We start from the raw sequence: 111319 nt of genomic DNA on the forward strand, positions 1-111319 counted from the left end.
GCGAATCATGGACTTTCAATTGTCACAAAACCGTCAAGAAGCATTGCCATGATGTGGCTCAAGTGAACCTGTGAAACCCGCGCGGGCACTGTCCCTCCTGCGAGCCCCCATGAACCACAGCATCGACCAGAGTCACCGCGATTCCGATCTGTTTGGCCTGCTCTATGGTTACCGCTTCCGCCCCGGCGAACGTGGTCGCGAAATGGATTCGGCCAAGGCCCTGCAAGCCCTGCAATCTGCCGAACACCAGGATGAATTTCTCTGGCTGCACCTGAACCTGGCCCATGCCGCTTGCGAGCGCTGGATGCAGGCCCACCTGCAACTGCCCGATGAATTCTTCGAAGCACTGCATGAAGGTTCGCGCTCGACCCGCATCGAGCACGTGGACTCGGCCCTGCTGGCAGTGGTCAACGACGTGGTGTTCAACTTCAGCAGCATGCTGTCCTCGGACATCTCCACCCTGTGGGTCTGCGTGCGCAGCAACCTGATCATCAGCGCCCGCCTGCAACCCCTGCATTCGGTGGACAAGCTGCGCTCCTCGGTCAAGGCCGGCGAGCACTTCCGCTCGCCCCTGGAACTGCTGGTCCACCTGCTACGGGACCAGGGCGAGGTGCTGACCCAGATCGTGCGCAAGACCAGCCTCAGCGTCGACCAGATCGAAGACCAGTTGCTGGCGGCCAGGGTCTCGGCCAACCGTGCCGAACTGGGAGCCATGCGCCGGGTACTGGTGCGCCTGCAACGGCTGCTGGCCCTGGAGCCGGGCTCGCTGCTGCGGCTGCTCAACCGGCCGCCGCCGTGGTTGCAGAAGGACGACGTCAAGGAGCTGCGCAAGTCCACCGAGGAGTTCGCCCTGATCATCAGCGACCTCACGGCCCTGGGGGAGCGGATCAAGCTGCTGCAGGAGGAAATCGCCGCCAACCTCAACGAGCAGAGCAACCGCACCCTGTTCACCCTGACCGTGGTCACGGTGCTGGCCCTGCCGATCAACATCATCGCCGGCTTCTTCGGCATGAACGTCGGCGGCATTCCCTTCTCCGGCGATCCGGAAGGCTTCTGGATCCTGGTGGCGCTGGTGGTCACCTTCACCGTGATCGCCGGGCGCTGGGCCTTTCGCAAACGCCAGGATTACTGACCCCGCGGCCGTACGCGCCTCGCTGACGCTCGACAGCGGCTACAGCACCACCGTATCCGCAGCCCCGCTTCGTGTAGCCGCTGCCGCCGGCTGCGCACGGCTCGGCACGAGCCGCCGGGGGGCAAACGGATCAACGGGCCAGTCAATTGCACAAACCATGACCTGGGGCAGTCTGCCTGTAACATTCGGCAACGATCATGGAAGCCATTCCTTCCAGCCACAGGATTGTCCAGCAATGGCCACCCCTTCCCTGACCGTCGCCTCCCCCAGCGTCGACGCCAAACCGCAACTGGATAAGAAACCCGGCCCCTTCACCCTGGTGGTGTTCTTCGCCGTATTGGCCCTGGGCCTGTTGTTCACCGCCTACAGCCTGATGCACGACATGCACGAACTGGGCACCACGGTCACCACCTGGACCCCATTCCTGCTGCTTGGCGTCGCGCTGCTGATCGCCCTGGGCTTCGAATTCGTCAACGGCTTCCACGACACCGCCAACGCGGTGGCCACGGTGATCTACACCCATTCGCTGCCACCACAGTTCGCGGTGGTCTGGTCCGGCCTGTTCAACTTCCTCGGGGTGCTGCTGTCCAGCGGCGCAGTGGCCTTCGGCATCATCGCCCTGCTGCCGGTGGAACTGATCCTGCAGGTGGGCTCTTCCGCCGGCTTCGCCATGATCTTCGCCCTGCTGATCGCCGCCATCCTGTGGAACCTCGGCACCTGGTGGCTCGGCTTGCCGGCCTCGTCGTCCCATACCCTGATCGGCTCGATCATCGGCGTCGGCGTAGCCAACGCCCTGATGCATGGCCGCGATGGCACCAGCGGAGTGGACTGGGGCCAGGCCACCAAGGTCGGCTATGCCCTGCTGTTCTCGCCGCTGATCGGCTTCGTGTTCGCCGCCCTGCTGTTGCTGGCCCTGCGCCTGTTCGTCAAGAACCGCGCGCTGTACAAGGCGCCCAAGGGCGACACCCCGCCACCGTGGTGGATTCGCGCTCTGCTGATCCTGACCTGCACCGGGGTGTCGTTCGCCCACGGCTCCAACGACGGCCAGAAAGGCATGGGCCTGATCATGCTGATCCTGGTGGGCACCCTGCCCATGGCCTACGCCCTGAACCGCACCATGCCCGCCGACCAGGCCCTGCAGTTCGCCGCCGTGGCCGAAGTCACCCAGCAAGCCCTGGCCAAGAGCTCCCCACAGGCGGTGCCGGCCGATCCTCGCGCAGTGCTCTCGGAATACATGCGCAGCAAGCAAGCCACGCCCGAACTGGTGCCGGCCCTGGCCGCCCTGGCCGGTGCCATCGGCAATGAAGTGAAGGGTTATGGCTCGCTGTCCAAGGTTCCGGCCGAAGCCATGGGCAACGTGCGCAACGACATGTACCTGACCAGTGAAACCATCCGCCTGATGGACAAGAACCAGGTCGGCCATTTCGACCAGGACACCCGCGACAAGCTGCAACTGTTCAAGCAGCAGATCGACAACGCCACGCGCTTCATCCCATTGTGGGTGAAGATCGCGGTGGCCATCGCGCTCGGCCTGGGCACCATGGTCGGCTGGAAACGCATCGTGGTGACCGTTGGCGAGAAGATCGGCAAGACCCACCTGACCTACGCCCAGGGCGCCTCGGCGGAAACCGTGGCGATGCTGACCATCGGCGCGGCGGACATGTTCGGCCTGCCAGTGTCCACCACCCACGTGCTGTCGTCGGGGGTGGCCGGGACCATGGTGGCCAACGGCGGCGGCTTGCAGATGCGCACCATCCGCAACCTGGCCATGGCTTGGGTGCTGACCCTGCCGGCGGCGATCCTGCTGTCCGGCAGCCTGTACTGGCTGTTCACCCAACTGTTCTAGCCGGCAGTCCCCTGCGGCAGCGGCTACACGATGCGTGAGCCGCCACGGACGGGTGGATCAGGACGCAAACAGCTTGCTCAGGCAAGCCAGCTTCTTCTTGTAGGAACGCCGGGCCTCCAGCGCCTCTTCCAGGGTCACCGGAATAAAGCGCGCCTTCTGGTTGGGCTGCATCTGCCCCACCAGGTCCAGGTCGGCGCTGATCACCGTACCGATCATCGCGTAGCCGCCACCGGACACCGCATCCCGATGCAGGACGATGGGCTCCAGCCCCGCCGGCACCTGGATCGAACCGATGGGATAACAACTGTCGACGATGTTCGACGGATCGGAGCCGGCACCGAACGGCTGCTCCCGAGGCTGGAAGCCCAGGGCACTGCCACCCTTGAAGCGATAGCCGATGCGATCCGCCTCCGAGCCCACGGTCCAGGGTTCGGCGAAGAAACTCGCCTTGGCCCCCTCGCTCAGGCGTTCGTAATAGAGCCCCGGCACCACCCGCAGACTGATCTCGCCCCCCAGGGACTGGCGCAGCGCCATGGGCAGGCTGGCCCCCGGGCGGCCCTTGCCGCCGGCGATCCCCACCGGCAGCTCATCGCCAGCCGCCAAGCGCCGCCCCTGGAAACCGCCCAGGGCGCCCAGGGCATAGGTGGAACGGCTGCCCAGCACCAGCGGCACATCGATGCCACCGGCCACCGCCAGGTAGGCCCGGGCCCCGGCCTTGGGGAAGTCGAAACGCAGCACTTGTCCGGCCTTGACCGCGAACGCGGTATCCAGGTGCCTGTCCACACCGTCGAGCTTGGGCGTCATGTGTGCACCACAGACCGCCACCAGGGCATCGGCAGTGAACTCAAGTTCCGGCCCGAGCAAGGTGCACTCCAGGCCCGCGGCGCCAGCCGGGTTGCCCACCAGTTGGTTGGCGGCGCTCAGGGCGTACTGGTCCAGGGCCCCGGACGGCGGGATACCCAGGTGATAGAAGCCCTCGCGGCCCAGGTCCTGTACCGACGTGGCCAGGCCCGGTTTGATGACCTTGATCATGCCAACACCTCCTGCAGCGACTTGGGATAACCGACCGGGTCGGCGAGAAAGGCATCCAGGGAAAACTCCACCTCACGGATGCGCAGGTCGAAGCGCCCGGCCTCCACCTCGGCCACCGCGTGGTCATAGGCCTCGCGGTCGATAGGCTTGAACTGCACGATGTCCCCGGGGCGGAAGAACACCATGTGCTGCTTGAGGTAGGCCAGTTGCTGCTGCGGGTCGTAGATCGGTGCCGGGGTCACACCGAACATCTGGTAGCCACCGGCGCCGCGCACCGAGTAGATGCAGCCGAAGCAGCCGCCATGGCCCAGGGTCAGCTTCGGCGTGTCGGTGCGCGGCCGCAGGTACTTGGGCACCTGCAACTGGCGCTCGCGCTCGACCATCTGGAACATGAACGGCAGGCCGGCGACGAAACCCACCATGGAGACGAACCAGGGCGCGCCACTGTGGGCGGCGATGAAGGCGTCGACATCCGCCAGGCCGTTGATCCGCGCCGCGTATTCGAGGTCGGTGGCGTCCGGGTCCTGGTGCCGGTCGCGAAAACGCATCAGGGTTTCATGGGTCCAGGGGTCGTTGTACAGCACCGGGATCTCGATGATCCGCGTGTGCAGGCTGCGCTCGGCCACGGCGCCGGCCTCGGCCTCGCGCACGGCCTCCAGCAGGGCCTGGGGCGCGATGCGATCCGGATCGAAACGGATCTGGAACGAGGCATTGGCCAGGCATACGTCCAGTACCCCATCCAGGGCCAGGCGCTCCACCGCGCGGGTGACCGCCATGCCCTTGAAGAAAGCCTCCAGGGACATGCTGTCGCTGACTTCGGCGAACAGGTGCTCGTCGGCACCAAAGCTGTAGCGGATCGGTTGGTTCATGCGACACCTCCGGCACGGCGCCCGGCCAGCCAGGTTTCCAGGGTTGCGGTATGGAAGTCCGCGCTCGCCAGCCAAGGCTCGGCCAGCAGCTCGCGATGCAGGGTCAAGGTACTGGCCATGCCAGTCAAGGTCGTTTGCTCCACGGCCGCCCGCGCCCGAGCCAGGGCCTGCTCGCGGTCGGCGCCATGGACGATCAGCTTGGCCAGCAGCGAGTCGTAGTAAGGCGGCACGGCATACCCCGGATACAGGTGGCTATCGACCCGCAGCCCCGGCCCTTGCGGCCAGGACAACTCCTGGACCTTGCCCGGGCTGGGGAAGAAGTCCCGCGCCGGGTCCTCGGCGTTCAGGCGCATCTGCAGGGCCGCGCCATCGAGGTGGATATCCTCCTGGCGCAGATCCAGCGGTTCGCCACCGGCGATGCGCAGCATGGCCTGGACCAGGTCGACACCGGTGATCAGCTCGCTGATGGGATGCTCCACCTGGATCCGGGTGTTCATCTCGATGAAGAAGAACTCGCCGGTGCTGTCGTCATACAGGTACTCCAGGGTGCCAGCGCCCTGGTAGCCCAGGGCCTCGGTGAGGCGCACCGCACTGCTGCACAACTGCTCGCGCTGGGTGGCATCGAGTACCGGCGATGGCGCCTCCTCGAAGATCTTCTGCCGCCGCCGTTGCAGCGAGCATTCACGTTCGAACAGGTGCACCGCACGCTTGCCGTCGCCCAGCACCTGGACCTCGATATGCCGGGCCCGGCCAATGAACCGCTCCAGGTACAAGGCGCCGTTGCCGAACGCCGCCTGCGCCTCGCGCTGTGCCCGGGGAAACTCCTCGGCCAGTTGCGCCGCATCCTCGGCCAGGCGAATACCCCGCCCGCCGCCACCGGCCGATGCCTTGATCAGCAATGGAAAACCCACCGCCTGCGCCGCTTGCAACGCAGCTGGCAGGTCGAACAGTTCGCCGGGCGAACCGGGCACCACCGGCACCCCGGCGGCCTGGGCGGTACGCCGGGCCTCGGCCTTGTCGCCCATGCGCCGGATAGTCCGCGCATCGGGGCCGACGAAGATCGCCCCGGCCTGGACCACCGCCTCGGCGAACTCGGCATTTTCCGAAAGAAAGCCGTAGCCCGGATGCACGGCATTGGCGCCGCTGGCCTCCAGGGCTGCCAGCAGGGCCTGGATGTTCAGGTAGCTCTTGTCGGCCCGGGCCGGGCCGATGATCTGCACTTCGTCGGCCAGGCGCGCGGCCATGGAGTCGGCGTCCGCCTCGCTGCAGGCAGCGACGGTGGGAATGCCCAGGGCCTTGGCCGCGCGAATGATGCGCACGGCGATCTCGCCACGGTTGGCGACCAGCAGCTTGCGAATGGATTCGGTCATGGGGCGGCCCTCACTCGACCAGGGTCGCGACGACCTGGCCCGGTTCCACCGGGTCACCGTCCTCGACCAGGAAGGCGCCGACCTGGCCGGCGCTGCCGGCAGTGAGCTCGGAAAACTGCTTCATGACTTCGATCAGGCCGATCACGGTATCGGCGCTGACGCTGTCGCCGACCTCGACGAAAGGCGCCGAGTCGGGCGTGGCCTTGCGGTAGAAAGTGCCCGGCAAGGGGGTGATGACGTTGTATTCGGCCATGTCTGTTTCTCTTGGAATAGTTGTCGAAAGGCAGGCAAAAAAAGCAAAACCGCTTGGAGTCGCGTCGATGCGCGAGGCTTGGCGAGCACCCCCTCAGCGGGGTGCTCGCACCTGGATGCCGGCCAGGTCCAGCGCGGCGCGGGTGGCTTCCACCAGGTCCAGGGCACCTGGGGTGTCGCTGTGCAGGCAGATGGAGTCGAACTCGATGGCCAGGTCCTCGCCCTCCACGGTGCGGACCAGTCCCTGCTGGCAGGCGCGCAGAACCTTGGCGGCCACCTCATGGGGATCCAGGACCCGCACCCGGCGGGTAAAGACGATGGAGCCGCTGAGGTCGTAATCGCGATCGGCGTAGAACTCGCGGATTACCGGTTGCCCCAGTTCCTGGGCGATCCGGCAGATCACCGAGCCGGGCATGCAATACAGCAGCAGTTCGGGTTCGAGTTTCTGCAGGTTTTCCACCAGCAGTCGCGCCGCCTCCTCGTCCCGGGCCAGGTGCATGTACAACGCGCCATGGGGCTTGATGTGCTGCAACTTAAGGCCCTGGACCCGGGCCAGCTCACGCAGGGCGCCGAGTTGGTAGAGCATGTCGTCTACCAGTTCCTGGGCCGGGGCGTTGATGTGGCGCCGGCCGAACCCCACCAGGTCGCGAAAGCCCGGGTGGGCCCCGATGGCCACGCCCCGCAGCCGGGCCTGCTCGATGGTGCGGCGCATGGTGCCGGGGTCGCCGGCATGGAAGCCGGTGGCGATGTTGGCCGAGCTGATGAAGCCCATCAGTTCGTTGTCGACGCCATCGCCGATGGTCCACGGGCCGAAGCTTTCGCCCATGTCCGAATTGAAATCCACTGCCTGCATCACTGTTGCTCCAACGTTCGTGACTTCGTGCGATGGACGTTAGAGCGGCCTTGACCCCTTGGGAAGATCTATTATCAGATATAGCTTGTTCTGAAAATCAGATACATGGACGGATAGAAATGTCGTTGACCCTGCGCCAGGTACGTTACTTCGTGGCCACTGCCGAGATCGGCCAGATCTCCCAGGCCGCAATCCACCTGAACATTTCCCAATCGGCGGTGACCACCGCGATCAAGGAACTGGAAGCGATGCTCGCCGTGCAACTGTTCGTGCGGTCGGCCCAGGGCATGGGCCTGACCGATGCCGGCCGGCACTTCCTCAACCGCGCCTACGTGATCCTGCGCAGCGTCGACGATGCGCTGAACAGCCCGCTGCCCGACTACCGCGCCAGCGGCACCCTGCACCTGGCCGCCAGCTACACGGTGATCGGCTACTTCCTGCCGCACCATCTGCAGCGCCTGGGGCACTGGCACCCGGACGTCACCATCGAACTGCACGAACAGGAACGCCAGGCCATCGAACAGGGGCTGCTGGCCGGGCGCTTCGACATGGCGGTGGTGCTCACCGCCAACCTGACCCACCCGGATATCGTCTCCGAGACGCTGTTCAACTCCGAGCGCCGGCTGTGGCTACCGGCCCATCACCAGCTGTGCGAACGGACCAGCGTCAGCCTGGCGGACGTGGCCGAGGAGCCGTTCATCCTGCTCACCGTCGACGAAGCGGAACAAAGCGCCATGCGTTATTGGGAACAGGCCGGCCAACAGCCCAGGGTGCGGGTGCGCACCAGCTCGGTAGAAGCGGTGCGCAGCATGGTGGCCAACGGCAGCGGCGTGGCGATCCTCTCGGACCTGGTGCATCGGCCCTGGTCGCTGGAAGGCAAGCGCATCGAGACCCTGAGCCTGAGCGACCCGGTCACGCCCATGAGCGTCGGCCTGGCCTGGCGTCGCGACCGCGCCTTCACCCCGGCGATGCAAGCGCTGCGGGACTACTTTCGCGATGCGTTCCTCGCCCCCCAGCAACTCTCCGCCCGGCGCTGAAGCGACCAGGCGACCTTCAGCGATCAAACGTCGATACGAAGCGGCTTGGGCCGCTGCATTGGATCAGGGGCAAGACCAGCGCTGGGCGGCGCTGGCGATCTGCCCGGCCAACTGGGCGATGGCCTGCTGGTGGGCCTGCACCAGGCTGCCGAGCTCGACGCCCGCCGGCTGGCGGATCTGGCTGCTGCAGGTCAGGCTGCGGGCCGGGGTGCCTTCGCTGCGCTGACGCAGGCTCCAGACCACATCGATCAAGGCATAGCGCCCGGGCAGGGATTCGAAGCGCCGCACATCGGTCTGCAACGACAGCACCGGGCGCCCGGGCTGCTTCGGCAGGCCCTCGAGGTTGCGGGTCCCCAGCTTCGCCTCCATCTGGCTGGCCAGCGCATCGTGGAACTCATCCACCAATGGCGCGCTCCAGCGCTGGGTCTCGAGAATCGCCAGGGTGCCGCTGTCCTGGCGCACCACCAGCTGTGGCTGGTCCACCTGGACCGGGATGCGCACCGTGGACATCTCGAACTGCAATCCCGAGTTCCTGGCCGTGGCGCCTTCGGTCACCGCTGGCATGAGGGTGTAGTAATGGGTGGGCGCGGAGCTGCACGCGGCAAGTCCCAGGGTCAGGCTCAACAACAGGGCACGGGTTTTCATGGCTGGGCTTCCGGTACGGATTCGCGAACGGAGGAGGATGGCGACTGGTAGGCATCCGGTTGATTGTCCTTGAGGCGTCCGCGAATCAGCGCCTCAGGATGGCGGCCGAGGAAATCGGTGAGCACCCGCACCGAACGGGCCGTGCGCTGCACCTCCTCCATGGCCTGGCCAAGTCTCTGGCGCTGTGGCGAGTCCTCGGAGAAGCTCTCGTTGGCGCTGGCCAGGGTCTTCTTCGATTGCTCCAGGGTTTCGCGCATCTGCGGCAGGACCTGGCCGTTGACCTGCTTGAGGGTCTTGTTCATTTCCGCCAGGCTGGAATCCAGGTTGGCGGCGATGGAATCGATCGGCAGCTTGCTGATCTTGTCCATGGTCGCTTGCAGTTGCTCCTGCAGCTTGTCCAGGCTGCCCGGTACGGTAGGAATCTCCAGTGGCCGGGCGCTGGGGTTGTAGGCCACGGGCTTGGCGTTGGGCACGAAGTCCAGGGAGATGAACAGCTGCCCGGTCAACAGGTTGCCGCTGCGCGCCTGGGCCCGCAGGCCATTTCTGACGAAGGCGCCGATCAGTTGCGCGGAGCGGGCGTCGTCTTCGCCGCCGGTCTGCTTCAGCAGTTTTTCATGGGCCTTGCCCAGCCGCTCGGGGTAGATCACCGCCCCCACCAGGGTCGGGAAGTACTTGCGCTCCTGGTCATAGTCCAGGTCCATGGACACCACCTTGCCGATGTTCACCCCGAGGAACTCCACCGGAGCGTTGATGGCCAGGCCACGCAGCGCCTGGTCGAAGCGCATGCGGATGTAGTACGGGGCGCCGTCTGGCGGTGCCAGGGCGGTGTCCTGGTCCCCGAACAGGTTGTATTCGGCGTTCTCTTCAGCCGGCTTGGCGTTGGGGCTGTACTTGGGTTCGACGAAGGCGATGCCACCGGCGAGGATCGACGACACCGACTCGGTGTTGACCTTCAGCCCGTTGGCGCCGAGGGTCACGTCCACCCCGCTGGCATTCCAGAAGCGGCTGTCGGTGGTCACGTACTTGTCGTTGGGCGAGTTGACGAAGATCTTCACGTCCACGCCCTTGCCGCTGTTGGCCAACTGGTAGGACACCACCTGGCCGACCTGGATGCGCCGGTAGTAGACCGGCGAGCCGATATCCAGGGAGCCCAGGTCGTCGGTATGCAGGGTGAAGCGCTTGCCCTTCTGGCCATAGGTGATGGGCGGTGGAGTCTCCAGGCCCTTGAAGCTGTCCTTGCGCTTGTCCGAGCGGCCGGCGTCGGCGCCGATGAAGGCCCCGGACAGCAGGGTGTCGATACCGGAAACACCACTGGCGCCGATGCGCGGACGCACCACCCAGAACATCGAGTCCTCGGCGGTGAAAGGCTCGGCGGACTGGTCCAGCTCGACCTTGGCCACCACCTTGCGCCGGTCATCGCTCAAGGCGATGGAGGTCACCTTGCCGATCACCACGTTCTTGTACTTGACCTGGGTCTTGTTGGCCTCCAGGCCCTCGGCGGTCTGGAAGCTGATGCTGATTTCCGGCCCGGCCGACATCGACTTGTGGACCACCATCGACAGCCCCACCAGGGCCGCGACTATGGGCACCAGCCATACCAGCGAGACATTGAAGCGTCGCGTGCGCAGCGCCGGGGCGCCAGGGGCTGACGGGGAACTTGCTGCGTTGGAACCTGGATGATCAGACATCTTCAACCTCTACATCCCAGATGAGCCGGGGATCGAAACTCATGGCGGCGAACATCGTCAGCACCACCACCAAACCGAAAAACAGAATGCCCATGCGCGGGTCGATGGAGCTCAAGGCACGGAACTGCACCAGGGCCGCCACCAGCGCCACCACCAGTACATCGAGCATCGACCAGTAGCCGATCACCTCGACGAAACGATACAACTTGGCCCGCTCGCGCTGGGCCCAGCGCGAGCGGCGCTGGCAGGTCACCAGGAGGATGCCGAGGACGAAGAACTTGATGCCCGGCACCACCACGCTGGCGATGAAGATCAGCAGCGCGATGTCCCAGGAGCCGGCTTTCCAGAACTCCACCACGCCACTCATGATGGTGTTCTCGCTGGCATTGCCGAAGATGTTGGTGTGCATCACCGGCAACAGGTTGGCCGGGATGTAGAAGATCAGGCTGGCCAGGAGCAAGGCCCAGGTACGCGACAGGCTGTTGGTCTTGCGCGCATGCACCGCCGAATCGCAACGCGGGCAATAGTGCTCGGACGCCTGGCAGACCTGGCCGCAGGTGTGGCACAGCTTGAGTTGATGTTCCCGGGCATAGGGCGGTGTGCTCATCAGTAGCGACCCTCCAGGTCATCCCAGAGGTAGCGGATGTCCTTGCCGGAAATCAGGATGATCAGCACCGTCAGCATCGCCAGGGCCCACAGCCCCAGCCCGGGATGCACGTCGAGCATGCCCGCCAGCTTGACGATGGCCACCAGGATTCCCAGCAGGCAGACCTCGAGCATGCTCCAGGGCCGCAGGTGCTCCAGGGCGCGCATGCAGGCCTTGAACCCCGGCGCGGCGCGGCCGAAATTGGCAAAACCCAGCACCCAGCACAACAGGACGATCTGCAGGCCCGGGGCGAGGATGATGGTCAGGCCGGTGACTGCGGCGATCAGGCTGATCCGGCCCTGGGCCAGGGCCTCCACCGATTGCCAGAGCGTCGCTTCGTTGCTCAGGCCTTCGAGGCTGATCTTGATCACCGGGAAGAAATTGGCGAAGACGAACAGCAACCCGGCGGTGATCGACAAGGCGAACAACTGCTGCACGTTCAGGTGCCGGGCGCGGGCTAGCAATGCACCGCAGCGCGAACACTGCGCCGCCTGACCTTTACCGAGCGGCACGGACTCGTACAGGGAGTCGCAGTGTTCGCAGATGATCCAGTTGCGAGAATTAGTCATGTTTTTCAGAAAGCCGGAAGGATGGCGAGCACAGAGGAAGGCTCCCGCCGCCGGGTATTTTCAGCAAAAGTAGAAGGTCGTGTCTAGTTTTTCCAAGGACTGGACACAACCTTCTACGCCATAATAGGCGCCCCCGAAAAACTTCGCCGACCATGAACGACACAGCCCCCTCCTCCACCAAGCTCCAGCGCACGCCCAAGCAGACCCGCGGCCACCAGCGGGTCACGGCCATTCTCCAGGCCTGCGCGCGCCTGCTGATCCAGCTGGGGGTAGCGAACCTGACCATGCACGGCATCGCCAGGGAAGCCGGCACCTCCATCGGTTCGCTCTATCACTTTTTCAGCGACAAACAGCAGGTGCTGGAGGCCCTGGGCCAGGGCCATATCGCCGCCATGAGCGCGATCGCCGAACCCTTGCATGGCGTCGATGAGAGTCATTGGCGAGGCTTGAGTTCCCGGCAAGTGATAGAACAGACCACCCTGCCGCTCCTGCAATACATCGAGCAGCATCCCGACCTGTTGCAGATGCTCACTCCGGGCTATGCCCTGGGCCAGTTGCAGGCCCCGGGCCTGCACGTGCAGATGCAGAACCTCTATGACAGAGTATTGAAGGCACGCCTGCCCAATGCCAGCGCCCGGCAGCGCGAAACCTGGGTGCAGGTGCTGCTCGGCCTGCCCCTGGGCCTGTTCCAGCGGGCCCAGGAACACCAGGAACTCAAGCGCGAGTTATTGCTCGAAGAAGTGCCGCGAGCCTTGGCAGCCTACCTGGACACCATCGAGAAGCTGCTCGCTCCGGCATGAAGCTGGCCCTCAATGGGCCAGCCGTACCTGCAGCCACTTGTTGCGCAACACGTCATAGGCCCAGTGGTAGACATAGGTGTAGGGCAGGAAGAACAGCAACACGCCAATGTCGAGGATCAACGCCTGCAGCAGGCTGATCCCCAGCCACCAGGCGATCAAGGGCACGGCGACCACCACCAGCCCTGCCTCGAACAGCAGTGCGTGCACCACCCGGGTCCAGCCGCCATGGGCGATCCGCAGGCGCTTGAGCAGTCGATCGAAGAGGCTGTTGAACAGCACGTTCCAGGCCAGCGCCAGGAGGCCGATGCCCAGGGTGACCACGCCCATGTCGACCATCGGCCGATCCATGACCCAGGACAGCAGCGGAGTACAGATCAGCAACGCCAGCAATTCGAAGGCGACGGCCTGGGCAATGCGTTCGGTGAGGGATTTGTGAAGGCTCATGGCCTGCTCCTGAAGTGAAGACGCTGGCGATCTTCCAGGATGCGATCGATACTTCCTAACCAATAACCATCGACCAAGGCGATACTTCATGGCATCCAACGAAGTGCTGCTGGCATTCGTCCAGGCCGCGACCCAGGGTTCGTTCTCCGCCGCCGCGCGCAAGCTCGGCAAGAGCCAGTCGACCATCAGCGCCGCAGTGGCCAGCCTGGAGATCGACCTCGATGTCCAGCTGTTCGACCGCTCCAGCCGCAAGCCCGGCCTGACCCCGGCCGGACAGGTGCTACTGCGCCGCGCCGAGGAGATCCTCGCCGCCACCAGCCGCCTGGAACTGGCCGCCAGCCAGTTGTCCCAAGGCATCGAGGCGAGGCTCACCGTAGCCCTTTCCGATACCTACCAGTCCGATCGCTTCGAAAGCTGCCTGAATGCCTTCGAGCAACGCTACCCGGAGCTGGAACTGGAATGCCTGATCGCCGAGTGCGATGACCTGGTCGACCTGGTGCAAAGCGGCCGCGCGCAGATCGCCTTCGCCGAGAAACAAGCCGATTACCCGGCCGACCTGGAACACCAGACCATGGCCGAGCGCGGCGAGGTATCGCTGTTCGTGTCATGCCAGCACCCCCTGGCCAAGCTCGATCGGGTGGATCAGCAGGCCCTGGGCCAGCACCGCGAACTGCGCCTGGCCACGGTGCTCAACCCCTATGACAGCCGCCCCCAGGGTCGGGTCTGGTCAGCCCCCAGTTACCTGATGCTGATGGAAATGGCCCAGGGCGGTTTTGGCTGGGCGCCGTTGCCGCGCTGGCTGGTGGAGAAGTTCGGCGCCGGCAGGCTGCAGGAACTCAAGGTCCGCGGCTGGCCACGGCCGGTGCTGGTGGACGCGCTCTGGTCTCGCCTGCAGCCACCGGGGCCGGCCGGCAGCTGGTTCCTGCAACGGATGCTCGGCTGATCGAGACTACAGCTGGCCCAGGCGACGCTCGAGAAAACGTCGCTCCGGCGCCTGGCGGACCAGCTCCAAGGCCCGCCGGTAGGACTCGCGCGCCGCCTCGACCTGCCCCAGCTGGCGACAGAAATCGGCGCGGGCGGCATGGGCCAGGTGATAGTCGGCCAGCTCGCCGCGACGCAGGATCCGTTCGACCTGGACCAGGCCGGCCGCCGGTCCATCGCGCTTGGCCAAGGCCACCGCGCGGTTGAGTTCGATCACCGGCGAGGGCTGCAACCGCAGCAGCACATCGTACAAACCGACGATCTGCGGCCAGTCGGTCTGGCTGGCCATGGGCGCCTCGGCATGCACCGCGGCAATCGCCGCCTGCAGGCAGTAAGGCCCGCCCCCGCCGCTGCGCAAGCCTTGCTCCACCAACGCGCAGCCTTCGTCCATCAGCTCACGCGACCACAAGCGGCGGTCCTGTTCTTCCAACAGGATCAACTCGCCATCGGCGCCAAGGCGCGCCGCCCGCCGCGATTCGTGCAACAACATCAGGGCCAGCAGGCCCATCACCTCGGCCTCCGGCAGCAGCTCCAGCAACAGGCGCCCCAGGCGGATCGCCTCGCGAGTCAGGTCGCCGCAGGTCAGCTCGGCCCCCAGGGACGCCGAGTAGCCTTCGTTGAACACCAGGTAGATCACCCGCAGGACACTGTCCAGGCGCTCGGGCAACTCGTTCAGTGCCGGTACCTGGTAGGGAATCGCCGCATCGCGGATCTTCGCCTTGGCGCGCACGATGCGCTGGGCGATGGTGGCCGGGGTCGCCAGGAAGGCGCGGGCGATCTGCTCGGTGCTCAGGTCGCAGATTTCCCGCAGGGTCAACGGCACCTGGGCATCCGCCGCCAGGGCCGGATGGCAGCAGGTGAAGATCAGCCGCAGGCGGTCGTCTTGCACGTCTTCACCGCTCCAGTCCTCCTGCTCCAGTTGCTCCAGCTGGCTGGCCAGTGCGGCCTGGGAAGCGGCGAAACGTGCCCGCCGGCGCAGGCCATCGATGGCCTTGAAGCGCCCGACGGACACCAGCCACGCCCGGGGGTTGGCCGGAATGCCGTCGTCCTGCCAGCGCTCCACCGCCACGAAGAAAGCCTCATGCAAGGCTTCCTCGGCCAGGTCGAAATCCCCCAGCAGGCGGATCAGGGTAGCGAGGATGCGCCGCGACTGCTCGCGATAGATCTGCTCCACCAGCGCCGTCACCGCCGCTCCGGCCTGGCCCGGCATCAGTCGGGCATGCCCTGGGTGACCAGGGTCACCAGGCGCTCCAGGCTCTGCCCCCAGCCCTCATGGAAGCCCATGGCTTCATGGGCCTGGCGATCGGCCTCGCTCCAGTGCATGGCGCGAGCGGTGTAGAGGGTCTGGTCGCCCCGCTCCTCGAAGGTCACCTCGGCGGTCATGAACGGCTTGCCCGAGGGGATCCAGCCCGGCAGGAAGGCGTCGGTGAACACCAGCCGCGACGGTGCGTCGATCTCCAGGAACACCCCCATGGTCGGATACTCGCTGCCATCGGGGGCGCGCATCAGGGTCCGAAACTGACCGCCGACCCACAGGTCCATCTCGCACTCGGGAGTGGTCATGCCGTGGGGCCCCCACCATTGCGCCAGCAACGCCGGTTCGGTCCAGGCACGGAACAGCTTGCTGCGCGGGGCATCGATCAAGCGGCTGATCGACAGTTCATGTTCGGCGGGCACGCGGCCCGCAGTCTGCAAAGTCATCGCGACGCTCCTCTGGCTAGTTGCCATCAGGGATTGAGTTCACGTACCGGGCGCACTTCCACGCTGCCGACCCGGGCTGCCGGAATCTGCCCGGCGACCTGGATCGCTTCGTTGAGATCCCGAGCCTCCACCAGGTAGAACCCGGCCAACTGCTCCTTGGTTTCGGCGAACGGGCCATCAGTGATCGACAGCTTGCCGCCGCGCATGCGCACCGTGGTAGCGGTCTGCACCGATTGCAGGGCCTCGGCGGCGAGCATCCGCCCGCTGTCGCGCACCGCCTCGGCATAAGCCAGGCACTCGGCATCCTTCGGGCTATCGGGCAGGCTGTGCAGCAGTTGTTCGTCGCTATACACCAGGCATAGGTATTTCATGGGCACCTCCATGATCGGGCTGATCAACTATGGTCGCTGTTCGTGGCTTTGGCGAACCCGCCGACGGTCAGGGCTCGAGGTCGAACAAGGTGGTGCCGGTCTGCATGTCGAAGGGCGCCGACCAATGCTCGTGCACCACCTGCCACTGGCCGCCCAGGCACTGGTACGCCGCGCTGACCCGCATCCAGCAGGCCTTGCTCACACCGTCGGCATCGGTGCCACCGCAATGGGCCAGCCAATGGGCGAACGCCAGCTCGTCGCCAGCCCGCACCTGCAATTGATGGAACTCGAAGATCCCGGGACCGGGGCACACCTGCATGCAAGCCTGCCAATGCGCACGGTAGGCCTCCTTGCCTTTGAATTGCAGGGCGCCGACCGCGTCGAAGGAGACGATGTCATCGGCGTAGAAGCTGACGATCTGCTCGATATCCCTGGCCATTACCGCCTGCCGCCAATGGTCGATCAAGCTACGTACGCGGGCTTCACTGGATGGATTGGACATGGAGAAATTCCTCGGAAGGTGAATGGGTATCACCGAGCAAACTGCTCGATTCATCCCTAGTCGCCTGGGATTTCGCACAATCGACAATGCCGATGAAAAAAATCACGCCAACCATGCAGGCACAAAAAAAGGCCGCGACATAGCGGCCTTTGGCGGTGGCGGAACTACAGAGCCCGCACCATCTCATGCCAGGCCATGCCGCCGTGGTCCGAAGCCGATGCCTTGAGATAGACGAAACCGAAGCGCTCGTAGAGCGGTACATGGCGCTCCTTGCACATCAGGTGGATACGCGCCTTGCCAGCGCCTGCCATGCGCGCGATGAACGCTTCCAGCAACTGCCGGGACAGACCCAGGCCCTGGAAGTCCGGATGCACCACCACCGACATGATCACCACCTCGGGGCCCGCCGGGTCGTGGCCGACCAGTTCCTTGAAGGCCTCGTCGGCCATCTGCACCTCGAAGGTGGCGCCGGAGTTGATGAAACCGGCCACCACGCCCGCGACCTCGGCGACGATGAAACCCTCGGGCCAGGTGGCGATACGCGTGGCGATCTTGTCCCGGGTCGCGGCTTCGTCGCCTTCGTAGGCCTGGGTCTCGATGGCGAAGCAGCGGTCCAGGTCGGCAGGCAGGACGGTGCGGATCAACGGGGTCGGAGCAGTCATGGAACAGCAGCCTGAAGTCAGTTGAGGGGCGTCGATTCTAGCAAGGACCCGGCGTTGTGTATGACCGGCGTAGCGTTCGCTGGCTACCCCGTAAAGCTTTCATATAAGCCCTGGCCAGGCTCGCGCCGAGGGACTATCTATCAGCTCCCCGACGCTTCGCGAACGGCTCCCGGGCCGCTTCGCCGCGCCTTGCCAAGGACCTAGACCATGAGCTCTGCCCAGATCGGTTTTTTCATCTTGCTCGCCATCGCCATCTTCGGCGGTATCACCTTCTACCTCGATTTCTTGCACGAACGCCGTCGCGACAAGCGTGTATCAGACGCTAGCCATGCCCGGGCTCAGAGCCCCACCAGGCGATAACCCACCTGCAATTCGGTGACCAGATGCTGGGGCTGGGCCGGATCGGCCTCCAGCTTCTGCCGCAGATGGGCCATGTGCACCCGCAGGTAGTGGGCCCGGTCCACATAGTCCAGGCCCCAGACTTCCAGCAGCAGCTGGCGATGGGTCAGGACCCGGCTCTGACCGCGGATCAGCGCGCAAAGCAGACGGTACTCGATCGGCGTCAGGTGCACCGGCTGCCCTTCGCGGCGCACCTCATGGGTCGCCAGGTCCACCTCGATGGCGCCGAAGTTGACCTTGCTGGTGGCCGCGGCCGCCCCACTCTGGCCATGGCGGCGCAGTTGCGCGCGAATCCGCGCCAACAACTCCGGTACGCCGAACGGCTTGACCAGGTAGTCGTCGGCCCCGGCGTCCAGGGCGGCGACCTTCTCCGCTTCCCGATCCCGCGCCGAAAGCACCAGGATCGGCACCGCCAGCCAGCCCCGTAGTTCGCTGATCAGTTGCTTGCCATCGCCATCGGGCAGGCCCAGGTCGACGATCACCAAGTCCGGCTGGCGGCTGGCTGCATGGATCAACGCACGCTTGACACTGTCGGCCTCGAATACCTGGAAACCTTCGTCCTCCAGGGCAATACCGACGAAGCGGCGGATATTGGCTTCGTCCTCGACGATCAGGATGCGTGGGCTGCTGCTCATAGGGTTTCCATCGAAGGCGGGTGTCCCGCCGGCAAGGTGATGACAAAACTCAGCCCGGCGTCGGCGTGAGGCTGGGCCTCGATCCGTCCGCCATGGGCCTCGACGATACGCTTGGCCAGGGCCAGGCCCAGGCCGATCCCGGCCACGGCCGATTCCTGCTGGCCACGGCTGAAGGCTTCGAACAGGCTGGCCGGGGAACTGCCCTTGGGGCAACCGGGGCCGCTGTCGCTGACCTGCAGGATGATCTGCTGGTCGACCTGGCGCGCGCTGACCTGCACCAGGGTCCCGGCCGGCGTGTACTTGGCGGCGTTGTCCAGCAGGTTGACCAGTACCCGCTCCAGCAACAGCGCGTCCACCTCCACCAGCGGCAACTGCGGCGCCATGGCGACCCGCACCTGATGCCCGGCCAGGGGCTCGCGCAAGTGGCGCAGGGCACTGCCGACGATCTCCTCCAGGGAGTTCCACTGGCGATTCAGGCGCACCCCACGCTCCTGCATGCGGGCCATGTCCAGCAGGTTCTCGATCAGCCGCTGCATGGAGCCGGCCTGGTCATGGATACCCCGCAGCAACTGCGCCAGGACGCCGTCGGGGGCATGGGGCAAGGCGGCGTCGGCAGCGCCGATGATGGTGGTCAGGGGGGTGCGCAAGTCATGGGAGATCGCCGCCAGCAGGGTGTTGCGCATGCGCTCGCCTTCCATCTGCACCACGGTGCTCTGGGCCACCTCGACGTAGTGCACCCGTTCCAGGGCGATCGCCAGCTGGCTCATGCAGGCTTGCAACAAGCGTTGTTCTTCCGGCTCGCGCAGCCGCTCGGGGTCCTCCAGTTCCAGTACCAGCACGCCACGCACGCGCATCGGCGCCTTGAGCGGCAAGTAGCGCCCCCGGGCCGCCGCCAGGGTATCGGTGCCGCTACCGGCCGGCTGGCCATGATCGTAGGCCCACTGGGCGATGCTCTCGTCCAGTTCCAGGCCATTGGCGCTCAAGGCCCGCACGCGATCGCCGGCATCCGGCAGCGCCAGCCCGACCCGCGCCGCGAACACCCCGCTGAAGGTGCGCAGGGCCACGGCGCAGATCTGCTCCTCGGTGAGCGCCGCCGACAGCTCCCGGGCCAGCCCGGCCAGGGACGTGGCCCGGCGCTCGCCCTCGGCGGCGGTACGCGCCTGGTGGCGCAGGCGCGCGGTGAGCTGGCCGGTGATCAGGGCGATGCCGAGCATCAGGGCGAAGGTGAAGAAGTACTGGGTGTCGTTGACCGTGAACGACCACACCGGCTGGACGAAGAAGAAGTCGAAGCACAACACCGCCAGCATCGCCGCCCAGACCCCGGGGCCGCGCCCCAGGCGCAGGGCCACCAGGACCACGGTGAGCAGGAACAGCATCACCACGTTGGCCGGGTCGAAGACCTTCAACAACAGTGCCGCCACTGCCGTGGCGGCGAAGCACGCCAGGCTGGCCCACAGGTAGGCCGGCGCACGACTGGGCGCCAGGCCGGCCTCGGGCTTGGGTGCCACGCTGCGCTGGCGGTCCGCTGGCCCATTGGCGATCACGATCTGGTCGATTTCCGGGTGCTGGCGACTGAGGCGATCGCTCACCGACTGGTGCCAGACCTGCCACACCCGGCGCGGGTAATGGCCCAGCACCAGGCGATTGGCGTTGTGCTCGCGGGCACAGGCGGCCAGGGCCTCGGCCACGTCCATGCCGGGCAGGGTCGCGGTCTCGGCACCGAACTCGGCGGCCAGGGCCAGGGTCTTCATGGCAGCCGCATAGCGACTCGCGCCGATGCCCCGACGCTGGGCCGGCGCCACGTGCACCACCATCCAGTCGGCCTCGAGCTTTTGCGCCAGGCGCGCCGCCTCGCGCACCAGGCGCTCGTCCGCCGGATCCCCGGCGATCCCCACCAGCAACCGCTCCCGGGCTGGCCACAGGGCGTTGATCGAGCGTTCGCGGCGGTAGTCGCGCATCTGCGCGTCGACCCGGTCGGCGGTGCGGCGCAGGGTCAGCTCGCGCAGGGCCAGCAGGTTGCCCTTGCGAAAGAAATTGCGCGAGGCCCGCTCGGCCTGGGGCGCCAGGTACACCTTGCCGTCCTTGAGCCGGCGCAGCAGGTCGTCCGGCGGCAGGTCGATCACCAGCACTTCGTGGGCGTCGTCGAACAGATGATCGGGCACCGTCTCGCGCACGCGGATGCCGATGATCCCGCTGACGATGTCGTTGAGGCTTTCCAGGTGCTGGACATTGAGGGTGGTCCAGACGTCGATGCCGGCCCGCAACAGTTCCTCGACGTCCTGCCAGCGCTTGGGATGCCGGGAACCCTGGACATTGCTGTGGGCCAGTTCGTCCACCAGCAGTACCGCCGGCTGGCGGGCCAGGGCGGCATCCAGGTCGAATTCGGGCAAGGCATGCTCACGGTGCATCAGCTGGTGCCGAGGCAGCACCTCGATGCCTTGCAGCAGCTCGGCGGTGTCGCGCCGGCCGTGGGTCTCGACGATCCCGGCCACCACATCGCGACCCTGGGCCAGTTCCTGGCGGGCGGCGGTGAGCATGGCGCAGGTCTTGCCGACCCCGGCGTTGGAGCCGAAGTAGATGCGCAACTTGCCGCGCCGGGCGGCCTGTTCGTCCTGCTGCAGTTTTTCCAGCAACGCATCGGGATCGGGGCGCCCATCGCGAGGGGGGATACCAGTGTCGAGAACAGCCATGTGCATCCTTGAATGAACAAGGCGGCGCTCCGGGGAGCGCCGCCTTGCGAGTCCTGTCAGACCAGGCCGAGCCCGGCCAGCAGCATGTCGATCAGCTTGATCCCGGCAAAGGGTACCAGCACCCCGCCCAGGCCGTAGATCAGCAGGTTGCGGTTGAGCAACGCCGCCGCCCCGATGGAGCGGTACTTCACGCCCTTGAGCGCCAGGGGGATGAGGAACACGATGATCAGGGCATTGAAGATCACCGCGCTCAAGATCGCCGAGTTCGGACTGTTCAAGTGCATCACGTTCAACGCCGCCAACTGCGGGTAAGTAGCGACGAACGCGGCCGGTACGATAGCAAAATACTTGGCCACATCGTTGGCCACGCTGAAGGTGGTCAGCGCGCCACGGGTCATGAGCATCTGCTTGCCCACCTCCACCACCTCGATCAGCTTGGTCGGGTTGCTGTCCAGGTCGACCATGTTGCCGGCTTCCTTCGCCGCCTGGGTGCCGCTGTTCATGGCCACGGCCACATCGGCCTGGGCCAGGGCCGGGGCGTCGTTGGTGCCGTCGCCGGTCATGGCCACCAGCTTGCCCTTGGCCTGGTAGTCGCGGATCAGCTGCAGCTTGTCCTCGGGCCGGGCTTCGGCGAGAAAATCGTCGACCCCGGCCTCCACGGCAATGGCGGCGGCGGTCAGGCGGTTGTCGCCGGTGATCATCACGGTCTTGATGCCCATGCGGCGCAGCTCGGCGAAGCGTTCCTTGATCCCGCCCTTGACCACGTCCTTGAGCTCCACCACGCCCAGGGCCTGGGCCCCGTCGCTGACCACCAGCGGCGTGCTGCCACGGCGCGAGACTTCATCGACCCTGGCCTGCAGGGCTGGCGCAAAGCTGCCGCCCAGGGCCTCGATGTGGCGGCGAATGGCATCGGCGGCGCCCTTGCGGATGCAGCGGCCCTGGGGCAGGTCGACGCCGCTCATGCGGGTCTGGGCGGTGAACGGCACGGCACTCGCACCTAGGGTCGCAAGGTCGCGCCCAGCGATGTCGAACTGTTGCCGGGCCAGGACCACGATGCTCCGCCCTTCAGGGGTTTCATCGGCCAGGGACGCCAGTTGCGCGGCATCCGCCAGTTCGCTGTCGCGGATCCCCGGGGCCGGCAGGAAGGCACTGGCCTGGCGATTGCCCAGGGTAATGGTGCCGGTCTTGTCCAACAGCAGCACGTCCACGTCACCCGCCGCCTCCACCGCACGGCCGGAGGTGGCGATGACGTTGGCCGACATCATCCGGCTCATGCCCGCCACGCCGATGGCCGACAGCAGGCCGCCGATGGTGGTGGGGATCAGGCACACCAGCAGCGCCACCAGCACCGTGGCACTGACCACGCTGCCGGTGCCGCTCATGGCCACGGCGAACAGCGAGTACGGGCTCAGGGTGACGATCACCAACAGGAACAACAGGGTCAGGCCCACCAGGAGGATGGTCAGGGCCACCTCGTTGGGGGTCTTCTGCCGCCGCGCCGATTCCACCATGGAGATCATGCGGTCCAGGAAGGATTCGCCGGGGTTGACGCTGATGCGCACCACCAGCCAGTCGGACAGCACCTTGGTGCCGCCGGTGACCGAGGAGAAGTCGCCGCCGGCCTCGCGGATCACCGGCGCCGACTCACCGGTGATGGCGCTCTCGTCCACCGTGGCCACGCCTTCGATGACCTCGCCGTCCAGGGGCACCAGGTCGCCGGCCTCGATCAGCACCACCATGTCCTTGCGCAACTCGCTGGCGGCCATGGGCAGCCAGGCGGCGCCGTGCCGTGGCTGTTGCAGCAACTTGGCCAGGGTCTGGCGCTTCATGCCCTTGAGGCTCGCCGCCTGGGCCCGGCTGCGGCCCTCGGCCAGGGCCTCGGCGAAGTTGGCGAACAACACGGTGAACCACAACCACAGGGCGATGCTCAGGATGAAGCCGCTGGGGGCCTCGCCCTGCCCACCCAGGGACTGCAGCCACAGCAAGGTGGTGAGCAGGCTGCCCAAGTAGACCACGAACATCACGGGGTTCTTCCATTGGGCCTGGGGCAGCAGCTTCTTCACGGCATCCTGGCACGCCGTGAGCAGCAACCCACGGTCGAACAAAGCAATACGAGCGTTCTTACTCATGGTCTCTTACTCACTGGCCGCGAGGGGCGAGGCAGGCATGGGCGCCAGGGCGTCCAGCGCGAGGTTCAGTTGCAGCACATTGACCCGGGGTTCGCCCAGCAGGCCGAAGGTGCGGCCTTCGCTGTGTGCTTGCAGCAGGGCTTGCAGCTCGCCCGGCGGCAGGTGCCGCGCGCGGGCCACTCGCTCCAGCTGCAGCCGGGCGTTGGCCAGGGAAATGTGCGGGTCCAGGCCGGACGCCGACGCCGTCACCGCGTCCACCGGCACCAGGCTGTCGGCGGCCAGGCCATTGAGTTGGCGGTAGGTACGGGCCCGCTCGGCGACGCTGTCCAGCAGCTTCTGGCTGGTGGGGCCCAGGTTGCTGGCACCACTGGCCCCGGCGTTGTAGGGCTGCGGCACGCTCTTGCCCGGGTCCAGCGGATCGCTGCCCAGGGTCATGCTCGGCCGGCCCTGGAAATACTCCGGCCGCTGGAAGGCCTGGCCGATCAGGCTGGAGCCCACCACCATGCCGTTGCGCTGCAGCAGGCTGCCCTGGGCCTGGAACGGAAACAACAGGTTGGCCAGCAGCGTGGTCGCCAGCGGATAGGCCAGGCCGGTCAGTGCCAGGCACAGCAACGCCGCCGCCAGCACCGGGCGCAGCAGGCCCTTGAACAGCACCGCGGTGGTGCCCTGGGTTTGCATTTGCGTAGTCATCACAACCCCTTACTTGTAGGTCTGGCCGGCCAGCAACTGCAGTTGCTCCACCAGCGGGCCGAGCGCGAGCGCCGGCAGGAAGGTCAGGCCACCGACCACCAGCACCACGAACACCACCAGGAACATGAACAGCGGGGTCGCGGTGGGAATGGTGCCGGCGCCGGCCGGGATGTTCTTTTTCGCCGCCAGGGAGCCGGCCACGGCCAGCATCGGCAGCATGGTGAAGAAGCGCCCCATGAGCATCGCCAGGCCGATGGTGGTGTTGAAGAACGGCGTGTTGGCATTCAGCCCGGCGAACGCCGAACCGTTGTTCGCGGTGCCCGAGGCGTAGGCGTAGAGCACCTCGCTGAAACCATGGGGACCCAGGTTGTTAAGGCTGTTGAGGGTGTCCGGCCAGAGCGCCGCCAGGGCAGTGAACCCGAGAATGCAGACGGGGTGCGCCAGCACCGAGAGCATCACCAGCTTGATCTCCCGGGCCTCGATCTTCTTGCCGAGGAACTCCGGACTGCGGCCGATCATCATGCCCACCAGGAACACCGTCAGCAGGGCGTACTGGATCAGGTTGATGAAGCCCACGCCGTCGCCGCCGAACACGCAGTTGAGCATCATCTGCGCCAGGGGCACGAAACCGCCCATGGGGGTCAGCGAGTCATGCATGGCGTTCACCGAGCCGGTGGTGGCACCGGTGGTAGTGGTGACGAACAGCGCAGTGTCGGCGATGCCGAAGCGCAGCTCCTTGCCTTCCATGTTGCCGCCGCTCTGGGTCGCCGACAGTTGCTGGTCGGCTCCGGCCAGGGTCAGCAGCGGGTTGCCGCTCTGTTCGGCTGTGAACACGATGGCCAGGAAGCCTGCGAACATCACCAGGAAAGTGCCGAAGAACACCCAGCCCTGACGCCGACGCAACAGCATGCTGCCGAAGGTGTAGGTCAGCGCCGAAGGAATCAGCAGCATGCTGAGGATGTGCAGGACGTTGGTCAGCGGCGTCGGGTTCTCGAACGGATGCGCGGCGTTCATGCTGAAGAAACCGCCGCCGTTGGTGCCGATGTGCTTGATCGATTCGAAGCTGGCCACGGCGCCGACGATCAACTGCTGGCGGCCGCCTTCCAGGGTACTGGCCAGGGCCTCGGAATCCAGGGTCTGGGGCATGCCCTGCCAGACGTAGACCAGGGCCATCAGCAGGCACAAGGGCAGCATCACCCGGTACAGCACGCGGATGAAATCCACCCAGTAGTTGCCGATGTCCGCCGAGCTGGAACGGCTCAGGCCGCGGATGAAGCCGGCGGCGGCCACCACTCCGGCGGTGGCGCCGACGAACATCAGGAAGGTGATGGCCGCCATCTGGCTGAAGTTCGACAGGCTGCTCTCGCCGGAGTACGCCTGCCAGTTGGTATTGGTGATGAAAGAGGCGGCGGTGTTGAACGCCAGGTCCGGGCTCTGCGCCGCCAGCCCCAGCGGGTTCAGGGGCGTCAGCCCTTGCAGGCGCAGCACCAGGTAGCCCAGCAGCATCATCGCCGCGTTGGACAGCAGCAAGGCCGAACCGTAGCGGGCCCAGCCCATGGCCTCGCCAGGATCGATCCCCAGCAGGCGGTAAGTGGCGCGCTCCGGCAAGGCATGGCCACGGCCACTGAAGACCCGGGCCAACCACTTGCCCATGAGCACGGCGAGCCCGGTCATCAGACCGAGGATCACCGCGTATTCCAGCACAGTACTCAACATGTCGATGCTCCGCTCAAATCTTGCCCATGGCGACGATGCCCAGGGCCGTCAGTACAAAGAACCCCAGGGACAGGCCCACGAAGATCAGGTCGTACATGGCTGGTTTCCTTTCTCGAAAGCGCCCGGCCGGGCGCATGCCAATGCATGGCGAATGCTGGGAACGTGCATCAGAACTTCTCGGCGCGGATCAGCGCGTACCCCAGGTAGGCGAACAGCAGCACAGCGCAAAAGCCGCTGGCGCCGTAGATCAATGGCAGTGTCAGCAAGACGGTTCCCCTCGATGGCGTTTGGGGCAGCGCCAGGCCTCATCAGCGGCTCGCGGCGCTACCGTTGGCGGTGCCCGGCAATGGGCGCCGGCAGGGAGGCGGGAACAGGTGGTCGACCGCCCTTCTCTGCGCCACGCAGGTTAGGCGAGGGCGTATCAAGGTCGGGCACTGATTGCGGGGGGCGGTATCAAGACCGCATAAAGATTGCCGCCCTGTGCAGGCGAAGCAGGGGCGCCGACGCGCCCCGAGAGGTTCAGGCCGTCTTCAGGGGCAGCCAGATTTCCAGGCTGCCATGCCCGGTATTGGGATTGAAATCGGCGCTGTAGCGCTCGAAGCAGGGGGCATCGGCGGCCTGCTGGCCCGATTGCGGGAGCCAGGTCTGCCAGATGTAGTCGAAGGTGCAGGGCAACTGCTGCAATGAACCGTGGTGCTCGAACACCGCGTACTGCTGGGGCTGCAGCTCGACCCAGCGATAGTGGTCGGGCAAGTCGTCGAGCTTGCTGATCTCGACCCCGGCGATGTACTCGAAGCCGCCCTGCCCATCGGGGTTGCAGCACACGCCGTAGGTGACGTCATCCACCTGCCCCGGCACCTTGCCGATATGGGGAATGAAACGCTGCCACAGCTGGCCGATCACCTGGATGTTGGCAGGGGTGAAGTGCTGGCTGAAACCGGCGACCAGCAGGAAATGCCATCTTTCGAAGCGTGGTTGCGGGCCACTGCCCTGGTTTTGCTCATCCATGAATGCCACTCCTGCCACTGAAAAAAGGGTTCGCAGGCAAGTATAGAAGCCTGTGGCCAAGGCCTGGATCAGAGCGCCGGAAGGTCGAGCGGCCGGGCACCGACGATGAACTCCTGGTAACCGGATACGATCACGTAAACCGCGAAATAGCAGAAGATCGCCGCAGATGCCAGGTAGGAATAGCGCAACAGCTTGTCGCCCAGTAGCTTGCCGCCCTGGGTCGCCGCCAGGCACAGGCCCATTGTCCAGGCCAGCCCGGCGCAGAAAAAACCGGCCAGGAACAGCGCGGAATCAGCCGTGCTGCCGCCCCCGGAGCGGGCGATCAGGGTGCCTCCCACGGCGGCGAACCAGAGGATCGCGCTGGGCGAGGACATGGCCAGGAAGATCCCCCGCAGGAACTCCTTGCGCGGCGAGCCCCGGTCCGCCTCGCCACGGGTGTCGAGCAGCGCGTCGTGATGGATCGCGGCGTAGATCATCTTCGCCGCGAAGTACACCAGCAGCGCCGAACCGCCAAGCCACAGCACCCAGCGCACCGTCTCGTACTGCAGCAAAACGGTCATCCCGGCCAGGGCCAGCAGCGCATAGACCAGGTCTCCGACACAGGTACCCAGGCCCAGGCAAAAGCCCTGGAAGTAACCACGCTGCATGGCCAGGGTGATCATCGCGATATTGGCCACGCCGATATCCAGGCACAACGAAAGGCTGAGCAAGAAGCCGCTGGTGAATTCCATCATCCATCCCATGTACTGCTGTTGTTCGAAGGCTCGTCGGGGGCGCTCGTGCCCGGGAAAACCTGCCTGGCCCGCCCCTTTGCCGGCCAGGGCCAGCAAGAAGCGTGCACGTTATAGCGGCAAAGCCTGCGCCCCCGCAAATGCCCGCCAGCCCGGGAAAATAATTTTTCGCGCCTCTGGACAAGCCGCCGCCAGCGCCCTTATCGTCTGCCCCGCAGGCCACCGCAGTGGCCAACGTCGCTCGGACGGTTCCGGGCGCTTACGTCTTCTCGAGGCAACCATGGCCGAACAAGTTTCGCCGCGCCGCTTTGCGCGTATCGATCGACTCCCCCCCTACGTTTTCAATATCACTGCCGAGCTGAAGATGGCTGCGCGTCGGCGCGGCGAAGACATCATCGACTTGAGCATGGGTAACCCCGACGGCGCGACTCCGCCGCATATCGTCGAGAAGCTGGTGCAGGTCGCCCAGCGCGAAGACACCCATGGCTATTCCACCTCCAGGGGCATTCCACGGCTGCGCCGGGCGATTTCCCGCTGGTACCAGGAGCGCTACCAGGTCGACATCGACCCGGAAAGCGAAGCCATCGTCACCATCGGCTCCAAGGAAGGCCTGGCGCACCTGATGCTCGCCACCCTGGACCACGGCGACACGGTGCTGGTGCCCAACCCCAGCTATCCGATCCATATCTACGGTGCGGTGATCGCCGGCGCCCAGGTGCGCTCGGTGCCGCTGGTGCCCGGCGTGGACTTCTTCGCCGAACTGGAACAGGCCATCCGCGGCTCGATCCCCAAGCCGAAGATGATGATCCTCGGCTTCCCGTCCAACCCCACCTCGCAGTGCGTGGAGCTGGACTTCTTCGAACGGGTGATCGCCCTGGCCAAGCAGTACGACGTGCTGGTGATCCACGACCTGGCCTACGCCGACATCGTCTACGACGGCTGGAAGGCCCCGTCGATCATGCAGGTACCCGGGGCCAAGGACATCGCGGTGGAGTTCTTCACCCTGTCCAAGAGCTACAACATGGCCGGCTGGCGCATCGGCTTCATGGTCGGCAACCCGGAGCTGGTCAGCGCCCTGGCGCGGATCAAGAGCTACCACGACTACGGTACCTTCACCCCGCTGCAGGTGGCTGCCATCGCGGCCCTGGAAGGCGACCAACAGTGCGTGCGCGATATCGCCGAGCAGTACCGGCAGCGGCGCAATGTGCTGGTCAAGGGCCTGCATGAGCTGGGCTGGATGGTGGAGAACCCCAAGGCCTCGATGTACGTCTGGGCCAAGATCCCGGAAGCCTATGCCCACCTGGGCTCGCTGGAGTTCGCCAAGAAGCTGCTGGCCGAGGCCAAGGTCTGCGTCTCGCCGGGCGTAGGGTTCGGCGAGTACGGTGACGATCACGTGCGCTTTGCCCTGATCGAGAACCAGGACCGTATCCGCCAGGCCGTACGAGGCATCCGCGGCATGTTCCGCGCCGACGGCCTGGTGCACAAATGCGCGTGATGCGGCTTCTGTAGGAGCCAGGCTTGCCGGCGCTGAACGATAACGCGGCGAGCCAGCCATCGCGGGCAATCGAGCGTCGACCGGCCGCTCCTACCATCGAACAGGCACAAAAAAACCGCATCGCTGCGGTTTTTTTGTGGGCGGCATAGCGCAGGAGGTCAGACCACCAGCGACAGCAACAAGATGAAGATCAGGCCCACCACCGACAGGATGGTCTCCATGGCCGTCCAGGTCTTGAAGGTCTCGGCCACGGTCATGTTGAAGTACTGCTTGACCAGCCAGAAGCCGGCATCGTTGACGTGGGACAGGATCAGCGACCCGGCGCCGGTGGCCAGCACCAGCAGCTCGCGGTTGACCCCGGGGATCATCCCCACCACCGGGACCACGATTCCGGCGCCCGTGATGGTGGCCACGGTGGCAGAACCAGTGGCGATGCGGATCACCGCCGCTACCAGCCAGGCCAGCAGGATCGGCGAGATCTGCGCGTTGACCGCCATGTGGCCGATCACGTCACCCACGCCACTGGTCACCAGCATCTGCTTGAAACCGCCACCGGCACCGATGATCAGGATGATCGCCGCGGTCGGTGCCAGGCTGGCGTCCAGGAGCTTGAGCATGCGCTTGGAGTCGATGTTCTGCTTGTAGCCGAAGGTGTACAGCGACAGCAGCAGCGCCAGGAGCAAGGCGGTGATCGGGTGGCCGATCATGTCCATCCAGATGCGGAAGAAATGCCCGTCGGCCAGGGCCACGTCGGCGAAGGTCTTGAGCAGCATCAGGAACACCGGCAGCAGCACGGTCACCAGGGTCACGCTGAAGCTCGGCAGCTCGCTGCTCTGGGGTTCGCGGGCCAGCTGGTCCACCAGCTCCTGGGATGGATTGCCGGGAATGTACTTGGCAATGAAGGTGCCGTAGATCGGACCGGCGATGATCGCCGTGGGCAGTGCCACGATCAGGCCGTAGAGGATGGTCTTGCCGATGTCGGCGCCGAACACGCCGATAGCCAGCAGCGGCCCCGGGTGTGGCGGCACCAGGCCGTGGACCGCGGACAGGCCGGCCAGCAACGGGATACCGATCTTGATCAGCGAGACCCCGGTACGCCGGGCGACGATGAACACCAGCGGGATCAGCAGCACGAAGCCGATCTCGAAGAACAGCGGGATGCCCACCAGGAAGGCGGCGAACATCATCGCCCACTGCACCCGCTCCTTGCCGAACGAACGGATCAGGGTCTGGGCGATCTGATCGGCGCCGCCGGACTCGGCCATCATCTTGCCGAGCATGGTGCCCAGCGCCAGGATGATGCCGACGAAACCGAGCACGCCACCGAAGCCGTCCTGGAAGGCCTTGATGATCTTGTCCACCGGCATGCCCGAGGTCAGGCCCAGGAAGCCGGCCGCGATGATCAGAGCAATGAAGGGATGCAGCTTGAAACGGGTGATCAAGACGATCAGCCCGATGATGGTGACCACTGCATCAACCAGCAGATAGGTCTCTTGGGACATGCCAAACATGAGTTTGCCTCCGGTTTGTTGTTTTTATTAAAGCGTTAAAAACAAGGGCCGAGTGGATAGCGCTACCTTTTTCGAGGCGACACTTAGCGTGAAGGTTCGAGGCCGTTTGCCAGCCACCATTGGTGGGCCAGTTCGGCCAGGCGCAGGACGCTCAGGTTGCTGGCATCCAGGGCCAGGGTGAGCGGTTCCCCCACCGGGGATTCGAGGGTGGCGAACTGGCTGTCGATCAGGGTCGATGGCATGAAATGCCCTGGCCGGTGCGCTACGCGGTCGGCGGCGACTTCCGGGCTCAGTTCGAGGAAGACAAAGCCCAGGCCGGGGGTCGCGGCGCGCAGGCGCTCGCGATACTGGCGCTTGAGGGCCGAGCAGGTCAGTACCGGCTGCTGGCCGGCGGCCAGGGCACGGCGCAATTCCTCGCACAGGCTGTCGAGCCAGCCGGCGCGGTCGTCGTCGTCGAGGGGAATTCCGGCACTCATCTTGGCGATGTTCGCGGCAGGGTGGAACGTATCGCCTTCAATGGCCGTGGCACCGCTGCGCTGGCACAGGGCCTGGCTGACGCTGGATTTGCCACAGCCGGCAACGCCCATGATGACCAGGGCGGTAATAGGTTGACTCATATAAGACCTCAGCGCGCAGACAGCGCTACCTTCGCTAGTTCTAGTTCTAGTACAAAAACAGTGTCTGCCGACGCCTTCTTGTCATTTTTGTGGGTTGCCGCGTATATAGTCCGCCAAAACCAAAGAGCGAGGAGTCAGGCACACCTCGCTCACGCATTGCAGCTGTTTTAGGACAGCGCTACCTTAGTGACTTGAATTTTGTTTGGCAAGCCGTCTGATGACCACCCAGAAGAACGATAAAAATTCCCGTACCACGGGCCGCCCAACCCTCAACGAAGTCGCACGCCTGGCTGGCGTCAGCCCGATCACCGCTTCCAGGGCGCTGCGCGGCGTCAGCAGCGTGGCCACCGAACTGGTGGAAAAAGTGCAGAAGGCGGCGCTGGAGCTGAACTACGTGGTCAACTCCGCCGCCCGCGCCCTGGCCTCGGCCCAGAGCCAGTCGGTGGTGGTACTGGTGCCGTCGCTGTCGAACCTGCTGTTCATCGAAACCCTGGAAGCCATCCACCAGGTCCTGCGGCCCAAGGGCTTCGAAGTGCTGATCGGCAACTACCACTACTCCCGGGACGAAGAAGAGAACCTGCTGCGCAACTACATGACCTACCAGCCCCGGGGTTTGCTGCTGACCGGCTTCGACCGCACTGAAAGCGCCCGGCGGATGATCGAGGCGAACAACATTCCCTGCGTCTACATGATGGACCTGGACAGCGCATCCGGGATCAACTGCGTGGGCTTCTCGCAGCTCAGCGCCGGGGAGACCGCCGCCCAGCACCTGATCTCCCGCGGGCGCCGGCACCTGGCCTACATCGGCGCACAACTGGACCAGCGCACCCTGCTGCGCGGCGAAGGCTTCCGCCGAGCCCTGCAGGCTGCCGGGTTGTACAACCCGGACCTGGAACTGCTGACCCCACGCCCCTCCTCCGTGGGTCTGGGCGGCGAGTTGTTCCTGCAACTGATGCAGAACCAGCCCCAGGTGGACGCGATCTTCTTCGGCAACGACGACCTGGCCCAGGGCGCCCTGCTGGAAGCCATGCGCTGCGGCATCAAGGTTCCCGAGCAGGTGGCGGTGCTGGGCTTCAACGACCTGCCGTCCTCGGAATACATGGTGCCGCGCCTGAGCAGCATCAGCACCCCACGGGAAGCCATAGGCCGGCGCGCCGCCGAGCAGATGCTGACCCTCTTGGCCGGTAACAGCGTGGCCGAACCGGTGGTGGACATGGGCTTCGAGCTAAGGGTCCGCGAAAGCACCTGAGGCGCCTCAGGGCCGCAGGCCCAGGGCACCGAGCAACAGGCCGAAGCCCACCAGCACCACGCCGAACAGCTGATCGATCCGGCGCTTGTAGGCCAGCAGCCGGCCAGCGATGGCCGGCGCCGAGAAGAACAGCGCCACCGCCACGAACCACAGCACATGGGCCAGGACGATGATCGCGCCGTAGCCCAGTTGCACCGGCAAGCGGGTTCCCGGCTCGATCACCTGCATGAACAGGCTGAGGACGAAGATCATGGTCTTCGGATTCAGCGCATTGGTCAGCAGGCCACTGCGCAGGGCCGCCCAGCCGGACATCGCCTGGCCCTGCGCCAGCGTCTCCTGCCCAGCCGACGCCGGGCTGCGCAGCAGCTTGTAGCCCAGGTAGATGAGGTACATCGCCCCGGCGCTCTTCAGCACCGTGAACCACAGCAGCGACTGCTGCAGCAGCACCCCTACCCCCAGCAAGCTGTAGCCGATATGCAGCATGACCCCCAGCCCGATGCCCAGGGCGGTGAGCACGCCGTGGCGCCGCGAAAGCATCAGGCTGTTGCGGGTGACCAGGGCGAAATCGGCTCCGGGGCTGAGCACCGCGAGCATGGTAATGGTGAGTACGACTAACAGTTGGGTCACGACAGCTACGCCTTGGTTATAGAATCAGGCGCTACTGTATGGGGACCGCCACGGAAACAGCCAACGATGAAAACTGACACTTACGGTGATAAAAACTCACAGTCACTACGTCGCCGCCTGCCGCCACTGGGAGCCCTGCGCTGCTTCGAGGCCGCGGCGCGCCTGGAGAGCTTCACCCGTGCCGGTGCCGCCCTGCACCTGACCCACGGTGCCATCAGCCGCGCCGTACGAGCCCTGGAAGAAGACCTGGGCACGCCGCTGTTCGAGCGTCGCAGCCACCGGGTATTCCTCACCGCCGCCGGCAGCGAGCTGCTGCATAGCGTGAGCCAGGCCCTGGACCTGGTCGAGCACACTGCCGTTCGCCTGCGCAGCGCCCAGGCCCTGGGGCCCTTGGTGTTGTCCTGCGAACCCACCCTGCTGATGCGTTGGTTGATCCCCCGGCTGCCGCAATTCCAGGCGGCACATCCGCAGGTGTCGATCCAACTACAGGCCGGTGGCGGCCCCTTCTCCTTCAATGCCGGGATCGACCTGGCGATCCGCCGCAACGACTTCACCTGGAACAGCGAAACCCAGGCCCACTGGTTGTTCGATGAACGCATCGGCCCGGTGTGCCGCCCGCAGCACCAGGCAGACTGGGCGCCACAGACAGAAGATCGACCGCGACTGGCCGGACACGCCCCGCGCCTGCACAGCGCCACCCGGCCGACGGCCTGGCAGCAGTGGCTGCAATTGCAGCAGCTAGCTGATAGCCCCGCACCACAGGAGCAAGGGTTCGAGCATTTCTACTTCAGCCTGCAAGCGGCCGTGGCGGGACTGGGACTGGCCATCGCGCCCTGGCAACTGGTACGCGACGACCTGGCCAGTGGGCTCTTGTGCGCCCCCTTCGACTTCATCGCCGACGGCAGCGCCTACTACCTGCTGTCGCCAGGCCCCATCGATGCCGACTCGCCGGCAGGGTTACTGTTGCACTGGCTGCAGGAACAGGCCCGGGACTGAGCATTACGCCACCGGCACAGGCGGGCTATCGAGCGCCGGGTCCTGGCCGCTGAGCAGTTGCACCAGGGCCAGGGCGCCTTTCTGCAACGGTTGGCTCTTGAGCCACACAGCATGCACCGGCAAGGTCAGGCCGTTGTCGATGTTCTTGAAACGCAGGCGCTGCAGACGCCCGGCCGCGAATAGCGGGCGCAACACCGACAGCGGGAAGTTGCCCCAGCCGATCCCCGCTTCCACCATGTGCAAGGCCATGGCCAGGCTGTCGGTGCGCCAGCGGGATTCGCCCACCAGGGGCCGGGTATCGCTGATCGGCAAGTCGCGGCTGGCCACCACCACCTGGCGTACCTGGATCAGGTCCTCCAGGTACAGGCTGCCGTCGCTGGCCTGGAACAGCGGATGCCGGGCGGCAATACAGGCCGTCATGCGCTCGCTGCCCACGTACTGGAAGTATTCCAGGGCGTTGACGCTCAAGCCGGCGAATGCCACCGCGACACTGACCCGCCCGCTGTGCAGCAACTGCAGCACATCGTCCTGCGGCGCACTGAGCACTTCCACCTCCAGCAACGGGTAACGCTCGGCAATCAGCTTGATCGCCGCCAGCACTCGCTGCTTGTCGATATCGTCCACCACCGCCACCGCCAGCTTGCTTTCCAGGCCCAGGGACAGCTCGACGGCATGTACCTGCAACTGTCGCAGCTGATCGGCGATCAAGCGCGCATGGGGCGCCAGGGCCAAGGCCAGCGGCGTCGGCACCGGCTCGCGATGGCTGCGATCGAACAAGGCATAACCCAGTTCGGCCTCGAGGTTGGCGATCCCCATGCTGACTGCCGAGGGCACCTTGCCCAGGAACCGGGCGGCGGCGGAAAAGGAGCCGCGCTCGAGCACGGCAAGAAACAACTGGATGCTGTCGCTGGAAAAATTCATCGCCCCAACCTATCAGAAATACTGAAAGCTTCCGACTTTTTCTGTCACTTCAATTGAAGCTATCTTCTGCGCACTTCACCAGCTCCAGGCTGGCTTCCCCCCTTTTTCACCAAGGAACTCCCATGCAAGGCGTGAAACGCAAACTGGTCTATGTCTCGCTGTTCGAAGTATTCGGCATGACCTTCTCGGCCCTGGGCCTGGCCCTGCTGTCCGGCACCTCGCCCACCAGTACCGGCCCGCTGGCCGTGATCATCACCAGCATCGCCGTGACCTGGAACTTCATCTACACCAGCCTGTTCGAGCGTTGGGAAAGTCGTCAGGTCTCGCGGACCCGGACCGTCAAGCGGCGCATCGCCCATGCCGTGGGCTTCCAGCTGACGCTGATCGTGTTCCTGATCCCGCTGATCGCCTGGTGGATGGACATCAGCCTGGTACAGGCCTTCCTGCTGGACCTGGCGCTGATCCTGTTCATCCCGTGCTACACCTTCGCCTTCAACTGGTTGTTCGACCGGGTCTTCGGCCTGCCCGCCTCGGCGCTGCCCGACCCGGCCTGAAAACCGCCAGCGTTGCGCCGGGTAAATTGCCCGTCGCGGCGCCGGCGCGACGCTGTTAGATTCCCAGGACCTGCCAGAACCAAGAACAAGGAAGCGTCATGGGAACCCCCTGCAGAATTCTCGGTAAAGCCTCGTCCATCAACGTCAGGAAAGTCTTGTGGACCTGCGAGGAACTTGGCTTGCCCTATCAACAGGAAGACTGGGGCAGCGGCTTTCGCTCCACCCACACCCCTGAATTCCTTGCCCTCAATCCCAATGCCCAGGTCCCGGTGCTGATCGACGACGCCGGCGTCCTGTGGGAGTCCAACAGCATCTGCCGCTACCTGGCCAACCTGCATCCGGGCAGCGGCCTGCTGCCGATCGCTCCGCGAGCCAGGGCCCTGGTGGAGCAATGGATGGACTGGCAGGCCACGGAGCTCAACCCGTCCTGGAGCTATGCATTCATGGGCCTGGTGCGCCAACACCCCGACTGCCAGGACAGCCGGCGCCTGGGGGCCAGCCTGCTGGCCTGGAATGCCAAGATGCAGATCCTCGAACAGCAACTGGCCCGCACCCAGGCCTATGCCGCCGGCGATCATTTCAGCCTGGCGGATATCGTCCTCGGGCTGTCGGTCAATCGCTGGCGAATGACTCCCATGGAGCACCCGGACTTCCCCGCCGTGGCGGCCTACTACGAACGCCTGAGCCAGCGCCCGGGTTTCCTGTTGCACGGGCGCAACGGCACGCCTTGACCCTGCCTCACTCAATCACTGGAAGTACGACATGGACAGACTCAACGTACTGCTGACGGGCGCCTGCGGCCGGATAGGCAAGGTATTTTTCCAGGGCAGCCTGGAGCGCTATCGCTTCACCCTCACCGATCGGCTGGAACCGACCTTCGAGGTTCCCGCTCCCCACCGCTTCGTGCGCCTGGACCTGAACGACCCGCAGGCCATCGAGCAATTGCTGGCCGGCATCGACGTCATCGTGCATCTGGCCGGGATTCCCCATGCCCAGGCCGGCTTCGACGAGTTGCTCCCCAACAACATCCTCGCCACCACCTACCTGTTCGAGGCGGCAGCGAACGCCGGCTGCCAGCGCCTGGTGTTCGCCAGTAGTGCCCAGACCATCGAAGGCTACCCCGTGGATCGGCAGATCGACACGAACATGCCCGTGATGCCGGCCAACCTGTACGGCGTGAGCAAGTGCTACGGCGAGGCGCTGTGCGGGTTCTATGCCGGCAAGGGACTGTCGTGCATCGCCTTGCGCATCGGTGCCTTTGAGTTCCCCGACCAGCATGAACTGACCACCACCCGCGACCTCAGCGCCTGGCTCAGCCCACGGGATGCCGTACAACTGCTGCAGCGCGCGGTACAAACGCCAGGAATCCGGCACTTCATCGGCCATGGCATTTCCAACAACCGCTTCAAGCGCCTGGATCTGAGCGAAACACGGCGCGTCCTGGGTTATGAACCGGTGGATGATGCCTTCCAGCAAGACTTCGGCATCGCCATCACCTATTGAGCCAATCCCCGGCCCTGGCAAGCCGGCCAAGCCGGTTATTGCCAGGAAGCGGCAAGAACTGTCCGCTTTCTGCCTTCTCGGGCCTGCCGCCGGCCACAACCCATTGATTTACAAGGACCTGATCATGGGCATGGAATTTGCTAAATTTTTGGCCTGGTTCCCTTACACAGGTTCTCGATCATGTTCGTTAACGCCCAGACATCCGTTTCAGTGCAGCCTACTGCGCGCACCGACATGGACCCGACCACGGCCGCCGCCAGTGCGTTGTACAGCGGCATGCTGCAACAAGCGCAACAATCGGTGACCGTCCCGGCAACCCAGTCCAACCAGCAGCAGGTCAACAACGTCGACGACAACGTCAACGCCGCCTTCGCCAAGACCCGCGTCCTGCTGCAACAAGCCACGCCACCGGCCGCCAACACGCCACAGGCCAACAGCGCGACCCAGAGCGATGCCCTGTCCGACTTCAAGGACTACATGAGTAAAAGCCCCGAGCAGCGCCTGCGCGACAACATCCTCAAGGAGCTGGGGCTGACCGAGGAAGACCTGAAGAACCTGCCGCCGGAGCGCCAGATGGCGATCAACCAGGAAATCACCCAGCGCATGCAAGACAAGGTGAAACTGGCCAAGGAAGAACAGCAGCAGTCCAAGGACAGCGTGAAGCCGCTGGAAGAGAAGTTCCTCGCGTCGCTGTAAAGCCTGGCGACGCAAGGTCGGATAATGAACAAGGGTTCCCACCGGGAACCCTTTTTCGTACCTAGCCGGCTACTGCAATTGCAGGGATGTATTGAACTGGCTGATGGCATCCACCACATGCCGCGAGCCCTGCTGGATCTCCAGGATCACTTCCCCCGCCTCGTTCGCCAGCTCGACCCCCAGCCCGGTGCGGCTCAGGCTCGATTGCATGCTGGTGACCGCGCTCTTGGACAGGTCGTGGTTCTTGCGCACCACCTCGACGATCTCCACCGTCGCCTGGCTGGTACGGGCCGCCAGGCTGCGCACCTCGTCCGCCACCACCGCAAAACCTCGCCCATGCTCTCCGGCCCGGGCAGCCTCGATGGCGGCATTGAGCGCCAGCAGGTTGGTCTGGTCGGCAATCCCGCGGATGGTCTGGACGATGGTACCGATGATCTCCGACTGCTTGCTCACCGCATCGATACTGAGCGCCGCTTCGTTCAGATCGCGGGAGATCTGCTGGATGATCCCCACCGTCTGCTGCACCACCTCCGAACCTTTCTGCGCGCAGGCGTCGTTCTGTACCGAAGTGCTATGGGCCGATTCTGCGGCGGACTGCAAGGTGGTCATCTGCTGGGTGATGTCGCTGGCGAACTTGACCACCTTGTACAGCCGGCCCTTGGCATCGAACAGCGGGTTGTAGGAGGCCTCGAGGAACACCGTCTGGCCGTACTTGTTCTCCCGCTCGAAGCGATGGGAGTGGTACTCGCCACGGTTCAGGGAGGCCCAGAACTGCTTGTACTCGGCGGACTCGGATTCGGCCCGGTGGCAGAACATGCTGTGGTGCTGGCCGACGATCTCGGCGAGGGAGTACTGCATGGTCTTGAGGAAGTTGTCGTTGGCCGTGATGATCCGGCCGTCCGGGCTGAACTCGATGATCGCCATGGAGCGACCGATGGCGTTGAGCAGGCTCTGGTTCTCGTGCTCCAGATGGATCCGGTCGGAAATGTCAGAGGCGACCTTGATCACGCTCCTGACCTGGCGATTGGCGTCGAACACCGGCATGTAGCTGGCTTCGAGCCAGATCTCCTCGCCCTTCTTGTTCAGCCGCACGAAGGTGTCGCTGATCGGTTCGCCCCGGGCCAGGTCGCGCCACAGCTTGTTGTAGTCCTCGCTGCGGTAGAACTCTTCTTCGCAGAAAATCCGGTGATGCTTGCCGCGTATTTCCTCGACGGAATAACCCATGACCTGGCAGAAGTTCTCGTTGGCGTCGAGGATGACTCCATCGGGGGAAAACTCGATCATCGCCATGGAACGACTGATGGCCGCCAACTTGCCGTTGGCTTCGCTCAAGGCGCAGTTGAAACGCTCGATTTCCAGCAGGTCAGCCTTGTGATGTAGGTTAAACATGGTCGTATCACCTTCAACGCTGTCTTTTGATTGACGGAAGTTCCTAGTCTTTCAACTGATCCACCACAACGTTCATAAAACATGGCAAGCGCTCCCTGCATATGCGCAAGGAAGTGTCAGGTGATAAATGATGTTTAATCGGAGAGTCCATGTTGCAACACTCTTATCAAGCCATCCTTTTCTCGATGACCCATTGCCGGGTCGGACCTAACAGGACATCAGGCTCCCTCCGAGCGAACGCTCCTGAGCCGGCGACGCCTCTGGCCTGGCACTCTTGCGGTGACTGGCAACTGCGGCGCAGCGTTCTGGAAAGAGTCGAACAAACATCGTCTACATGGACATGAACATCGCGAAGCAGATATTCGAAGGCCGACGGATACGAATTTTCACGCTTGAGCATAGACAGCCGTCGACTCTATGCAAGTCCACTAGTCAGGCTGTTCGCGCAACTTTCCCGGCATTGCAGTTGATTAGCGATCATGTAACAAACAAGACACGAACATTGCCTGCTTACTGCTCTTGACGAGACTGCCCGTCAACGCTCGTCGAGAATGTCGAGGAAGGCTCGCACCAACGCATTGGGCTCGCTGCCGGTGGCCGGCACCAGGGCGAACTCACGCTCCAGGGCGGTGGCCAAGGGCACTACCCGCAGTCCCTGGCGCTGTTCGGGCAAGGTGCTGCGGGGCACCAGGGTCACTCCCAGCCGTTCGCGCACCAGGCTGAAGGCGCTGTTCCACTCGCGCACCTCGACCCGTACATCCGCCAAGGCCAGGCCCGCCTTGGCGGCCAGGCTGCGAGCATTCACCGAGCAGCCGCCCGTGGCCAGGACGAAGGGCTGGGCCACAAGGCTCGCCAGGTCGATGCTGGACCCGCGCCAGGCATGATCCTCGGGCAGTACTGCGACCCAGGAGTCGCGGCCCAGCAACCACGAGCGACGCTCGGGCTCCGGGTTCAGCACCACGCCCAGGTCCACCAACTGCGCGTCGAGCAAGGCATCCACTTCGTCGTCGCTGACCTCCAGTTGCACCACCTCGATCCCCGGGTAGAGCTGGTTGAAGCGCTGCAGCAACGGCGGCATGAAGCTCGCCATCACCACCGGAAACCCTGCCAGCCGCAGGCTGCCCCGGGGGATGCCGCGGGCGGTGTCCACCAGCTGACGAATCTGCGCCAGGGAGCCGAGCATCGCTCGCGCCTGCTCCAGCACTTGCAGGCCGATCGCCGTGGGCAGGACCCGGCGGTGGTCGCGGACGAACAAGCGCACGCCAAGCATGTCCTCCATCTGCGCCAGGGCCTGGCTGGCGCCGGATTGCGTCATGCCCACTTGCCCGGCGGCGCGGGTGATGGTGCCGTACTCGGCAATGGCCACCAACAACCGCCAGTGCATCAAGTTCATCATGACAGTAGCTATCCTTATGGAGTATTTCTGAAAGAGTAATTTTACCCATGTTGCCGGTGTCCTCCACACTGGCTCCACCTTCACCTCAAAGGGAATTGCCCATGAAACTCTACTACGCTCCCCAAGCCTGCTCCCTGGCCTCCCACATCATCCTGCGGGAACTGCAACTGCCGTTCGAACTGGTCCGCGTCGACGTCCACACCAAACGCACCGCGGACGGCCAGGACTTCTACAGCATCAACCCCAAGGGCTACGTGGTGGCGCTGCAGCTGGACAACGGCGAGCTGCTGACCGAGGGCCCCGCAGTCCTGCAATACCTTGCCGACCTCAAGCCCGAGGCCGGCCTCGCCGCAGCCACTGGCACCTGGCAGCGGGTCCGCCTGCAAGAGACCCTGAACTTCATCACCACTGAAGTCCACGGTATCCTCAACTGGCTGTTCAACCCCGATTTCGGGGACAAGGCCCGGGAAATATTCCGCCAGAAATTGGCCAAGCGCCTGGCCTTCGTGGACAAGCAACTGGAACGCCAGGATTACCTGCAAGGCGCCCAGTTCGGAGTCGCCGATGCCTACCTGTTCACCGTGCTGCGCTGGACTGCGCTGTTCGATATCGACCTGGCGACGTGGCCGGCCCTGGTGAAATTCCAGGCCCGCGTCGAACAGCGCCCGGCCGTGCGCGCGGCGCTGGAAATCGAACTGGCCTGAACCGACCGCTGACCTTTGAGCGGTACCGAACCGGTGCCGCCTCCCGGATCGATCACGCTGGTGCGAGCCACCTGTGATCGGCCCGGGATTTACTTATAATTCGCGCTCCTCCACCACCCGCCGTGCCCATGCCCAGCTACCGTATCAGCCAGCTTGCCGAGGCCTCGCGGCCCTTGTTGAACAAGTTCTATCGCCAGCATCGATCCTCCATGCGCGCTTCGGCCGATGGCCAGCTGTGGGTGTTGCGCGATGGCGAGATTCTGGCGGGAATGAGCCTGAGCCCGGTGGCCCAGGGACATTGGTTGACGGGGTTGTTCGTTGCCCCGCCCCAACGCGGCCAGGGTTTGGCCGGGCGTTTGCTGGAAGGCGCGCTAGGTTCGCTCGAAGGCCCGGTCTGGCTGTTCTGCCACCCGGACCTTGTCCCCTGGTACCAACGCCTGGGATTTGTCGCCGCTCTCCAACTGCCGCAACCCCTGGCCGAACGGCTGCTGCGCTACCAGCGCAGCAAACCGCTGCTGGCCATGGCCCGGGGTTGAACCCCGAAGTCAGTCGTCGGCCTGGGGATCGAGGTCGGGAAACAGCACCTCGGTGAACCCGAACTTGCGAAAATCGCTGATACGCGATGGGTACAGGCGGCCGATCAAGTGGTCGCATTCATGCTGCACCACCCGGGCATGGAAACCCGAGGCCACGCGGACGATGGGCTCGCCCTTGGGATCGAAGCCTTCGTAGCGGATATGCCGGTGACGTTGGACCACGCCACGCATGCCTGGTACCGAGAGACAGCCCTCCCAACCCTCTTCCAGTTCCGGGTTCAAGGGGGTGATCAAAGGGTTGATGAGGATGGTCTGCGGCACCGCCTCGGCGTCCGGGTAACGCTCGCTGTGCTCGAAACCGAAGATCACCAGCTGCAGGTCGACGCCGATCTGCGGCGCCGCCAGCCCCACGCCACCGACGCTTTCCATGGTCTGGAACATATCGTCGATCAGCTCCCAGAGTTGCGGGCTGTCGAACATCTCGGGCGGTACCGGGGGAGCGATGCGCAGCAGGCGCTCATCGCCCATCTTGAGGATTTCACGGATCATGTTCAGGCTTCGTCAGTGCTCGGCTGGAGCGAGTGATCGCGGCCCAGTCCCGAAACGTGTTGTTTGTCGCCGGGCTCGTCAAAGTCCTTTGCACCAGGGTCCTTGCCTTCGGCCGACATGTGTTCGATCACCGCATTCATTTCCGCCCCCAGCAACAACACCGCCGAAGAGATGTAGAAGTACAGGAGCAGGACGATGATCGCGCCGATACTGCCATACATCGCGTTGTAGTTAGCGAAGGTTTTCACATAGTAGGCGAACCCCAGGGAAGCGATGATCCACACCACCACCGCCAGCACCGAACCTGGGGTGATGAAGCGGAATTTCTGCTTCACATCGGGCATCACGTAGTACATCAAGGCCACCGCCACCATCATCAGTAGCACGATCACCGGCCAGCGCAGGATGGTCCACAAGGTGACGATGAAATCCTCCAGGCCCACCTGCCCTGCCAGCCAGGCCATCACCTGCGGCCCCAGGACCATCAGCGCCGCAGCCGCCAGGAGCATGCCGGCGATGCCGACGGTGTAGAAGATCGACAGCGGGAAGCGCTTCCAGATCGGCCGCCCCTCCACCACGTCGTAGGCGGCATTCATCGCGCTCATCATCAGCCGCACGCCCGCCGAGGCGGTCCACAGGGCGATGACGATACCCACCGACAACAGTCCACCCTTGGACTGCTGCAATTGGTCGATCACCGGGTTCACCTGCTCCAGGGCTTCGCGGGGCAGCACCAGCTCGGCCTGCAAGCGCAGCCAGGAAAAGAAGTCCGGCAGGTGCAGGAAACCGATCAGGGCGATGAGGAAGAGGATGAAGGGAAACAGCGAGAACAGCATCTGGTAGGCCAGGGCCGAGGCATAGGTGGACATCTCGTCCGCGATGAACTCGTTGACCGTGCGGATCAGCACCCGATGCAAGGGCAGGCCTTTGAGGTCCGGAAAAATCATAGCGTCTCCTTTCGCCGCAAAAAGGTTGAAGTCGCTGGCGACTCAGGGGGCGTTTTCTACAACAAATTAGCCTAGTTGGCGAACCACAACCACGGTGGATGCCGGATCACGGCTATCGCGGACATGAAAACGGCCATCCGAGGATGGCCGCCGGGACTGCTCTCGAGCATGCCGTGTCAGGCCTTGTCGATCGTCTTCTTCACCGCGTCCTTGGCCTTGCCAAGAGCCTGCTGGGCTTCGCCTTTCTTTTCCTGGATCTTGCCCTCGGCCTGCAACTTGGTGTTGTCGGTCGCCTTGCCAACACCTTGCTTGACGTTGCCGACGGCTTCGTTGACCAGGCCTTTTGCCTTATCCGCTGTGCTACCCATGGTATTTCTCCGTGAGACGATGGTGGTTCGAACAAAAAGGAAAATGCGTTGCTACCCTGGGTTGACCTGCGGCCGTTGCGCAGAGTTTCAATTATTTTGCTCCAGCCTTCGATCGCCGATCCGCAGTTGCGCTTTATGTTTGCCGGGCAACCCTGGAGAATGCGCGGCCGTTCAGGCCAAGCCCTGAAGATCCCATTTGCGTAGGAAGCTTATGAAATTCGATAAAAAGCAGGCCATCGCCCGTAGAAACCAGGAACTGGGCCGCGCGGTGCTGGACGTCGACAATTGCCAGTTCGCGGAACTCAACCGCAACCGCAATATCTGGTGGTTCGACATCCTGCTCGCCCGCCTGGCGGTCGGCCAGCAAGAATGGCTGCACCTGCTGCTGTACACCCCGAGCACCGACCAGTTGATCCACCTGAAGGTGCCGACCAGCTTCCTGCGCAAGAAACGCGAAGGCCTGGAAGTGCGTAACGAAGGCAAGCGCAAGGCGGCCCTGAGCCTGGAGCTGAGCGCCGACAAGGACTCCTTCCTCAAGGATGTACGCCCTGCCGGTACCGGCGTGGGTTTCGCCCAGTTCCAGCAGTAATTGGCCGGCATGAAAAAGCCCCGCACTGGCGGGGCTTTTTCATGGGCGCTACGGCTTACTTCTTCACGCCGAGCTTCTTCAGTTCTTCGTCACGCAGCTCGCGGCGCAGGATCTTGCCGACGTTGGTGGTCGGCAGGGCATCGCGGAACTCCACGGCCTTGGGCACCTTGTAGCCGGTGACGTTGGCGCGCATGTGGGTCATCACCTGTTCCTTGGTCAGGGTTACCCCCGGCTTGGCGACGATGAAGATCTTGATGGTCTCGCCGGACTTCTCGTCCGGCACGCCGATCGCCGCACATTGCAGGACGCCCGGCAACGAGGCCAGCACATCTTCCAGTTCGTTGGGATACACGTTGAAACCCGAGACCAGGATCATGTCCTTCTTGCGGTCGACGATACGGATATAGCCGTCGGGCTGGATCAGGGCGATGTCACCGGTCTTCAGCCAGCCTTCGCTGTTGAGGACTTCGTCGGTGGCGTCCTGGCGCTGCCAGTAGCCCTTCATCACTTGCGGACCCTTCACGCACAGCTCGCCGACTTCCCCCAGGGGCAGTTCCTCGCCAGCATCGTTGACCACGCGGCACAGGGTCGACGGCACCGGGATGCCGATGGTGCCGATCTGGATGTTCTGGATCGGGTTGACCGTGGCCACCGGGCTGGTTTCGGTCATCCCGTAGCCTTCGCAGATCGGGCAGTTGGTCACCGACTTCCAGCGCTCGGCCGCGGCCAATTGCAGGGCCATGCCGCCGGACAGGGTGACCTTCAGCGCGGAGAAGTCCAGCTTGCGGAACGCCTCGCTGTTGCAAAGGGCGACGAACAAGGTGTTGAGGCCGACGAAACCGCTGAACTTCCACTTCGACAGTTCCTTGACCATCGCCGGCAGGTCGCGCGGGTTGGTGATCAGGATGTTGTGGTTGCCCATCAGCATGATGGCCATGCAATGGAAGGTGAACGCATAGATGTGGTACAGCGGCAGCGGCGTGATGAGGATCTCGCAACCTTCGTTGAGGTTCGAGCCCATCAGGGCCTTGCATTGCAGCATGTTGGCCACCAGGTTGCGGTGGGTCAGCATCGCGCCCTTGGCCACGCCGGTGGTACCACCGGTGTACTGCAACACCGCCACGTCGGAACTGGCCGGGCTGGCCTCGCGAACCGGCTGGCCCTGGCCCTTGCGCAGCACGTCATTGAACTTGATGGCCTGGGGCAGGTGGTAGGCCGGCACCATCTTCTTCACGTACTTGACGACGCTGTTGATCACCAGGCGCTTGAGCGGCGGCAGCAGGTCGGCCACCTCGGTGATGATCACGTGCTTGACCCCGGTCTTGGGCACCACGCTCTCTGCCAGGTGGGCCATGTTGGCCAGGCAGACCAGGGCCTTGGCCCCGGAGTCGTTGAACTGGTGTTCCATTTCCCGTGCGGTGTACAGCGGGTTGGTATTGACCACCACCAGGCCGGCGCGAATCGCACCGAATACCGCGATCGGGTACTGCAGCAGGTTGGGCAGTTGCAAGGCGATTCGATCGCCAGGCTGCAAATCGGTATGCTGTTGCAGGTACGCGGCAAAAGCCCCGGACAGCTCGTACAGCTCACCGTAGGTGATTGTCTTGCCGAGGTTGCTAAAGGCCGGTTTGTCAGCGAAACGTTGGCAGGACTGCTTCAACACCGCCTGAATATTCGGATACTCGTCTGGATTGATATCGGCAGCAATCCCAGCTGGGTACTTATCCTTCCAAAAGTCTTCGATCATGGAAGCCCACTCCTCAGCAACGCGAATTCATCACCGCATTCGATGCGATTTTTATTGGGTGTGTGTTTTTATTGGTGTCTTTTTTGTGGTGAGTCTGGCTTTTTACTAGGCCGAGAAGTCACAAAGCGCGCCGAGAGTAGCAGCTTTGGAAAAGGCCGCCTAGAGCCAAAGAAGGCCTGATTAGTCATTAACGTGACTCAAGACCATTCAATGGTCATTTTTAGAGTAAAAATTCTACATCCGCCGATTCCGCTCTGGCCCGCGGCTTTGCGCCCGGCCAAGGCAGCGCGGGCAAGCCGTTGCACCAACCGGCTTGCCCGCGCAGGGTCGAACGGACGGGATTCAGGCGATATCACGCAGCTCGCGGCGCAGGATCTTGCCCACCGGGGTCATCGGCAGCGACTCGCGCAGGACGATGTGCTTGGGCACCTTGTAGCCGGTGAAATTCTCCTTGCAGTAGGCCTTGAGTTCTTCGAGGCTGACCCCTGTTTCCCGGGGCACGACGAATAGCTTCACGGCCTCGCCGGAGCGTTCGTCCGGCACCCCGATCACCGCGCAGTTGGCCACCTTCGGATGGGCCATGACCACATCTTCGATTTCGTTCGGGTACACGTTGAAACCCGAGACGATGATCATGTCCTTCTTGCGGTCGACGATACGCACGAAACCGTCCGGATCGATCACCGCGATATCCCCGGAACGGAACCAGCCCTCGGCATCCAGCACCTCGGCCGTGGCCTCGGGCTTCTGCCAGTAGCCCTTCATGATCTGCGGCCCCTTGATGCACAACTCGCCACGCTCGCCCAGCGGCAACTCGACGCCCTGGTCATCGATGACCTTGACCAGGGTGCCCGGTACCGGCAGGCCGACGGTGCCCAGCCGTGAACTGTCGCCATAGGGGTTGGTGCAGGCCACCGGCGACGTCTCGGTCAAGCCATAGCCTTCGGTGATGCGGCAACCAGTGAGTTTCTGCCAGCGCTCGGCCGTGGCCTTGACCAGCGCCGTGCCGCCGGAGTTGGTCAGCTTGAGGTTGGAGAAATCCAGGTTCTTGAATTCCGGGTGGTCCATCAGCGCCACGAACAGCGTGTTGAGGCCCAGGAATGCCGAGAACCGCCAGTTCTTCAACTCCTTGATGAAGCCACCGATATCCCGCGGATTGGTGATCAGCACGTTGTGGTTGCCGGTGACCATCATGCACATGCAGTTCGCGGTGAAGGCATAGATGTGGTACAGCGGCAGCGGCGCCACCATCACCTCCTGGCCCTCACGCCACTGGGTGTTGCCATCGGGGCCGTGCTGGCCAAGACAGGCACGGGCTTGCTGCATGTTGGCCACCAGGTTGCCGTGGGTCAGCATCGCGCCCTTGGCCAGGCCGGTGGTGCCGCCGGTGTATTGCAGCACGGCGATATCGTCGAGCCCTATCGCCAGCGGCTTGATGCCCTGGCCACGCCCCAGGCGCAGGGCGCTCTTGAAGGAGATGGCCTGGGGCAGGTGGTAGGCCGGCACCATCTTCTTGACCTTGTCCACCACCATGTTGACCAGCCAGCCCTTGGCGGTGGGCATCAGGTCGCCCATGCGGGCCTCGATCAAGTACTGCAGATCGGTGTCGCCCAGCACTTCCTGGACCTTCTGCCCGAACATGTTCAGGTACACCAGGGCCCGGGCCCCGGAGTCCTTGAACTGATGGCGCATCTCGCGCGCGGTGTACAGCGGGTTGGTATTGACCACCACCAGGCCGGCGCGCAGGGCACCGAACACGGCGATCGGGTATTGCAGGACGTTGGGCATCTGCACCGCGATGCGATCCCCGGGAGCCAGGTCGGTCTGGCTCTGCAAGTAGGCGGCGAACGCCGCGCTGTAGCGCTCCAGCTCGGCGTAGGTCAGGGTCACTCCCATGTTGCTGAAGGCCGGGCGGTCGGCAAATTTCTTGCAGGAACGCTCAAACACCTCGATCACCGACTTGTAGGCCCCCTGGTCGATGTCGTTGGGGACGCCGGCGGGGCGCTTATCATTCCAGAAATCAGGTTGCATTATTCTTGTCCTCTTATTTTGCCTGAACGATCCTGGCCGCCTCTGCAACGCTGCCAGGGCGGGGCTCTTCGGACGTTAGCAGCTATGGCGATTCAGGCAAATATGGGCAAGTGTGTCATTAATTGTGTGAATCTTGCTTCCAACAGGCGCCCGAATCGGACGCGCCGGCAACGATGGGCTATATAGTGCAGCGTCTTCGAGCAAAGGAATCGCCATGACCCACGACATGTTCTGGTTGACCACGAGTGACCACCACCGGCTGTTCGTCAACCAGTGGATGCCCGCCAGCCCGCCCAAGGCGATTGTCCTGCTGTCCCATGGCATGGCCGAGCACAGTGGTCGCTATGCCCGCCTGGCCCAGGCCCTGTGCGACGCGGGTTATGGCGTCTGTGCCCCGGACCAGCGTGGCCATGGGCGTACCGCCGAGCATGGGGTGCTTGGCCACTACGCGGATCACGGCGGCTGGAGCAAGGTGGTGGGCGACCTGGCCAGCCTCAACCAGCATATCGGCCAGCAGTACCCCGGCACGCCCATCGTGTTGCTGGGGCACAGCATGGGCAGCTACATCGCCCAGGCTTACCTGCAGCACCACAGCGCCAGCCTGCATGGGGCGATCCTCAGCGGCTCGAATTTCCAGCCGGTGGCCCTGTACCGCGCCGCCAGCCTCATCGCCCGTTTCGAGCGCTGGCGCCAAGGCCGACAGGGCCGCAGTGCCCTGATCGAATGGCTGTCCTTCGGCTCGTTCAACAAAGCCTTCAAGCCCAACCGCACGGCCTTCGACTGGCTCAGCCGCGACCCGGCGGAAGTCGACAAGTACGTCAGCGACCCTCTATGCGGCTATCGCTGCACCAACCAGCTGTGGATCGACCTGCTCGGCGGACTGCAGCAGATCAGCAAGATCCCCAACCTGGCACAGATCGACCCGGGCCTGCCGCTGCTGGTCATGGGCGGCGAATGTGATCCGGTGAGCGATGGCAAGCGTCTCAAGGATCTGGCCGGCGCCTTGCGCGAGGCCGGGAGCCAGTGCCTGCAACTGAATATCTACCCGCAGGCGCGCCATGAACTGTTCAACGAGAGCAATCGTGACCAAGTGACCCAGGACGTACTGGCCTGGCTGGAACAGGCACTGCAACACCGCAGGCCGGCGCGATCGGAGTAAGCCGGGCCAGTACGCTCATTTATCTGCCAGAGGATTTGCACAACATGACCCAGGTTACCAACACCCCATACGACGCCCTGGAAGTCGGCCAGACCGCCCAGTACAGCAAGACCGTCGAGGAGCGTGATATCCAGCTGTTCGCCGCCATGTCCGGCGACCACAACCCGGTGCACCTGGACCCCGAGTTCGCCGCCGACACCATGTTCAAGGAGCGCATCGCCCACGGCATGTTCAGTGGCGCGTTGATCAGTGCGGCAGTGGCTTGCGAGCTGCCCGGCCCGGGCACCATCTACATCGGTCAGCAGATGAGCTTCCAGAAGCCTGTGAAGATCGGCGACACCCTGACCGTGCGCCTGGAAATCCTGGAAAAACTACCCAAGTTCCGCGTGCGCATCGCCACCCGCGTGTTCAACCAACGTGATGAGCTGGTGGTCGACGGCGAAGCCGAGATCCTCGCGCCGCGCAAGCAACAGACCGTGACCCTGCCAACCCTGCCAGCCATCACCATCGGCTGACCCCGGACCGATAGCCGGCCCCGCTACTTGCTCCCCTCTTCGACCTGGACGCTGGCGGTCATGCCGGCGCTCAGGTTGATGCCTTGCGGCACCTTGTCGAGCTGGATCCGCACCGGAATCCGCTGGGCCAGGCGCACCCAGTTGAAGGTCGGCTCCACCTCGGCCAGCAACTGCCCATCGGGCGTGGCATTGCGGTCGGTGATGCCGCGGCTGATGCTCTGTACATGGCCCTGCAAGGCATCGCCTGCACTCATCAACCAGACCTTGACCGGATCCCCGACCTTGATCCGCGGCAGCTTGGTTTCCTCGAAATAGGCCTGGACATAAAAGGTCGAATCATCCACCAAGGCCATCACCGACTGCCCCGCGTTGACGTAGTTGCCTTCGGCCAGGCGCAGGTTGGTGATGTGCCCATCCCGTGGCGCGCGAACCTGGCTGCGAGCCAGGTTCAGTTCAGCGACTTTGGCCTCGGCCTGGGCCTGGCGCAGTTCGCCGCGGGCAATCCCGGCGTTGATCTGGGCATTTTCCCGCAGCTCGGCACTGATGGCCTGGGGCCCCAGGGCCGCACGCCGACTGGCCTCGTGCTCACGCAGGCTGAGCTGCTGCTGGCGGGTCTGTACCACGGCCTGGGCCTTTTCCAGGGCTGCCTCGAAACGATCGCGATCGATGCTCAACAACAGCTCGCCGGCCTTGACCTGCTGGTTGTCCGCCACCTTGAGCTCGCGCACCCAGCCGGAAACATCGGGGGCGACGATCACCACGTCGGCGCGGATTCGCGCATCGCGGGTCCAGGGGGTGAGCATGTAGTACTGCCACAGGTGGTAACCGGCGAAGACCGCCAACGCCACCAGGCACAGGGTAAACAAGACACGTACCGGTGTACGCATGGACAACTCCTTATAAAGGTCCGAGGGCGAACGTCACCGCCGCCAGCACACAGACATACAACGCACAATCGAACAACGCTTCGTGCCAGATCCAGCGCCCCAGCCCGCAGACCCGCAGTAACAGGCGCAGCGCACCGGTGAGCGCCAGCGCCAGCACCACGTAGGTCAGGAACGGACTGAGCAGCACCCCACCCAGCGACCACTCACGCAGCCCCATGACTTTCCTCCTGCTGCCGGCACCAACTGCGCCAGCTGTTTTGCAATTGCAGCACCGCGCCCTTGGCCAGCTTCAGTGCGTCACTGGGTGGCTGCTGCTCCAGGGCTGCGAGCAAGGCGGCGCTGGGCTCCACCAGGGCGTCCTGGCGGCTACCCGCCGGGCCTTGCTCCAGGGTTCGCTGTAGGTCTTCGAAATACCTGTGCTGGGCGACGCTCGCCGGCACCTGGGCCACCGCCAGGCTCAAGCGCAAGTGCATCAACTCATCGCCGATATCCAGGCCCAGCAGGCCATCGTCCCAGCGACTGCGGGCCGGCTCGGGCAACTCCGGGTAGTGCCTGGCCAACTGCAACAGGCGATCGGCCATACGCCCGCCAAACCAGCTTTCGGCCCCCCGCAGGTTGCGCCGGGTCAGGCGCACCAGGTCACTCAGGGTCGCCGCCAGCAGGCGCCGGCCATGCCAGGCCGGATTTCGCAGGATCAACAGATGAAAGGCCAGCACTGCCGCCCCCACCCCCAGCACCATGGCCTGGGCGTTGTTGATGAAGCTGGCCACGTCGAAGCTCATGCGGTTCATCGGCGAGATCAACACGATGAAATGCAGGCAGAACGAAGTGGCGGTGGCGCCGATCTGCGGCTTGGCCATGCCCAGGGCGCCAAAGAACAGCGGCACGCCCATGGCCATGGCCAACATCGGGAAACCACTCCACTGGGGCAACAGGATCTGCCCGACGAAAAAGGCCGCAGGCACCGCCAGGAAGATTCCGCGCATGAAGCTCATGCCGATCTGCGCGCCGTTCTCGCGACTGGCGAACAAGCCGCAAACCACACAGGTCAGCAGCATTGCCCCGGAGGCTGCAGGCCAGGCGGTGGCTAGCCAGAAACTGGCCACCGTGAGGAAGGCCAGGGCACTGCGAGCGCCGAAGACCAGGGCCAACGACAGGTCTCGGTGGGGCGTCAGCTTCGCCGGTTGCTCCACCGCTCCCCGCCCCTGCTGTACCGCATCCAGGGCCTGGTTCGCGGCCAGGGCGGTGTCGAGCAACAGGGCGAAACGCGCCAGGCAAAAGCCCTGGGCCGGGCTCAGGTGTGGATCATGGGAAGCATCCAGCAGGCGCGGGCGCAACGCCTGCAAATCGGCTTTGTCCGCCGTGGCCAGTGCCTGCTGCAACTGATCCATCCATGGCTGCAACTGCCGGGACTCATCGGCATCCAGCTGCTTCCACTGGCGCCGTACCGAACGCGAGATACGCAACAGCTTCAGCAGCTTCTGGCTCAGGCCGCTGATGGCCCGGGCCCGCAGGCGCCCCGAAGGCCCTTCGAACCAGGCGTGCTCGCGCTGGGAATCCACGGCGACGATACGCCCGAGGATCTCCAGCAAGCCCTTGCGCGCCAGGGCATCACCGGCCAGGGTCGAGCGGGCGGCCTGCATCCCGCTCTGCCAGGCGGCACGGGCCTGTTCCGCCAACTGGCGCTCGACCCGCAGCGGCCAGATCAGGGCGCTGCTGGCGGTGGCACAGATGATCCCCAGGGAGATTTCCGTACAGCGCGCCACCGCCTGGTCGAAGATGCTCAACGGGTGGTTGATGGCCGGCAAGGCGATGATCGCCACGGTGTAGCCGGCCAGCACGAAGGAATAGGACCAGGCGCTGCGCAACAAGGTGGAACTGGCGGTGCACAGCCCCAGCCACAGCGCCAGGGCCAGCAGGAACAACCAGGGAGTCTGGGCGAACAGGCCCATGAACAACACCGACATGATGGTGCCGACCAAGGTTCCCAACAGCCGCGCCAGGCCCTTCTGCAAGACCATGCCGGACAGCGGCTGGGCGACGATGAACGCGGTCATCAGGGCCCAGGAGGGCTGCTCCAAGCCCCAGCGCAGCGCCAACCACAGCGCCAGCCCGCCACCCAGCAGGGTCTTGATCGCGAACTGCAGCGCGGGGAGGCTCGGGGCAAGCAGGGCCTGCAAGGTAATGGGCACGGACAAGGACTCTTGGAGGTACGAATTAAACATAGCCGGGAACGCCCAGGACGGGCGCGAGGCAATTATTAGCAAGCTAACTAAAACCCGTCCAGCGCTAAATCCAAGACACAAAAAAACGCCAGACTGGCTGGCGTTTTTGACAGGTTTTAGCCTTAAGAACGGGCGCGAGCCTGGTTCCGCAGGGCCTTGACCTGGTCATGGTTGCGTTGCGCACCGTGGTACTGACGCTCCACCACGTCACGAATGCCCACCAGGTTGTGCTTGGAGATTTTCTCCAGGGCTTCCTTGTAGGCTTTCAGGGCATGGTCTTCACCCCGCTCGGCCTCGTTGAGCACGGCTTCCTCGTCCTTGCCGGTCACCATGGACTTGAGATCGACCCAACGCCGGTGCAAGTCGCCGCTGACGCTGGTGGAGGTCTCCGGATCGCCGCCCATGGAACGCACCACGGACTGCAACTCGGCCGCAGCGGCGGCGCAGTCAGTGGAACGCTTGATGAACAGGGCCTTGAGCTCCGGATGCTTGATGTCCTCGGCACAGGTCTTGAAGCCCTCCTGGCCATCCTTGCTGGTCTCGATCAGGCTGTTGAGTACCGAAATCGCTTCTTTGTTCAAGTCAGTCATTTTCAGGTTCCTTGCAGGTTACGAGAATGGGATCGACCGTGGCCGACCTTCCTGCCATTTACCATTGCAGCGCCCATGCCAGACTTTAAAAGAAAATATTTTTCTTTAAATTCAATTAGTTAGATTAAATTTAAAAATCTGTATCCGCGTTATTTGCATGATCTGTCATTTGGCCTGCATGCAGAATGCCTGTATTTTCCAAGACTCTCGTAGCACACCACGGTGGCCGCCATGACCCCTGAAACACTTGAACTGCTGGTCACCCGGGAAATGCCCTTCGGCAAGTACAAGGGACGCATCCTCGCCGACCTGCCCGGCCCCTATCTCAACTGGTTCGCCCGCGAAGGCTTTCCCAAGGGCGAACTCGGCGGCCTGCTGGCGCTGATGCAGGAAATCGACCACAACGGCCTGTCCGATCTGCTCGATCCGCTACGTGCCAAACACGGCAAGCCCAAACCCCGCCATTGATCGCTGCCCCTTCCCTGAACCTCAATCACCGATAAAGAGCCCAGCATGCCAAGGACTGTCACTACGCTGGCCCGCGACGAAGAGCATTGGCGGGGCATTGCCCGGCAATTCGACCTCGAGTCCGGACCGATCAACCTCGAGAACGGCTATTTCGGGCGCATGACCCGCAAGGTGGCCGAGGACTACCAACGCAATATCCTCTGGGTCAACAGCAGCAATTCGGTGCATGTGCGCCAGCGCTTCGAGCAGGTCGAAGCCTTGCAGATCCGCCACCAGCTGGCGCACTTGCTGGAAGTCCCGGATAACGCCGTGGCCCTGACCCGCTGTGCCTCCGACGCCTTGCAATCACTGATCCGCAACTACAATCGCCTGCAACCCGGGGACCAGGTGCTGCTCAGCGACCTGGAGTACGACACGGTGAAAAGCGCCATCCGCTGGCTGGCTCGCCACCGTGGCGTGGAGGTGATAGAAATCCAGCATCAGCACCCTGCCAGTTTTGACAGCCTTGTAGCGACCTACAAGGATGCATTCGAGCGTTATCCGCGCCTGAAGTTGATACCCCTGACCCACGTAACCCACCGCAGCGGCCTGGTGATGCCGGTCCAGGCCATCGCTGCCCTGGCCAAGGAATACCAGGTCGATATCATCCTCGACGGCGCCCATGCCCTGGGCCAGATCGATTTCGACCTGCAGCAACTGGGCATCGCCTTCGCCGGTTTCAACCTGCACAAGTGGATCGGCGCGCCATTGAGCCTGGGCTTTCTCTACATCGATCCCGAGCGCCTGGACGCCATCGACCCCGACATGGACGAATTCCACTTTCCAGTGGACGACATCCGCGCCCGCACGCCCTACAGCACACCCAACATTCCAGCCTTGATGACCTTGCCGCTGGTGTTCGAGGAACACCGGGCCATAGGCGGTGCGGCAGCCAAGGGTGCGCGCCTGAACTACTTGCGCGAAACCTGGACCGAAGCCGTGCGCCAACTGCCGGGCATCGAGGTGATGACGCCAGCGGACCCGCGCCTGTGCTGCGCCATCAGCGCCCTGCGCTTCACTGGCCACCAGGACCAGCAAGTCCTGGTGGACCGGCTGCTGCGCGACTACGACCTGTTCACGGTGATCCGCAAGGGCGCAGGCTTCGGGCCCTGTATCCGCATCACCCCGGGCCTGGTGACGCCGCTGGAGCATATCCAGCGCCTGGTCGTCGCCCTCGAGGAGCTGGCCACCAGCTGAGGACTTCCGGAGCCGCTGCCGCAGGGCCGCCACCAGCCCTTTGCGCCAGCGGTTCCGGGGAGTTCAGGCCGGCACTTTTTCCGGGCAAAAAAAAGGTGCGCCGACCAAGCGCACCATAAAGCCGTAGAACACACCAACGAATAGGATTGAAGCTTCAGTCCAGCAGGGCCAGGGCCTGTGCCGTGCACTCCTGGATACGGGCCCAGTCGCCGTCCTTGATCCACTGCGGATCGAGCATCCAGCTACCGCCCACGCACATCACGTTCTTCAACGCCATGTAGCTCTTGATATTGGCCGGGCCGACACCGCCAGTAGGGCAGAACTTGACCTCGCCGAACGGACCGCCCAGGGCCTTGATCGCCGCCACGCCGCCGCTGACCTCAGCCGGGAACAGCTTGAAGCGGCGATAACCCAGGGCATAACCCTCCATGATCCCGGAGGCGTTGCTGATTCCCGGCAACAGCGGGATCGGGCTGGCGACGCTGGCTTGCAGCAGCTCGCGGGTGATGCCCGGGGTGACGATGAACTGCGAACCCGCGGCCTCCGCCGCCGCCAGCATCTGCGGGTCGAGCACGGTGCCGGCACCAGTCACCAGTTCCGGCCGCTGCTCACGCAGGATCTGGATGGCCTTGAGGCCGAACTGCGAACGCAGGGTGACTTCCAGGGCCGTCAGGCCACCCGCGGCCAGGGCATCGGCCAGGGGCAGCACGTCCTGCTCACGGGCGATGGTGATCACCGGCAGGATCCGCGCCTTGGCGCAGAGGCTGTCGAGCAGGGCTACTTTGTCCGCCATGGAAACGGTCGGAGGGAGGTTTGTCATCGCGGCTGATCCTTGGCTCATGGGCACCAGTAAATCTCTAACGGGGTTTGCAGGAAGGCGCGAATCGGCATGTCGGCGACCACGTCGCCAGCCAGTGCGGCACCCAGGGTGGTCAGCTTGGACTGACCGGAAATCGACAGCAGGCTGCTACGGGCCGACGCCAGCAGGGCCCGGCTCATGCTCAGGCGCTGACGGGGCACAGTGGGCGCCAGCATCGGCCAGCACCGCCGGCTGCCAGCGGGCTCGAGCGCCTCGGCCAGGTTCGGGCTGCCGGGGAACAACGAGGCCGTATGCCCGTCATCGCCCATGCCCAGCACCAGCACGTCGATCCCGGGCAACTGCGCCAGAGCCTCGTCGGCTTGCTGGGCGGCTTCTTCCAGGCTGGCCGCGGCGCTATAGAGGCCAAGGAAACGCGCCTTGGCCACCGGTCCCACCAGCAAGTGCTGCTTGAGCAAGCCGGCGTTGCTATCGGCATGCTCCACCGGAACCCAGCGCTCGTCGGCCAGGCTGATCAGCACCTTGGACCAATCCAGCTCCTGCTTGACCAGGGCCTGGAAGAACGCCACAGGGCTGCGGCCACCGGAAACCACCAGGCTCGCCTGGCCCCGCGCGGCAATGGCCTCGCGCAGTTGTTCGGCGACCTTCAAGGCCAGGCCCGCAGCCAGCAGGGTCGAGCTGCGAAATTCGTGGGCGCGCACGCCCGCCGGCAATTGCAAATCAGATATCGCCATACCATGACCTCCCATCCCGCGTGATCAGTGCAATGGAACTCATCGGCCCCCAGGACCCGGCCGCATAGGGCTTGGGCGCATCGCCGGACTTCTTCCAGCCGGCGATCAACTGGTCGCACCACTTCCACGCGGCTTCGATTTCATCTTTGCGCACAAACAGGTTCTGGTTGCCGCGCATCACTTCCAGCAACAACCGCTCGTAAGCGTCGGGAATCCGCGCGCTGCGATAGGTATCGGAAAAATTCAGCTGCAACGGGCCGCTGCGTAATTGCATGCCCTTGTCCAGGCCCTGCTCCTTGGTCATCACCCGCAACGAGATGCCTTCGTCCGGTTGCAGGCGGATGATCAGTTTGTTGCTGATCTGCAGGCGCTGCTCGGGGGCGAAGATGTAGTGCGAGGGTTCCTTGAAGTGGATGACGATCTGCGACAGTTTCTGCGGCATGCGCTTGCCGGTGCGCAGGTAGAACGGCACCCCGGCCCAACGCCAGTTGCGAATATCGACACGCAGCGCGACGAAGGTCTCGGTATCGCTCTGGGTGTTGGAGTTTTCTTCCTCCAGGTAACCAGGTACCGATTGGCCTTCGCTGTGGCCGGCGATGTACTGGCCACGCACCACCTGGGTGGTCAGGCCTTCGGGACTGATGGGCGCCAGGGCCTTGAGCACCTTGACCTTCTCATCGCGGATGCTGTCGGCCGAGAGGTCGGCCGGCGGATCCATGGCGATCAGGCAGAGCAATTGCAGCAGGTGGTTCTGGATCATGTCCCGCAACTGGCCGGCCTTGTCGAAATAGCCCCAGCGGCCTTCGATGCCGACCTTCTCCGCCACGGTGATTTCCACGTGGGAGATGTAGTTCTGGTTCCACTGGGTTTCGAACAGGCTGTTGGCGAAACGCAGGGCAATCAGGTTCTGTACCGTTTCCTTGCCCAGGTAGTGGTCGATCCGGTAGATGCGGTTCTCCGGGAAGAACTGCGCCACGGCATCGTTGACCTTGCGTGAGGAATCCAGGTCCGAGCCGATGGGTTTTTCCAGGACCACCCGGGTCTGCTGGTTGAGTCCGACCCGCGACAGGTTCTCGCAGATTGCCCCGTACACCGCCGCCGGGGTGGCGAAGTAGGCGATCAGGCGCTGCTCGCTGCCAACCCGCTCGGCCAGGGCCACATAGTCCTCGGCCTTGAGGAAATCCACATGCAGGTAGCTCAGGCGGGCCAGGAACCCCTTCAACACGGCGGCGTCGATGTCATGGGCGCCGACGTACTTGTGCAACTCAGCCTCGATATTGGCCAGGTGCTCCTGCTCGCTGCCCGGCTCGCGGGCCAGGGCCAGGATCCGTGTGTCCTCATGCAAGAGGCCGGCGGCATCGAGCTGGTACAAGGCAGGAAACAGCTTACGCAGCGCCAGATCGCCCAGCGCGCCGAACAAGGCAAAGGTGCAGGGTTCAACCGTTATCGAAGGCATGATGTTTGTTCTTTTATCAAGTTAAGCTACAAATACCTTTTTTCAAGGTATCACTCAAGGGAAAATGTAGTAATAAATACAACATTCTCACAAAATATCGATTCCAGGTGGTCCTCACTCCGGGCCACCAGTACGATAGGCCACCTTTCAACTTCGCATTGCAGGCGCGGCGAGCCCGGCACGCAGCGTAATCCCGGGACCCCGGCGGCACCACGATCGCCAACGCCCTTCCCGGATTGACCGCCTCCCGGCTTCCCCGTTTCACCTGTCTAGCCGATCTAGGAAACCTGAATGGACCGAGTGCGAAATCTACTGGAGCAGATCCAGAACCGCCTTGAAGAATTGAACAAGGCGGAACGCAAAGTCGCCGAAGTCATCCTGCTCAACCCGCAGCAGGCCACCCGCTTCAGCATCGCCGCCCTGGCCCAGGCCGCATCGGTCAGCGAACCGACGGTCAACCGCTTCTGCCGTTCGTTCGGCGTCAGCGGCTACCCCGAACTCAAGCTGCAACTGGCCCAGAGCCTGGCCAGCGGCGCGGCGTACGTCAGCCGTGCGGTGGAAGCCGACGATGACCCGGCAGCCTACACCCAGAAGATCTTCGCCAGCGCCATCGCCTCGCTGGACAGCGCCTGCCAGCAGATCGACCCGCAGCAGGTCAGCCGCGCCGTGGACATGATGATCCAGGCCCGACAGATCCACTTCTTCGGCCTCGGCGCCTCGGCTCCGGTGGCCATGGACGCCCAGCACAAGTTCTTCCGCTTCAACCTGGCGGTGTCGGCCCACCCCGACGTACTGATGCAGCGCATGCTCGCCTCGGTGGCGCACACCGGCGACCTGTTCGTGATCATCTCCTACACCGGCCGCACCCGCGAATTGGTGGAGGTCGCGCGCCAGGCTCGGGAGAACGGCGCCTCGGTGCTGGGCATCACCGCCGCCGGCTCGCCGCTGGCCAAGGCATGCAGCCTGAGCGTGCACCTGCCACTGCCGGAAGACACCGATATCTACATGCCCATGACCTCGCGGATCATCCAGCTCACGGTGCTCGATGTCCTGGCCACCGGCATGACCCTGCGTCGTGGCGTGGACTTCCAGCCGCACCTGCGCAAGATCAAGGAAAGCCTCAACGCCAGCCGCTACCCGGCAGGCGACGAGCTCGACTGAAACCACAGGCTCCCGCAACCCGCGGGAGCCTCTTTGCCCTACCCCGCCGCGCGCGCCTGCAGGCTCAAGTGAGCCCGCTCCCCCGGCGCCAGGCGCAGGCTGTCGGTGCCGCCGGCAGCCGCCTCGACACAGACGAAACGCGACACCTCGCTCCAGCTCACCCCCAGCAGTGGCCGGGTACCGGGATGCCAGACCACGGTATCGGCGTCCTCGCCGGTATCGATGCGCAGCGCACGCTGCCAGGCACGATCCTCGATCTGCAACTCACCCTCGTGCTGGAATACCCGCTGGCAGCCACCGTCGACCCGCAACTCGCCTTGTTGCCGGCAGGCCTGGCGATTCAAATGATCGTAGCCCTCGACGCCATCGAGCCCAGACAGCGCTACCTCGCCAACATCGCCAATACGCCAGTAGGCGTGCAAGGCCTGGCTCAACTGGCAGGGTTCGCTGTCCTGGTGCTCGGTGCTCAAGCGCAGGTCCATGCCCCGACCCAGGTGCGCATGCAGCTCGACCTTCCAGTCGCACAGCTGCAATTGCCAATGCAGGCGCACACCGTCTGCATCGCTGTCGCTGCCCAGCAGCTTCCAGTCCAGCAAGCGCGCCCAACCATGGGAAGGCCAGGCATTCTCGCTCGGGTGCCGACCATACCAGGGCCAGCACACCGGCACCCCACCACGGATCGCCCCCACCTGCGGCCACTTCGCCGCGCACCAGAGCCAGGGTTTCTGCCCGGCGGGCTGGAAGTGCAGGAGCTGTGCGCCCTGGCGACTGAACACGGCCTGGCACAGTGGATGATCGATCACCAGCACATCGCGCATCTGGTAGCGCTCCCAGGCAAACACCGGGCGCTCGCGCAGGGTCTTGAAAAAACGTTGCAGGGGATGCTCATGCATGTGCCGCGGTCCTGGAAATCATGGGGGGGTAGTCGTACAGCTGGCGGCCGTCGCGAGAGCGCCTGGCAAAAAAAAGCGGATAGCCAAGGCCATCCGCAATATGCGCACAGAGAAAGGAGCTTATCGCAACAGCGTCAGAACACCGACTGAATTTTCAGGCCGGCCACCAGGGCGTTGTCGACCTGGTCCACACCGCCCGGATGGGTGATGTACTGCAGGTTGGGGCGCACGGTCAGCCAGTCGGTCACATGGAAACCGTAGTTGATCTCGTAGTTGTACTCGGTCTCGCGCAGCGGCGAGTACAGCGGGTTGTCGTAGTCGCTCACGCCGATGGCGGCGTTGGCCAGCTGGGCGTTCTTCTTCACGTCGTCGTTGACATGAATGCGGGCGAAACCGATGCCCACGTCATCCTTTGGCCGGGCATCGAACGGCCCCTTGTAGACGAACATCAGCGACTGGTAGTTGTCGATGATGTTGGTGTCCTTGTCATGGAAGGTGGCGTTGGCGGCGATGTTCAGGCCACGCGAGGCGTCGCCGTTATGGCTGGTAAGTTGCTGCTGGGCGACGAACCAGTAGCCGTGCTTGCTGTTGTGCACGCGATAGGCGCTGCCGGTGGTGGCGGCATCCTGGCCATTGGCGTCCTCGCGCACGTCATTGGCCTTGGCCGTGCTCTTGTAGTAACCCACACGGTACTCGCCCGGCAGGTTGTTGACCTTGGGCGACCACACCAGCTCTACCGGCAATACCGTGCCCTTGGTGCCGCTGCCGCTGAGCTTGAAACCATTGCCGTGCTCGGTCTGCGACGGGTTCTGGTTGTAGGCGCCGATCTGCGCATAGAACTCGGGGGTGATGTGGTACTTGATGCGCAGCGCCGCCTGGCTGACCGGCCAGTTGTACCAGATGTTGGTCGCCCAGTTGCCCACCTGGGAACCACAGAAGGCCAGGTTCTGGAACTCGCAGGGGAAGGTGTTGAAGTCCTCGCCCTCGCCGAAGTAACCGGCCTTGACATCCAGCTTGCCGTCCAGGAACTGGTGCTGGATCCACAATTGGGTCAGGCGCACCATGTGCCCGCGACCGTAGACCTCCTGGGAAGAACTCAAGGTGCCGGCCCGGGGATCGCCGACGCGATCGTTGGAGATGTTCTGGCCATTACGATTGGTCAGCTGGATCTTGGCCTGGGTGTTGTCCCAGCCCAGCAGTTTTTGCAGGTCGAACGCCACGCCCAGGCCGAACTGGTCGCTGTAGCGCCCGGTCTTGTCGTCGTTGTAGCCACCGTGGAGGTTGGCGCCCATCTCCGCGACGTAGTCGGCCTTGATGTCGATCCCCTGCTCCAGCAGCTTGGTGCGCGTACCGCCCCAATCGCCGGTCATCCACTTGGAGTTGGCGCCGAACGCTTCGTCGGCCATGGCCTGGCCGGACAGGACCAGCGCCGCCACCGCCGAAAACTGGCAGAGCAGGCGGGTATTGCCGTGTTGCTTTTTCATCCCTACATCCTCGTCTTTATTGTTATTAACGGTTTATCCAACGCGGTTTACAGTCCTTGCGACGGATGACAGGCCATCCGCCCCGAATTCATCGCCCCTTGAATTGCGCCACATTGCCGCCGTGGCCTTGGGCCATGGCAGGGCCGGCCGCGCCCAGGCGCTCGCCGCTCTGGGCATCGAACAGCAGGACCCGGGCCGGGTCGAACTGCAAGGTCAGGTTCTGCCCGGCCGCGGGCGCCTGGTCCGGGGCCAGGCGGCAACAGACCTTGGTGCCATTGAGGGTGACGAATACCAGGGTATCGGGCCCGGTGGGCTCCACCACCTCGACCTCGGCCCGGATGCTCGGCAGGCCGTTGGCCTCGACGGGCGCCAGGGCGATCTGCTCCGGACGGATGCCGAGGATCACCTCGCGTTCCTCGAGCCCGGCGTCACGCGGCCCCAACGGCAGCTCGCAGCGGGCCTGGCCACTGTCCAGCAAGGCCAGCAACCGTCCCTCCTGGCGTTGCAGGCGCAGGGGAATGAAGTTCATCGGCGGCGAGCCGATGAAGCTTGCCACGAACAGGTTGGCCGGATCGTTGTAGATCTGCTGCGGAGTCCCGAATTGCTGGATGATCCCGTCCTTCATCACCGCCACCTTGTCCCCCAAAGTCATGGCCTCGATCTGGTCGTGGGTGACATACACCGTGGTGGTCTTCAGGCGCTGGTGCATCAGTTTCATTTCGGTACGCATCTCGACCCGCAGCTTGGCGTCGAGGTTGGACAGCGGCTCGTCGAACAGATAGATCTTCGGCCGCCGCGCCAGGGCCCGGCCCATGGCCACGCGCTGCTGCTGGCCACCGGAGAGCTGGCCCGGCTTGCGCGCCAGCAGGTGCTCGATCTGCAGCAGCTTGGCCACCCGCGCCACCTCGGTATCGATCTCGGCGGTGGGCATCTTGCGGATCTTCAGGCCGAAGGCGATGTTGTCGCGCACGCTCATGGTCGGGTACAGCGCGTAGGACTGGAACACCATGGCGATGTCCCGGTCCTTGGGGCTCATGCCGCTGATGTCGGCATCATCCACCAGGATCGCCCCACCGCTGATGGTCTCCAGGCCAGCGATGCAGTTCATCAGGGTCGACTTGCCGCACCCCGAGGGGCCGACGAGGATCAGGAACTCGCCGTCGTCGATCTTCAGCTCGATGTTCTTCAAGGTGTCCGGCAGGCCGGCACCGTAGGTCTTGTTGACGTTGCGTAATTCGAGAGTTGCCATGCCTTACCCCTTGACCGCGCCGGACGTCAGCCCGCGCAGGAAATACTTGCCGGCGAAGATGTACACCAGCAGTGTCGGCAGCCCGGCGATCATCGCCGCCGCCATGTCAACGTTGTATTCCTTGGCCCCGGTACTGGTGTTGACCAGGTTGTTCAGGGCCACGGTGATCGGTTGCGCGTCGCCACTGGCGAACACCACGCCGAACAGGAAGTCGTTCCAGATCTGGGTGAACTGCCAGATCAGGCAGACCATGATGATCGGCACCGACATCGGCAGCAGGATCTTGCCGAAGATGGTGAAGAACCCCGCGCCATCCAGGCGCGCGGCCTTGACCAGGGCATCCGGCACGCTGACGTAGTAGTTGCGGAAGAACAGCGTGGTGAAGGCCAGGCCGTAGACCACGTGCACCAGCACCAGGCCGGTGGTGGTGTTGGCCAGGCCGAACCGGCCAAGGGTGAACGAGGCCGGCAGCAGCACGGTCTGGAACGGCAGGAAGCAGCCGAACAGCAACAGGCCGAAGAACAGCTGCGAACCGCGAAAGCGCCACATCGACAGCACATAGCCATTCAGCGCGCCGATCAGGGTGGAGATCAGTACCGCCGGCACGGTGATCTTCACCGAGTTCCAGAAATAGCCACCCACGGTGTCCCAGGCCTTGATCCAGCCGATGCCATCGACCACCTGGGGCCAGCTCAAAAGGTTGCCGGTACGGATATCCTCGGGGGTCTTGAAGCTGGTGAGCAGCATCACCACCAGCGGCACCAGGTATACCGCCGCCGCCAGCAGCAGCGTGGCGTAGATGGCGATCCGGCTGAAATTCAGGCGCGGCCTGGCGAGCGAATCAGTCATGGCGCTTGCCTCGCAGTTCGGAATACAGGTACGGCACCAGGATGGTCAGCACCGCGCCCAGCATCAGCATGGCGCTGGCCGAACCGATGCCCATCTGGCCACGGCTGAAGGTGAAGGAGTACATGAACATCGCCGGCAGGTCGGAAGAGTAGCCAGGGCCGCCGGCGGTCATCGCCGCCACCAGGTCGAAGCTCTTGATCGCGATATGCGCCAGGATCATGAAGGCACTGAAGAACACCGGGCGCAGGCTCGGCAGGACGATCTTCAGGTAGATGGTCGGCAGGCTGGCGCCGTCCACCTGGGCCGCACGGATGATCGACTGGTCGACACCCCGCAGGCCGGCCAGGAACATCGCCATGACGAAACCCGAGGCCTGCCATACGGCGGCGATCACCAGGCAGTAGACCACGCGATCCTGGTCCACCAGCCAGTCCAGGCGAAAGCCTTCCCAGCCCCAGTCGCGCAGCATCTTGTCCAAGCCCAGGCCGGGATTGAGCAGCCATTTCCAGGCGGTACCGGTAACGATCATCGACAGCGCCATGGGGTACAGGTAGACGGTGCGGATGAAGCCCTCGCGGCGGATGCGCTGGTCCAGCAATACCGCCAGGAACACCCCCAGCACCAGGCTGATACCGATGAACAAGCCGCCGAACAGCGCCAGGTTCTTGCTCGCCACCCACCAGCGGTCGTTGTCCATCAACCGCAGGTATTGCTGCAAGCCGACCCACTTGTAGCTCGGCATGAAGCTGGAGTTGGTGAAGGACAGAATGAAGGTCCAGATGATGTAGCCATAAAAGCCCACCAGCACGATCACCATGCTCGGCGCCAGCACCAACTTGGGCAACCAGCGCTGCAAGGCATCCAACGGCGAGGCTTTGCTGAAAACCGCCACAGAGCTCATCGAGATAATCCAGTGTGAAGGAGTGAGTATCCGCAGAAACGAGGCTCGCCCGCGAATGGGCACCGACATTCAAGTCGATGCCCACCGATGCACCGCCTTCGCGGGCAAGCCTCGCTCCTGCCAGGGAGAGCGTTTCGGGAATGGCCGCAGGTACTCCTGCGGCCCGGACCTTACTGCGCGGCCTTGACCGCCGACGCCAGTTGCGCACTGGCTTTGGCCGGGTCCGCATCCTTGTCGTTCATGAAGTTGGTCACCACATCGAAGATCGCGCCCTGCACCGCCAGGGACGTGGCCATGTTGTGCGCCATGCTCGGCTGCAGCCCGCCGGTCTTCTCGTCCGCCAGGAAGTCCTTGGCGGCGGCCTGGGCGCAGGAGTCGAAACCTTCGGCGTCCATGGCGTTGAGCATGTCGGTGCGCACCGGGATCGAGCCCTTGTTGGTGCTGAAGACTTTCTGGAAGTCCTTGCCCAGGGCGACCTTGGCCAGGTCCTGCTGGGCGGCGATGTCGCCCTTGCGGTCAGCCTTGAGCTTGAACACGGCCAGGGAGTCGATGTTGTAGGTGAAGGCCTTGTCGGTGCCCGGGAACGGCACGCACTGGTAATCCTTGCCGGCGACCTTCTTGGCCGCGGTCCATTCGCTCTTGGCCCAGTCGCCCATCATCTGCATCCCGGCCTTGCCGTTGATCACGTCGGCGGCGGCGATGTTCCAGTCACGCCCGGCACGGTTGGGGTCCATGTAGCCGGAGAGCTTCTTCAGCTCGGCGAAGGTCTTGGTCATCTCCGGGCCTGCCAGGGTCTTCTGGTCCAGGTCCACCAGGGCCTTCTTGTAGCCTTCGGCGCCCATCACCGAGAGCACCACGTCTTCGAATACGGTGCTGTCCTGCCAGGGCTGGCCACCGTGGGCCAGGGCGATGAAGCCGGCGGCCTTGAGCTTGTCGCCGGCGGCATAGAATTCTTCGAGGGTGGTGGGCGCCTTGGCGATCCCGGCCTTCTTGAACACCTCGGGGTTTATCCACAGCCAGTTGACCCGGTGGATGTTCACCGGCACGGCCACGTAGTCACCTTCGTACTTGACGGTATTGGCCACCTTGGGCGAAAGCAGGCCGTCCCAATTCTCGCTCTTGGCCACGTCCTTGAGGGTATCGGTGCTGAGCAGGCCGGTGCTGCCCCATTCCTGGATGTCCGGGCCCTTGATCTGCGCCACACCGGGCGGGTTGCCGGCCACGGCGCGGCTCTTGAGCACGGTCATCGCGGTGGAACCGCCACCGCCGGCCACGGCGCCGTCCTTCCAGGTGAAACCGTCTTTCTCCACCTGGGCCTTGAGCACATCGACCGCAGCCTTTTCACCACCGGACGTCCACCAATGGACCACTTCCACGGAGCCTTTGGAGTCGGCGGCCAGGGCACTCAGGGGGAACAGGGAGGCAAGGGAAATGACAGTGGCGAGGCGAGAAATCGCATTCATCTGAAGTACCTTTCTTGTTGTTATGCATGCAAGTCTGGTGCTTGCGCTGCAAACGAGTCTAAACAGCCTAGTCCAGCGCCCGGGTAACGAAGCGATGGGGAAATGTCACCGCATGGTTACACAGAGCCCGTGGCAGACACTCGGGCCAGGGCCAAGGCCATGCTCGGCGCCAGCGGCAGGCGTGGAATCAGCACGGCCTGCCAGGCGTGATAAAGGTCCGGCTTGCCGCCCCAGATTTCTGCCGCAGGACGGTTGTCCAGGCCCAGCTCGTGGTGCCAGCTGCCGAACTCGCGGTCGATGAAATGCGCCTGGCAGAACTCCCAGAAAACCCGGTACCAGGTTTCGTAGCGCTCCTCTGCGGTACGCCTGAGCAAGGCACTGGCGGCGGCGCTGGCTTCGGCGTGGGTCCAGTGCAGGCGCTGGCGCACCACCGGGCGGTTGTCCCAGTCCAGGGTGTAGACGATGCCCGGGGCGCCATCCACGTTCCAGCCGTGACGGCAGTTGCTGTCGAACAGGCGCTGGGCATCCAGCACCAGCCAGCCAGGGGTCAGCATTCCGGCCTGGCCCCGCGCGGCTTCCAGGTGCAGCAACAGCCGCGCCCACTCGAATCCGTGGCCCGGCGTGGTGCCGAAGGGGCGAAAACCATCGGCGGGACAGTCCCGGTTGTAATCGCGCAAGGGCTGCCAATCCAGGTTGAAGTGCTCGACCACCATGAAGTCGTTGGCCGCGGCATGGCCGTGGATCAAACGCTCGGCGATGCGCAGGGCGCGGCTGAGCCAGCGCGGGTCCTGGGTGACATCGGCCAGGGCGAGAAAGGCCTCGGTGGCGTGCATGTTGCTGTTGGCCCCGCGATAGGCCTCCTGTTCGCTCCAGTCGCGGCTGAAGGACTCGATCATCGCGCCCTCCTGCTCGCTCCAGAAATGCTCCTCGATCACGCCGACCGCCTGCTCCAGCAAGGCCTCGGCCCCCGGGCGCCGGGCCACCACCGCGGAACTGGCGGCCAGGGCGACGAAGGCATGCAAGTAGGCAGCCTTGCCGCCATTGCCGTCGGCCTGCCCGGACACCGCGAACCAGCCGCCGTGCTCGGCATCGCGCAGCGGACCTAAGAGCGCCGCGACGCCGTGGTCCACCAGTTCGGCAAAGCCAGGCAGCCCCTGGATATGGGCCATGGCGAAGCTGTGAGTCATGCGCGCGGTATTCATGGTTTCGGCCCGGGCGCCAGCAGGCAGGCAGCCCCGGGCATCGAGGTTGCCGAAGCCCTCGGCAAGCCGCGAAGCCTTGGCGAAATCCAGCAGCCGCAGGCCCTCGGCGGCCAGCCAGCTGTGGTGTGCGGGAGCGTTCAGCCAGCTGCTGAACGGCAGGGAAAGAGGTTCCATGGACGACCTGTTGTTGTTCTTGTCGAAGGCTTGAGTCTAATCAAGCCAAGGTTCGCCCCAGGTAACGAAGGACACGGCAAATGTCACCAGACCGTGACAAACCAGCGGGCGCCGGTAGGAGCGAAGCTTGCTCGCGATGCACGACACCGCGCCGTGCCAGGCACAGGCATGACGCTTGCCAGGCAAGCCTCGCTGCTACAGGAGAAGAAGAGTTGTTCAGTCCGCGAAACGCGGCAGGTACAAGGTCACCCGCAGGCCACCTTCGCGCAGGTTCTGCAAGCTGACTTCCCCGCCATGGCTATGGGCGATGTTGCGCGCGATGCCCAGCCCCAGGCCATAGCCCTGTTGCTGGCCGGCCAGGCGAAAGTGCGGCTCGAAGACCTGCTCCAGCCGCTGCTGGGGCACGCCGGGGCCCTCGTCGTCCACATGCAGGATGAAGGCGCCGGCGTCATCCTCGATATGCAGGTGGGCGTTCTGCCCATATTTCAGGGCGTTGTCGATCAAGTTGCCCATGCAGCGCTTGAGCGCCAGGGGCTTGCCCGGGTAGCTGGCCAGGGCCCGTCCCTGCTGGGTCACCCGGCCATTGCCGGCGGGCGCCAGGTAAGGTTCCACCAGGCAATCGAGCACCTGGTTCAAGTCCACCGGCTCGATGTTCTCGTGGATGTCAGTGTCCTTGACGCATTGCAGGGCGCCCTTGACCAGCAGCTCCAGTTCATCGAGGTCACGGCCGAACTTGGCTTGCAGTTGTTCGTCCTCCAGCAACTCCACCCGTAGCCGCAGGCGGGTGATGGGAGTGCGCAAGTCATGGGAGATGGCGCTGAACAGCTGGCTGCGCTCGGTCAGGTAGCGGCTGATGCGCTCGCGCATGCTGTTGAAGGCCCTCGCCACTTCCACCACCTCGCTGCCGCCGCCCGGCGCCACCGGCTGCACATCGGCGCCCAGGGACAACTCGCGAGCGGCCCGGGCCAGGCGCTTGAGGGGCCGGCTCTGCCAGTGCACCAGCAGGCCGATGAACAACAACAGGAAGCAACTGGTCAGCAGGATGAACCACACCTGCTGCGCCGGCAGGCCCTGCTCTTCGAGGCTGGTATAGGGCTCGGGCAGCAATGAAGCGATGTACAGCCACTCGCCCGGGGCCATCTGGATCTGGGTCACCAGCACCGGCGGGTTCACCGGTTCCAGGGTCAGGGCGTAGTGGGCCCAGGACCGTGGCAGCTCGTCGAGCTTCAAGCCACCGTTGAAGATCCGCAGGTCGTCGGGCCGTACGAAGGTCACGGAGATATCCGCATCGTTGCCCAGGGACTGGCGCAGTACCTGCTCCACCGCCTGCAGTACCGCCTCCTTGCGCGGCGTGGCCGGCAACACCTGCATGTCCAGCGGCTTGTCGTTGAGGGTCACGACAAAACGCGTGCCGCCCATGCTGCGCAACTGGTCGAGTACCAGCGGCCGATAGGCCACCGGTAGAGAACGCAGGTAACTGACGCTGGCGGTCATCGAATGGGCCAGGCTGCGGGCGCTGGTCACCAGGCCCTCGAGCTGGGTGGCGCGCAACCGCGAGACCCAGATCACGCTGGACAGGGCCTGGGCCAGCAGCACCACCAGCAGGGTCAGCAACAGCATCCGGCCCAACAGCGAACGCGGCATGGGCACCCGCTGCAGGCAACCCTTGAGGGTTTCAGCGAGCACAGCCAGCTACCACATTGGCCGCCAACTGGTAGCCGCTGCCGCGCACCGTGCGAATCAGCCGCGGCGGTTTTTCCGTGTCCCGCAGGCGTTGGCGCAAACGGCTGACCGCCATGTCGACGATGCGATCCAGGGGCATCAGGTCGCGGCCACGGGTGGCATTGCCGATGGTGTCGCGGTCGAGGATTTCCTGGGGATGATCGAGGAACAGCTTGAGCAGGGCGAAGTCGGCGCCGGAGAGGATCACTTCCTCGCCGTCGTTGTGGAACAGCCGGTGGCTGATCACGTCCAGGCGCCACTCGTCGAAGCACAACACCTCGCCGCCCGCCCGTTCCTGGGCGAATTGCGCCCGGCGCAGTAGGGCCTTGATCCGTGCCTGCAGCTCACGGGGACTGAACGGCTTGCCCAGGTAGTCATCGGCCCCAAGTTCCAGGCCGATGACCCGGTCGGCCTCGTCGGAACTGGCGGTGAGCATGATGATCGGCACCTGGCCGCGCTTGGGGTGCTGGCGAATCCAGCGGCACAGGCTGAAACCGTCCTCGTCGGGCAGCATCACGTCGAGGATCACCAGGTCGCTGGGCGCCTCGTTCAGGGCCTGGCGAAAACCCGCGCCATCGGCGGTGCTGCGCACCTGGAAACCGCAACGGCTGAGATAAGTCTCCAGCAGCTCGCGGATTTCCTGATCGTCATCGACCAACAAGATCGACCTACTGACTGAACTCACCCATGCCGTCCTTTGTTGTTGTCATGAATGGAGGGCGATTATGCCTGTTCCAGGGCCACCCCGGCGCCGGTCAGTCCGGAATAGGGCGCGGTCACCAGCCACACCGGGATGCCCTTGAAGTAGTCGCTCATGCAGCCCTTGTCGGCAAAGCTCTTGGCGAAGCCGCTCTGGATGAAAAAGTCGGCAAAGCGCGGGATCACCCCACCGACGATGTACACCCCGCCCCGGCCGCCGGTGGTCAGCACGTTATTGCCCGCCACCCGGCCCAGCCAGCAACTGAACTGCTCCAGTACCTCGCGGGCGATGGGGTCGCCGGCCAACCCCGCAGCGGTAATCGCCTCGGGGGTATCCAGGCGCGGCTCGTGGCCGTCCACTGCGCAGATGGCCCGGTAGACCCGGGGCAGGCCGCCGCCGCTGAGAGCGGTCTCGGCGCTGACATGGCCGATTTCGTCGTGGATGTGTTGCCAGAGCTGGGTTTCCCGGGGGCTGCTCAAGGGCAGGTCGACATGCCCGCCCTCCCCAGGCAGGGCCATGTAACGGCCATCACCGAAGTCCAGCAGGGTGCCCACGCCCAGGCCGGTACCCGGGCCGATCACCACCGCCGGACGCAACGGCTCGGCAACGCCCTCGCAGACCACGCGGAATTCATCCGGTTGCAGCCGGGTCATGCCCAGGGCCATGGCCGAGAAATCGTTGACCAGCAGCAAGCGCTCGACCTGCAGCGCCTGGCAGAACGCCTGGCGGTTGAGGTGCCAGTGATTGTTGGTGAAGCGGAACTCGTCGCCGCTGACCGGCCCGGCCACCGACAGGCACACCGAACCCACCGCGCCCAGGGCCAGGCCCTGTTCCTTCAGGTAGGCCTTGATGGCATCTTCCGGACAGCTGTAGTCCGCCGTGGCATGGACCTGGATCGCGTCCAGCTGTTGGTCTTTCCACAACGCGAACCGGGCGTTGGTACCGCCGATGTCACCGACCAGGGCCAGTTTCAATTCAGTGTCTCCAGGGCAGAAGTGAAGGCGCTGGCGCCCTGCTCTGCCGAGCTGAAGGCCATGCGCATGAAGGCGAAGAGTTCGCGGCCGGTACCGACGTTGTTGCCCAGGAGGCCCTTGGCCGGCTCGCGGGCGGCGAACTGTTCGGCGTCCACCTTAAGCTCCAGGGTGCCCTTAACGCCATCCACGCGAATGATGTCGCCGTCCCGCACCCGGGCCAGCGCCCCGCCGATCTGGGCCTCGGGGCTGACGTGGATGGCCGCCGGGATCTTGCCCGAGGCGCCGGACATGCGCCCGTCGGTGACCAGCGCCACCTTGAAGCCACGGTCCTGCAGCACACCAAGGAATGGAGTCATCTTGTGCAGTTCGGGCATGCCATTGGAGCGCGGGCCCTGGAAGCGCATCACCGCCACGAAGTCTTTTTCCAACTGGCCGGCCTTGAAGGCATCGGCCAGGTCCTGCTGGTCCTGGAACACCATGGCCGGAGCCTCGACGACCTGGTGCTCGGGAGCCACGGCGGAGACCTTCATCACTCCGCGCCCCAGGTTGCCTTCCATGACCCGCAGCCCGCCTTCCGGCGAGAAGGCCCGGGCCACCGGACGCAGGATGCTTTCGTCGAGGCTCTCGATCGGGCCGTCGCGCCATACCAGCTTGCCGTTGTCCAGGAACGGCTCCTGGGTATAGCGGCTCAGGCCGGGGCCAGCCACGGTGTTGACATCTTCGTGGAGCAGCCCGGCCTCCAGCAGTTCGCGGATCAGGAACGACATGCCGCCGGCGGCCTGGAAGTGGTTGATGTCGGCCTTGCCGTTGGGATAGACGTGGGACAGGGTCGGCACCACCTCGGACAGGTCGGCCATGTCCTGCCAGGTCAGCTGGATGCCCGCAGCCTGGGCGATGGCCGGCATGTGCAGGGTGTGGTTGGTGGAGCCACCGGTGGCGTGCAGGGCGACGATGGAGTTGACCAGGCAACGCTCGTCGACGATTTCACCAATGGGCGTGAAGGCGCCGCTCTGGCGGGTCAGGCGGGTGACCTGTTGCGCCGCCTCATGGGTCAGGGCATCGCGCAACGGCGTGTTGGGGTTGACGAAGGAGGCGCCGGGCAAGTGCAGGCCCATGACCTCCATCAGCAGCTGGTTGGTGTTGGCGGTGCCATAGAAGGTGCAGGTGCCCGGGCTGTGGTAGGACTTCATCTCCGATTCCAGCAGCTCTTCGCGACTGGCCTTGCCTTCGGCATAGCGCTGGCGCACATCGGCCTTCTGCTTGTTGGAGATCCCCGAGACCATGGGGCCACCGGGGACGAAAATCATCGGCAGATGGCCGAAGCGCAGGGCTCCCATCATCAGGCCGGGGACGATCTTGTCGCAGATACCGAGCATCAGGGCGGCATCGAACATGTTGTGCGACAGCGCTACCGCAGTGGACAAGGCAATGACCTCGCGGCTCGGCAGGCTCAGCTCCATCCCCGCCTCGCCCTGGGTCACACCATCGCACATGGCCGGGGTACCACCGGCGAACTGGCCCACCGAACCGATCTCGCGCAGGGCCTTCTTGATCAACTCGGGGAAATGCTCGTAGGGCTGGTGCGCCGACAACATGTCGTTATATGACGAAACAATTGCCACGTTGGCCGCGTTCATCATCCGCAGGCTGTGCTTGTCTTCGGCGCCACAACCGGCCACCCCGTGGGCGAAGTTCGCACATTGCAGCTTGCCGCGCTGCGGGCCGTCGCTGGCTGCACCGCGAATCAGGGCGAGATAGGCCTGGCGAGTGGCGCGACTACGGGCGATGAGCCGTTCGGTGACCTCAAGAACGCGGGGATGCATGTGTAGAACTCCAGGCTAACGGATGTGGCGACCTGTTTGTCTATGCTGGTCCAAAGCCCCGCCGCTGGGGGGCAGCGGAGGAAATTCCTGACCATTCGGACCAGTTGATTCAGGTCACTCGTTGTAGATAAGACAAAATACTGCCACTAAAAAGGCTTGTTTTCTATTTCTATGCGAATAATCTTGTAATTCCAACAACAAATCCTACGACAGGCGTTTACCCATGACTCTTCGAATCGCAATCAATGGTTTTGGCCGCATCGGCCGCAACGTCCTGCGCGCACTCTATACCCAAGGCTATCGCCAGGATCTGCAGGTCGTCGCCATCAACGATCTCGGAGACAGCGCTATCAATGCCCACCTGCTCAAGCACGACACTGTCCACGGCCTGTTCGACGCCGATATCCAGCATGACCAGGAGAGCCTGACCGTCAATGGCGACCGTATCGCGGTCAGCGCCATCCGCAACCCGGCCGAGCTGCCCTGGGCCGCAGAGAAGATCGACGTGGTGTTCGAATGCACCGGGCTGTTCACCGACCGGGCCAAGGCCGCTGCCCATCTTACTGCCGGCGCACGCAAAGTGATCATCTCGGCTCCGGCCAAGGGCGCCGATGCCACCGTGGTCTACGGGGTCAACCATGACGTCCTGCGCCAGTCGCACCAGATCATCTCCAACGCCTCCTGCACCACCAACTGCCTGGCCCCGGTGGCCCAGGTACTGCATCGCGAGCTGGGGATCGAGAACGGCCTGATGACCACCATCCACGCTTACACCAACGACCAGAACCTCACCGACGTCTATCACACCGACCCCTACCGCGCCCGCTCCGGCACCCAGAACATGATCCCGAGCAAGACCGGCGCAGCCGAAGCCGTGGGCCTGGTGCTGCCGGAGCTGGCCGGCAAGCTGACCGGCATGGCGGTACGGGTGCCGGTGATCAACGTCTCCCTGGTGGACCTGACCGTGACCCTCAAGCGCGACACCAGCGCCGAGGAAGTCAACGCCCTGCTCAAGAGCGCCAGCCAGCATTCGAAGATCCTCGGCTACAACACCCTGCCGCTGGTTTCCAGCGACTTCAACCACAACCCGCTGTCGTCGATCTTCGACGCCAACCACACCAAGGTCAGCGGCGGCCGCCTGCTCAAGGTCCTGGCCTGGTACGACAACGAGTGGGGGTTCTCCAACCGCATGCTGGATAACTGCCTGGCCCTGTGCAACGCCGAATGATCGGCTGACCATCGGCCGACGGCAGAGGTTCCCGCCAGGAGATTGTCCACTGCCTGGCGGGATGGACCACACAAGGCTTGACCACGGATGTATATGACAATCATTATCATCCGCTAAAAAATGGATCAGGCCTTGCTGTGAGTCAGACGCACTTCAACCATGTATTCCTCACTCAACGAACTTCTCTGCTGCGTACGCTGGAGCGGATGGTCAACAACCACAGCACCGCCGAAGACTTGCTGCAAGAGACCTACCTGCGCGTGACCCGGGCGCTTGCCGAGCGAACCATCACCCACCTCGAACCCTTCGTGTTCCAGACCGCCCGCAACCTCGCGCTCGATCACCTGCGGGCCCGGCGCATCCAGGACCGGACCCTGCTCGAGGACGTACCGCAGCAGGTACTGGAGAGCGTCGCGGCGCCCACCAGCAGCGCCGAGGATGCCGCCCATGCCGAACAACTGCTGGAACGCCTGAACCTCAGTCTGGGCCAGCTCAGCACCCGCCAGCAGCGGATCTTCATCCTCAGCCGCCTGCACGGCCAGAGCTACCAGGAGATCGCCGACGAACTGGGGGTCTCCCCGAGCACGGTACAAAAGGAACTGAAACTGATCATGGCCATCTGCATCGGTGTCGCCGAACGCCTCGAAGGCCAATGAGCCTCGACGACCAGGCAGAATGACTGCGTCAGCCCCGGGGCTTTTGCTAACCTTGCCCGGCTTTCGCTCTCTCTTGAAAAAACAGCTGCGCACAGACGTGGCCGAGGAACACCCGTGACGGACTTTCACAGCGCCGAGCCCCCCACCCCTGCCGGCCAGAATCCGAATATCCAGGCCATGGACCAGGCCCTGGACTGGCTGATCGAACTGGAACACCCGACCCAGGAACAGATAAGTCGATTCCACCAGTGGCTGGCGGCGTCACCGCGCAACGCCCAGGCCTTCGCCAAGGCCCAGGCCATCTGGGATGGTCCGCAAGTGGCACAGTCCGCCCTGGCCCTGGCCGCTCCCGCGAAGGTCTCGCCCCTGGCCCGCCTGCGCCCACATTGGAAACCCCTGGCCACCGCCGCCGTGCTGGTCCTTGGCTTGTTCAGCTTCAGCAACCTGCCCCTGCGCCTGCAGGCAGACCACCTGACCCTGGTGGGCGAACGCCAGCGCCTGCAACTCGAGGACGGCTCCCGGGTGCTGCTCAACACCAACTCGGCGTTCTCCAGCAATGTCGACGAGCACCGGCGCACCGCGCGGCTGTACCAGGGCGAAGCGTTCTTCGAGATCCCGGGCAATCGCGGGCTGCCCCTGGAACTGGAGGCCGGCCCGGTGCGCGCCAGCGTGCGCGATACCACCTTCGCCGTGCGCTACCTGGATGGCATCGCCCAGGTCCAGGTCCAGCGCGGGGATATCGATCTGCGCGCCACCCACGCCGACCAGAGCCTGCGCCTGCGCGCCGGCGAAAGCGTACGGGTCGGTCCCCAGGGCTTCGAACAGACAGCCAGGCTCGACGCCGGCAAGGACCTGGCCTGGGTCGAAGGTCGCCTGGTGTTCGAGAACTGCCCCTTGAGCCAGGTGCTGGCGGAACTGCGGCGCTACTACCCGGGCTGGATCATCAACAACAACGAACAACTGGCCAATGTCGCGGTAACCGGCAACTACCGCCTGGACCAGCCCCTGGACGTGGTCCGCTCCCTGGCCCACATCACCTCGGCACGGCTGTCGGAACTGCCGGCGCTGATGATTCTCAATTGAGAACAATTATTTTTACGCGATAGCAGCGGGTCGTACGTCTCGTTATAGCCAATGCAAGTGATTCGCATTTTTGAATGTGAATCTGCACACCTATAAAAGATTCGTGCGACCCGGAGCGCTTTCGATGTCTTCTTGCCTCAACAGCCGATCCTCAGTTCCTCACTCCCGCCTGCATCACTGCACCCTGTCGCTGCTCACCGCGGCCATCCTGCTGGCCGGTGCCCAGGCCACACCGGCGCTGGCCGACCAGCCTGCAGCGCCCGCCAGCCAGCGCATGGGCAACTACAACTTCGCCATTGCCCAACAGCCCCTGGTGTCGGCCCTCAACGCCTTCACCAGCGTCACCGGTTGGCAGGTCGGCCTGCCGGCCGAACTGGGCACGGGCGTCAACTCCCCGGGCGTACGTGGCTCACTGCCACCGGAGAAGGCCCTGGAGCGGCTGCTGGCCGGCACCAACCTGAGCTATCGCAAGCTGGGCAACAACAACATCGTCCTAGAGAAGCGCAGCAGCTCGAATACGGTGAACCTGCAACAAGTGACCATCAGCGCCACCCGCCAGGAACAGGACATCAACTCGGTACCCAGCACCGTCAGCGTGCATACCCGGGAAGAGCTCGACCGGCAGAATGTCACCAACATCAAGGATCTGGTGCGCTATGAACCCGGGGTGTCGGTGGGTGGCGCCGGCCAGCGCGCCGGCATCAGCGGGTACAACATCCGTGGTATCGATAGCGACCGGATCCTGACCCAGGTCGACGGCGTCGAAGTCCCGGGGCACTTCTTCAGCGGCCCCTATGCCAAGACCAACCGCAACTACGTCGATCCGGAAATCGTCAAGCGTGTGGAGATCCTCCGCGGCCCGGCCTCGGTGCTGTACGGCAGCAACGCCATCGGCGGCGCGGTCAGCTACTACACCCTGGACGCCGACGACATCATCAAGCCCGGCCAGGATGTCGGCGCACGACTCAAGGCCGGCTACAGTTCGGCCGACGAAAGCTGGCTCAAGTCCGGCACCTTCGCCGGGCGTGCCGGCGAGTTCGACGGCCTGTTGCACCTGAGCCGGCGCGATGGCCACGAAGTCGAATCCTATGGCAGCAACAACGGCACCGGCCTGGACCGCACCGCCGCCAACCCGGAGGATGTACGCACCACCAACGTCCTGGCCAAGCTGGGCTGGAACTATGCGGACGACGCGCGCCTGGGCCTGACCTACGAGAAATACAAGGACGACCGCGACACCAACCAGAAAAGCGCGGTGGGCGGGCTGTTCCTCAATGGCGTCGGGCAGAACTGGTACCGCTCGCGGACCGGCAACGACACCATCACCCGGGAACGCTTCGGCCTGGAAAACAGCTTCGCGCTGGAGTCCCCCGTGGCGGACCGGATCAAGTGGAGCCTGAACTACCAGATCGCCAAGACCGACCAGACCACCAGCGAGCGTTATAACCCGGTCTCGATATACACCCCGGTGGCCCGTGACGTGCTGCGCGAACGCAAGACCCTGTACGAGGAAAAGCAATGGGTATTCGACGCCCAGTTGGAGAAGGCCTTCGCCCTGGGTGAAACCGACCACCAACTGACCTACGGCACCACCCTCAAGCAACAGAAGGTCACTGGCTCGCGCTTTGGTACCGCCACTTGCCTGAAGGTCGGCGCGGGCTGTACCGCCATCGGCGCTCCCAGCCCGACCGCCAGCGACAGCGTGAAGAAGTCCAGCGACTTCCCGGACCCGACCATCAATAGCTACGCCCTGTTCGCCCAGGACCAGATCAGCTGGAACGCCTGGACCTTCACCCCGGGCCTGCGCTACGACTACATCCAGCTCAAGCCGCACCTGACCCAGGAGTTCCTCAATACCGTCAATCCGAACGGCGCCTTCCCGGTCAGCGATGAGAAGAAGACCTGGCACCGGGTATCGCCCAAGTTCGGCCTGACCTATGCCTTCGACGAGCACTACACCGCCTACGGCCAATATGCCGAAGGCTTCCGCACCCCATCGGCCAAGGCGCTCTACGGACGCTTCGAGAACATCGCCGGTGGCTATGTGGTCGAGCCCAACTCCAACCTCAAGCCAGAGACCAGCAAAGGCATCGAGACTGGCCTGCGGGGCAACTTCGACGCTGGCTCCTTCGACGTGTCGGTGTTCTACAACCAGTACCGCGACTTCATCAACGAAGACGCAATCACCGCAGGTGCGCTGCAAGCGGTCATCCAGAGCAACAACATCAAGCGCGCCACCATCAAGGGCGCCGAGGCCAAGGGCCGCTTGAACCTGGATGCCTTCGGCGCGCCCCAGGGCCTGTACACCATGGCCTCGGTGGCCTATGCCCACGGGCGCAACAATGACAACGGCGAGCCGATCAACAGCGTCAATCCGCTCAAGGGCGTGTTCGGCCTGGGCTACGACCAGGATGACTACGGCGCGTTGCTGAGCTGGACCCTGGTCAAGCGCAAGGACCGGGTCGACGACAGCACCTTCAAGGCTCCCGACGGCCGCCTGACCAGTGGCCAGTTCAAGACGCCCGGCTTCGGCATCCTCGACCTCACCGGCTTCTACAAGGTCACCAACGACCTGACCGTCAATGCCGGCCTGTACAACCTGACCGACAAGAAATACTGGAACTGGGACGATGTGCGCGGCTACGACAGCGTCGGCGAAGCCGGACAGACAGCCCCGGCCAACCTCGATCGCCTGACCATGCCCGGCCGTAACTTCTCGGTGAACCTGGTCTGGGATATCTGACCCAGTCGCTCCTCACTGCTCTTTTTCATCAGGGGCAGTGAGGATTTTTTACTGTGTCGCGTCTTCTTGTTCGTCTAGTTATAACTGTCTCTCATTCTCAAGGACATCGGTATGACCTCCCAGGCTTCCGCCCAGCCTCACCACCTGCGTTCCCAGCGCCTGAACCAGATCACCCACGAGCCGCATTCCAAGCTCGATGCCCTGGTCAAGGCCCACGCGCCCTTCGAAACCCAGGGCGCCTTCGCCCGTTTCGTGGTGGCCCAGTACCTGTTCCAGTCGGAACTGGTGGAGCTGTACAACGATCCCGAGCTGATCGCGATCGTCCCTGACCTGGCCGAGCGTTGCCGCGCCGAAGCGGCCAAGGCCGACCTCGCCGACCTGGACACCGAAGTACCGGCGCCGGTTGCCGGTGCCGTGCGCAATCCGAGCAAGGCCGAGGCCCTGGGCTGGATCTTCGTTTCCGAAGGCTCCAAGCTTGGCGCCGCGTTCCTGATCAAGCGCGCCGTGGGCCTGGGCCTGAGCGAAACCTTCGGTGCCCGCCACCTGGGCGAACCGGCCGGTGGCCGTGCCGAAGGCTGGAAGACCTTCACTCGCATCCTCGACGGCCTGGAGTTCAGCGCCGAGGAAGAAGCAGCGGCGGAAAAAGGCGCCCTGGATGCCTTCAATCGCTTCACCGTGCTGCTGGAACAGGCTTACTCCAGCGCGGCACAACCGGCCTGATCCCCGCGACTGTGGGCCAGGACACGGTGGAGTGTCCTGGCCCACAGCGGTATCCTCTGCCGCGGCCCGTCTCGCGGATCAGCCGTACCACGCGTTACCTCAGCATCGACGCCATGACCCCCATTCGCCCCCCCGCTTCGAAAATCTCCCGCCTGCTGTTCGGCGCGCTGGCCTATGTCAGCCTGGCCATCGGCCTGATCGCCATCGTGGTACCGGGCCTGCCGACCACCGAGTTCATCCTGCTGGCCGCCTGGGCCGCCACCAAGAGCTCGCCGCGCCTGAGCGCCTGGATGGAGAACCATCGCCTGTTCGGGCCGATCCTGAGCAACTGGCGCAATGGCCGGATCGTCAGCCGCAAGGCCAAGGTCAGCGCCACCATCAGCATGCTGCTGTGCGCCGGCCTGATGCTGGGCCTGCTCAACCACCACTGGACCATGTATGCCGCCATCGCCGGCATGACCCTGGGCAACCTGTGGATCTGGTCACGTCCCGAGAGCCTGCCGCAGGCCTCCTGAAGCCCCTTATCTGGCTGCTATGCCCTGTGCCTTGGGGCATTTATGTCAAGGGCATGACCGTTCGTCGGCGGCGCCTCACGCAAAGATCGCCCTAGCCGATGTTCCGGACATGGCGCTGAAATGGACTTGGCGAGCGGAGTCATCCGAATCCGTGCTTTCCATCTGTCCTTTCGCGAGATCGCCCCCATGTTCGACTCTCTCTCCATTCGCCTGAAGATCGTGCTGCTGTCCGGATTGTGCCTGCTGGGGGTCGTGGCCCTGATCGTCAGCATGAACCTGTACCAGAGCCGGCAGAACAACCAGCTGGTCAATACCTCCAGCACCCGCATGCTGACCGCCGGGGTCGAAGACCTGCTGCAGGCCAAGGCGGCCGACCAGGCGGTGCGCATCCAGAAGACCTTCGGCGAGAGCCAACTGGCGCTCAACGCCCTGGCGGACCAGGTCCGCGACCTGCGCCAGATGGCCAACAAGCGCGGACTGGAAGCCTCGGCCCTGCGCGAGGAACTCAACCACAGCCTCAAGACCGCCTTCGAGCGCAACGCCAAGGTGCTCGGTATCTGGCTGGCTTACGAACCCAACGCCCTGGATGGCAAGGACAACGAGTTCGCCAATGATGCGGCTCGCTCGTCCAACGAGCGCGGGCGCTTCGCCACCTACTGGAGCCGCTCAGGCGGCCAGGGGCTCAATACCGTGATGACCGAGGATGACCTGACCAGGACCACCCTCAACCTCAGCGGCACGCCCTACAACATCTGGTACACCTGCCCCCGGGACAACCGCCGCACCTGCCTGCTCGATCCTTATGCCGACACCATCGGCGAGGACAAGAAGCAGGTGCTGATGACCACCATCTCCCTGCCGTTGCTGGCAGACGGCAAGGTGATCGGAGTGATGGGCATCGATATCGCCCTGGACTCGCTCCAGGCCGCCGCCGGCGAAGCCCAGCGATTCCTGTTCGATGGCGCCGGGCACATGATGATCGTCGCTGGCAGCGGCTTGCTGGCGGCGGTCGGCGCCGATGCCGGCCAGGTGGGCAAGAACATCAACGATACCCTGGGCACAGAAGGCAAGGACCTGCTCGCGGCGGTGACCGGCAACCAGGCCAAGACCCTGCAGCAAGGCGAGCTGATCCGCTCGGTCTACCCTTTCAGCCCGATCGCCGATGCCAAGCCCTGGGGCGTGACCATCGACCTGCCCCAGCAGGTGCTGCTGGCCGACTCGGTGAAGCTGCAGACACTGCTGGACGAAGCCCAGACCAGCGGCACGCTCAAGACCGTGCTGGTCGCCATCGGCGCCGGCCTGCTGGGCCTGGCCCTGATCTGGCTCAGCGCGTCGGGCGTGACCCGGCCGATCAACAGCGTGGCGCAGATGCTCAAGGCCATCGCCAGCGGCGACGGCGACCTGACCCAGCGCCTGGACTACAGCAAGAAGGACGAACTGGGTGAGCTGGTGGGCTGGTTCAACCGCTTCCTCGACAAGCTGCAACCGACCATCGCCCAGATCAAGCAAAGCATCATCGAAGCCCGCGGCACCGCCGACCAGTCCTCGGAAATCGCCCGCCAGACCAGCGAAGGCATGCAGGTCCAGTTCCGCGAAATCGACCAGGTGGCCACTGCCTCCAACGAAATGAGCGCCACCGCCCACGAGGTCGCCAGCAGTGCGGCCAATGCCGCCCAGGCCGCCCGCGGCGCCGACCAGTCGGCCAGGGAAGGCATGACCATCATCGAACGCAGCACCCAGGACATCAGCCTGCTGGCCGACGAGGTGAGCAAGGCGGTGGGCGAAGTCGAGGCCCTGGCGGTGAGCAGCGAGCAGATCGGTTCGGTGCTGGAGGTGATCCGCAGCATCGCCGAGCAGACCAACCTGCTGGCCCTCAACGCCGCCATCGAGGCTGCCCGTGCCGGTGAAAGCGGCCGTGGTTTCGCGGTGGTGGCCGATGAAGTACGCAACCTGGCCAAGCGCACCCAGGACTCGGTGGAAGAGATTCGCGTGGTGATCGAGCGCATCCAGAGCGGCACCCGTGACGTGGTGACCACCATGCATGCCAGCCAGAGCCAGGCGCAGAGCAATGCCGGGCAGATCCAGCAAGCGGTCCAGGCCCTGGGCAAGATCAGCGACGCGGTGACGGTGATCAGCGACATGAACCTGCAGATCGCCAGTGCCGCCGAAGAACAGAGCGCGGTGGCCGAAGAGGTCAACCGCAATGTCTCGGCGATCCGCAGCGTCACCGAGACCCTTACCGAACAGGCCAGCGAGTCGGCCCAGGTCAGCAGCCAGCTCAATGCCCTGGCCACCCAGCAGATGCAGCTGATGGACCAGTTCCGCGTCTGAGTCAGGCCCTTGTGACGCGGCAACCCGCGTCACAAGACCCGCGCCTGCGCCTCGACAGGCCAGGGGATTTCAGGGTGCAATGCCCTCCTCTTGTCTCGAGGAGCCGTCCATGTCCCCGCTACTGGCATCCATTCAAGCCGCCCTGGACCTGCCGCCGTCCAATCTCAACGAACAAGGCGAGGGCGCCCTGCCCTCGGCCTTCGCCGTCAGTGACCTGGCCAGCGCCAGCATCGGCGCCGCCGGGCAGGCACTCGCCGAACTCTTGTACCAACACACCGGCCGGCGCCCTACGGTCAGTGTCGACCGGCGCCTGGCCTCGTTCTGGTTCGCCAGCTCGCTGCGCCCCCAAGGCTGGAGCTCGCCGGCGCTCTGGGACCCGATCGCCGGCGACTATGCCACCCGCGATGGCTGGATTCGCCTGCATACCAATGCTCCCCATCATCGAGCCGTGGCCGAACACGTCCTGGGCGCCGCCAGCGACCGCGCGAGCATGGCCACCCGGGTGGCCGGCTGGAACGCTCTGGAACTGGAGCAGGCCATGGTCGAGCAAGGTGGCTGCGCGGCGCAGATGCGCAGTTGGGCCCAATGGCAGGCCCACCCCCAGGGCCAGGCAGTGGCCGGCGAGCCCCTGGTCCACTGGCTGCCCGGTGGCGACCCCCGGGGCAAGGCCTGGAGCGGTTGCAGCGAACGGCCACTGGCCGGGCTCAAGGTCCTGGACCTGACCCGGGTCCTGGCCGGCCCCGTGGCCAGCCGCCTGCTGGCCGGGCTCGGCGCCGACGTGCTGCGCATCGATCCACCCTGGTGGAACGAACCGGCCGTCGAACCGGAAATGACCCTGGGCAAGCGCTGCGCCCGCCTGGACCTGCACGATCGCCAAGACCGCGCCACCTTCGAAGGCTTGCTGGCCCAGGCCGACCTGCTGCTGCATGGCTACCGCGGTGACGCCCTGGATGGCCTGGGCTATGACAGCGAGCAGCGCCAGCGCCTGGCCCCGGGGCTGATCGAGGTGAGCCTCAACGCCTACGGCTGGAGCGGTCCGTGGCGTAACCGCCGGGGGTTCGACAGCCTGGTACAGATGAGCAGCGGGATCGCCGAGGCGGGCATGGCCTGGAAAGCTGCGCAGCGCCCCACGCCATTGCCGGTCCAGGCCCTGGACCACGCCACCGGCTACCTGATGGCCGCCAGTGCCCTGCGGGCACTGGATCCGACCTGGCGCCACGGTGGCCAGGCGCGCCTGTCCCTGGCGCGTACCGCGCAGTTGCTGGTCGAGCATTCAGGCCAGGGGCCAGCCACCAGCGGGTTGCGCGAGGAGGATCAGGACGACCAGGGGCTGGTGCTGGAGCAGACCGCCTGGGGTCCGGCCCATCGCTTGCGCGTGCCCCTGCAGATCAGCGGCACGCCGATCCAGTGGGATTGCCCGGCCGGCCCCCTGGGCGCCCATCGCGCCCGCTGGTGGTAGGCGCCTGGCTCCTCAGCTACCCAATGTCCACAACTGCTGCGCCGCATAACCGCGCCAGGGCCGCCAGGCCTCGGCCCGGGCCAGCAGTTGCCGGGCACTGGGCCGCTGGCCCTGAAGGGTGGCCATGGCATTGAGCAGGCCCACATCGGCCGCCGGGAAAGCGTCCATCTCACGCATGTGCCGCAAGGCGATGTAATGCGCCGTCCAGTCACCGATTCCCACCAGCCGCAGCAGGCCATCGAGCCCCTGCTGCAAGCTGGCCTTGGGGTCGAGCAAACCCGGATCCGCCAGCAATGCTTGGGCCACGGTGGACAAGGTCCGGCCACGGCTGACGGGCATGCCCAGGGCAGCCAGGTCCGCCACGGCCAGGGCGGCGGGCGTGGCGAACACCTGGGTCAGGCCCGGCCAACCGGGATCGAGGAGTGCCAGTGGCTGGCCATGCACCGCCACCAGCCGAGTGGCGAGGCGGATCGCACCCGCTACCGTGATCTGCTGGCCCAGTACCGCGCGGATCGCCAGTTCGAAGCCATCCCAGGCGCCCGGTACACGCAACCCGCGATGGGCCAGCAGCAAGGGTTGCAACAGCGGGTCGGCGGCCAGCTCCTGGTGGATACGCAGTACGTCGGCATCCAGGTCGAACTGCCGGCGCACGCGCATGACCACCTGGCCGATCAGTGACGGGGACGGTTCCGCGCCCCCCAGGTTCAAGCGCAAATCCAACTGCTCGCCAGGCCCGGGGCGCAGGCTCAGGGTGCCCTGTCTCCCATCGAGTTCGAAGCTGCGAGCGTAGACACCGTCCTGCACCACCTCCAGGCCGCCGATGGCGCGCACCGCGAAGAACCCCAGCATGGCCTGCCAGTCATAGGGCCCCTGGTAGGGCAGCAAGAGCCGCTGCTGCGGGTTCATAGCGCCAGCAAACCACTGTAGAGGCCGTAGGCCGCCAGCAGCGCACCGACGATCACGGCACTGAAGATCAGCTTCTCCGGCAGGGTGAACAACGGCTCGCCCTGCTCATGCTTGGCCTTGGCGAACAGGATCACTCCCGGCGCGTAGAGCAGCGCCGAGAGCAGCAGGTACTTGACCCCGCCGGCATACAACAACCAGATGGCATAGCTCAGGGCGACCACGGCGATGCACAGATCCTTGAGGCGTTCCCCCGAGGCTTGCTCGTAGGTTTCGCCACGGCCACTGAGCAGCACCGCATAGGCCGCCGACCACAGATAGGGCACCAGGATCATCGACGACGCCAGGTAGATCAGCTTGGTGTAGGTGCCGGCGGACACCAGGGTGATCAGCAGGAATACCTGGATCATCACGTTGGTCAGCCACAGGGCGTTGACCGGTACGTGGTTGGCGTTTTCCTTGCGCAAGAAGGCCGGCATGGTCCGGTCGCTCGCGGTGGCGTGGAGGATCTCCGCACACAACAGGGCCCAGGACAGCAAGGCCCCCAGCAGCGATACCGCCAGGCCGACGCTGATCAGCAAGGCGCCCCAGGGCCCGACGATATGCTCCAGCACCGCCGCCAGGGACGGGTTCTGCAAACTGGCCAGCTCCGGCTGGCTCATGATCCCCAGCGACAGCACGTTGACCAGCACCAACAGCGCCAGCACGCCGAGGAAACCTATCACCGTGGCCCGCCCGACATCCGCGCGCTTCTGCGCCCGCGCCGAATACACGCTGGCTCCCTCGATGCCGATGAAGACGAATACCGTGACCAGCATCATGTTGCGCACCTGGTCCAGCACTCCGCCGAAATTCGGGTTGGCGCGCCCCCAGATGTCGCGGGTGAAGATCTCCGCCTTGAAGGCCACTGCGGCGATCACGATGAACATCACCAAGGGCACGATCTTGGCCACCGTGGTCAGCTGGTTGATGAACGTGGCCTCCTTGATCCCGCGCAGTACCAAAAAATGCACGGCCCACAGCAACAGCGAGGCACAGCCGATGGCCACCGGGGTGTTGCCCTGGCCGAACACCGGGAAGAAGTAGCCCAGGGTGCTGAACAGCAGGACGAAGTAACCGACGTTGCCCAGCCAGGCGCTGATCCAGTAGCCCCAGGCCGAAGAAAAACCCATGTAGTCGCCGAAGCCAGCCTTGGCGTAGGCGTAGACCCCGGAATCCAGTTCAGGCTTGCGATTGGCCAGGGTCTGGAACACGAAGGCCAGGGTCAGCATGCCCACCGCGGTAATCGCCCAGCCGATCAGTACCGCCCCGGCGTCGGCCCGGGCCGCCATGTTCTGCGGCAGGGAAAAGATCCCGCCGCCAATCATGGAGCCCACCACCAACGCGATCAGCGCACCCAATTGAAGCTTCTGTGCCGGTTGTGACATCCCTACTCCTTATATCAGCGAGTCGCCCTGGCGATAAAATTAGACGCAATTAAATAACTTTCTAGGAATTTGATTCTGATAGTAACAGTCAATTAACCATCCTTTATTCGGGAACTCCGCGACTACCCGCCAGAACACACTGAATAACCGAGTATTTTGTTAAGAGCATGTGCCAAGTGCCATCACCCATCTCGCCTTAATTAGCAAGCGGCATGATTTGCATATTCTTTGAAAGGGTCTAGCGTCAATCGACATCGATAATGGAAGCCACCTCTTGAAAGGAGATCAAAGCCTTATGGGATGGGCCTTGCAGGGCTGCATTCTACCTCTCGCTACAAGTCTTAAGTCATTCATTCACAACGAAATGCAGCAATTGACTGATCCAAGTCAGCAGTTTGGATTGGCGGCAGACTTAATCTGAAGTCTCTCTTCTCCTGCATTGGAGTCATGCAATGTCTGAATCTCCCGGAAAACTAAAACTGGGCGCATTAGTCGCCTTGGTAGTGGGTTCCATGATTGGCGGGGGGATCTTTTCCCTGCCGCAGAACATGGCAGCCAGCGCCGATGTCGGGGCAGTTCTTATTGGTTGGGCAATTACTGCAGTCGGCATGTTGACATTGGCATTCGTCTTTCAAACCCTGGCCAATCGCAAACCTGACCTGGATGGCGGTGTATATGCCTACGCCAAGGCCGGATTCGGCGACTACATGGGCTTCTCCTCAGCCTGGGGCTACTGGATCAGCGCCTGGTTGGGCAACGTCGGCTACTTCGTCCTGCTGTTCAGCACCCTGGGTTACTTCTTCCCGATATTTGGGGAGGGAAACACTCCTGCGGCGGTGATCGGTGCCTCGGTCCTGCTCTGGGCCGTGCACTTTCTGGTGCTGCGCGGGATCAAGGAAGCGGCGTTCATCAACCTGGTGACCACGGTAGCCAAGGTGGTGCCGCTGCTGCTGTTCGTACTGATCGCGCTCTTCGCCTTCAAGCTGGACATCTTCACCGCTGACATCTGGGGCGTGAAGAACCCGGACCTGGGCAGCGTGATGAACCAGGTGCGCAACATGATGCTGGTCACCGTCTGGGTGTTCATCGGCATCGAGGGCGCGAGCATCTTCTCTTCCCGGGCGGAAAAACGCTCCGACGTGGGCAAGGCCACTGTCATCGGCTTCATCACCGTGCTGCTGTTCCTGGTGCTGGTGAACGTGCTGTCCCTGGGGATCATGACCCAGCCGGAACTGGCCAAGCTCCAGAACCCATCCATGGCCGCAGTCCTGGAACACGTGGTGGGCCACTGGGGCGCGCTGCTGATCAGCATCGGCCTGATCATCTCGCTGGTGGGAGCGCTGCTGTCGTGGGTCCTGCTGTGCGCCGAGATCATGTTCGCCGCCGCCAAGGACCACACCATGCCGGAGTTCCTGCGCCGCGAGAACGCCAACCACGTACCGGCCAACGCCCTGTGGCTGACCAACGTCATGGTGCAGGTCTTCCTGATCATCACCCTGTTTTCCAAGGGCACCTACCTGTCGCTGATCTACCTCGCCACCTCGATGATCCTGGTGCCGTACTTCTGGTCGGCGGCTTACGCGGTGCTCCTGGCAGTGCGTGGCGAAAGCTACGAACAAGCCCTGGCCGAGCGCAAGAAGGACCTGGTGATCGGCGCCATCGCCCTGTTCTACGCGGTGTGGCTGCTGTACGCCGGCGGGGTCAAGTACCTGCTGCTCTCGGCCCTGCTCTACGCCCCCGGCGCGGTGCTCTTCGCCAAGGCCAAGATGGAATTGCACAAACCGGTTTTCACCAGTGTCGAGAAGCTGATCTTCGCGGCCGTGCTCCTGGGCGCCGCAGCGGCGGCCTACGGCCTCTACGACGGCTTCCTGACCCTGTAGCTGCACCTGCAATACCCCCTGATTGTTTTGTCTCTGGAGGATCACAGTAATGACCACGGAAAAAGTTAAGTACGGCGTCCATTCCGAAGCCGGCAAACTGCGCAAAGTCATGGTTTGCTCCCCAGGCCTGGCCCATCAGCGGCTGACTCCGAACAACTGCGATGAACTGCTGTTCGACGACGTGCTGTGGGTGGCCCAGGCCAAGCGCGATCACTTCGACTTCGTCACCAAGATGCGCGAGCGGGATATCGATGTGCTGGAGATGCACAACCTGCTGACCGACATCGTCGCCATCCCCGAAGCCCTGGACTGGATCCTGGAGCGCAAGATCACCGCCAACACCGTTGGCCTGGGGCTGGTGGAGGAAGTCGGCTCGTGGTTGCGCAGCCTGGAGCCGCGCAAGATCGCCGAATACCTCATCGGCGGGGTCTCGGCCGACGACCTGCCCAGCAGCTTCGGCGGCAGGACCATCGAGATGTTCCGCGACTTCCTCGGCCATGCCAGCTTCATCCTGCCACCGCTGCCCAACACCCAGTTCACCCGCGACACCACCTGCTGGATCTATGGCGGCGTGACCCTCAACCCCATGTACTGGCCGGCGCGACGCCAGGAAACCCTGCTGACCACCGCCATCTACAAGTTCCACCCCGAGTTCACCAACGCCGACTTCCAGATCTGGTACGGCGACCCCGACCAGGAGCATGGCGCCTCCACCCTGGAAGGCGGTGACGTCATGCCCATTGGCAACGGCGTGGTCCTGATCGGCATGGGCGAACGCTCGTCCCATCAGGCCATCGGCCAACTGGCACGCAACCTGTTCAAGAACAAGGCCGTGGAGCGGGTGATCGTTGCCGGCCTACCGAAGTCCCGCGCGGCGATGCACCTGGACACCGTGTTCAGTTTCTGCGACCGCGACCTGGTCACCATCTTCCCCGAAGTGGTCAATCAGATCGTTCCTTTCACCCTGCGCCCTGACGAGAGCAAGCCCCACGGCATCGATATCCAGCGCGAGAAGACCAACTTCCTCGACACCGTGGCCGCCGCCCTCAACCTCAAGGCCCTGCGGGTCGTGGAGACCGGCGGCAACAGCTTCGCCGCCGAACGCGAGCAATGGGACGACGGCAACAACGTGGTGGCCGTGGAGCCCGGCGTGGTCATCGGCTACGACCGCAATACCTACACCAACACCCTGCTGCGCAAGGCCGGTGTGGAAGTCATCACCATCAGCGCCGGCGAACTGGGTCGCGGCCGTGGCGGCGGCCACTGCATGACCTGCCCGATCGTGCGTGACCCGATCGACTACTGAGCCTTTAGACGACCCGCTGTCCGACCGCGCCTGCCCGGCGCCGGTCGGGCCGATTACCGAATTCGAGGAAAATCACCATGGCCTTCAATATCCACAACCGCAACCTGCTGAGCCTGGAACACCACACCCCACGCGAGCTGCGCTACCTGCTGGACCTGTCCCGCGACCTCAAGCGCGCCAAGTACACCGGCACCGAGCAGCAGCACCTGAAGGGCAACAACATCGCCCTGATCTTCGAAAAGACCTCCACCCGTACCCGCTGCGCCTTCGAGGTAGCGGCCTATGACCAAGGGGCCAACGTCACCTACATCGACCCCAACTCCTCGCAGATCGGCCACAAGGAAAGCATGAAGGACACCGCCCGGGTGCTGGGGCGCATGTACGACGCCATCGAGTATCGCGGCTTCAAGCAGGAGATCGTCGAGGAACTGGCGAAGTTCGCCGGGGTGCCGGTGTTCAACGGCCTGACCGACGAATACCACCCGACCCAGATGATCGCCGACGTGCTGACCATGCGTGAGCACGCCGACAAGCCGATCCACGAGATCAGCTACGCCTACCTGGGCGATGCTCGCAACAACATGGGCAACTCGCTGCTGCTGGTGGGCGCCAAGCTCGGCATGGACGTGCGCATCTGCGCGCCCAAGGCCCTGTGGCCCCATGACGACCTGGTCGAGCGCTGCAAGAAGTACGCTGAGGAAAGCGGTGCGCGCATCACCCTCACCGAGGACCCGAAAGCCGCGGTCAAGGGCGTGGACTTCATCCACACCGACGTCTGGGTCTCCATGGGCGAGCCGGTGGAAGCCTGGGCCGAGCGCATCGAGCAACTGCTGCCCTACCAGGTCAACACCCAGCTGATGAAGGCCACCGGCAACCCACGGACCAAGTTCATGCACTGCCTGCCGGCCTTCCACAACAGCGATACCAAGGTCGGCAAGCAGATCGCCGAGCAGTATCCGCACCTGGCCAACGGCATCGAAGTCACCGATGACGTGTTCGAGTCCCCGGCCTGCATCGCCTTCGAGCAGGCGGAGAACCGCATGCACACCATCAAGGCGATCCTGGTCTCGACCCTGGCCGACCTGTAAATCCCCTTCGGCACCGGCGCTGCCCAGGTAGCGCCGGCACCGGACTCTAGAAGGACTGCATTATGCGTATCGTCGTTGCATTGGGCGGTAACGCCCTGCTGCGCCGTGGTGAACCCATGACCGCGGACAACCAGCGCGCCAACATCCGCATCGCCACCGAACAGATCGCCAAGATCCATCCCGGCAACCAGCTGGTGATCGCCCACGGCAATGGTCCGCAAGTGGGACTGCTGTCGCTGCAGGCGGCGGCCTACACCCAGGTCTCGCCCTACCCGCTGGACGTGCTCGGCGCCGAGACCGAGGGCATGATCGGCTACATCATCGAACAGGAACTGGGCAACTTGCTGGACTTCGAGGTGCCCTTCGCCACCTTGCTGACCCAAGTGGAAGTGGACGCCAAGGACCCGGCGTTCAAGAACCCGACCAAGCCCATCGGCCCGGTCTACGACAAGGAAGAAGCCGAGCGCCTGGCCAAGGAAAAAGGCTGGGCCATCGCTGCGGACGGCGACAAGTTCCGCCGCGTGGTGGCGAGCCCGACACCCAAGCGCATCTTCGAGATCCGTCCGATCAAGTGGCTGCTGGAGAAAAGCAGCATCGTGATCTGCGCCGGTGGTGGCGGCATCCCGACCATGTATGGCGAGGACGGCAAGCTCCAGGGCATCGAGGCGGTGATCGACAAGGACCTGTGCTCGGCGCTGCTGGCCCGGCAACTGGAAGCCGACCTGCTGGTGATCGCCACCGACGTCAATGCGGCGTTCATCGACTTCGGCAAGCCGACCCAGAAGGCCATCGCCCAGGCCCATCCGGACGAAATCGAGAAGCTGGGCTTTGCCGCCGGCTCCATGGGGCCCAAGGTCCAGGCGGCCTGCGAATTCGCCCGGCAGACTGGAAAAGTCGCGGTGATCGGTTCACTCTCGGACATTGAAGCCATCGTCCAGGGCCAGGCCGGCACGCGCATCAGCACGGAGAAACCCGGCATCAGCTACCTGTAGACGCCCGCTGCCGGAACACGGGCAGGCCACGGCCTGCCCCTTCTTCAACGCCCAGGAGGACAACGCCTATGGCCATGTTTGAGCCCGGTCACCTGCATATCGAGCGCCATGCGCTGAACAAGGACGACTACAGCTACAACCTGTGCATCGACTATGAAGTGGCCCAGGATCCCAAGGAGGGCCGGGGCATGCAGTTCACCCTGCACGGCACCATCGAGGACAAGCCCCTCAAGGAACAGTTCTTCCTGGCCAAGGACCAGGCCTTCGATTTCGCCCGCCATGCCGCGCGTATCGCCCAGCAACACGGGATGCCCAAGAGCGCCAATATCTCGTCCCTGCACAAGTACTACGACGAGATGTTCGAGGATGTGCGCAAGCAACTGGACATCAAGTCCGGCGACCCGATGAACCCCGAACACCTGGAATAAGCCCCGGGCAACTGCGAGCCTGCCGGCGCCAGTCACGCCCGGCGGTCTTGCGCACCTGCCCCGGACCTTGCGCGGCGCCGGCCACGGCGGCTTCGACTAAGCCCCGCGCCCAAGGCATACTGGCAGCCCTCCAGTGCCCCAGAACCTTCCGTCACCCCATGCGTATCCACGTCAGTTTCATCGACCGCGTCGGCATCACCCAGGAAGTCCTGGCCCTGCTCGGCGGGCGCAACCTCAACCTGGATGCGGTGGAAATGGTGCCGCCCAACGTCTACATCGACGCTCCGACCCTGAGCCCGCAAGTCCTGGATGAGCTGCGCGACGCGCTGTTCAACGTGCGCGGCGTGCAAGCGGTGACGGTGGTCGACATCCTCCCCGGACAACGCCGCCACCTGCAGCTCGATGCCCTGCTGGCCGCCATGACCGACCCGGTGCTGGCCCTGGACAGCGCCGGCAAGGTGCTGCTGGCCAACCCGGCACTGGTGGCCCTGTATGGCCGTGAGCCTGCGGGGGAAAGCGTGGCCGAGCTGTTCGCCGACCCCGGCCTGCTGGCTACGCTGCTGGAACAGGGCTTTCGCCTGCCGCTGCGGGAAGTCACGGTCAATGGCCAGACCCTGTTGCTCGACGCCATGCCCATCACCGACGCCGGCGCACTGCTGACCCTGTACCAGCCCAATCGCATCGGCGAGCAGTTGTCGGCCCTGCACCACGATCATGCCGAGGGCTTCGATGCCCTGCTCGGCGAGTCGCCGGCGATCCGCACCCTCAAGGCCCGGGCGCAACGGGTCGCGGCCCTGGATGCGCCGTTGCTGATCCAGGGTGAAACCGGCACCGGCAAGGAACTGGTGGCCCGCGCCTGCCACGCCATCAGCGCTCGCCATAGTGCGCCGTTCCTGGCCCTGAACTGCGCGGCGCTGCCGGAAAACCTCGCCGAGAGCGAACTGTTCGGTTATGCCCCCGGCGCCTTCACCGGAGCCCAGCGCGGGGGCAAGCCAGGGCTGATGGAGCTGGCCAACCAGGGCACGGTATTTCTCGATGAAATCGGCGAGATGTCGCCCTACCTGCAAGCCAAGCTGCTGCGCTTTCTCAATGACGGCAGCTTTCGCCGGGTCGGTGGCGACCGCGAGATCAAGGTCGATGTGCGCATCCTCAGCGCCACCCACCGCGACCTGGAGAAAATGGTCGCCGAGGGCAGCTTCCGCGAAGACCTGTTCTACCGCCTCAATGTGCTGAACATCGAAGTGCCGCCATTGCGCGAACGCGGCCAGGACATCCTGTTGCTGGCCCGCTATTTCATGCAGCAGGCCTGCACCCAGATCCAGCGGCCGGTATGCCGGCTGACCCCGGGTACCTACCCGGCGCTGCTGGGCAACCGCTGGCCGGGCAACGTGCGCCAGTTGCAGAACGTGATCTTTCGCGCGGCGGCGATCTGCGACGGCAACCTGGTGGACATCGGCGACCTGGACATCGCCGGGACCTCGGTGGCGCGCCAGAACGATGCCGAGGTCGAGAGCCTGGAGCAGGCCGTGGAAGGTTTCGAGAAAGAGCTGCTGGAAAGCCTCTATGTCCACTACCCCTCGACCCGGCAGTTGGCCAACCGCCTGCAGACCTCCCACACCGCCATCGCCCATCGCCTGCGCAAGTACGGCATCCCCGGCAAGGCCTGAAGCAGGCTGCGCTGCTTCTGCAAGAGCCAGGCTTGCTGGCGACAAATCCCAACCACACCGCAGCGCCTGGAGCCTGCACAGCACCTGCGGGGTCATCGCCAGCGAGCTTCGCTCCTACCAAAAACGGGCGAAAAGCGACCTCCATCTGTACTGAAAGCGCTACAGCGGAATGATTTCGCTACAGTTGCACCAACCCCCTGTTCTCCAAGGCTTTGATCCCCTTAGCCTTTTTTCCGAACCCCAGGCTGTAGCGATTTCGCTACAGTCGATCAGGTCATTTGCTCGGAAAAACAACTCAAGCGATTGATTTATAAAGAATAAATAAGAATTGGCCATGTTCTTGCTATGGATATCGCCATTCGGCTCGGCCCCGCACGAGCATTCAATCGCGTCCACCAGACGAAATCTGGCCCCTGAGGAGTTTCCATGAGCGAGTTGCGTTTTACCGAAGATCACGAATGGCTGCGTGCTGAAGCCGATGGCAGCGTCACCGTTGGCATCACGGCTTTCGCGCAGAACGCCCTGGGCGATGTGGTGTTCGTGCAACTGCCCGAATTGCAGGGCTATGACAAGGGCGCCGAAGCCGCCACCGTGGAATCGGTGAAGGCTGCCAGCGGCGTGTACATGCCCCTGGACGGCGAAGTGGTCGCCATCAACCCGGCCCTGGAAGACAGCCCGGAACTGGTCAACGAAGACCCGCTGGGCGAAGGCTGGTTCTTCCGCTTCATTCCTGCCGATGCCGGCGCTGTGGGCCAACTGCTCGACCAGGACACCTACGACCGCCTGATCAAAGCCAACGCCGAAGCCTGAGGAATCCGTGATGACCGTCAACCTCACCACCGCCAACGAATTCATCAGCCGCCATATCGGTCCGCGCCAGGACGACGAGCAAGCCATGCTCAACCGCCTGGGCTTCGACTCCCTGGAAGCCCTGAGCGCCAGCGTGATCCCCGAGAGCATCAAGGGTACCAGCGTGCTGGAACTCGGCGCCGGCCAGAGCGAAGCCCAGGCCCTGGCTTCGATCAAGGCCATCGCCGCCAACAACCAGCTGTTCAAGACCTACATCGGCCAGGGCTACTACAGCTGTCATACGCCTTCGCCGATCCTGCGCAACCTGCTGGAAAACCCAGCCTGGTACACCGCCTATACCCCATACCAGCCAGAGATCTCCCAAGGCCGCCTGGAAGCCCTGCTGAACTTCCAGACCCTGATCAGCGACCTGACCGGCCTGCCGATCGCCAACGCATCCTTGCTCGACGAAGGCACCGCCGCCGCCGAAGCCATGACCTTCTGCAAGCGCCTGAGCAAGAACAAGGGCAGCCATGCCTTCTTCGCCTCCGTCCATTGCCACCCGCAGACCCTGGACGTACTGCGCACCCGCGCCGAACCCCTGGGTATCGAAGTGGTGGTGGGCGACGAACGCCAGCTGACCGATGTCAGTCCGTTCTTCGGCGCCCTGCTGCAATACCCGGCCAGCAATGGCGACCTGTTCGACTACCGTGAGCTGGCCGAACGTTTCCATGGGGCCAATGCCCTGGTGGCCGTGGCCGCCGACCTGTTGGCCCTGACCCTGTTGACCCCGCCGGGCGAATTCGGCGCCGACGTAGCCATCGGCAGCGCCCAGCGCTTTGGCGTGCCACTGGGCTTCGGTGGCCCGCACGCGGCCTACTTCTCCACCCGCGATGCGTTCAAGCGCGACATGCCAGGCCGCCTGGTCGGCGTTTCGGTGGACCGTTTCGGCAAGCCGGCGCTGCGCCTGGCCATGCAGACCCGCGAGCAGCACATCCGTCGCGAGAAGGCCACCAGCAACATCTGCACCGCCCAAGTGCTGCTGGCCAACATCGCCAGCATGTATGCCGTGTACCACGGCCCCAAGGGCCTGGTGCAGATCGCCCAGCGCATCCACCAGCTGACCGCGATCCTGGCCCAGGGCCTGGTGCAACTCGGCCTGGCCCCGGAACAGCAGGACTTCTTCGATACCCTGAGCCTGCACACCGGCACCCGCACTGGCGCATTGCATGAACAAGCGCGTACGCAGCGCATCAACCTGCGGGTGATCGACGCCGAGCGCCTGGGCCTGTCCCTGGACGAGACCTGCTCCCAGGCCGACGTCGAAACCCTGTGGAAGCTGCTGGCCGAAGGCAAGCCGGTACCGGACTTCGCCAGCGTGGCCCAGGCCGTCTCCAGCCGCATTCCAGCGGCGCTGGTACGCCAGTCGGCGATCCTCAGCCACCCGGTGTTCAACCGCTACCATTCGGAAACCGAGCTGATGCGCTACCTGCGCAAGCTGGCGGACAAGGACCTGGCCCTGGATCGCACCATGATCCCGCTGGGCTCGTGCACCATGAAGCTCAACGCCGCCAGCGAGATGATCCCGATCACCTGGGCCGAGTTCGGCGCGTTGCACCCCTTCGCCCCGACCGAGCAAAGCGCCGGCTACCAGCAACTGACCGACGAACTGGAGGCGATGCTCTGCGCCGCCACGGGCTATGACGCCGTGTCGCTGCAGCCCAACGCCGGCTCCCAGGGCGAGTACGCCGGCCTGCTGGCGATCCGTGCCTATCACCAGAGCCGTGGCGAAGGCCGTCGCGATATCTGCCTGATTCCATCCTCGGCCCACGGCACCAACCCGGCTACCGCCAACATGGCCGGCATGCGCGTGGTGGTCACTGCCTGCGACGCCCGGGGCAACGTGGATATCGAGGACCTGCGAGCCAAGGCCATCGAGCACCGTGAGCACCTGGCCGCGCTGATGATCACCTATCCCTCGACCCACGGCGTGTTCGAGGAAGGCATTCGCGAGATCTGCGGCATCATTCATGACAACGGCGGCCAGGTGTACATCGACGGCGCCAACATGAACGCCATGGTCGGCCTCTGCGCCCCGGGCAAGTTCGGCGGCGACGTGTCCCACCTGAACCTGCACAAGACCTTCTGCATTCCCCATGGCGGTGGCGGCCCTGGTGTCGGCCCGATCGGCGTCAAGTCGCACCTGGCGCCGTTCATGCCGGGCCACGCGGTGCTGGACAACAAGCAGGGCGCCGTCAGCGCCGCACCGTTCGGCAGCGCCAGCATCCTGCCGATCACCTGGATGTACATCCGCATGATGGGCGGTGCCGGGCTCAAGCGTGCCTCGCAATTGGCGATCCTCAACGCCAACTACATCGCCCGGCGCCTGGAAGAGCACTATCCCGTGCTCTATACCGGTAGCAACGGCCTGGTGGCCCACGAGTGCATCCTCGACCTGCGTCCACTCAAGGACAGCAGCGGCATCAGCGTCGACGACGTGGCCAAGCGCCTGATCGACTTCGGCTTCCACGCCCCGACCATGTCGTTCCCGGTGGCCGGCACGCTGATGATCGAGCCGACCGAAAGCGAGTCCAAGGAAGAACTGGATCGTTTCTGCGACGCCATGATCCGTATCCGCGAGGAGATCCGCGCCGTGGAGAACGGCACCCTGGACAAGGATGACAACCCGCTCAAGAACGCTCCGCATACTGCGGCGGAACTGGTTGGCGAGTGGACGCACCCGTACAGCCGCGAGCAGGCGGTGTACCCGGTGGCGTCGCTGGTCGAAGGCAAGTACTGGCCACCGGTGGGCCGAGTCGACAACGTGTTCGGCGACCGCAACCTGGTGTGCGCCTGCCCGTCGATCGAAAACTACGCTTAAGGCAGCAACAAGCTAATAGCCTCAAGCTGCAAGCAAGAGTTGCCCGACTTCTGACTTGCAGCTTGCGGCTTGCGGCTTGCGGCTTGCGACTTACAGCTGCCGCTATAACAAGAAACCGGAGAACCAACATGTCCCTGAGCGTGTTCGACCTGTTCAAGATTGGCATCGGCCCCTCCAGCTCCCACACCGTCGGCCCGATGCGCGCAGCCGCGCGCTTCGTCGAGGGCTTGCGGCGTGAACAGCTGCTGGCCGCCACCGCCAGCGTCAAGGTCGAGCTGTATGGCTCGCTGGGCGCCACCGGCAAGGGCCACGGCAGCGACAAGGCCGTGCTGCTGGGCCTGGAAGGCGAACACCCGGACACCGTGGATACCGAAAGCATCGGTGCTCGCCTGCAAGCGATACGCGGCAGCGCAAGCATCGACCTGCTCGGCGAACAGCGCATCGCGTTCAACGAGAAAGAACACCTGGCGCTGATCCGCAAGCCCCTGCCCTATCACCCCAACGGCATGATCTTCCGTGCCTTCGATAGCGCCGGATTGCAGATCCGCAGCCGCGAGTACTACTCCGTGGGCGGTGGTTTCGTCGTCGATGAAGACGCCGCCGGCGCCGACCGCATCGTCGAGGACGCCACGCCACTGACCTTTCCGTTCAAGACCGCCCGGGAGCTGATGCAGCACTGCAGCACCTACGGCCTGTCCATCAGCCAGGTGATGCTGGGCAACGAAAGCGCCTGGCGCCCGGAAGCCCAGACCCGCGAGGGCCTGCTGAAGATCTGGCAGGTGATGCAGGATTGCGTGGATGCCGGCTGCCGGCATGAAGGGATATTGCCGGGCGGGCTCAAGGTCAAGCGCCGGGCCCCGGCCCTGTACCGGCAGTTGTGCAAGCACCCGGAAGCCGCGCTGCGCGATGCGCTGTCGGTACTGGATTGGGTCAACCTCTACGCCCTGGCAGTCAACGAGGAAAACGCCAATGGCGGTCGGGTGGTCACCGCCCCCACCAACGGCGCGGCCGGCATCATCCCGGCGGTCCTGCACTACTACATGCGCTTCATTCCCGGGGCCAACGAGGACGGGGTGGTGCGTTTTCTCCTGACTGCCGCCGCCATCGGCATCCTGTACAAGGAAAACGCCTCGATCTCCGGCGCCGAAGTCGGCTGCCAGGGTGAAGTGGGCGTGGCCTGCTCGATGGCCGCCGGTGCCCTGTGCGAAGTCCTGGGCGGCAGCGTGCAGCAAGTGGAGAACGCCGCGGAAATCGGCATGGAACACAACCTCGGGCTGACCTGCGATCCCATCGGCGGGCTGGTGCAGGTGCCCTGCATCGAGCGCAACGCCATGGGTTCGGTGAAAGCCATCAACGCGGTGCGCATGGCCTTGCGCGGAGACGGGCAGCATTTCGTGTCCCTGGACAAGGTCATCCGCACCATGCGCCAGACCGGCGCCGACATGAAAAGCAAATACAAGGAGACCGCCCGTGGCGGTCTGGCCGTGAACATCATCGAGTGCTGATACCCACGCTTGGTATCGGTCCATTTTTCAGGAGTCGCCATGTCCACCGAAACACTGTTGAAAACCCCATTGCACAGCCTGCACCTGGAACTCGGCGCGCGCATGGTGCCGTTCGCCGGCTACGACATGCCGGTGCAGTACCCATTGGGCGTGATGAAGGAACACCAGCACAGCCGCGAGCAGGCCGGGCTGTTCGATGTGTCCCACATGGGCCAGATCCTGCTGCGCGGCGCCAACGCCGCCAAGGCCCTGGAGACCCTGGTGCCGGTGGACATCATCGACCTGCCGGTGGGCATGCAGCGCTACGCCATGTTCACCAATGAACAAGGCGGCATTCTCGACGACCTGATGGTGGCCAACCTGGGCGACGAGCAACTGTTCCTGGTGGTCAACGCCGCCTGCAAGGACCAGGACCTGGCCCACCTGCGCCGGCACATTGGCGAGCAGTGCGAGATCCAGCCGCTGTTCGAGGAGCGTGCCCTGCTGGCCCTGCAAGGCCCGGCGGCAGTCAGCGTGCTGGCGCGCCTGGCGCCGCAAGTGGCGCAGATGACCTTCATGCAGTTCAAGCCGGTGACGCTGCTGGGCGTCGACTGCTTCGTCAGCCGTTCAGGCTACACCGGCGAAGACGGCTTCGAGATCTCGATCCCGACGGCCCAGGCCGAGAAGATCGCCCGCGCCCTGCTGGCGGAACCGGAAGTGGCCCCGATCGGCCTCGGCGCCCGCGATTCGCTGCGCCTGGAAGCCGGTCTGTGCCTCTATGGCCATGACATGAACGAACAGACCACGCCGATCCAGGCCAGCCTGCTCTGGGCCATCTCCAAGGCCCGTCGAGCCGATGGTCCGCGGGCGGGTGGCTTCCCCGGTGCCGAAGTGATCTTCGCCCAGCAGCAAGAGGGCGTGGCGCGCAAGCGTGTCGGCCTGCTGCCCCAGGAACGCACGCCGGTTCGCGAAGGTGCGGAAATCGTCGATGCCGACGACAACATCATCGGCAGCGTCTGCAGCGGCGGTTTCGGCCCGACCCTGGGCGGCCCGCTGGCCATGGGTTACCTGGATATCCGGTACACGGCGCTCGACACGCAGGTTTGCGCAATAGTTCGTGGGAAAAAGGTGCCAATGCTTGTAAGCAAAATGCCATTCGTGCCCCAACGCTACTACCGCGGCTAAACGACTGTTTCTATAAGTAACGCGGTTGCGTTAGAAGTGCACTAATCTGTAACGCAACCGCCATAAAACAGTGCATATTTTCGATACTGAAAGGCACTTATAACGCTCGAAAACAATTGAACAACTCTATCGAATAAGCCGTGCACGCTAGTTCCGCCAAACCTCGGCAAGCTGTGTAAAACCGGGGCTTCGCGGGGCTTGTTTTTTCTCCCGTAGTTGGCGTAGAGTCTCCCCACTGTGTTTGCATGGGTCGCTTGGAATCGTGACCTGGGCAGTAGCTAACAAGTTTGCTACACCCGTTCGACGTCTCTTACTTTCCTGCAACCCAGCCCAGTACTCTTCCCCAAGGAAGAGACTGTCATTAATTTTTTAGCGTCAAAGGAAATAAGAAATGTCCCAACGTCAGAGCGGTACCGTCAAGTGGTTTAACGACGAGAAAGGTTTTGGTTTTATCACTCCAGAGAGCGGTCCGGATCTGTTCGTACACTTCCGCGCCATTCAAGGTAACGGCTTCAAGAGCCTGAAAGAAGGCCAGAAAGTGACCTTCATCGCTGTGCAAGGCCAGAAAGGCATGCAGGCTGACGAAGTACAAGCAGAAGCTTAATCGTCTGCAACGAAAAAGCCCCTGATGCTGACATCAGGGGCTTTTTTGTGCGCGCAAATCCGTAAAATGGCTTCTTTTTTCCAGACGAGAGCCTGTCATGCCCAAACACCTGCTAAGCCCCCAGGGCGAATTCCCCGCCGCCGGCCTGGGCCGTCGCCTGGCAGCGATGTTCTATGACTTCCTGCTATGTGTCGCCCTGCTGATCGTCACGGGCGGCATCTACAAGCTGATCCAGATGCAGATCATTGGCGAAGCCAAGATGCGCGCCCTGACCGAGTCCGGGGCCCTAGATGGCGACCCGTTGTACTCCACGGTCCTGCTGTTCGTGCTGTTCGGTTTCTTCGCCAAGTTCTGGACCCACTCCGGCCAGACCCTGGGCATGCAGGTCTGGGGCATTCGGGTGCAGAACGCCGACGGCAGCCGTATCAGCCTGTGGCAGGCGCTGCTGCGCTTCATGGTATCCATCGCCTCCTGGCTGTGTGCCGGCCTGGGCTTTTTCTGGGTGCTGCTGGACAAGCAGAAACGCAGCTGGCACGACATCTATTCCAACACCCAGTTGGTGCGCATCCCCAAGCGGAAGAAATGATCCGCCCCCAATGAAAAACGCCCCGACAGATCGGGGCGTTTTTTTTGCCGGGACAAGCTTCAGGCGTTGCCGGCCAGCTTCATCCGCGCGGCCTGGGTGAAATCCAGCATGCGCTTGAGCGGGCGGATGGCGTTGGGGATCAGCGCCGGGTCCACATGGATCTCGTTGCTGCCCTGCTGCAGGCAATGCAGGGTACGCTCCAGGGTGTTCATGGCCATCCACGGACAGTGGGCACAACTGCGGCAGGCCGCGCCGTTGCCGGCAGTAGGGGCCTCGATGAACACCTTGTCCGGGCACAGCTGCTGCATCTTGTAGAAGATGCCGCGGTCGGTGGCGACGATGAAGGTCTTGTTCGGCAAGCGCTGCGCCGCAGCGATCAGCTGACTGGTGGAACCCACCGCATCGGCCAGTTCGATCACCGAGCTTGGCGACTCCGGATGCACCAGGATCGCCGCATCCGGATACAGCACCCGCATGTCTTCCAACTGCTTGGACTTGAACTCTTCGTGGACGATGCAGGCACCGTCCCACAACAGCATGTCGGCACCGGTCTGGCGCTGGATGTAGGTGCCCAGGTGCTTGTCGGGCCCCCAGATGATCTTCTCGCCGTTGTCCATCAGGCTCTCGACGATCTCCAGGGCACAGCTGGAAGTCACCACCCAGTCGGCCCGGGCCTTCACCGCCGCGGAGGTGTTGGCATAGACCACCACGGTGCGCTCGGGATGCTGGTCGCAGAATGCCGAGAACTCATCCACCGGGCACCCCAGGTCCAGGGAGCAGGTGGCTTCCAGGGTCGGCATGAGCACGCGTTTTTCGGGGTTGAGGATCTTCGCCGTCTCGCCCATGAAACGCACTCCGGCCACCACCACGGTCTTGGCCGGATGGGCATTGCCGAAGCGGGCCATTTCCAGGGAGTCGGAAACACAGCCACCGGTCTCTTCGGCCAGGGCCTGGATCACCGGATCGCAATAGAAGTGGGCAACCAGCACCGCGTCCTGGGCCTTGAGCTCAGCCGCGATGGCGGTACGGAAATAGGCTTCTTGCTCGGCACTCAACGGCACGGGTTGCTTGGCATCGAGGTGGGCTTGAACCAGAAGGCGTTCGGAAATTTGCGTCATGTTCGCAAGACCTGCAGGCGCTTGGGCGCGAAAGTCGAGTATACCACCGGCTCCGGACCGCTCAGGGCCCCGCCGGGAGAGTGGATGCATCAGGCACGGACAACGTTGGAGCCGCGCAAGGCTACAGAATATCCCGGGTATTCAAAAGCTTATTCTGCCCGGTGCCTGCCCTTCACCACCCGAGCCGACTGACGGCCAAGCCCCCCAGCTGGCCCGGTGCGCGAAAGCTGCGTGCCCTGGCTGGCAAGGCACGCTCGAACCTCAGTCGATGCCTTGCTCGGAAGACTCTTCCAGGACCCGCTTGGGGTGCATGCCGTTGACCATGCCCATGAACGGCGCATGGATCGAATACCCCAGCAGGCGCTGGATATGTTCGCTGCACTGGCGCACGGTATGGCGGGGAATGGACAGGCTGAAGTTCTCCTGCTGGCGCGCCCAGGGTTCGCAGTACTGCGCGGTCAAGGCCAGGCGCGGGGCCGTGCTGCGATTGGCCCCACCGCCATGCCAGAGAGTACCGAGGAACAACACCAGCGATCCCCTGGGCATCACCACTGGCCGCGCCGCTGCACGCTCGGCCGCAGTGGGCAGGCGCGCATCCCACAGGTGGCTGCCGGGAATCACCAGGGTCGCGCCGTTCTGCTCGGTGAAATCGTCGATGGCCATCACCGTCGCCGCGCCATAGGGCGGACGCGGGCGAGCCATGGGATAGAAGGCATCGTCGTAGTGCAGGCTCTGGGCGACCTCCCCCGGGAGGATATTGATGGCCTGCAGCTGGGAAAGCAGGTAATTGGGCGCCAGTATTCGATCCAGCAGGCCCAGCACCAGGGGATGCTCCACCAGCGGGTTGCAGGCCAGGGTCTTGGCGATCACCGCGTACAGGCGCTGGGTCCGCAAGCCTTCGAAGGCATTGCGACCGGTATGAGGCGACAACTGCGCCAGCAGTTGTTCGCGCATGCGGGTAACCTGCTGCTCATCGAACAATCGTTCGAGCACCACGAAACCATCGCGCAGCAGATCCTCCAGGAGCGAGTCCAGGCGCTGCGCCGGCACGGGCTCCTGGGTGCCGGCGGTCGAGGGATAGGTTCTGGCATAGCCGCTGCTCATGAAGTCATGCTGCTCGGGCAAGGTCTTGTCAGTCATCGCTGCACTCCCGGGTGGTAGGTCGCATCAATGTGCAAGACTAGAGGAGCCATCGCCAATGACGCTTTGCCTCAACTGACATGACCGACTGGATCGTTGCCCCGACCATCCCCGCGCGCTTCGCCCGCGAAATGCTGGCCCAGCTACGCCTCGAGCCACCGGCCCTGGCTGCGCTGTTGCAGCGCAGCGGCTTGTCGGCGCAAGTGCTGCGTGACGGGCAACGCATCGCCCCACGGCACTACCGGGCCTTGAGTCGCCTGGCGGTGGGTAGCGGCCATGACGAGGCCTTCGGTTTCTTCGCCCGCCCGGTGCCCCCGGGCAGCTTCGCGCAATTGTTGCGGCTACTGGTGCACCTGCCGACCCTGGCCGATGCCTTCGACGAAGCGGCACGCTTCTATCGGCTGTTCGACGACTCGCTGCCCTGGCACCTGGAAAAGGACCACAAGAGCGCCCGCCTGGTACTGACCCCACGGACCGCGGTCCAGGCCGATTCCACCTTGTGGCCGCACATGCTGTTGCTCGCCCTCTGGCACACCGGCAGCTGGCTGGCGGGCCAGACCCTGCCGCTGCGCCAGGTGATCCTGCCCGAGGCCCTCGCCGGCTTCGCCGCCCAAACCCGCTTCCTGTTCGGGCGCCAACCCCTGTGCGGCACGCAGGCCCTGCTGGAGCTGCCCGCGGCGAGCCTGCGAGCGCCACTCCTGCGGCGCCCCGAGGAGGCCGCGCGTTTTGCCCGTCACTTGCTGCAAACCCTGCTCTCCCCCGGCCCGGCGGCCAGCTTCGAAGCCCATCTGCGCGGCTTGCTCAGTGCCGCCGACCCCTTTGCCGGCCTCTCTGAACCCCAAGCCGCCGAGGCCCTGGGCATGTCGCGGCAAACCCTGGCGCGCAAGCTGGCGGATCTGGGCACCAGCTTCCTTGGCATCCGCGATGACCTGCGGCGCGACCTCGCTTGCAGCCTGCTGGTGCGCGGTTCGATGAGCGTCGCGGACCTGGCGCAGTTGCTCGGCTATTCCGAACCCAGCGCTTTCCAGCGCGCCTTCAAGCAATGGACCGGCCTGCCACCCGGCGCCTACCGCGGCGGCAAGCGCACAGCGGCTGACGGCGACTGATCAACAGGCCCGAGAACGCAGTCCCGGCGCCCCGGATGATCGGCGCCAGGCCACCCTCCCCCCTAACAGGCGTCCACGTAATCGGTGATTTGCCGCAGGTACGCAGCTTTCCTGTCGTCCGGCAACCAGCTGACCTCGAAGGAATTGCGCGCCAGTTGCACCATCTCGGCGGGGGTCATCGAGTAGCTCTGCGCCAGGGCGAACATGTCGTCGGACACATAGCTCTGGAAGTACGCCGGATCATCGGAATTGACCGTGACCTTCACCCCGGCCCGCAGCAATTGCAGGATCTCGTTGCCCTTCATGTCGCCGACGAAACCATTGGACACCGGGCAGCAGGTCAGGCCGATGCCCTTGTCCCGCACATACGCCACCAGTTCCTGGTCCTCGACGATGTTGGTGCCGTGATCCAGGCGATCGACCTGGATATCCAACAAGGCCTGGCGAATGTTGCCGATGGAATTGTGCTGGTCGATGTCGCAATGCATGGTCAGGTGGAAACCCGCCTGCCTGGCCTTTTCGAAGACCTCCTTGAATTTCCCCGGCGGGTTGCCGTTCTCGTCGGAATCCAGGCCGATGCCCAGGATCTGCTCGCGGTACGGCAGGGCCTGTTCCAGGGTATCGGCGGCCGATTGCGCGGACATGTCCCGCAAAAAGCACATGACCAGGGCGCTTTCCACGCCAAGGGCTGGGCTCTCGCGGACGGCCCGGTGATAGCCGTCGATCACGGTCGCGAAAGCGATGCCACGGCTGGTGTGGGCCTGGGGATCGAAGAACAGCTCGACATAGCGGACATTGTGTTCCCGGGCCTTGTGCAGGTAGGCCATGGCCAGTTGGTAGAAGTCCTCCTCCTGCTGCAGGACGTTCATCGCCGGGTAGTACACCTGCAGGAACGACGACAGCGAATCGAACCTGTAGCTGCGCTTGATCTCCTCGATGGTGCCCTGGCCGATATCGATCCGGTTGCGCTGCGCCAGGGCCAGCTTCAACTCGGGCTCCAGCGTCCCTTCCAGGTGCAGGTGCAATTCAGCTTTCGGCAAGCCTTTGACGAAGTCGTGGGTAATGGTGGTCGGTAGCATCGGGTCAGCCTCCTGTTTTTATTGTCACTTCGGATCCAGCACTTGCGGGTTCGCCCTCGCCACCGATCGGCTGGTGGACCAGGGTGTAGTAGGCCAGGGCCGCCACGCAGGCCACGCAGGCCGCCAAGACGAAAGCCAGGGCAATGGAATGAGTACGGTCGATGATCCAGCCGCTCACCACGGGGGCGAAGGAGCCGCCGAAAAAGCCGACGAGGTTCTGGATGCTGCCCAGCGAGGCCACGAGCTGGCGCGGTGCGGCCACGCTCACCAGCCCCCAGGCAGAGCCTCCGGCCAGGTTGACGAAGAACATCGCCAGCGAGAGGTAGGCGATGCAGGCGACGATGCTATCCACGAACACCGAGGGCACGCTGAACAAGGCACCGCCCAGTAGCCCGACGATCAACGGCAGCTTCCTGCTGGCGATCGGCCTGGCCCCGGCAGCGATCAGTCGATCGGCCAGCCACCCGCTGCTGAACATGCCCAGGGTCGCGAACAGATAAGGAATGGTCAGTGCCCAGCCGGTACCCGCCACGCTCAGCTGGCGTTCGCCGGCCAGGTAACCGGGCAGCCACGCCAGGGTCAGCAGCACCATGTACATGACGCCGATGAAACCCAGGGCGATGCCCCAGGTGGTGCGGTGCCGGAACAGCCCCTTCCAGTCGGCGAAGCTGGCCTGGGACGCAGGGGTATCGGCCGTGCTGGCGACCTGGAAACAGTCCAGGTCTGCGCAGGCGCACTGCGTTGGCTGGCGATCGCGGTACAACACCAGCCACACCAGCGCCAGCAAGCCCCCCACCAGGCCCATGATGACGAACATCCCACGCCAGCCGAAAGCCAGCATCAGGCCGGTCAAGAGCGGCGGCGCGATCATCGAGCCCAGGGTGGTGGAAGCCAGGAACGCGCCGGTGGGCAGGCCGCGCTCGCTCACCGGGAACCAGTCGCTGATCACCTTGACCCCGCCGGTGTATTGCGGTGACTCACCAATGCCCAGGCAGACCCGCGCCACCAGCAACTGCAACATCGAGGTGGCCAGGCCACAGACCGCCTGGGCGGCCGACCATGCCGCCAGGGCCCAACCGAGCACCAGCCGCGCGCCCTTGCGATCCACCAGGGCACCGCTGGGCAACTGCGCAAAGGCATAGGCCCAGGAGAAGGCCGAGAAGATCCAGCCCATCTGCGTGGCGGACAGCGACAGGTCGGCGCTCAACAAATGGTTGGCGATCGCCACCGTGCTTCTGTCGAAATAATTGACGATGCCCATCAGCATCAGCAGCACCACCGCCGTCCACTGCGAGCGGCGCAGGTGCCGGGTCTTGGCATGGCTCATCACAATGACTCCCAAGCGTCGCGACAGCCTGGACTAGGCGGCCCGCTCACCGATGTAGGACGGCTTGATCCGTGGCCAGACCTGGACGGTGAGCCGGTCGATTTCCCGGGAGAACTCCTGGTGCAACGTCCGCTTGGCGCCAGCGTCCAGCCAACAGGCATCGACCCCGGCCAGGGCCAGTTGGCGAGCCTGGTGGATGCCCCAGCCGCAGTGGCTGAACAGCTTGGTCCAGGAATGCTCGAGGTCGGTGTGGTGCAGATAGGGATCGTCGGTGCCGATGTTCAGGCGCAGGCCGGCATCGTGCATCAGCTTGATCGCGTCCATGCGGTTGCCCAGGTTGCTTTTCTTGGCGGTGCACACGGTGACGTTGAAGGCGATGCCCTGCTCCCGCGCCGCGATTACCACTTCCGGGTCGGCCAGCAGGTTGTAGCCATGGTCGACACGATCGCAGGCCAGGGCCTCGATGCAGGTCCGCAGGTGAGTGGGCGGTGCCAGCGCCAGGGGCTGGTTGTCCTCGCAGACATGGGCAGTGCGCCGCAGGCCATGGCGCGCAGCCAGCTGGTAGGCCTCGATGAACCGTTGCGGCGGGCCCTTGCCCTCGGCGAAGTCCATGCCGATGCCGGCCACTTCGTCACGTCGATGCCCCAGCACTTGCTCGACCATGGCCCGGGCCACGCCTGCCGGACGTTCGCGGTCGATACAGGGAACCAGCAAGCTGGAAATGGCGAAATCGCGCCGGGCGGCGTGCATGCCATCGACCAGGCCATCCACCACCACGGGATAGCGCACCTGGTTATCGAGGAACACCGTGGGGTTGAACGACAGCTCCAGGTGTCGGCAATTGCCCTTGCGCTGGGCGTCTTCCAACAGTTCGTAGGCCACCCGGGCAAAATCCTCCCGGTCCACCAGGCACTGCCCGGCCAGGCGCAGGAGCTTCAAAAAGCCCGGAAAGTCCCGGTACTGGTAGATCTGCCGAGCGTCCCCGGTGGGCAAAGACAGGCCATGCTTGCGCCCCAGGGCCGCGAGAGTGTCCGGGCGAATGGCGCCCAGCAGGTGGATATGCAAGTCGGTCTTGGGAATACGCCGCAGGAAATCACCCAGCACAGGATCTTGAATCATGGTCGAGCGCCCCTCTGATCATTATTGTTGTTCTGTCATCCAGCAGGCCTTGGCGGGCCAGTGGCCACGGCTTGGTATTTCGAGTATATGCCGGCAAATCAATGGAAAAAGTTGTTAATTCTGCATGTTCATTAGATTTTCATTAATGAACTGGCAGACTCTCCGACAGTCCTTCGCGCCAGGAATACCCCCATGAATTCCAAGGAAACAAGTGGCGTCTCCAAGCGCCTGCTCGCTGCCCTGTCGTTGCGCCACCTGCACTACTTCGCCACCCTCAGCCGGGTCCTGCACTTTCGCCTGGCCGCCGAGGAACTGGCCCTGACCGCCTCCGCCCTGAGCACCTCGATCAAGGAGACCGAACGCCTGATCGGCGCCCAGTTGTTCATTCGCAAAGGCCACCAGGTCACCCTCTCGGAGATCGGCGCGGCGATCCTGCCCATCGCCGAGCACCTGCTGAACACCGCGGGCAATGCCGTGGCCGACATGGTCCACATCAGCCAGGAACGCCAGCAGACGATCCGCATCGGCCTGGTTCCGTCGGTGGCCCACCGGATCCTGCCCAAGCTCCAGGAGCTGCAACGACAACATGCCGACCTGCGTTTCGACTTCATCGACCTGCCCACCCGGGCGCTGATCAATGATGTGCGCAGCGCCAAGGTGGACTTCGGCATCGGTGCCGGCGATGCGACGGCCGCATTGCCCATGCACCGCTTGCTGGTCGACGAACTGGTGGTGGTGGTGCGCCAGGACGATCCGCTATGTGCCGCCCGTAGCGCGAGCTGGGCCCAGCTCGATAACCGGCCGGTGGCGCACTTCCTGCTGGGCAGCGTCGCCGACCTGGCGCTGGGTTCGCCCAAGGCCCAGGAAGTCATCGTCAAGGCGGCGTACCGGGTCTCCTTCACCGAAACCCTGTACAGCCTGATCCGCGCCGGATTCTGTGTCGGCATCGTGCCTCGCCTGACCGCAGAAGGACTGCTGTGCAACGAGCTGACCTGGCTGCCCATCGTCAAGCCGCGGATCCAACGTGACATCGTGCTGTTCGAAACCAGCCACGGGCCACGCACCCCCGCGGTCGCCACCTGCCTGGCCTTTCTCAAGGCCCAGGCTTGCCAGGCCGCCGAGGAACCTGCCGCGGATACCCCAGGAGCGCACTGAACATGCACCACTGCTTGACCAACGATCCGCAGCTACAAGCTGCACTGGCGCTCCTCAAGCAAGTACTCGGCCCCAATCTGCTGGCGCTGTACCTGCACGGCTCGGCCGTCACCGGGGGCCTGCGGCCACAGAGCGACATCGATCTGCTGGCGACGGTCGAACAGGGCCTGGACCAGCAGCAACGCAAGGCCCTGACCGCCGGACTGCTGCGCCTTTCGGCACGGCACCCGGCCATCGCCGGTGGGCCGCGCTGCCTCGAACTGCTGGTCTTTCGCCAGGCCGACCTGGGCGAACCGGATTGTGCGCCACGGGCCGAGCTGGTCTATGGAGAATGGCTGCGAACGGACTTCGAGAACGGCGAGTTGCCCATGCCCCATACCGACCCAGAATACCGCTTGCTGCTGGCCCAGGCCCGGCTCCAGGCCGTTGCGCTGCTGGTGACGAACGCTGCCCGGAGGCTGCCGGACACATCCCCGGAGCAGGTCCGCCAGGCCATGGCCCGGGCACTGCCGGCGTTGCTACAGGGACTGCACGGAGATGAGCGCAACGTCTTGCTGACCCTGGCCAGGATGTGGCGTACCGCCCAGGCCGGGGACTTCCTCGACAAGACCCAGGCCGCGAGCTGGGCCATCGCGCAGCTTCCGGCACAACTGGCCGGCACCCTGGAGTACGCACGTCGTGCCTACCTGGGGCAACTGGTGGACGACTGGTCCGACAAGCAGGCCCAGGCAGGACAGCTGGCCCGGGTCTTGCGCGAACGAATCGGCGAACTGCCCTGAGCCGCCGGCAGGTTCAGACCGGCTCGCCCAGCACCCGACGCGCCTCGCGCCAACCCGATAGCAGCGCGCCATGGACCGTCGCGCTGTAGTCCGGATGGGTAGCCTCCCCGGCGAACAGCAAGGTATTGCCGACCGGGGCCGCAAGATCCCGGCGGTCGGACGGTCGCGCCCCGACCTGGGGAAAGGAATAACTGCCGCGGGCAAAGGGATCCGCATGCCAGCGAGTGATGTGCATATCGCTCGGCAGCGGGATCGAGGAGCCGAACATCTGGCGCAGGTGGGCCATGGCGTCGTCCTGGATCTCCTGGTTCGACATGCCTTCGAGCAACCGGGCCGGGGTGCCGCCATGCAGGGCGCAGAGCACGGGTTTCTTGGCGTAGTGGTTCAAGGGGTACCAGTTGGCCCACAGGCCCTTGTCGGTATTCAACTGGCTGATGATCGCGGCCTGGCCCCAGAACACTTCCGGGAACAGGAACACCGCCTTGTTGTAGACCCCCATGCCCAGGCGCTCGATGGCGCCGCGCTTGGCCACGGGCAGTGCCGGCGAGAACGTGACTCCGCCTTCCTTGAGTACTCCCAGGGGCAAGGTGACGATCGCGATATCCCCCGCCAGTTCGCCATGGCTGGTAACCACGCGCACGCCCGATGCGTCATGCCGGATGCCGGTGACCCGATGGTTGAAGCGAATCTCCAGGCCCTCGGCCAGCCTGTCCACCAGTTGTCCGTAGCCCTTGGGAAAGATCACTTCATGGCCATCGAAGCCACTGCCTTCCTGCAACCCCCAGGCAGCGATGTCCTGCGGGTCGGCGGCGAGCCCGTCCTCCAGTTCGCGACTGAACAGTTCCATGACCGTGGCCTTCTCGGCCTGCGTACCGGCCAACCCGGCGAGTACCTGCAGCATTTCGTCCCGGGCATTGCGCTCCGGCGCGGCGCCTTGCACTTTGCGCCCGAGGAGCTTGTTCGCCTGGTCCTGAAGTTGCGTGAGCCACTCCAGCTCCTTGCTGCCCAGCTTGCGTCCATCGGCGTCGTAGACCAGGTTCGACGCAGGTTTTTCCACGTCATACACCACGGTCTCGATCCCCAACTGCCGGGCCAGGTTGGCGACCGGGTTGCCATCGACGCCATGGATCCAGGAGGCTCCCAGGTCCACCGGAGTATCCCGCCAACTGCGATTGGTCCATATCCGCCCTCCGACCCGGTCACGGCCCTCGATCACCGTCACACGATGACCGGCCGCGTGCAGCATCCTGGCGGCGGCCAGTCCGGAAATACCGGCACCGATCACCAGGACGCTCTTGGCAGCGGGAGCTGGCGCGCCCCTGGCGATGACTGGAGCCACCAATGGCGATGCCGCAAGCAGGCTCAACTTGATCAGGGTTCTACGAGAAAAACCAGGCATGGTCCAAACTCCAGGATTGAACAATCCGAATGGTCCAGCCTTGTACCATGCAGAAACTTGTATTCATTGGGCCTCGAGGTCCCATGCTCCACGCAGCAGACTTATCGAGGCTTCAAACAATAGCCGGCAACTTGCAACTACCCGACCGGAAGCACAGCAGAACCCAGCCCGAACTTCCACATCTGATTAATTCAATATCTACTTGATATCAAAAAGCAGTATGACTGCACGTACCAGACCAGCCATAAGCTCTATTTCATTGGCGTTGGCCTTCAACCAGCAACTTGCATCAGGGCTCATAAGAATCCCATCGAAGTTAAATTTTGGTAAAAAATCGATAAACCCCGGCATATCGCCGCAGCACTTATTCGAACATGTCGGAATTGCAATGAAAACCACGGGCTATTGAGCCCGCTACATTAACAATCAGGAAAATTGATATCTGTAAATATAAGTAAAAACAAACTTGCTCATATTCACAGGATGCGCGAACAGGCCAGCCCATATCCTCGTTCATCGACACGGGTGGACAGCGAGTACCGGGCTCAACGGACCACGGTCGCCCAATCGCTGTACTGTCCTGCGTGGGCCCGATCGGACTCCTGCAACTGTCGCTCCCGGGCGTAGACCGGGTCTG

Annotated in this window: 106 protein-coding genes and 2 pseudogenes (1 of these 108 only partly in view); 45 read left to right on the forward strand and 63 right to left on the reverse strand. The window is 64.2% G+C overall.

The window, feature by feature from the left end; genetic code table 11:
* The first annotated feature begins 109 nt into the window (after positions 1–109).
* Positions 110–1132, forward strand: coding sequence for a transporter (locus tag C4K40_RS23535; RefSeq protein ID WP_022640372.1), 1023 nt, complete (start codon positions 110–112; stop codon positions 1130–1132).
* Between the two features lie 235 nt (positions 1133–1367).
* Positions 1368–2978 carry an inorganic phosphate transporter gene (locus tag C4K40_RS23540; protein WP_022640373.1) on the forward strand — a complete coding sequence of 537 codons (1611 nt, stop codon included), beginning with the start codon at positions 1368–1370 and terminating at the stop codon, positions 2976–2978.
* A 57-nt stretch (positions 2979–3035) separates the two neighbouring features.
* Here C4K40_RS23540 and C4K40_RS23545 read toward each other — a convergent pair whose 3' ends face one another.
* From C4K40_RS23545 to C4K40_RS23565, 5 genes are all read right to left on the reverse strand, one after another.
* A complete protein-coding gene (locus tag C4K40_RS23545; RefSeq protein WP_053137127.1) occupies positions 3036–4010 on the reverse strand; it encodes a biotin-dependent carboxyltransferase family protein in 975 nt (324 codons plus the stop codon).
* Entirely contained in the window at positions 4007–4879 is an 873-nt protein-coding gene (locus C4K40_RS23550) for an allophanate hydrolase subunit 1 (RefSeq protein WP_053137130.1), read from the reverse strand. The genes C4K40_RS23545 and C4K40_RS23550 overlap by 4 nt, the downstream gene beginning before the upstream one ends.
* Positions 4876–6249, reverse strand: a complete 1374-nt coding sequence (locus C4K40_RS23555) for an acetyl-CoA carboxylase biotin carboxylase subunit (protein WP_053137133.1) — start codon at positions 6247–6249, stop codon at positions 4876–4878. Before C4K40_RS23555 ends, C4K40_RS23550 begins: the two co-directional genes overlap by 4 nt.
* A gap of 10 nt (positions 6250–6259) precedes the next feature.
* Complete coding sequence (locus tag C4K40_RS23560; protein WP_022640376.1) at positions 6260–6502, reverse strand: acetyl-CoA carboxylase; 243 nt, start codon at positions 6500–6502, stop codon at positions 6260–6262.
* A gap of 93 nt (positions 6503–6595) precedes the next feature.
* Positions 6596–7354 carry a 5-oxoprolinase subunit PxpA gene (locus C4K40_RS23565; protein ID WP_022640377.1) on the reverse strand — a complete coding sequence of 253 codons (759 nt, stop codon included), beginning with the start codon at positions 7352–7354 and terminating at the stop codon, positions 6596–6598.
* Positions 7355–7473: 119 nt separating this feature from the next.
* Here C4K40_RS23565 and C4K40_RS23570 point away from each other — a divergent pair, with 119 nt between their 5' ends.
* Positions 7474–8391: a LysR family transcriptional regulator gene (locus C4K40_RS23570; RefSeq protein ID WP_022640378.1), complete on the forward strand. Its 918-nt coding sequence runs from the start codon at positions 7474–7476 to the stop codon at positions 8389–8391.
* A gap of 63 nt (positions 8392–8454) precedes the next feature.
* On the opposite strand, the gene C4K40_RS23575 is transcribed toward C4K40_RS23570, so the two are convergent.
* From C4K40_RS23575 to C4K40_RS23590, 4 genes are read right to left on the reverse strand one after another with little or no spacing between them, the layout of a single operon-like run.
* Entirely contained in the window at positions 8455–9036 is a 582-nt protein-coding gene (locus C4K40_RS23575; protein WP_053137136.1) for a membrane integrity-associated transporter subunit PqiC, read from the reverse strand.
* Entirely contained in the window at positions 9033–10724 is a 1692-nt protein-coding gene (locus C4K40_RS23580; RefSeq protein ID WP_053137139.1) for an intermembrane transport protein PqiB, read from the reverse strand. The genes C4K40_RS23575 and C4K40_RS23580 overlap by 4 nt, the downstream gene beginning before the upstream one ends.
* Positions 10717–11331 carry a paraquat-inducible protein A gene (locus C4K40_RS23585; protein WP_053137142.1) on the reverse strand — a complete coding sequence of 205 codons (615 nt, stop codon included), beginning with the start codon at positions 11329–11331 and terminating at the stop codon, positions 10717–10719. The genes C4K40_RS23580 and C4K40_RS23585 overlap by 8 nt, the downstream gene beginning before the upstream one ends.
* Positions 11331–11939 (reverse strand): paraquat-inducible protein A, encoded by a 609-nt coding sequence (locus C4K40_RS23590; protein ID WP_031320352.1) that lies wholly within the window; start codon positions 11937–11939, stop codon positions 11331–11333. Before C4K40_RS23590 ends, C4K40_RS23585 begins: the two co-directional genes overlap by 1 nt.
* 152 nt (positions 11940–12091) lie before the next feature.
* Between C4K40_RS23590 and C4K40_RS23595 the strand changes: the two genes are divergently transcribed.
* Entirely contained in the window at positions 12092–12739 is a 648-nt protein-coding gene (locus C4K40_RS23595; protein WP_053137145.1) for a TetR/AcrR family transcriptional regulator, read from the forward strand.
* A gap of 9 nt (positions 12740–12748) precedes the next feature.
* On the opposite strand, the gene C4K40_RS23600 is transcribed toward C4K40_RS23595, so the two are convergent.
* Positions 12749–13183: a multidrug/biocide efflux PACE transporter gene (locus C4K40_RS23600; RefSeq protein WP_053137148.1), complete on the reverse strand. Its 435-nt coding sequence runs from the start codon at positions 13181–13183 to the stop codon at positions 12749–12751.
* Between the two features lie 88 nt (positions 13184–13271).
* On the opposite strand from C4K40_RS23600, the gene C4K40_RS23605 reads away from it, so the two are divergent.
* Entirely contained in the window at positions 13272–14126 is an 855-nt protein-coding gene (locus C4K40_RS23605; protein WP_053137152.1) for a LysR family transcriptional regulator, read from the forward strand.
* 6 nt (positions 14127–14132) lie between these two features.
* Here the strand turns inward: C4K40_RS23605 and C4K40_RS23610 are convergent, their stop codons facing one another.
* The 5 genes from C4K40_RS23610 to C4K40_RS23630 form a co-directional block, all read right to left on the reverse strand.
* Positions 14133–15374, reverse strand: coding sequence for an RNA polymerase sigma factor (locus C4K40_RS23610; RefSeq protein ID WP_053137155.1), 1242 nt, complete (start codon positions 15372–15374; stop codon positions 14133–14135).
* Complete coding sequence (locus C4K40_RS23615) at positions 15374–15865, reverse strand: SRPBCC family protein (RefSeq protein ID WP_022640389.1); 492 nt, start codon at positions 15863–15865, stop codon at positions 15374–15376. The genes C4K40_RS23610 and C4K40_RS23615 overlap by 1 nt, the downstream gene beginning before the upstream one ends.
* Before the next feature lie 26 nt (positions 15866–15891).
* Entirely contained in the window at positions 15892–16236 is a 345-nt protein-coding gene (locus C4K40_RS23620) for a YciI family protein (RefSeq protein ID WP_022640390.1), read from the reverse strand.
* Positions 16237–16303: 67 nt separating this feature from the next.
* On the reverse strand, positions 16304–16738 hold the full coding sequence (locus C4K40_RS23625; RefSeq protein WP_022640391.1) for a nuclear transport factor 2 family protein: 435 nt from the start codon (positions 16736–16738) through the stop codon (positions 16304–16306).
* 164 nt (positions 16739–16902) lie between these two features.
* The gene (locus C4K40_RS23630) at positions 16903–17400 is read right to left on the reverse strand and encodes a GNAT family N-acetyltransferase (RefSeq protein ID WP_053137157.1); all 498 of its coding nucleotides are present in this window, start codon (positions 17398–17400) and stop codon (positions 16903–16905) included.
* Between the two features lie 207 nt (positions 17401–17607).
* Here C4K40_RS23630 and C4K40_RS31660 point away from each other — a divergent pair, with 207 nt between their 5' ends.
* The gene (locus tag C4K40_RS31660; RefSeq protein ID WP_022640393.1) at positions 17608–17760 is read left to right on the forward strand and encodes a hypothetical protein; all 153 of its coding nucleotides are present in this window, start codon (positions 17608–17610) and stop codon (positions 17758–17760) included.
* Here C4K40_RS31660 and C4K40_RS23635 read toward each other — a convergent pair.
* From C4K40_RS23635 to C4K40_RS23670, 9 genes are all read right to left on the reverse strand, one after another.
* Complete coding sequence (locus C4K40_RS23635; protein ID WP_053137160.1) at positions 17739–18434, reverse strand: response regulator; 696 nt, start codon at positions 18432–18434, stop codon at positions 17739–17741. The two genes, C4K40_RS31660 and C4K40_RS23635, sit on opposite strands and share 22 nt — an antisense overlap.
* Positions 18431–21124, reverse strand: coding sequence for a sensor histidine kinase KdpD (locus C4K40_RS23640; RefSeq protein ID WP_053137163.1), 2694 nt, complete (start codon positions 21122–21124; stop codon positions 18431–18433). The genes C4K40_RS23635 and C4K40_RS23640 overlap by 4 nt, the downstream gene beginning before the upstream one ends.
* Before the next feature lie 56 nt (positions 21125–21180).
* Positions 21181–23253 carry a potassium-transporting ATPase subunit KdpB gene (gene kdpB / locus C4K40_RS23645; protein ID WP_053137166.1) on the reverse strand — a complete coding sequence of 691 codons (2073 nt, stop codon included), beginning with the start codon at positions 23251–23253 and terminating at the stop codon, positions 21181–21183.
* Between the two features lie 6 nt (positions 23254–23259).
* A complete protein-coding gene (kdpC, locus tag C4K40_RS23650; protein WP_053137169.1) occupies positions 23260–23943 on the reverse strand; it encodes a potassium-transporting ATPase subunit KdpC in 684 nt (227 codons plus the stop codon).
* A 9-nt stretch (positions 23944–23952) separates the two neighbouring features.
* Positions 23953–25659 carry a potassium-transporting ATPase subunit KdpA gene (kdpA, locus tag C4K40_RS23655; protein WP_053137173.1) on the reverse strand — a complete coding sequence of 569 codons (1707 nt, stop codon included), beginning with the start codon at positions 25657–25659 and terminating at the stop codon, positions 23953–23955.
* 13 nt (positions 25660–25672) lie between these two features.
* On the reverse strand, positions 25673–25795 hold the full coding sequence (locus C4K40_RS32015; protein ID WP_256224242.1) for a hypothetical protein: 123 nt from the start codon (positions 25793–25795) through the stop codon (positions 25673–25675).
* A gap of 31 nt (positions 25796–25826) precedes the next feature.
* Entirely contained in the window at positions 25827–25925 is a 99-nt protein-coding gene (gene kdpF / locus C4K40_RS23660) for a K(+)-transporting ATPase subunit F (RefSeq protein WP_022640401.1), read from the reverse strand.
* Positions 25926–26178: 253 nt separating this feature from the next.
* Complete coding sequence (locus C4K40_RS23665) at positions 26179–26667, reverse strand: GyrI-like domain-containing protein (protein WP_022640402.1); 489 nt, start codon at positions 26665–26667, stop codon at positions 26179–26181.
* Between the two features lie 68 nt (positions 26668–26735).
* Positions 26736–27398, reverse strand: coding sequence for a LysE family translocator (locus tag C4K40_RS23670; RefSeq protein WP_053137252.1), 663 nt, complete (start codon positions 27396–27398; stop codon positions 26736–26738).
* 280 nt (positions 27399–27678) lie between these two features.
* Here C4K40_RS23670 and alaC point away from each other — a divergent pair, with 280 nt between their 5' ends.
* Complete coding sequence (alaC, locus tag C4K40_RS23675; protein ID WP_053137176.1) at positions 27679–28893, forward strand: alanine transaminase; 1215 nt, start codon at positions 27679–27681, stop codon at positions 28891–28893.
* A 158-nt stretch (positions 28894–29051) separates the two neighbouring features.
* Here alaC and C4K40_RS23680 read toward each other — a convergent pair whose 3' ends face one another.
* Positions 29052–30404, reverse strand: coding sequence for a GntP family permease (locus C4K40_RS23680; RefSeq protein WP_053137179.1), 1353 nt, complete (start codon positions 30402–30404; stop codon positions 29052–29054).
* Positions 30405–30487: 83 nt separating this feature from the next.
* Complete coding sequence (locus C4K40_RS23685) at positions 30488–31021, reverse strand: gluconokinase (RefSeq protein WP_022640405.1); 534 nt, start codon at positions 31019–31021, stop codon at positions 30488–30490.
* Positions 31022–31238: 217 nt separating this feature from the next.
* On the opposite strand from C4K40_RS23685, the gene C4K40_RS23690 reads away from it, so the two are divergent.
* Complete coding sequence (locus C4K40_RS23690; protein ID WP_053137182.1) at positions 31239–32270, forward strand: LacI family DNA-binding transcriptional regulator; 1032 nt, start codon at positions 31239–31241, stop codon at positions 32268–32270.
* A 6-nt stretch (positions 32271–32276) separates the two neighbouring features.
* On the opposite strand, the gene C4K40_RS23695 is transcribed toward C4K40_RS23690, so the two are convergent.
* Complete coding sequence (locus C4K40_RS23695) at positions 32277–32897, reverse strand: LysE family transporter (RefSeq protein WP_022640406.1); 621 nt, start codon at positions 32895–32897, stop codon at positions 32277–32279.
* A gap of 66 nt (positions 32898–32963) precedes the next feature.
* On the opposite strand from C4K40_RS23695, the gene C4K40_RS23700 reads away from it, so the two are divergent.
* Complete coding sequence (locus C4K40_RS23700; RefSeq protein WP_022640407.1) at positions 32964–33893, forward strand: LysR family transcriptional regulator; 930 nt, start codon at positions 32964–32966, stop codon at positions 33891–33893.
* A 3-nt stretch (positions 33894–33896) separates the two neighbouring features.
* Here C4K40_RS23700 and C4K40_RS23705 read toward each other — a convergent pair whose 3' ends face one another.
* Positions 33897–34814: a LysR family transcriptional regulator gene (locus tag C4K40_RS23705; RefSeq protein ID WP_053137185.1), complete on the reverse strand. Its 918-nt coding sequence runs from the start codon at positions 34812–34814 to the stop codon at positions 33897–33899.
* Between the two features lie 122 nt (positions 34815–34936).
* Between C4K40_RS23705 and C4K40_RS23710 the strand changes: the two genes are divergently transcribed.
* The 4 genes from C4K40_RS23710 (at position 34937) to C4K40_RS23725 (ending at position 37567) form a co-directional block, all read left to right on the forward strand.
* Complete coding sequence (locus C4K40_RS23710) at positions 34937–35368, forward strand: PACE efflux transporter (RefSeq protein ID WP_022640409.1); 432 nt, start codon at positions 34937–34939, stop codon at positions 35366–35368.
* Positions 35369–35466: 98 nt separating this feature from the next.
* Positions 35467–36099, forward strand: a complete 633-nt coding sequence (locus C4K40_RS23715; RefSeq protein ID WP_053137188.1) for a glutathione S-transferase family protein — start codon at positions 35467–35469, stop codon at positions 36097–36099.
* 31 nt (positions 36100–36130) lie between these two features.
* Positions 36131–36871: an NAD(P)-dependent oxidoreductase gene (locus tag C4K40_RS23720; protein WP_022640411.1), complete on the forward strand. Its 741-nt coding sequence runs from the start codon at positions 36131–36133 to the stop codon at positions 36869–36871.
* 180 nt (positions 36872–37051) lie between these two features.
* Entirely contained in the window at positions 37052–37567 is a 516-nt protein-coding gene (locus tag C4K40_RS23725) for a hypothetical protein (RefSeq protein WP_053137191.1), read from the forward strand.
* A 69-nt stretch (positions 37568–37636) separates the two neighbouring features.
* Here C4K40_RS23725 and C4K40_RS32280 read toward each other — a convergent pair whose 3' ends face one another.
* The 3 genes and pseudogenes from C4K40_RS32280 to C4K40_RS23735 all read right to left on the reverse strand — a co-directional run bounded on the left by C4K40_RS32280 (position 37637) and on the right by C4K40_RS23735 (position 40352).
* Positions 37637–38176 (reverse strand): methyl-accepting chemotaxis protein, encoded by a 540-nt coding sequence (locus tag C4K40_RS32280; RefSeq protein ID WP_235777309.1) that lies wholly within the window; start codon positions 38174–38176, stop codon positions 37637–37639.
* 6 nt (positions 38177–38182) lie between these two features.
* Positions 38183–38956, reverse strand: a pseudogene (locus tag C4K40_RS32285) (PAS domain-containing protein); the annotation flags it as partial.
* 535 nt (positions 38957–39491) lie between these two features.
* Positions 39492–40352, reverse strand: coding sequence for a LysR family transcriptional regulator (locus C4K40_RS23735; RefSeq protein ID WP_053137197.1), 861 nt, complete (start codon positions 40350–40352; stop codon positions 39492–39494).
* Positions 40353–40453: 101 nt separating this feature from the next.
* On the opposite strand from C4K40_RS23735, the gene gstA reads away from it, so the two are divergent.
* Positions 40454–41056 carry a glutathione transferase GstA gene (gene gstA, locus C4K40_RS23740; RefSeq protein ID WP_053137200.1) on the forward strand — a complete coding sequence of 201 codons (603 nt, stop codon included), beginning with the start codon at positions 40454–40456 and terminating at the stop codon, positions 41054–41056.
* Between the two features lie 128 nt (positions 41057–41184).
* The gene (locus C4K40_RS23745; protein ID WP_053137203.1) at positions 41185–41592 is read left to right on the forward strand and encodes a GNAT family N-acetyltransferase; all 408 of its coding nucleotides are present in this window, start codon (positions 41185–41187) and stop codon (positions 41590–41592) included.
* A gap of 9 nt (positions 41593–41601) precedes the next feature.
* Here the strand turns inward: C4K40_RS23745 and def are convergent, their stop codons facing one another.
* The 3 genes from def to C4K40_RS23760 form a co-directional block, all read right to left on the reverse strand.
* Positions 41602–42141, reverse strand: coding sequence for a peptide deformylase (def, locus tag C4K40_RS23750; protein ID WP_022640418.1), 540 nt, complete (start codon positions 42139–42141; stop codon positions 41602–41604).
* Positions 42142–42143: 2 nt separating this feature from the next.
* Complete coding sequence (locus tag C4K40_RS23755) at positions 42144–43088, reverse strand: YihY/virulence factor BrkB family protein (RefSeq protein WP_022640419.1); 945 nt, start codon at positions 43086–43088, stop codon at positions 42144–42146.
* Positions 43089–43264: 176 nt separating this feature from the next.
* Positions 43265–43456 (reverse strand): CsbD family protein, encoded by a 192-nt coding sequence (locus C4K40_RS23760; protein ID WP_022640420.1) that lies wholly within the window; start codon positions 43454–43456, stop codon positions 43265–43267.
* Between the two features lie 211 nt (positions 43457–43667).
* Here C4K40_RS23760 and C4K40_RS23765 point away from each other — a divergent pair, with 211 nt between their 5' ends.
* A complete protein-coding gene (locus C4K40_RS23765) occupies positions 43668–44045 on the forward strand; it encodes a hypothetical protein (RefSeq protein ID WP_053137205.1) in 378 nt (125 codons plus the stop codon).
* Positions 44046–44100: 55 nt separating this feature from the next.
* On the opposite strand, the gene fadD1 is transcribed toward C4K40_RS23765, so the two are convergent.
* Both fadD1 and fadD2 read right to left on the reverse strand, forming a co-directional pair.
* Positions 44101–45792 (reverse strand): long-chain-fatty-acid--CoA ligase FadD1, encoded by a 1692-nt coding sequence (fadD1, locus tag C4K40_RS23770; protein ID WP_022640422.1) that lies wholly within the window; start codon positions 45790–45792, stop codon positions 44101–44103.
* 342 nt (positions 45793–46134) lie between these two features.
* Complete coding sequence (gene fadD2, locus C4K40_RS23775; protein WP_053137208.1) at positions 46135–47823, reverse strand: long-chain-fatty-acid--CoA ligase FadD2; 1689 nt, start codon at positions 47821–47823, stop codon at positions 46135–46137.
* Positions 47824–48037: 214 nt separating this feature from the next.
* On the opposite strand from fadD2, the gene C4K40_RS23780 reads away from it, so the two are divergent.
* The gene (locus tag C4K40_RS23780) at positions 48038–48982 is read left to right on the forward strand and encodes an alpha/beta hydrolase (RefSeq protein ID WP_022640424.1); all 945 of its coding nucleotides are present in this window, start codon (positions 48038–48040) and stop codon (positions 48980–48982) included.
* Between the two features lie 44 nt (positions 48983–49026).
* A complete protein-coding gene (locus tag C4K40_RS23785) occupies positions 49027–49497 on the forward strand; it encodes a MaoC family dehydratase (RefSeq protein WP_053137211.1) in 471 nt (156 codons plus the stop codon).
* A gap of 23 nt (positions 49498–49520) precedes the next feature.
* Here the strand turns inward: C4K40_RS23785 and C4K40_RS23790 are convergent, their stop codons facing one another.
* The 4 genes from C4K40_RS23790 to C4K40_RS23805 form a co-directional block, all read right to left on the reverse strand.
* Entirely contained in the window at positions 49521–50384 is an 864-nt protein-coding gene (locus C4K40_RS23790; RefSeq protein ID WP_022640426.1) for an HlyD family secretion protein, read from the reverse strand.
* Between the two features lie 10 nt (positions 50385–50394).
* Complete coding sequence (locus C4K40_RS23795; RefSeq protein WP_022640427.1) at positions 50395–50601, reverse strand: DUF1656 domain-containing protein; 207 nt, start codon at positions 50599–50601, stop codon at positions 50395–50397.
* Positions 50588–52576, reverse strand: a complete 1989-nt coding sequence (locus C4K40_RS23800; protein ID WP_053137214.1) for an FUSC family protein — start codon at positions 52574–52576, stop codon at positions 50588–50590. Before C4K40_RS23800 ends, C4K40_RS23795 begins: the two co-directional genes overlap by 14 nt.
* Positions 52577–52731: 155 nt before the next feature.
* Complete coding sequence (locus tag C4K40_RS23805; protein ID WP_022640429.1) at positions 52732–53199, reverse strand: PA2169 family four-helix-bundle protein; 468 nt, start codon at positions 53197–53199, stop codon at positions 52732–52734.
* Positions 53200–53430: 231 nt separating this feature from the next.
* Here C4K40_RS23805 and C4K40_RS23810 point away from each other — a divergent pair, with 231 nt between their 5' ends.
* A complete protein-coding gene (locus C4K40_RS23810; RefSeq protein WP_015636734.1) occupies positions 53431–53667 on the forward strand; it encodes a DUF3820 family protein in 237 nt (78 codons plus the stop codon).
* 45 nt (positions 53668–53712) lie between these two features.
* A complete protein-coding gene (locus C4K40_RS23815; protein ID WP_053137217.1) occupies positions 53713–54903 on the forward strand; it encodes an aminotransferase class V-fold PLP-dependent enzyme in 1191 nt (396 codons plus the stop codon).
* Between the two features lie 154 nt (positions 54904–55057).
* Here the strand turns inward: C4K40_RS23815 and C4K40_RS23820 are convergent, their stop codons facing one another.
* Genes C4K40_RS23820 through zwf form a run of 3 tightly spaced genes read right to left on the reverse strand, consistent with a single transcriptional unit; the run spans position 55058 to position 57910 of the window.
* Positions 55058–55723: a bifunctional 4-hydroxy-2-oxoglutarate aldolase/2-dehydro-3-deoxy-phosphogluconate aldolase gene (locus C4K40_RS23820; RefSeq protein WP_022640431.1), complete on the reverse strand. Its 666-nt coding sequence runs from the start codon at positions 55721–55723 to the stop codon at positions 55058–55060.
* Positions 55724–55740: 17 nt separating this feature from the next.
* The gene (pgl, locus tag C4K40_RS23825; protein WP_031320362.1) at positions 55741–56454 is read right to left on the reverse strand and encodes a 6-phosphogluconolactonase; all 714 of its coding nucleotides are present in this window, start codon (positions 56452–56454) and stop codon (positions 55741–55743) included.
* On the reverse strand, positions 56441–57910 hold the full coding sequence (gene zwf / locus C4K40_RS23830; protein WP_022640433.1) for a glucose-6-phosphate dehydrogenase: 1470 nt from the start codon (positions 57908–57910) through the stop codon (positions 56441–56443). Before zwf ends, pgl begins: the two co-directional genes overlap by 14 nt.
* A gap of 300 nt (positions 57911–58210) precedes the next feature.
* Here zwf and hexR point away from each other — a divergent pair, with 300 nt between their 5' ends.
* Positions 58211–59071, forward strand: a complete 861-nt coding sequence (gene hexR, locus C4K40_RS23835; protein ID WP_172681684.1) for a DNA-binding transcriptional regulator HexR — start codon at positions 58211–58213, stop codon at positions 59069–59071.
* A gap of 38 nt (positions 59072–59109) precedes the next feature.
* Here the strand turns inward: hexR and C4K40_RS23840 are convergent, their stop codons facing one another.
* The 11 genes from C4K40_RS23840 to edd all read right to left on the reverse strand — a co-directional run bounded on the left by C4K40_RS23840 (position 59110) and on the right by edd (position 72505).
* Positions 59110–59964 (reverse strand): D-hexose-6-phosphate mutarotase, encoded by an 855-nt coding sequence (locus C4K40_RS23840; RefSeq protein WP_022640435.1) that lies wholly within the window; start codon positions 59962–59964, stop codon positions 59110–59112.
* A gap of 134 nt (positions 59965–60098) precedes the next feature.
* Positions 60099–61448 (reverse strand): carbohydrate porin, encoded by a 1350-nt coding sequence (locus C4K40_RS23845; protein WP_053137220.1) that lies wholly within the window; start codon positions 61446–61448, stop codon positions 60099–60101.
* An 88-nt stretch (positions 61449–61536) separates the two neighbouring features.
* The gene (locus C4K40_RS23850) at positions 61537–62697 is read right to left on the reverse strand and encodes an ABC transporter ATP-binding protein (RefSeq protein WP_053137223.1); all 1161 of its coding nucleotides are present in this window, start codon (positions 62695–62697) and stop codon (positions 61537–61539) included.
* Positions 62698–62700: 3 nt separating this feature from the next.
* Complete coding sequence (locus C4K40_RS23855) at positions 62701–63546, reverse strand: carbohydrate ABC transporter permease (RefSeq protein WP_022640438.1); 846 nt, start codon at positions 63544–63546, stop codon at positions 62701–62703.
* On the reverse strand, positions 63539–64447 hold the full coding sequence (locus tag C4K40_RS23860) for a carbohydrate ABC transporter permease (RefSeq protein WP_022640439.1): 909 nt from the start codon (positions 64445–64447) through the stop codon (positions 63539–63541). Before C4K40_RS23860 ends, C4K40_RS23855 begins: the two co-directional genes overlap by 8 nt.
* A gap of 170 nt (positions 64448–64617) precedes the next feature.
* Positions 64618–65910, reverse strand: a complete 1293-nt coding sequence (locus tag C4K40_RS23865; protein WP_053137226.1) for an ABC transporter substrate-binding protein — start codon at positions 65908–65910, stop codon at positions 64618–64620.
* Between the two features lie 116 nt (positions 65911–66026).
* Positions 66027–67286 carry an AGE family epimerase/isomerase gene (locus C4K40_RS23870; RefSeq protein ID WP_053137229.1) on the reverse strand — a complete coding sequence of 420 codons (1260 nt, stop codon included), beginning with the start codon at positions 67284–67286 and terminating at the stop codon, positions 66027–66029.
* Between the two features lie 216 nt (positions 67287–67502).
* On the reverse strand, positions 67503–68930 hold the full coding sequence (locus tag C4K40_RS23875; protein ID WP_124421392.1) for an ATP-binding protein: 1428 nt from the start codon (positions 68928–68930) through the stop codon (positions 67503–67505).
* Positions 68931–68961: 31 nt separating this feature from the next.
* The gene (locus tag C4K40_RS23880) at positions 68962–69693 is read right to left on the reverse strand and encodes a response regulator (RefSeq protein ID WP_031320364.1); all 732 of its coding nucleotides are present in this window, start codon (positions 69691–69693) and stop codon (positions 68962–68964) included.
* A 38-nt stretch (positions 69694–69731) separates the two neighbouring features.
* Positions 69732–70682: a glucokinase gene (locus C4K40_RS23885; protein WP_053137235.1), complete on the reverse strand. Its 951-nt coding sequence runs from the start codon at positions 70680–70682 to the stop codon at positions 69732–69734.
* Positions 70679–72505 carry a phosphogluconate dehydratase gene (gene edd / locus C4K40_RS23890; protein ID WP_053137238.1) on the reverse strand — a complete coding sequence of 609 codons (1827 nt, stop codon included), beginning with the start codon at positions 72503–72505 and terminating at the stop codon, positions 70679–70681. The genes C4K40_RS23885 and edd overlap by 4 nt, the downstream gene beginning before the upstream one ends.
* A 223-nt stretch (positions 72506–72728) precedes the next feature.
* On the opposite strand from edd, the gene gap reads away from it, so the two are divergent.
* The 9 genes and pseudogenes from gap to C4K40_RS23930 all read left to right on the forward strand — a co-directional run bounded on the left by gap (position 72729) and on the right by C4K40_RS23930 (position 83240).
* Positions 72729–73733, forward strand: coding sequence for a type I glyceraldehyde-3-phosphate dehydrogenase (gene gap / locus C4K40_RS23895; protein ID WP_022640446.1), 1005 nt, complete (start codon positions 72729–72731; stop codon positions 73731–73733).
* Between the two features lie 137 nt (positions 73734–73870).
* Positions 73871–74389, forward strand: a complete 519-nt coding sequence (locus C4K40_RS23900; RefSeq protein ID WP_031320365.1) for an RNA polymerase sigma factor — start codon at positions 73871–73873, stop codon at positions 74387–74389.
* A 114-nt stretch (positions 74390–74503) separates the two neighbouring features.
* A complete protein-coding gene (locus tag C4K40_RS23905; RefSeq protein ID WP_053137241.1) occupies positions 74504–75472 on the forward strand; it encodes a FecR domain-containing protein in 969 nt (322 codons plus the stop codon).
* A 124-nt stretch (positions 75473–75596) separates the two neighbouring features.
* Positions 75597–78215, forward strand: a complete 2619-nt coding sequence (locus C4K40_RS23910) for a TonB-dependent receptor (protein ID WP_022640449.1) — start codon at positions 75597–75599, stop codon at positions 78213–78215.
* A 111-nt stretch (positions 78216–78326) separates the two neighbouring features.
* Positions 78327–78935: a biliverdin-producing heme oxygenase gene (locus C4K40_RS23915; protein ID WP_022640450.1), complete on the forward strand. Its 609-nt coding sequence runs from the start codon at positions 78327–78329 to the stop codon at positions 78933–78935.
* A 113-nt stretch (positions 78936–79048) separates the two neighbouring features.
* A complete protein-coding gene (locus C4K40_RS23920) occupies positions 79049–79450 on the forward strand; it encodes a YbaN family protein (RefSeq protein ID WP_022640451.1) in 402 nt (133 codons plus the stop codon).
* Between the two features lie 459 nt (positions 79451–79909).
* Positions 79910–80923: pseudogene (locus C4K40_RS32290) on the forward strand (HAMP domain-containing protein); the annotation flags it as partial.
* 102 nt (positions 80924–81025) lie between these two features.
* On the forward strand, positions 81026–81781 hold the full coding sequence (locus tag C4K40_RS32295) for a methyl-accepting chemotaxis protein (protein WP_371263514.1): 756 nt from the start codon (positions 81026–81028) through the stop codon (positions 81779–81781).
* A 109-nt stretch (positions 81782–81890) separates the two neighbouring features.
* Positions 81891–83240 carry a CoA transferase gene (locus tag C4K40_RS23930; protein ID WP_053137244.1) on the forward strand — a complete coding sequence of 450 codons (1350 nt, stop codon included), beginning with the start codon at positions 81891–81893 and terminating at the stop codon, positions 83238–83240.
* A 12-nt stretch (positions 83241–83252) separates the two neighbouring features.
* Here the strand turns inward: C4K40_RS23930 and C4K40_RS23935 are convergent, their stop codons facing one another.
* The gene (locus C4K40_RS23935) at positions 83253–84146 is read right to left on the reverse strand and encodes a DNA-3-methyladenine glycosylase (protein ID WP_053137247.1); all 894 of its coding nucleotides are present in this window, start codon (positions 84144–84146) and stop codon (positions 83253–83255) included.
* The gene (gene arcD / locus C4K40_RS23940; RefSeq protein ID WP_022640457.1) at positions 84143–85570 is read right to left on the reverse strand and encodes an arginine-ornithine antiporter; all 1428 of its coding nucleotides are present in this window, start codon (positions 85568–85570) and stop codon (positions 84143–84145) included. Before arcD (C4K40_RS23940) ends, C4K40_RS23935 begins: the two co-directional genes overlap by 4 nt.
* A 452-nt stretch (positions 85571–86022) precedes the next feature.
* Between arcD (C4K40_RS23940) and arcD (C4K40_RS23945) the strand changes: the two genes are divergently transcribed.
* The 12 genes from arcD (C4K40_RS23945) (at position 86023) to C4K40_RS24000 (ending at position 100460) form a co-directional block, all read left to right on the forward strand.
* Positions 86023–87450 carry an arginine-ornithine antiporter gene (gene arcD / locus C4K40_RS23945; RefSeq protein WP_124421358.1) on the forward strand — a complete coding sequence of 476 codons (1428 nt, stop codon included), beginning with the start codon at positions 86023–86025 and terminating at the stop codon, positions 87448–87450.
* Between the two features lie 49 nt (positions 87451–87499).
* Positions 87500–88756 (forward strand): arginine deiminase, encoded by a 1257-nt coding sequence (gene arcA, locus C4K40_RS23950; RefSeq protein ID WP_053131448.1) that lies wholly within the window; start codon positions 87500–87502, stop codon positions 88754–88756.
* Between the two features lie 77 nt (positions 88757–88833).
* Entirely contained in the window at positions 88834–89844 is a 1011-nt protein-coding gene (locus C4K40_RS23955; RefSeq protein ID WP_022640460.1) for an ornithine carbamoyltransferase, read from the forward strand.
* Positions 89845–89906: 62 nt separating this feature from the next.
* A complete protein-coding gene (gene arcC / locus C4K40_RS23960) occupies positions 89907–90836 on the forward strand; it encodes a carbamate kinase (RefSeq protein WP_022640461.1) in 930 nt (309 codons plus the stop codon).
* Positions 90837–90904: 68 nt separating this feature from the next.
* Entirely contained in the window at positions 90905–91264 is a 360-nt protein-coding gene (locus C4K40_RS23965) for a DUF5064 family protein (RefSeq protein ID WP_053131449.1), read from the forward strand.
* Between the two features lie 158 nt (positions 91265–91422).
* Positions 91423–92931 carry a sigma-54-dependent transcriptional regulator gene (locus C4K40_RS23970; RefSeq protein WP_022640463.1) on the forward strand — a complete coding sequence of 503 codons (1509 nt, stop codon included), beginning with the start codon at positions 91423–91425 and terminating at the stop codon, positions 92929–92931.
* Positions 92932–93357: 426 nt separating this feature from the next.
* Entirely contained in the window at positions 93358–93741 is a 384-nt protein-coding gene (gene gcvH / locus C4K40_RS23975) for a glycine cleavage system protein GcvH (RefSeq protein ID WP_053131451.1), read from the forward strand.
* Between the two features lie 10 nt (positions 93742–93751).
* Positions 93752–96601: an aminomethyl-transferring glycine dehydrogenase gene (gene gcvP / locus C4K40_RS23980; RefSeq protein WP_053131453.1), complete on the forward strand. Its 2850-nt coding sequence runs from the start codon at positions 93752–93754 to the stop codon at positions 96599–96601.
* A 128-nt stretch (positions 96602–96729) separates the two neighbouring features.
* The gene (locus C4K40_RS23985) at positions 96730–98106 is read left to right on the forward strand and encodes an L-serine ammonia-lyase (RefSeq protein WP_053131456.1); all 1377 of its coding nucleotides are present in this window, start codon (positions 96730–96732) and stop codon (positions 98104–98106) included.
* Between the two features lie 39 nt (positions 98107–98145).
* Positions 98146–99270, forward strand: a complete 1125-nt coding sequence (gcvT, locus tag C4K40_RS23990) for a glycine cleavage system aminomethyltransferase GcvT (RefSeq protein ID WP_053131459.1) — start codon at positions 98146–98148, stop codon at positions 99268–99270.
* A gap of 391 nt (positions 99271–99661) precedes the next feature.
* Positions 99662–99874, forward strand: coding sequence for a cold-shock protein (locus C4K40_RS23995; protein WP_007977299.1), 213 nt, complete (start codon positions 99662–99664; stop codon positions 99872–99874).
* 97 nt (positions 99875–99971) lie between these two features.
* Positions 99972–100460 carry an RDD family protein gene (locus C4K40_RS24000; protein WP_022640467.1) on the forward strand — a complete coding sequence of 163 codons (489 nt, stop codon included), beginning with the start codon at positions 99972–99974 and terminating at the stop codon, positions 100458–100460.
* Positions 100461–100519: 59 nt separating this feature from the next.
* Here the strand turns inward: C4K40_RS24000 and nadA are convergent, their stop codons facing one another.
* Positions 100520–101578, reverse strand: coding sequence for a quinolinate synthase NadA (gene nadA, locus C4K40_RS24005; protein ID WP_053131462.1), 1059 nt, complete (start codon positions 101576–101578; stop codon positions 100520–100522).
* Positions 101579–101839: 261 nt separating this feature from the next.
* Positions 101840–102718, reverse strand: a complete 879-nt coding sequence (locus tag C4K40_RS24010; protein ID WP_022640468.1) for a phytanoyl-CoA dioxygenase family protein — start codon at positions 102716–102718, stop codon at positions 101840–101842.
* 80 nt (positions 102719–102798) lie between these two features.
* Here C4K40_RS24010 and C4K40_RS24015 point away from each other — a divergent pair, with 80 nt between their 5' ends.
* Entirely contained in the window at positions 102799–103824 is a 1026-nt protein-coding gene (locus tag C4K40_RS24015; RefSeq protein ID WP_053131465.1) for an AraC family transcriptional regulator, read from the forward strand.
* A 62-nt stretch (positions 103825–103886) separates the two neighbouring features.
* On the opposite strand, the gene add is transcribed toward C4K40_RS24015, so the two are convergent.
* The 3 genes from add to C4K40_RS24030 are packed head-to-tail and all read right to left on the reverse strand — an operon-like array spanning position 103887 to position 107349.
* Positions 103887–104903 carry an adenosine deaminase gene (add, locus tag C4K40_RS24020; RefSeq protein WP_022640470.1) on the reverse strand — a complete coding sequence of 339 codons (1017 nt, stop codon included), beginning with the start codon at positions 104901–104903 and terminating at the stop codon, positions 103887–103889.
* A 4-nt stretch (positions 104904–104907) separates the two neighbouring features.
* The gene (locus C4K40_RS24025; RefSeq protein ID WP_053131468.1) at positions 104908–106230 is read right to left on the reverse strand and encodes an MFS transporter; all 1323 of its coding nucleotides are present in this window, start codon (positions 106228–106230) and stop codon (positions 104908–104910) included.
* Between the two features lie 33 nt (positions 106231–106263).
* Positions 106264–107349, reverse strand: coding sequence for a hypothetical protein (locus C4K40_RS24030; RefSeq protein ID WP_053131471.1), 1086 nt, complete (start codon positions 107347–107349; stop codon positions 106264–106266).
* Positions 107350–107541: 192 nt separating this feature from the next.
* Between C4K40_RS24030 and C4K40_RS24035 the strand changes: the two genes are divergently transcribed.
* Together C4K40_RS24035 and C4K40_RS24040 are read left to right on the forward strand one after the other, a co-directional pair.
* Positions 107542–108504: a LysR family transcriptional regulator gene (locus C4K40_RS24035; protein ID WP_022640473.1), complete on the forward strand. Its 963-nt coding sequence runs from the start codon at positions 107542–107544 to the stop codon at positions 108502–108504.
* A gap of 2 nt (positions 108505–108506) precedes the next feature.
* The gene (locus C4K40_RS24040) at positions 108507–109283 is read left to right on the forward strand and encodes an aminoglycoside adenylyltransferase domain-containing protein (RefSeq protein ID WP_053131474.1); all 777 of its coding nucleotides are present in this window, start codon (positions 108507–108509) and stop codon (positions 109281–109283) included.
* A gap of 13 nt (positions 109284–109296) precedes the next feature.
* Here the strand turns inward: C4K40_RS24040 and C4K40_RS24045 are convergent, their stop codons facing one another.
* Positions 109297–110682 carry an NAD(P)/FAD-dependent oxidoreductase gene (locus tag C4K40_RS24045; RefSeq protein WP_053131477.1) on the reverse strand — a complete coding sequence of 462 codons (1386 nt, stop codon included), beginning with the start codon at positions 110680–110682 and terminating at the stop codon, positions 109297–109299.
* 545 nt (positions 110683–111227) lie between these two features.
* Positions 111228–111319: the end of a hypothetical protein gene (locus tag C4K40_RS24050; RefSeq protein ID WP_053131480.1), read on the reverse strand. The gene runs 418 nt beyond the window's last position; only the last 92 of its 510 coding nucleotides appear in the window; its start codon lies off the right edge, out of view — the gene reads right to left on this strand; it ends in the stop codon at positions 111228–111230.

The sequence above is a fragment of the Pseudomonas sp. CMR5c genome, assembly GCF_003850545.1.
Taxonomy (GTDB): Bacteria; Pseudomonadota; Gammaproteobacteria; order Pseudomonadales; family Pseudomonadaceae; genus Aquipseudomonas; species Aquipseudomonas piscis.

What these genes read in the sequence shown, in the direction of transcription:
- C4K40_RS23535 (WP_022640372.1), top strand. Translation starts at nt 110, where the DNA reads ATGAACCACAGCATCGACCAGAGTCACCGCGATTCCGATCTGTTTGGC.
- C4K40_RS23540 (WP_022640373.1), top strand. Translation starts at nt 1,368, where the DNA reads ATGGCCACCCCTTCCCTGACCGTCGCCTCCCCCAGCGTCGACGCCAAA.
- C4K40_RS23545 (WP_053137127.1), bottom strand. Translation starts at nt 4,010, where the DNA reads ATGATCAAGGTCATCAAACCGGGCCTGGCCACGTCGGTACAGGACCTG.
- C4K40_RS23550 (WP_053137130.1), bottom strand. Translation starts at nt 4,879, where the DNA reads ATGAACCAACCGATCCGCTACAGCTTTGGTGCCGACGAGCACCTGTTC.
- C4K40_RS23555 (WP_053137133.1), bottom strand. Translation starts at nt 6,249, where the DNA reads ATGACCGAATCCATTCGCAAGCTGCTGGTCGCCAACCGTGGCGAGATC.
- C4K40_RS23560 (WP_022640376.1), bottom strand. Translation starts at nt 6,502, where the DNA reads ATGGCCGAATACAACGTCATCACCCCCTTGCCGGGCACTTTCTACCGC.
- C4K40_RS23565 (WP_022640377.1), bottom strand. Translation starts at nt 7,354, where the DNA reads ATGCAGGCAGTGGATTTCAATTCGGACATGGGCGAAAGCTTCGGCCCG.
- C4K40_RS23570 (WP_022640378.1), top strand. Translation starts at nt 7,474, where the DNA reads ATGTCGTTGACCCTGCGCCAGGTACGTTACTTCGTGGCCACTGCCGAG.
- C4K40_RS23575 (WP_053137136.1), bottom strand. Translation starts at nt 9,036, where the DNA reads ATGAAAACCCGTGCCCTGTTGTTGAGCCTGACCCTGGGACTTGCCGCG.
- C4K40_RS23580 (WP_053137139.1), bottom strand. Translation starts at nt 10,724, where the DNA reads ATGTCTGATCATCCAGGTTCCAACGCAGCAAGTTCCCCGTCAGCCCCT.
- C4K40_RS23585 (WP_053137142.1), bottom strand. Translation starts at nt 11,331, where the DNA reads ATGAGCACACCGCCCTATGCCCGGGAACATCAACTCAAGCTGTGCCAC.
- C4K40_RS23590 (WP_031320352.1), bottom strand. Translation starts at nt 11,939, where the DNA reads ATGACTAATTCTCGCAACTGGATCATCTGCGAACACTGCGACTCCCTG.
- C4K40_RS23595 (WP_053137145.1), top strand. Translation starts at nt 12,092, where the DNA reads ATGAACGACACAGCCCCCTCCTCCACCAAGCTCCAGCGCACGCCCAAG.
- C4K40_RS23600 (WP_053137148.1), bottom strand. Translation starts at nt 13,183, where the DNA reads ATGAGCCTTCACAAATCCCTCACCGAACGCATTGCCCAGGCCGTCGCC.
- C4K40_RS23605 (WP_053137152.1), top strand. Translation starts at nt 13,272, where the DNA reads ATGGCATCCAACGAAGTGCTGCTGGCATTCGTCCAGGCCGCGACCCAG.
- C4K40_RS23610 (WP_053137155.1), bottom strand. Translation starts at nt 15,374, where the DNA reads ATGCCGGGCCAGGCCGGAGCGGCGGTGACGGCGCTGGTGGAGCAGATC.
- C4K40_RS23615 (WP_022640389.1), bottom strand. Translation starts at nt 15,865, where the DNA reads ATGACTTTGCAGACTGCGGGCCGCGTGCCCGCCGAACATGAACTGTCG.
- C4K40_RS23620 (WP_022640390.1), bottom strand. Translation starts at nt 16,236, where the DNA reads ATGAAATACCTATGCCTGGTGTATAGCGACGAACAACTGCTGCACAGC.
- C4K40_RS23625 (WP_022640391.1), bottom strand. Translation starts at nt 16,738, where the DNA reads ATGTCCAATCCATCCAGTGAAGCCCGCGTACGTAGCTTGATCGACCAT.
- C4K40_RS23630 (WP_053137157.1), bottom strand. Translation starts at nt 17,400, where the DNA reads ATGACTGCTCCGACCCCGTTGATCCGCACCGTCCTGCCTGCCGACCTG.
- C4K40_RS31660 (WP_022640393.1), top strand. Translation starts at nt 17,608, where the DNA reads ATGAGCTCTGCCCAGATCGGTTTTTTCATCTTGCTCGCCATCGCCATC.
- C4K40_RS23635 (WP_053137160.1), bottom strand. Translation starts at nt 18,434, where the DNA reads ATGAGCAGCAGCCCACGCATCCTGATCGTCGAGGACGAAGCCAATATC.
- C4K40_RS23640 (WP_053137163.1), bottom strand. Translation starts at nt 21,124, where the DNA reads ATGGCTGTTCTCGACACTGGTATCCCCCCTCGCGATGGGCGCCCCGAT.
- kdpB (WP_053137166.1), bottom strand. Translation starts at nt 23,253, where the DNA reads ATGAGTAAGAACGCTCGTATTGCTTTGTTCGACCGTGGGTTGCTGCTC.
- kdpC (WP_053137169.1), bottom strand. Translation starts at nt 23,943, where the DNA reads ATGACTACGCAAATGCAAACCCAGGGCACCACCGCGGTGCTGTTCAAG.
- kdpA (WP_053137173.1), bottom strand. Translation starts at nt 25,659, where the DNA reads ATGTTGAGTACTGTGCTGGAATACGCGGTGATCCTCGGTCTGATGACC.
- C4K40_RS32015 (WP_256224242.1), bottom strand. Translation starts at nt 25,795, where the DNA reads ATGCGCCCGGCCGGGCGCTTTCGAGAAAGGAAACCAGCCATGTACGAC.
- C4K40_RS23665 (WP_022640402.1), bottom strand. Translation starts at nt 26,667, where the DNA reads ATGGATGAGCAAAACCAGGGCAGTGGCCCGCAACCACGCTTCGAAAGA.
- C4K40_RS23670 (WP_053137252.1), bottom strand. Translation starts at nt 27,398, where the DNA reads ATGGAATTCACCAGCGGCTTCTTGCTCAGCCTTTCGTTGTGCCTGGAT.
- alaC (WP_053137176.1), top strand. Translation starts at nt 27,679, where the DNA reads ATGGCCGAACAAGTTTCGCCGCGCCGCTTTGCGCGTATCGATCGACTC.
- C4K40_RS23680 (WP_053137179.1), bottom strand. Translation starts at nt 30,404, where the DNA reads ATGTTTGGCATGTCCCAAGAGACCTATCTGCTGGTTGATGCAGTGGTC.
- C4K40_RS23685 (WP_022640405.1), bottom strand. Translation starts at nt 31,021, where the DNA reads ATGAGTCAACCTATTACCGCCCTGGTCATCATGGGCGTTGCCGGCTGT.
- C4K40_RS23690 (WP_053137182.1), top strand. Translation starts at nt 31,239, where the DNA reads ATGACCACCCAGAAGAACGATAAAAATTCCCGTACCACGGGCCGCCCA.
- C4K40_RS23700 (WP_022640407.1), top strand. Translation starts at nt 32,964, where the DNA reads ATGAAAACTGACACTTACGGTGATAAAAACTCACAGTCACTACGTCGC.
- C4K40_RS23705 (WP_053137185.1), bottom strand. Translation starts at nt 34,814, where the DNA reads ATGAATTTTTCCAGCGACAGCATCCAGTTGTTTCTTGCCGTGCTCGAG.
- C4K40_RS23710 (WP_022640409.1), top strand. Translation starts at nt 34,937, where the DNA reads ATGCAAGGCGTGAAACGCAAACTGGTCTATGTCTCGCTGTTCGAAGTA.
- C4K40_RS23715 (WP_053137188.1), top strand. Translation starts at nt 35,467, where the DNA reads ATGGGAACCCCCTGCAGAATTCTCGGTAAAGCCTCGTCCATCAACGTC.
- C4K40_RS23720 (WP_022640411.1), top strand. Translation starts at nt 36,131, where the DNA reads ATGGACAGACTCAACGTACTGCTGACGGGCGCCTGCGGCCGGATAGGC.
- C4K40_RS23725 (WP_053137191.1), top strand. Translation starts at nt 37,052, where the DNA reads ATGTTCGTTAACGCCCAGACATCCGTTTCAGTGCAGCCTACTGCGCGC.
- C4K40_RS32280 (WP_235777309.1), bottom strand. Translation starts at nt 38,176, where the DNA reads ATGACCACCTTGCAGTCCGCCGCAGAATCGGCCCATAGCACTTCGGTA.
- C4K40_RS23735 (WP_053137197.1), bottom strand. Translation starts at nt 40,352, where the DNA reads ATGATGAACTTGATGCACTGGCGGTTGTTGGTGGCCATTGCCGAGTAC.
- gstA (WP_053137200.1), top strand. Translation starts at nt 40,454, where the DNA reads ATGAAACTCTACTACGCTCCCCAAGCCTGCTCCCTGGCCTCCCACATC.
- C4K40_RS23745 (WP_053137203.1), top strand. Translation starts at nt 41,185, where the DNA reads ATGCCCAGCTACCGTATCAGCCAGCTTGCCGAGGCCTCGCGGCCCTTG.
- def (WP_022640418.1), bottom strand. Translation starts at nt 42,141, where the DNA reads ATGATCCGTGAAATCCTCAAGATGGGCGATGAGCGCCTGCTGCGCATC.
- C4K40_RS23755 (WP_022640419.1), bottom strand. Translation starts at nt 43,088, where the DNA reads ATGATTTTTCCGGACCTCAAAGGCCTGCCCTTGCATCGGGTGCTGATC.
- C4K40_RS23760 (WP_022640420.1), bottom strand. Translation starts at nt 43,456, where the DNA reads ATGGGTAGCACAGCGGATAAGGCAAAAGGCCTGGTCAACGAAGCCGTC.
- C4K40_RS23765 (WP_053137205.1), top strand. Translation starts at nt 43,668, where the DNA reads ATGAAATTCGATAAAAAGCAGGCCATCGCCCGTAGAAACCAGGAACTG.
- fadD1 (WP_022640422.1), bottom strand. Translation starts at nt 45,792, where the DNA reads ATGATCGAAGACTTTTGGAAGGATAAGTACCCAGCTGGGATTGCTGCC.
- fadD2 (WP_053137208.1), bottom strand. Translation starts at nt 47,823, where the DNA reads ATGCAACCTGATTTCTGGAATGATAAGCGCCCCGCCGGCGTCCCCAAC.
- C4K40_RS23780 (WP_022640424.1), top strand. Translation starts at nt 48,038, where the DNA reads ATGACCCACGACATGTTCTGGTTGACCACGAGTGACCACCACCGGCTG.
- C4K40_RS23785 (WP_053137211.1), top strand. Translation starts at nt 49,027, where the DNA reads ATGACCCAGGTTACCAACACCCCATACGACGCCCTGGAAGTCGGCCAG.
- C4K40_RS23790 (WP_022640426.1), bottom strand. Translation starts at nt 50,384, where the DNA reads ATGCGTACACCGGTACGTGTCTTGTTTACCCTGTGCCTGGTGGCGTTG.
- C4K40_RS23795 (WP_022640427.1), bottom strand. Translation starts at nt 50,601, where the DNA reads ATGGGGCTGCGTGAGTGGTCGCTGGGTGGGGTGCTGCTCAGTCCGTTC.
- C4K40_RS23805 (WP_022640429.1), bottom strand. Translation starts at nt 53,199, where the DNA reads ATGACTGACTTGAACAAAGAAGCGATTTCGGTACTCAACAGCCTGATC.
- C4K40_RS23810 (WP_015636734.1), top strand. Translation starts at nt 53,431, where the DNA reads ATGACCCCTGAAACACTTGAACTGCTGGTCACCCGGGAAATGCCCTTC.
- C4K40_RS23815 (WP_053137217.1), top strand. Translation starts at nt 53,713, where the DNA reads ATGCCAAGGACTGTCACTACGCTGGCCCGCGACGAAGAGCATTGGCGG.
- C4K40_RS23820 (WP_022640431.1), bottom strand. Translation starts at nt 55,723, where the DNA reads ATGACAAACCTCCCTCCGACCGTTTCCATGGCGGACAAAGTAGCCCTG.
- pgl (WP_031320362.1), bottom strand. Translation starts at nt 56,454, where the DNA reads ATGGCGATATCTGATTTGCAATTGCCGGCGGGCGTGCGCGCCCACGAA.
- zwf (WP_022640433.1), bottom strand. Translation starts at nt 57,910, where the DNA reads ATGCCTTCGATAACGGTTGAACCCTGCACCTTTGCCTTGTTCGGCGCG.
- C4K40_RS23840 (WP_022640435.1), bottom strand. Translation starts at nt 59,964, where the DNA reads ATGCATGAGCATCCCCTGCAACGTTTTTTCAAGACCCTGCGCGAGCGC.
- C4K40_RS23845 (WP_053137220.1), bottom strand. Translation starts at nt 61,448, where the DNA reads ATGAAAAAGCAACACGGCAATACCCGCCTGCTCTGCCAGTTTTCGGCG.
- C4K40_RS23850 (WP_053137223.1), bottom strand. Translation starts at nt 62,697, where the DNA reads ATGGCAACTCTCGAATTACGCAACGTCAACAAGACCTACGGTGCCGGC.
- C4K40_RS23855 (WP_022640438.1), bottom strand. Translation starts at nt 63,546, where the DNA reads ATGACTGATTCGCTCGCCAGGCCGCGCCTGAATTTCAGCCGGATCGCC.
- C4K40_RS23860 (WP_022640439.1), bottom strand. Translation starts at nt 64,447, where the DNA reads ATGAGCTCTGTGGCGGTTTTCAGCAAAGCCTCGCCGTTGGATGCCTTG.
- C4K40_RS23865 (WP_053137226.1), bottom strand. Translation starts at nt 65,910, where the DNA reads ATGAATGCGATTTCTCGCCTCGCCACTGTCATTTCCCTTGCCTCCCTG.
- C4K40_RS23870 (WP_053137229.1), bottom strand. Translation starts at nt 67,286, where the DNA reads ATGGAACCTCTTTCCCTGCCGTTCAGCAGCTGGCTGAACGCTCCCGCA.
- C4K40_RS23875 (WP_124421392.1), bottom strand. Translation starts at nt 68,930, where the DNA reads ATGCCGCGTTCGCTGTTGGGCCGGATGCTGTTGCTGACCCTGCTGGTG.
- edd (WP_053137238.1), bottom strand. Translation starts at nt 72,505, where the DNA reads ATGCATCCCCGCGTTCTTGAGGTCACCGAACGGCTCATCGCCCGTAGT.
- gap (WP_022640446.1), top strand. Translation starts at nt 72,729, where the DNA reads ATGACTCTTCGAATCGCAATCAATGGTTTTGGCCGCATCGGCCGCAAC.
- C4K40_RS23910 (WP_022640449.1), top strand. Translation starts at nt 75,597, where the DNA reads ATGTCTTCTTGCCTCAACAGCCGATCCTCAGTTCCTCACTCCCGCCTG.
- C4K40_RS23915 (WP_022640450.1), top strand. Translation starts at nt 78,327, where the DNA reads ATGACCTCCCAGGCTTCCGCCCAGCCTCACCACCTGCGTTCCCAGCGC.
- C4K40_RS23920 (WP_022640451.1), top strand. Translation starts at nt 79,049, where the DNA reads ATGACCCCCATTCGCCCCCCCGCTTCGAAAATCTCCCGCCTGCTGTTC.
- C4K40_RS32295 (WP_371263514.1), top strand. Translation starts at nt 81,026, where the DNA reads ATGCAGGTCCAGTTCCGCGAAATCGACCAGGTGGCCACTGCCTCCAAC.
- C4K40_RS23930 (WP_053137244.1), top strand. Translation starts at nt 81,891, where the DNA reads ATGTCCCCGCTACTGGCATCCATTCAAGCCGCCCTGGACCTGCCGCCG.
- C4K40_RS23935 (WP_053137247.1), bottom strand. Translation starts at nt 84,146, where the DNA reads ATGAACCCGCAGCAGCGGCTCTTGCTGCCCTACCAGGGGCCCTATGAC.
- arcD (WP_022640457.1), bottom strand. Translation starts at nt 85,570, where the DNA reads ATGTCACAACCGGCACAGAAGCTTCAATTGGGTGCGCTGATCGCGTTG.
- arcD (WP_124421358.1), top strand. Translation starts at nt 86,023, where the DNA reads ATGTCTGAATCTCCCGGAAAACTAAAACTGGGCGCATTAGTCGCCTTG.
- arcA (WP_053131448.1), top strand. Translation starts at nt 87,500, where the DNA reads ATGACCACGGAAAAAGTTAAGTACGGCGTCCATTCCGAAGCCGGCAAA.
- C4K40_RS23955 (WP_022640460.1), top strand. Translation starts at nt 88,834, where the DNA reads ATGGCCTTCAATATCCACAACCGCAACCTGCTGAGCCTGGAACACCAC.
- arcC (WP_022640461.1), top strand. Translation starts at nt 89,907, where the DNA reads ATGCGTATCGTCGTTGCATTGGGCGGTAACGCCCTGCTGCGCCGTGGT.
- C4K40_RS23965 (WP_053131449.1), top strand. Translation starts at nt 90,905, where the DNA reads ATGGCCATGTTTGAGCCCGGTCACCTGCATATCGAGCGCCATGCGCTG.
- C4K40_RS23970 (WP_022640463.1), top strand. Translation starts at nt 91,423, where the DNA reads ATGCGTATCCACGTCAGTTTCATCGACCGCGTCGGCATCACCCAGGAA.
- gcvH (WP_053131451.1), top strand. Translation starts at nt 93,358, where the DNA reads ATGAGCGAGTTGCGTTTTACCGAAGATCACGAATGGCTGCGTGCTGAA.
- gcvP (WP_053131453.1), top strand. Translation starts at nt 93,752, where the DNA reads ATGACCGTCAACCTCACCACCGCCAACGAATTCATCAGCCGCCATATC.
- C4K40_RS23985 (WP_053131456.1), top strand. Translation starts at nt 96,730, where the DNA reads ATGTCCCTGAGCGTGTTCGACCTGTTCAAGATTGGCATCGGCCCCTCC.
- gcvT (WP_053131459.1), top strand. Translation starts at nt 98,146, where the DNA reads ATGTCCACCGAAACACTGTTGAAAACCCCATTGCACAGCCTGCACCTG.
- C4K40_RS23995 (WP_007977299.1), top strand. Translation starts at nt 99,662, where the DNA reads ATGTCCCAACGTCAGAGCGGTACCGTCAAGTGGTTTAACGACGAGAAA.
- C4K40_RS24000 (WP_022640467.1), top strand. Translation starts at nt 99,972, where the DNA reads ATGCCCAAACACCTGCTAAGCCCCCAGGGCGAATTCCCCGCCGCCGGC.
- nadA (WP_053131462.1), bottom strand. Translation starts at nt 101,578, where the DNA reads ATGACGCAAATTTCCGAACGCCTTCTGGTTCAAGCCCACCTCGATGCC.
- C4K40_RS24010 (WP_022640468.1), bottom strand. Translation starts at nt 102,718, where the DNA reads ATGACTGACAAGACCTTGCCCGAGCAGCATGACTTCATGAGCAGCGGC.
- C4K40_RS24015 (WP_053131465.1), top strand. Translation starts at nt 102,799, where the DNA reads ATGACCGACTGGATCGTTGCCCCGACCATCCCCGCGCGCTTCGCCCGC.
- add (WP_022640470.1), bottom strand. Translation starts at nt 104,903, where the DNA reads ATGCTACCGACCACCATTACCCACGACTTCGTCAAAGGCTTGCCGAAA.
- C4K40_RS24025 (WP_053131468.1), bottom strand. Translation starts at nt 106,230, where the DNA reads ATGAGCCATGCCAAGACCCGGCACCTGCGCCGCTCGCAGTGGACGGCG.
- C4K40_RS24030 (WP_053131471.1), bottom strand. Translation starts at nt 107,349, where the DNA reads ATGATTCAAGATCCTGTGCTGGGTGATTTCCTGCGGCGTATTCCCAAG.
- C4K40_RS24035 (WP_022640473.1), top strand. Translation starts at nt 107,542, where the DNA reads ATGAATTCCAAGGAAACAAGTGGCGTCTCCAAGCGCCTGCTCGCTGCC.
- C4K40_RS24040 (WP_053131474.1), top strand. Translation starts at nt 108,507, where the DNA reads ATGCACCACTGCTTGACCAACGATCCGCAGCTACAAGCTGCACTGGCG.
- C4K40_RS24045 (WP_053131477.1), bottom strand. Translation starts at nt 110,682, where the DNA reads ATGCCTGGTTTTTCTCGTAGAACCCTGATCAAGTTGAGCCTGCTTGCG.